83 protein-coding genes, 1 pseudogene and 3 riboswitches (1 of these 87 running past the window's edge) are annotated in these 93,448 nt (G+C 30.7%); of the genes and pseudogenes, 70 read left to right on the plus strand and 14 right to left on the minus strand.

Going from position 1 to position 93,448, the window contains the following annotated elements; translation table 11 throughout:
• Together WY13_RS00970 and WY13_RS00975 are read left to right on the plus strand one after the other, a co-directional pair.
• Window positions 1-289 carry the end of a B12-binding domain-containing radical SAM protein gene (locus tag WY13_RS00970; protein WP_063553855.1) on the plus strand. It extends 1,424 nt beyond the left edge of the window, so the window shows 289 of its 1,713 coding nt (coding positions 1,425-1,713); its start codon lies off the left edge, out of view; it ends in the stop codon at window positions 287-289.
• 25 nt (window positions 290-314) lie between these two features.
• The gene (locus WY13_RS00975; protein WP_063553856.1) at window positions 315-623 is read left to right on the plus strand and encodes a hypothetical protein; all 309 of its coding nucleotides are present in this window, start codon (window positions 315-317) and stop codon (window positions 621-623) included.
• Between the two features lie 124 nt (window positions 624-747).
• Here the strand turns inward: WY13_RS00975 and def are convergent, their stop codons facing one another.
• On the minus strand, window positions 748-1,218 hold the full coding sequence (def, locus tag WY13_RS00980; RefSeq protein WP_063553857.1) for a peptide deformylase: 471 nt from the start codon (window positions 1,216-1,218) through the stop codon (window positions 748-750).
• A 201-nt stretch (window positions 1,219-1,419) separates the two neighbouring features.
• Between def and helD the strand changes: the two genes are divergently transcribed.
• Window positions 1,420-3,717 carry an RNA polymerase recycling motor HelD gene (gene helD, locus WY13_RS00985; protein ID WP_063553858.1) on the plus strand — a complete coding sequence of 766 codons (2,298 nt, stop codon included), beginning with the start codon at window positions 1,420-1,422 and terminating at the stop codon, window positions 3,715-3,717.
• Between the two features lie 168 nt (window positions 3,718-3,885).
• On the plus strand, window positions 3,886-5,055 hold the full coding sequence (locus tag WY13_RS00990; RefSeq protein WP_063553859.1) for an FprA family A-type flavoprotein: 1,170 nt from the start codon (window positions 3,886-3,888) through the stop codon (window positions 5,053-5,055).
• 26 nt (window positions 5,056-5,081) lie between these two features.
• Here WY13_RS00990 and rocF read toward each other — a convergent pair whose 3' ends face one another.
• Window positions 5,082-5,981, minus strand: a complete 900-nt coding sequence (gene rocF, locus WY13_RS00995) for an arginase (protein ID WP_063553860.1) — start codon at window positions 5,979-5,981, stop codon at window positions 5,082-5,084.
• A 224-nt stretch (window positions 5,982-6,205) separates the two neighbouring features.
• Window positions 6,206-6,370 (minus strand): aspartyl-phosphate phosphatase Spo0E family protein, encoded by a 165-nt coding sequence (locus tag WY13_RS20260; RefSeq protein WP_082848336.1) that lies wholly within the window; start codon window positions 6,368-6,370, stop codon window positions 6,206-6,208.
• A gap of 482 nt (window positions 6,371-6,852) precedes the next feature.
• On the opposite strand from WY13_RS20260, the gene WY13_RS01000 reads away from it, so the two are divergent.
• From WY13_RS01000 to WY13_RS01055, 13 genes and pseudogenes are all read left to right on the plus strand, one after another.
• Window positions 6,853-7,035: a DUF896 domain-containing protein gene (locus tag WY13_RS01000; protein WP_063553924.1), complete on the plus strand. Its 183-nt coding sequence runs from the start codon at window positions 6,853-6,855 to the stop codon at window positions 7,033-7,035.
• An 11-nt stretch (window positions 7,036-7,046) separates the two neighbouring features.
• Window positions 7,047-7,966 (plus strand): annotated as a pseudogene (hprK, locus tag WY13_RS01005) (HPr(Ser) kinase/phosphatase).
• On the plus strand, window positions 7,959-8,504 hold the full coding sequence (locus WY13_RS01010) for a 5-formyltetrahydrofolate cyclo-ligase (protein ID WP_063553861.1): 546 nt from the start codon (window positions 7,959-7,961) through the stop codon (window positions 8,502-8,504). The pseudogene hprK and the gene WY13_RS01010 overlap by 8 nt, the downstream one beginning before the upstream one ends.
• Before the next feature lie 253 nt (window positions 8,505-8,757).
• Window positions 8,758-9,696, plus strand: a complete 939-nt coding sequence (locus WY13_RS01015) for a magnesium transporter CorA family protein (protein ID WP_063553862.1) — start codon at window positions 8,758-8,760, stop codon at window positions 9,694-9,696.
• A gap of 33 nt (window positions 9,697-9,729) precedes the next feature.
• Window positions 9,730-10,209 carry a PucR family transcriptional regulator ligand-binding domain-containing protein gene (locus WY13_RS01020; protein ID WP_063553863.1) on the plus strand — a complete coding sequence of 160 codons (480 nt, stop codon included), beginning with the start codon at window positions 9,730-9,732 and terminating at the stop codon, window positions 10,207-10,209.
• Window positions 10,191-11,357 (plus strand): PucR family transcriptional regulator, encoded by a 1,167-nt coding sequence (locus WY13_RS01025; RefSeq protein WP_063553864.1) that lies wholly within the window; start codon window positions 10,191-10,193, stop codon window positions 11,355-11,357. The genes WY13_RS01020 and WY13_RS01025 overlap by 19 nt, the downstream gene beginning before the upstream one ends.
• A gap of 183 nt (window positions 11,358-11,540) precedes the next feature.
• Complete coding sequence (locus WY13_RS01030) at window positions 11,541-13,139, plus strand: OPT/YSL family transporter (RefSeq protein ID WP_023161749.1); 1,599 nt, start codon at window positions 11,541-11,543, stop codon at window positions 13,137-13,139.
• A gap of 23 nt (window positions 13,140-13,162) precedes the next feature.
• Complete coding sequence (locus WY13_RS21985) at window positions 13,163-13,645, plus strand: DUF917 family protein (RefSeq protein ID WP_204377935.1); 483 nt, start codon at window positions 13,163-13,165, stop codon at window positions 13,643-13,645.
• On the plus strand, window positions 13,596-14,237 hold the full coding sequence (locus WY13_RS21990; protein ID WP_204377936.1) for a DUF917 family protein: 642 nt from the start codon (window positions 13,596-13,598) through the stop codon (window positions 14,235-14,237). The genes WY13_RS21985 and WY13_RS21990 overlap by 50 nt, the downstream gene beginning before the upstream one ends.
• 24 nt (window positions 14,238-14,261) lie before the next feature.
• Window positions 14,262-15,194 (plus strand): DUF1177 domain-containing protein, encoded by a 933-nt coding sequence (locus WY13_RS01040; protein WP_063553865.1) that lies wholly within the window; start codon window positions 14,262-14,264, stop codon window positions 15,192-15,194.
• A gap of 16 nt (window positions 15,195-15,210) precedes the next feature.
• Window positions 15,211-15,885 (plus strand): AroM family protein, encoded by a 675-nt coding sequence (locus tag WY13_RS01045; RefSeq protein ID WP_063553866.1) that lies wholly within the window; start codon window positions 15,211-15,213, stop codon window positions 15,883-15,885.
• Window positions 15,886-15,904: 19 nt separating this feature from the next.
• Window positions 15,905-16,846: an aminopeptidase gene (locus tag WY13_RS01050; RefSeq protein WP_063553867.1), complete on the plus strand. Its 942-nt coding sequence runs from the start codon at window positions 15,905-15,907 to the stop codon at window positions 16,844-16,846.
• Between the two features lie 203 nt (window positions 16,847-17,049).
• The gene (locus tag WY13_RS01055; protein WP_063553868.1) at window positions 17,050-18,450 is read left to right on the plus strand and encodes an aminopeptidase; all 1,401 of its coding nucleotides are present in this window, start codon (window positions 17,050-17,052) and stop codon (window positions 18,448-18,450) included.
• Between the two features lie 347 nt (window positions 18,451-18,797).
• Here the strand turns inward: WY13_RS01055 and WY13_RS01060 are convergent, their stop codons facing one another.
• Window positions 18,798-19,655 (minus strand): PHP domain-containing protein, encoded by an 858-nt coding sequence (locus WY13_RS01060; RefSeq protein WP_063553869.1) that lies wholly within the window; start codon window positions 19,653-19,655, stop codon window positions 18,798-18,800.
• Window positions 19,656-19,901: 246 nt separating this feature from the next.
• Here WY13_RS01060 and WY13_RS01065 point away from each other — a divergent pair, with 246 nt between their 5' ends.
• Window positions 19,902-20,102: an alpha/beta-type small acid-soluble spore protein gene (locus tag WY13_RS01065; RefSeq protein ID WP_063553870.1), complete on the plus strand. Its 201-nt coding sequence runs from the start codon at window positions 19,902-19,904 to the stop codon at window positions 20,100-20,102.
• Window positions 20,103-20,152: 50 nt separating this feature from the next.
• Here WY13_RS01065 and WY13_RS01070 read toward each other — a convergent pair whose 3' ends face one another.
• Window positions 20,153-20,479 carry a hypothetical protein gene (locus WY13_RS01070; RefSeq protein WP_013238835.1) on the minus strand — a complete coding sequence of 109 codons (327 nt, stop codon included), beginning with the start codon at window positions 20,477-20,479 and terminating at the stop codon, window positions 20,153-20,155.
• 220 nt (window positions 20,480-20,699) lie between these two features.
• On the opposite strand from WY13_RS01070, the gene WY13_RS01075 reads away from it, so the two are divergent.
• The 5 genes from WY13_RS01075 (at window position 20,700) to WY13_RS01095 (ending at window position 27,015) form a co-directional block, all read left to right on the plus strand.
• Window positions 20,700-21,062, plus strand: coding sequence for a phage holin family protein (locus WY13_RS01075; protein WP_063553871.1), 363 nt, complete (start codon window positions 20,700-20,702; stop codon window positions 21,060-21,062).
• 309 nt (window positions 21,063-21,371) lie between these two features.
• The gene (locus WY13_RS01080; RefSeq protein WP_063553872.1) at window positions 21,372-21,803 is read left to right on the plus strand and encodes a bacteriohemerythrin; all 432 of its coding nucleotides are present in this window, start codon (window positions 21,372-21,374) and stop codon (window positions 21,801-21,803) included.
• Window positions 21,804-21,839: 36 nt separating this feature from the next.
• Window positions 21,840-23,660 carry a MutS-related protein gene (locus WY13_RS01085; RefSeq protein WP_063553873.1) on the plus strand — a complete coding sequence of 607 codons (1,821 nt, stop codon included), beginning with the start codon at window positions 21,840-21,842 and terminating at the stop codon, window positions 23,658-23,660.
• Window positions 23,661-23,771: 111 nt separating this feature from the next.
• Window positions 23,772-23,948: riboswitch (Lysine riboswitch) on the plus strand.
• Between the two features lie 123 nt (window positions 23,949-24,071).
• Window positions 24,072-25,535 (plus strand): amino acid permease, encoded by a 1,464-nt coding sequence (locus tag WY13_RS01090; RefSeq protein ID WP_063553874.1) that lies wholly within the window; start codon window positions 24,072-24,074, stop codon window positions 25,533-25,535.
• 571 nt (window positions 25,536-26,106) lie between these two features.
• Entirely contained in the window at window positions 26,107-27,015 is a 909-nt protein-coding gene (locus tag WY13_RS01095) for a glycerophosphodiester phosphodiesterase (protein WP_242866295.1), read from the plus strand.
• 557 nt (window positions 27,016-27,572) lie between these two features.
• Here the strand turns inward: WY13_RS01095 and WY13_RS01100 are convergent.
• Complete coding sequence (locus tag WY13_RS01100) at window positions 27,573-27,851, minus strand: ArsR/SmtB family transcription factor (RefSeq protein ID WP_063553875.1); 279 nt, start codon at window positions 27,849-27,851, stop codon at window positions 27,573-27,575.
• A 196-nt stretch (window positions 27,852-28,047) separates the two neighbouring features.
• Between WY13_RS01100 and WY13_RS01105 the strand changes: the two genes are divergently transcribed.
• The 11 genes from WY13_RS01105 to WY13_RS01155 all read left to right on the plus strand — a co-directional run bounded on the left by WY13_RS01105 (window position 28,048) and on the right by WY13_RS01155 (window position 39,798).
• The gene (locus WY13_RS01105) at window positions 28,048-28,533 is read left to right on the plus strand and encodes a PH domain-containing protein (protein WP_063553876.1); all 486 of its coding nucleotides are present in this window, start codon (window positions 28,048-28,050) and stop codon (window positions 28,531-28,533) included.
• Window positions 28,517-29,929 (plus strand): PH domain-containing protein, encoded by a 1,413-nt coding sequence (locus tag WY13_RS01110; protein ID WP_242866296.1) that lies wholly within the window; start codon window positions 28,517-28,519, stop codon window positions 29,927-29,929. The genes WY13_RS01105 and WY13_RS01110 overlap by 17 nt, the downstream gene beginning before the upstream one ends.
• A 247-nt stretch (window positions 29,930-30,176) precedes the next feature.
• Window positions 30,177-31,289, plus strand: coding sequence for an ABC transporter ATP-binding protein (locus WY13_RS01115; protein ID WP_192844962.1), 1,113 nt, complete (start codon window positions 30,177-30,179; stop codon window positions 31,287-31,289).
• On the plus strand, window positions 31,286-32,155 hold the full coding sequence (locus WY13_RS01120; protein WP_063553879.1) for an ABC transporter permease: 870 nt from the start codon (window positions 31,286-31,288) through the stop codon (window positions 32,153-32,155). Before WY13_RS01115 ends, WY13_RS01120 begins: the two co-directional genes overlap by 4 nt.
• Before the next feature lies 1 nt (window position 32,156).
• Complete coding sequence (locus tag WY13_RS01125) at window positions 32,157-32,945, plus strand: ABC transporter permease (protein WP_063553880.1); 789 nt, start codon at window positions 32,157-32,159, stop codon at window positions 32,943-32,945.
• Between the two features lie 51 nt (window positions 32,946-32,996).
• On the plus strand, window positions 32,997-34,073 hold the full coding sequence (locus WY13_RS01130) for a polyamine ABC transporter substrate-binding protein (protein ID WP_063553881.1): 1,077 nt from the start codon (window positions 32,997-32,999) through the stop codon (window positions 34,071-34,073).
• A gap of 54 nt (window positions 34,074-34,127) precedes the next feature.
• Window positions 34,128-35,498 (plus strand): N-acyl-D-amino-acid deacylase family protein, encoded by a 1,371-nt coding sequence (locus WY13_RS01135; RefSeq protein ID WP_063553882.1) that lies wholly within the window; start codon window positions 34,128-34,130, stop codon window positions 35,496-35,498.
• 219 nt (window positions 35,499-35,717) lie between these two features.
• Complete coding sequence (gene galE / locus WY13_RS01140; RefSeq protein ID WP_063553883.1) at window positions 35,718-36,704, plus strand: UDP-glucose 4-epimerase GalE; 987 nt, start codon at window positions 35,718-35,720, stop codon at window positions 36,702-36,704.
• Between the two features lie 65 nt (window positions 36,705-36,769).
• A complete protein-coding gene (argS, locus tag WY13_RS01145) occupies window positions 36,770-38,464 on the plus strand; it encodes an arginine--tRNA ligase (RefSeq protein ID WP_063553884.1) in 1,695 nt (564 codons plus the stop codon).
• 71 nt (window positions 38,465-38,535) lie between these two features.
• Window positions 38,536-39,333, plus strand: coding sequence for a ribonuclease H-like domain-containing protein (locus WY13_RS01150; protein ID WP_063553885.1), 798 nt, complete (start codon window positions 38,536-38,538; stop codon window positions 39,331-39,333).
• An 87-nt stretch (window positions 39,334-39,420) separates the two neighbouring features.
• Window positions 39,421-39,798, plus strand: a complete 378-nt coding sequence (locus WY13_RS01155) for a CBS domain-containing protein (protein ID WP_063553886.1) — start codon at window positions 39,421-39,423, stop codon at window positions 39,796-39,798.
• A gap of 8 nt (window positions 39,799-39,806) precedes the next feature.
• On the opposite strand, the gene WY13_RS20265 is transcribed toward WY13_RS01155, so the two are convergent.
• Genes WY13_RS20265 through WY13_RS01165 form a run of 3 tightly spaced genes read right to left on the minus strand, consistent with a single transcriptional unit; the run spans window position 39,807 to window position 42,014 of the window.
• The gene (locus WY13_RS20265; protein WP_082848338.1) at window positions 39,807-39,968 is read right to left on the minus strand and encodes a FeoB-associated Cys-rich membrane protein; all 162 of its coding nucleotides are present in this window, start codon (window positions 39,966-39,968) and stop codon (window positions 39,807-39,809) included.
• 14 nt (window positions 39,969-39,982) lie between these two features.
• On the minus strand, window positions 39,983-41,749 hold the full coding sequence (gene feoB / locus WY13_RS01160) for a ferrous iron transport protein B (RefSeq protein WP_063553887.1): 1,767 nt from the start codon (window positions 41,747-41,749) through the stop codon (window positions 39,983-39,985).
• Window positions 41,750-41,786: 37 nt separating this feature from the next.
• Window positions 41,787-42,014, minus strand: a complete 228-nt coding sequence (locus tag WY13_RS01165; RefSeq protein WP_063553888.1) for a FeoA family protein — start codon at window positions 42,012-42,014, stop codon at window positions 41,787-41,789.
• A 185-nt stretch (window positions 42,015-42,199) separates the two neighbouring features.
• On the opposite strand from WY13_RS01165, the gene WY13_RS01170 reads away from it, so the two are divergent.
• From WY13_RS01170 to WY13_RS01205, 8 genes are all read left to right on the plus strand, one after another.
• The gene (locus WY13_RS01170) at window positions 42,200-42,925 is read left to right on the plus strand and encodes an HAD-IB family hydrolase (RefSeq protein WP_063553889.1); all 726 of its coding nucleotides are present in this window, start codon (window positions 42,200-42,202) and stop codon (window positions 42,923-42,925) included.
• 73 nt (window positions 42,926-42,998) lie between these two features.
• Window positions 42,999-43,628, plus strand: coding sequence for a ribonuclease H-like domain-containing protein (locus WY13_RS01175; RefSeq protein WP_192844967.1), 630 nt, complete (start codon window positions 42,999-43,001; stop codon window positions 43,626-43,628).
• A gap of 48 nt (window positions 43,629-43,676) precedes the next feature.
• Entirely contained in the window at window positions 43,677-44,375 is a 699-nt protein-coding gene (locus WY13_RS01180; RefSeq protein WP_063553891.1) for a FadR/GntR family transcriptional regulator, read from the plus strand.
• A 294-nt stretch (window positions 44,376-44,669) separates the two neighbouring features.
• Window positions 44,670-46,196 carry an L-lactate permease gene (locus WY13_RS01185; protein ID WP_063553892.1) on the plus strand — a complete coding sequence of 509 codons (1,527 nt, stop codon included), beginning with the start codon at window positions 44,670-44,672 and terminating at the stop codon, window positions 46,194-46,196.
• Between the two features lie 31 nt (window positions 46,197-46,227).
• Window positions 46,228-47,502: a nickel-dependent lactate racemase gene (gene larA, locus WY13_RS01190; RefSeq protein ID WP_063553893.1), complete on the plus strand. Its 1,275-nt coding sequence runs from the start codon at window positions 46,228-46,230 to the stop codon at window positions 47,500-47,502.
• 37 nt (window positions 47,503-47,539) lie between these two features.
• On the plus strand, window positions 47,540-48,331 hold the full coding sequence (locus tag WY13_RS01195) for an electron transfer flavoprotein subunit beta/FixA family protein (RefSeq protein WP_063553894.1): 792 nt from the start codon (window positions 47,540-47,542) through the stop codon (window positions 48,329-48,331).
• Window positions 48,332-48,349: 18 nt separating this feature from the next.
• Window positions 48,350-49,558 carry an electron transfer flavoprotein subunit alpha/FixB family protein gene (locus WY13_RS01200; RefSeq protein ID WP_063553895.1) on the plus strand — a complete coding sequence of 403 codons (1,209 nt, stop codon included), beginning with the start codon at window positions 48,350-48,352 and terminating at the stop codon, window positions 49,556-49,558.
• 27 nt (window positions 49,559-49,585) lie between these two features.
• Entirely contained in the window at window positions 49,586-50,998 is a 1,413-nt protein-coding gene (locus WY13_RS01205) for an FAD-binding oxidoreductase (RefSeq protein WP_063553896.1), read from the plus strand.
• Window positions 50,999-51,158: 160 nt separating this feature from the next.
• Here the strand turns inward: WY13_RS01205 and WY13_RS01210 are convergent, their stop codons facing one another.
• Window positions 51,159-52,136: a DUF1259 domain-containing protein gene (locus WY13_RS01210; RefSeq protein WP_063553897.1), complete on the minus strand. Its 978-nt coding sequence runs from the start codon at window positions 52,134-52,136 to the stop codon at window positions 51,159-51,161.
• Between the two features lie 199 nt (window positions 52,137-52,335).
• Here WY13_RS01210 and WY13_RS01215 point away from each other — a divergent pair, with 199 nt between their 5' ends.
• Window positions 52,336-52,890 carry a hemerythrin domain-containing protein gene (locus WY13_RS01215; RefSeq protein ID WP_063553898.1) on the plus strand — a complete coding sequence of 185 codons (555 nt, stop codon included), beginning with the start codon at window positions 52,336-52,338 and terminating at the stop codon, window positions 52,888-52,890.
• Between the two features lie 144 nt (window positions 52,891-53,034).
• Here WY13_RS01215 and WY13_RS01220 read toward each other — a convergent pair whose 3' ends face one another.
• Entirely contained in the window at window positions 53,035-53,442 is a 408-nt protein-coding gene (locus tag WY13_RS01220) for a MarR family winged helix-turn-helix transcriptional regulator (protein WP_242866297.1), read from the minus strand.
• A gap of 265 nt (window positions 53,443-53,707) precedes the next feature.
• Between WY13_RS01220 and WY13_RS01225 the strand changes: the two genes are divergently transcribed.
• From WY13_RS01225 to WY13_RS21450, 12 genes are all read left to right on the plus strand, one after another.
• Window positions 53,708-53,911, plus strand: a complete 204-nt coding sequence (locus tag WY13_RS01225; RefSeq protein WP_063553899.1) for a YwbE family protein — start codon at window positions 53,708-53,710, stop codon at window positions 53,909-53,911.
• Window positions 53,898-54,671, plus strand: a complete 774-nt coding sequence (locus tag WY13_RS01230) for a pseudouridine synthase (RefSeq protein ID WP_063553900.1) — start codon at window positions 53,898-53,900, stop codon at window positions 54,669-54,671. Before WY13_RS01225 ends, WY13_RS01230 begins: the two co-directional genes overlap by 14 nt.
• 100 nt (window positions 54,672-54,771) lie before the next feature.
• A complete protein-coding gene (locus WY13_RS01235; protein WP_063553901.1) occupies window positions 54,772-57,453 on the plus strand; it encodes a DEAD/DEAH box helicase in 2,682 nt (893 codons plus the stop codon).
• Between the two features lie 18 nt (window positions 57,454-57,471).
• Window positions 57,472-58,248, plus strand: coding sequence for an SWIM zinc finger family protein (locus WY13_RS01240; protein ID WP_063553902.1), 777 nt, complete (start codon window positions 57,472-57,474; stop codon window positions 58,246-58,248).
• Between the two features lie 71 nt (window positions 58,249-58,319).
• A riboswitch (cobalamin riboswitch) is annotated at window positions 58,320-58,499 on the plus strand.
• Window positions 58,500-58,635: 136 nt separating this feature from the next.
• Window positions 58,636-59,133: a hypothetical protein gene (locus WY13_RS01245; protein ID WP_063553903.1), complete on the plus strand. Its 498-nt coding sequence runs from the start codon at window positions 58,636-58,638 to the stop codon at window positions 59,131-59,133.
• A 309-nt stretch (window positions 59,134-59,442) separates the two neighbouring features.
• Window positions 59,443-62,685 (plus strand): DEAD/DEAH box helicase, encoded by a 3,243-nt coding sequence (locus WY13_RS01250; RefSeq protein ID WP_063553904.1) that lies wholly within the window; start codon window positions 59,443-59,445, stop codon window positions 62,683-62,685.
• A gap of 245 nt (window positions 62,686-62,930) precedes the next feature.
• Window positions 62,931-63,965: an N-acetyl-gamma-glutamyl-phosphate reductase gene (gene argC, locus WY13_RS01255; RefSeq protein WP_063553905.1), complete on the plus strand. Its 1,035-nt coding sequence runs from the start codon at window positions 62,931-62,933 to the stop codon at window positions 63,963-63,965.
• Between the two features lie 24 nt (window positions 63,966-63,989).
• Window positions 63,990-65,210: a bifunctional glutamate N-acetyltransferase/amino-acid acetyltransferase ArgJ gene (argJ, locus tag WY13_RS01260; protein WP_063553906.1), complete on the plus strand. Its 1,221-nt coding sequence runs from the start codon at window positions 63,990-63,992 to the stop codon at window positions 65,208-65,210.
• Between the two features lie 37 nt (window positions 65,211-65,247).
• Entirely contained in the window at window positions 65,248-66,102 is an 855-nt protein-coding gene (gene argB / locus WY13_RS01265; protein WP_063553907.1) for an acetylglutamate kinase, read from the plus strand.
• A 12-nt stretch (window positions 66,103-66,114) separates the two neighbouring features.
• The gene (locus tag WY13_RS01270) at window positions 66,115-67,287 is read left to right on the plus strand and encodes an aspartate aminotransferase family protein (protein WP_063553908.1); all 1,173 of its coding nucleotides are present in this window, start codon (window positions 66,115-66,117) and stop codon (window positions 67,285-67,287) included.
• A 438-nt stretch (window positions 67,288-67,725) separates the two neighbouring features.
• Entirely contained in the window at window positions 67,726-68,622 is an 897-nt protein-coding gene (gene ftcD / locus WY13_RS01275) for a glutamate formimidoyltransferase (RefSeq protein ID WP_063553909.1), read from the plus strand.
• 40 nt (window positions 68,623-68,662) lie between these two features.
• Window positions 68,663-68,800, plus strand: coding sequence for a hypothetical protein (locus WY13_RS21450; protein ID WP_204377937.1), 138 nt, complete (start codon window positions 68,663-68,665; stop codon window positions 68,798-68,800).
• 73 nt (window positions 68,801-68,873) lie between these two features.
• On the opposite strand, the gene WY13_RS21620 is transcribed toward WY13_RS21450, so the two are convergent.
• Entirely contained in the window at window positions 68,874-70,493 is a 1,620-nt protein-coding gene (locus WY13_RS21620) for a tetratricopeptide repeat protein (protein WP_242866298.1), read from the minus strand.
• A complete protein-coding gene (locus WY13_RS21625) occupies window positions 70,445-71,905 on the minus strand; it encodes an AfsR/SARP family transcriptional regulator (protein WP_242866299.1) in 1,461 nt (486 codons plus the stop codon). The genes WY13_RS21620 and WY13_RS21625 overlap by 49 nt, the downstream gene beginning before the upstream one ends.
• Before the next feature lie 329 nt (window positions 71,906-72,234).
• Here WY13_RS21625 and WY13_RS01285 point away from each other — a divergent pair, with 329 nt between their 5' ends.
• The 15 genes from WY13_RS01285 (at window position 72,235) to WY13_RS01350 (ending at window position 92,869) form a co-directional block, all read left to right on the plus strand.
• Complete coding sequence (locus tag WY13_RS01285; protein WP_013238798.1) at window positions 72,235-74,262, plus strand: urocanate hydratase; 2,028 nt, start codon at window positions 72,235-72,237, stop codon at window positions 74,260-74,262.
• Window positions 74,263-74,354: 92 nt separating this feature from the next.
• A complete protein-coding gene (gene hutI / locus WY13_RS01290; RefSeq protein WP_063553910.1) occupies window positions 74,355-75,608 on the plus strand; it encodes an imidazolonepropionase in 1,254 nt (417 codons plus the stop codon).
• 71 nt (window positions 75,609-75,679) lie between these two features.
• Window positions 75,680-77,203: a histidine ammonia-lyase gene (hutH, locus tag WY13_RS01295; protein WP_063553911.1), complete on the plus strand. Its 1,524-nt coding sequence runs from the start codon at window positions 75,680-75,682 to the stop codon at window positions 77,201-77,203.
• Between the two features lie 340 nt (window positions 77,204-77,543).
• On the plus strand, window positions 77,544-78,947 hold the full coding sequence (locus WY13_RS01300; RefSeq protein ID WP_063553912.1) for an APC family permease: 1,404 nt from the start codon (window positions 77,544-77,546) through the stop codon (window positions 78,945-78,947).
• 170 nt (window positions 78,948-79,117) lie between these two features.
• Window positions 79,118-79,315: a cyclodeaminase/cyclohydrolase family protein gene (locus WY13_RS21995; RefSeq protein ID WP_278321757.1), complete on the plus strand. Its 198-nt coding sequence runs from the start codon at window positions 79,118-79,120 to the stop codon at window positions 79,313-79,315.
• Window positions 79,316-79,353: 38 nt separating this feature from the next.
• A complete protein-coding gene (locus tag WY13_RS22000; protein WP_278321758.1) occupies window positions 79,354-79,755 on the plus strand; it encodes a cyclodeaminase/cyclohydrolase family protein in 402 nt (133 codons plus the stop codon).
• Window positions 79,756-79,912: 157 nt separating this feature from the next.
• The gene (locus tag WY13_RS01310; RefSeq protein ID WP_063553913.1) at window positions 79,913-81,907 is read left to right on the plus strand and encodes a methyl-accepting chemotaxis protein; all 1,995 of its coding nucleotides are present in this window, start codon (window positions 79,913-79,915) and stop codon (window positions 81,905-81,907) included.
• 146 nt (window positions 81,908-82,053) lie between these two features.
• A riboswitch (SAM riboswitch) is annotated at window positions 82,054-82,158 on the plus strand.
• A 105-nt stretch (window positions 82,159-82,263) separates the two neighbouring features.
• Window positions 82,264-85,083, plus strand: a complete 2,820-nt coding sequence (locus WY13_RS01315; RefSeq protein WP_063553914.1) for an AAA family ATPase — start codon at window positions 82,264-82,266, stop codon at window positions 85,081-85,083.
• Window positions 85,084-85,298: 215 nt separating this feature from the next.
• Window positions 85,299-86,822 carry an HAL/PAL/TAL family ammonia-lyase gene (locus WY13_RS01320; protein ID WP_063553915.1) on the plus strand — a complete coding sequence of 508 codons (1,524 nt, stop codon included), beginning with the start codon at window positions 85,299-85,301 and terminating at the stop codon, window positions 86,820-86,822.
• A gap of 20 nt (window positions 86,823-86,842) precedes the next feature.
• Complete coding sequence (locus WY13_RS01325) at window positions 86,843-88,264, plus strand: sodium:solute symporter family protein (RefSeq protein WP_063553916.1); 1,422 nt, start codon at window positions 86,843-86,845, stop codon at window positions 88,262-88,264.
• Window positions 88,265-88,267: 3 nt separating this feature from the next.
• A complete protein-coding gene (locus tag WY13_RS01330) occupies window positions 88,268-88,501 on the plus strand; it encodes a hypothetical protein (RefSeq protein ID WP_063553917.1) in 234 nt (77 codons plus the stop codon).
• Window positions 88,502-88,530: 29 nt separating this feature from the next.
• Complete coding sequence (locus tag WY13_RS01335; RefSeq protein ID WP_063553918.1) at window positions 88,531-89,067, plus strand: hypothetical protein; 537 nt, start codon at window positions 88,531-88,533, stop codon at window positions 89,065-89,067.
• A gap of 172 nt (window positions 89,068-89,239) precedes the next feature.
• Entirely contained in the window at window positions 89,240-89,716 is a 477-nt protein-coding gene (locus WY13_RS01340; RefSeq protein WP_063553919.1) for a (2Fe-2S)-binding protein, read from the plus strand.
• A gap of 2 nt (window positions 89,717-89,718) precedes the next feature.
• Window positions 89,719-90,567 carry an FAD binding domain-containing protein gene (locus WY13_RS01345; protein ID WP_063553920.1) on the plus strand — a complete coding sequence of 283 codons (849 nt, stop codon included), beginning with the start codon at window positions 89,719-89,721 and terminating at the stop codon, window positions 90,565-90,567.
• 22 nt (window positions 90,568-90,589) lie between these two features.
• On the plus strand, window positions 90,590-92,869 hold the full coding sequence (locus tag WY13_RS01350; RefSeq protein ID WP_063553921.1) for a xanthine dehydrogenase family protein molybdopterin-binding subunit: 2,280 nt from the start codon (window positions 90,590-90,592) through the stop codon (window positions 92,867-92,869).
• 198 nt (window positions 92,870-93,067) lie between these two features.
• Here the strand turns inward: WY13_RS01350 and WY13_RS01355 are convergent.
• The coding region (locus WY13_RS01355; RefSeq protein WP_192844964.1) for a transposase at window positions 93,068-93,448 on the minus strand (381 nt) is incomplete at its 5' end.

Consider the following 93,448-nt stretch of genomic DNA (forward strand, 5'->3'; position numbering starts at 1 on the left):
AAATGAAAAAAATATTGCATTAGAAGAGATAATAAAGTATGATTACTTGAAATTTAATAAGAAAAAATGGCTTCCAGATTTTTTAATGAGAGAAAGAAATAAAGAAGAAGAAAAATCTATAAAAACTAAAATTAAGGATGGACTCATAGAGGTATCCGAAAAATATCATATAGAAAAGTTTTTTATAAATATACAAAGATTTTTAAATGATTCTGTATTGGAGAAAAAGGAAGGGTATGTAATATTTGATATTGAAAATGATAAAGAGATATATTTATTTCACAAATAAATATATCTAAAAAGGAGTCGGTATTTTGAATATAACTATTGAAAATAAAGCATTAAGTTATGCAAAGGAAAAAGAAGGGGATTTTGTAGTAAGGAGCATTTCTGCATCAGGAGGATGTTTTTCTATGGATGTAAGGGAAATAACTGTAGAACTTATAAAAGATTTTAAAGTAAATGAAAAGATATTTAACAGTTACAGTTATAAAGAAATAAATATATTTATAGAAAAAGGTCTGGAAATAAAAGATGATGAGGTACTTATATATCAAAAAGCCAAATTACCTTTTATAGGAGAAAGATTTGGAAGCAAAGGGGTCTCTGTAAGGTACCTTTAAGGGTTTTAAACGAAAAATAAACTTAATCTATTAACTCAACTTTCGCACATACAAAATCTTGACTTAATATAAAAATATTGCGAAAGTTGAGCTCTCAATTTTTGATTAGGTCTTAAGGGTTTAATTAGAACTCATCTACTTTGTATATTTTCTTTGCTTTATCTGTATATAAAACACCATCTAGATGATCTATTTCATGACAAAAAGCTCTGGCAAATAGTCCTTCTGCATTGTATCTAACTCCATTTCCATTTGCATCTTCACCTACTACAATTACTTTTTTAGGTCTAACTACAATGCCCTCATGACCATTATAACTTAGGCAGCCTTCTGGACCTTCATTTCTACCCATTTTTTTTACTATTTTAGGGTTTATTAAGACTACAGGATTGGTATTTTCTTTTCCCAAATCAATAAATATTATTCTCTTGAGAATCCCTATCTGTGGGGCAGATAATCCAACTCCAGAACTAGCATATAAAGTATCCTTTAAATCTTGTACAATACCTAAAGTTTCTTCATCTATATTTTTGACTTTTCTGCTGACTTTCCTAAGTAATTTATCGCCAAACTTCAATATTTCTCTTACGGCCAAATGTATTACCTCCTCTAAGTAAGTATATTTAAATTATACAGTTATTTGCTTAAACAATCAATAAAGGAAATTTTTGGATAAGGCATAAAGTAAGGTCTTCTTATCTTGACATATGGTGTTATTAAATATAAAATTTACTTTTGTACTTGTATATTTATTGTAAAAACTATAGACTTCTATAGTATATGGGAGGGAAGAGATATGGCTATAAATGTTATGGATATGGAAAATGAAAAAGGACATTTAGAAGAAACCTTGAATTGGATAGATACTCAGATTAAAAACGTAAATTCGGAAGATGAAAAGTTAAAAATAATTATAGATGGACTTAGAAAACAATCTAGAGGTAAATATAATGAAGAATTGGAAACAAAAGAAAAGTTATATAATATAACTCATAAGAATCTTGAAAAATATATTGAAAGTAAGAATAAACCTTATTTTGGAAGAGTAGATTTTAGAGAATACAAGGGAGAAGAAGAGACTTTCTATATAGGAAAATTTGGACTTGGAGATATGGAAAAAGGCGATGAAAAGGTAATTGACTGGAGGGCTCCTCTAGCAGATCTTTATTATAGTGGAGTTTCAGGAGAAACTTTTTATAGATCTCCTCAAGGTATAATAAATGGAGAACTTAATCTAAAGAGAAAATTCTTGATTGAAGATGGAAAATTAAAGGATGCTTTTGATGAAGGAATAAATGAAATAATACTTCAGTCTGCGGATGAAAGTGAAAATGTCTTAGTAGATGAATTTTTAAAAATAAATTTGGAACAAAGTGCAAATAGTAAACTTAAGGATGTAGTTGCTACCATACAAAAGGAGCAAAACAATATAATAAGAACTGAAAAAAATATTTCACTTGTAGTTCAAGGATCTGCAGGTTCTGGAAAAACTACAGTAGCACTTCATAGGCTTGCCTACCTACTTTATAGATATAAAGGTAAAATTCAAGGGGAAGATATTGTAGTTGTAGCCCCTAATAAGTTGTTTTTAAATTATATTTCAGATGTACTTCCAAATTTAGGCATAGAAAAAGTCAAACAGGTAACCTTTGAAAAAATGTGCTGCCAGATGTTGAATTTAAAAAGCAAAGTATATACTAAAGATAAAAAGCTGTCCAGCATAATAGAAAGTAAAAAATACAGTGGGGTAGAAAACACACTTGAATCCAGTCGTGTTAAGGGAAGCATTTTATATAAAAATTTAATTGATAGGTATATAGAATATATAGAAGAAAGAGATGTAAATATTGATGATATAAAGATAGATAATTATATCCTGTTTAATAAAGAAGAAATATGTAGATTGTATTCAAGTGATATGAAACATTTGCCTATAAATAATAGGAAGCACGAGATAAAGAGGTATTTTCTGCTGAAGATAGATGATAAGATAAATAAAATAATGGACAAAATAGATTTCTATTATGAATATATGATTGCAAGACTAAAGAAAAGTATGGAGGATGGTCCAGATAGGAGAAAGGCACTCACAATTGTATACAATGAAAGAGATAAAAAGAAAGAAGACACTAAAAATAGGGCAATACAGGCTTTCGAATGTTATTTTAATAAATGGAGTGAGATTGATACAGAAAATCTCTATGAAGAGTTTTTAAATGACAAAGAAGTATTTGATAGAATTATAAAGGGAAATATTTCGAACAACACATGGAATAATATAAGACAGGAAGTAAAGGAAAATAGAGAAAAAAAAGTAATAGATAGTGATGATTTGGCTCCTCTTTGCTACTTGAAATTTAAAATAGAAGGAGTTTCTAAAAAGTTTAAATATAAGCACATTGTAGTGGATGAGGCACAGGATTATAGTGCTTTTCAGATGACCATTTTAAAGGAAATTAGCATAAATGATTCCATGACTATAGTTGGAGATTTAGGACAGGGTATATACTATTATAAAGGAATAACTAGTTGGAAAGATTTAATAGAAGATGTATTTGATTCTAATGCAAAATATACTCAACTTGAACACAGTTATCGTTCTACGATGGAAATAATAAAATTTGCAAATAAGGTTCTTAAGCTTCAGCAAAACAATCTAAAACCTGCAGTACCAGTGCTCAGGCATGGTAAAGTACCACAAGTAATAGAATTTAAAAACAATAGAGAATTTGGTGATGCTTTAGATAGAATTGTAGAGGAAGTTTACAGTGTGGGCAAGAAAAGCATAGCTGTTATAGGTAAAACCTATGATCAGTGTAAGAAAATCAGAGAGTATTTAAAAAAGTACAGTTCTTATAATTGGAGTCTGGTAAGGGAAAATGACAATAAGTTAAGTCTTGAAAACATAATAATTCCATCTTATATGACAAAGGGATTGGAGTTTGACTGCAGTGTAATTTACAATTGCAGCGAAGAAAATTATGGTGAAAATGAACTTGATAGAAAGATATTATATGTAGTTCTTACAAGGGCACTTCATATGGAATATATATTTTATTCAGGTAAAAAGTCTAAACTTATTAAGAATATTTAGTTATAATTTCAATTTCGTCAATACAACACTATGTATAAGTTAAGATTAAAACAATAATTATTATTACCAAATATTTAGTTTTACATTTTTAAAATTATGTGATAGAATATTAATAGTTAGATAAAATATAAATGTATTCATATTAAAAAAATAGGATGGTGAATGACTATGGAAAATGTAAAATTAAAAGAAAATATTTATTGGATTGGTGTAAAAGATCCTGAACTTAAAGTTTTTGACATAATAATGAATACTAAAGAAGGAAGCACTTATAATTCTTATTTAATTGATGATGAAAAAGTAGCAGTAATAGATACTGTAAAGGATAAAGGTGTTTTCTTTGAAAAATATGTATCAAATATAAAAGGTATAATAGGTAAAAGGAATATTGACTACATAATAGTACAGCATACAGAACTTGATCATAGTGGATCACTTGCAAAGCTCATTGACTTATATCCTGAAGCTGTTGTAGTAGGTACTAAAGCAGCCTTGATGTATTTAAAGGATATAACAAATAAAGAATTTAAGAGCATGGAAGCCCCAAAGGAATTGAGTCTTGGAAAGACTAATTTGCAATTTATAAAGTCACCAAATTTACACTGGCCTGATACAATGTTTACTTATATACAAAATAAGAAAGTATTATTTACCTGTGATTTTCTAGGATGTCACTATTGCCCTAAAGGTTCAATTACTGATAATTCAGCTGATTATGATCATGAGATGAAGTATTATTTTGATGTAATAATGGGACCATTTAAAAAATTTGTACTTATGGGACTTGATAAAATTAAGAATTTAGATTTTGATATGGTATGCCCAAGCCATGGACCTGTCCATATAGATGATATAAAGAAATCTATTGAATCCTATAGAAAGTGGGCTCTTACAGAATCTAAAGAAAAAAATGTTCAAATATTTTATATATCAGCTTATGGAAATACAGAAAAAGTTGCCAGATATATAGAAAATGTAATTAATTCAAGGGGAATAAAGGCTGAAGCACATGAAATAACTTCTATTCCTATGGAACAGGCTATTTCTCTCATTGAAGGAGCTTCAGGTATATTAGTTGGATCACCTACTATAAATCAGGATGCAGTGAAACCTGCATGGGATATGCTTTCACTTGTATGTGCTATAACAAATAGAGGAAAGGCAGCTGGTGCATTTGGTTCTTATGGATGGAGCGGTGAAGGTGTACCTATGCTCACAGAGAGATTAAAGTCATTGAAATTTAAGGTAGCTAGTGGCTTTAGATTCAAATTTGTACCTAATGAGAAAAAGCTAAAAGAAGCAGACGAGTTTATAAATGAATTTTTAAATTTACTTTAAAATAAGGAAGGGCATATGTCCCTTCCTTATTTTAAATGCTGAAAAGTCCAGGAAAGCAAGTCTATACATAAATCAGAAGTCTTATCATTTTCATCTAACTTAGGATTTAATTCTACCATATCCATGGATTTTACTAGACCAGTTTCCATTAAATATTTCAATATATACTTAACTTCTATAACATTTATGCCTTTTTTTACTGGGGTGCCTGTTCCAGGAACTAATTGAGGGCTTAAAACATCTATGTCGAAACTAAAATGAAGAGATTGTACGCCGTTTCTTTTTAGTTTTGAACCAATCTCTTCCATTACATTTTTTATGCTCATTGCATGTATATCACGAGTTGAGTATATGTTTATATTTTGTTCTTTTAAAAAATCCAGCTCTCCTTTATCTAACGACCTAGCACCTAGTATAAATACATTTTGTGGTTTTACTTTAGGACCTTTGTAATAAAGGTCAGAAAGCTTATCATATCCAAAGCCCATAGCAGCTGAAAGGGGCATTCCATGAACATTACCTGATGGAGAAGTCTTATCTGTATTTATATCGCCGTGAGCATCTAACCATACAACTGCAATATTTTTGTTATATTTGCTTGTACCTGAAAGACTTCCAAGTCCTATAGAATGATCACCTCCTATAGTTAAAGGAAAACTATGAGCACATAGTGAACTGTAAACCTGATGAGCTAAATTTTTGTTTGCATTTAGTATAGGTTTTAAATATTTCATATGGGAATTATATGTGTATTTTTCGCTCTCAGGGATATCTAAAACGGGGATATCTCCCGTATCATAAATTGTATGACCACTTTTATTTAAAATATATATTAATTTTTTTTGCCTTAATTTTCTGGGACCGTATTCTGTACCCTTTCTGTCAGAACCAAAAAAGATAGGTACACCTATTACACTAACGTCCATTTAAGTTACCTCCCTAATTTAACTTTTGGTAAAATGAAAATTTAAGTTCAATGTTATTTTTAGAATTTATTTTAAGCATTATTCTATTTTAATTTTACATATATGGTTCAAATATCTATACTTTAAAATTCAAATGAAATGTAATGATTTTAAGTCTATTGAGAAGAATAAATTTGAGAAGAAAAAACAAATAGAAAGAAAAAATAAAATTCAGTTAAAATAAATTAACTAAATTTATTTTCCTTTTGGTATTGTAGAATTAGCTTGTCTAACTTTTCACTGCATTTGACAACAATTTCATCCGTAAGACTACTAGTTTTCATTAATAGATATAAAGTTTCCTTTAGATTGTTTATTTCAACATCTAAAATTCTCAAATTCTCATTCATTATCATTCCTCCACAAGAAACTTTGTACTCTTATATTTTAACAGATAATAAGAAAATAACCATATCTTTTATTAGTCACCAATTTGCAGTATATTACAAAAATAAACATAATTTCTGTAGATAAGGTGTGGATTATTCTGTGGAGAAAATGTGGAAAAAAGAAAAAAATGTCTTCATATACTGATATAAATCATCATGGATAAATTTTACAAATCAAAATAATGTCTAAAAGTTTTTATCATATTTGTAAACTTACTATATTAGCTATTATAAAAATAGTTGACAATATGGAGTGATTTGTGGAAAATAAAATTGAATAAGTGTATCAATGAATCTTACTTAGTGGGAATTTGGTTCTCCCACTAAGTTTAGATGAATTATCTAGGGGCGTAGCTACTGTTATCTCCCACTTTGATAGAAGTGGGAGTGTTACAGTAGGTAGCCATCAGACAAATTATAAAGTTAGGAGCTGCAGCTATAAAATGGACAAATTAACTGAAAGAATAAATTTTCTTTATAAAAAGAGTAAAACTTCACAACTTACAGAAGATGAAAAAGAGGAACAGAGAAGACTTAGAGAGAAATATATAAACAATATAAAGAAAAATTTAAAAGCTCAACTTGGAGCTATACAACCAAAATCTAATGAAGATGAACTCAATTAAGAGGTGAGAAAATGCCAGTAACAGTAGTAGATATTATAAATGATTTAAATTTGGAAGTTATAAATAGAGGAGAAAATATAAATGAAATAAAGGAAAGCGATATAAATAGACCTGGACTTCAATTTAGTGGGTTTTATAATTATTACGCTAATGAGAGAGTCCAGATAGTAGGTAAGGCGGAATGGAGTTTTTTAGATGCTATGCAGCCTGAACTTAGGAAAAAAGATTGGTAAAGTATTTTGAATTTGATAATCCATGTACCATAATAACTAGAAATTTAGTGCCTCATAAGGAGTTCTTAGAGAGTGCTATCTTGAATAAAAGGTGGATACTAAGAACTGATAGTATATCTACAAGATTTATAAATAAGGTTATGAATTATTTAGATGATAAATTAGCACCTGAAACAAGGATACATGGTGTGCTTGTAGATGTTTATGGCATTGGAATACTTATAACCGGAGAAAGTGGTATAGGAAAAAGTGAAACTGCACTTGAACTTATAAAAAGGGGACATCGTTTAGTGGCAGATGATGCGGTAGATATAAAGCAAATAGATGGGGTACTTCATGGAACATCGCCGTATATTACTTCAGGGATGATAGAAGTTAGAGGAATGGGGATAATTGATATACCTGCTCTTTATGGATTGAGTTCTGTACTTAAGGCAAAGGATGTTAACATGATAATATATCTGGAGCAGTGGAAAGAAGATGAAAATTATGATAGACTTGGAATAGACAAGGAGTATTTAAATATATTAAATGTACCTGTAAGAAAATTAAAAATTCCAATTAGACCAGGAAGAAATCTGGCAGTCATAATAGAGGCCGCTGCAGCAAATTACAGATACAGTCTTATATCAAATGTAACTCCTGTAGATGTAATAAGTGAAAGAATAAATGAGGTGGCGAGAAAGAAGAATGGATAAGAGTATTATAAGAAAGAAAATGAAAGAAGAGAGAAATAAATTATCTAATTTACAAAAAGAAAAATTGGACAATAGTGTACTTCAAAAGGTTATAGAAAGTGAAGAATATAATAAGGCTAACAGTATATTTATATTTGTAAGTTATGGAAGTGAAGTGGACACTCATAGAATTATAAAAAAGGCACTTAAGCAGGGAAAAAATATTTATGTTCCTAAAGTTATATCCAAAGAGGATGGAATGATTGCAGTTAGAATACATGATTTTAGTGAATTAAAAAGTGGGGCATACGGTATATTGGAACCAGAAGATACAAAGTCTAAAGTAGAGGAATCCTCTATAGATTTGTGTTATATTCCAGGAGTAGCCTTTGATAAAAGAGGTGGGAGAGTTGGATATGGAGGGGGATATTACGATAGGTTCTTTAAAAAGCTTAGGGAGGATTCCCAAAAAATTGCCCTTGCATATAGGTTTCAGGTACTAGATGAAGTCCCCATGGAAGAACATGATATGTTTATAGATGGTATCATTTCTGATTAAAATATTTACAATTTTATTATATTATCTATTTAAAATATTCATAGATAGATATTAAAAGTATTGCGTCCTTTATATTGCTAATAGGGTTTATGGACAATACTTTTTTTATTTTGTTTAATTCTGCTGCTATAGTATTTTTATACTATAGTTTTTGTCATAAAATTACATCTGTCAAGTAATGAATTATTTCTAGTTAAAATTAACACACTAATAAGAATGAACTTATTTTTATGTTTACATTGGTGGTGTTTTTATGAAAATACTTGATATAGATAATGGTTTTCAAGAAGTTACGGAAGAAATTGATTTTATAAGCAGCCATTATTGGATATTACTTCATGCAGATGAAATTGAAAAGTTAAAGGATTTTGTAGACATAGATAGAGATAGTATGGAGGAATGTAAAAGTTTTTCACAAGTATCAAAAATAAACTTTTTCAATGGGTATCTCTTTATAATACTTAATGTACTCAATTATGTAGAAGAAATAGTAATTCCTAGAGAATTGAATGTATTTTTAAGTAGAAATTATATAATAACTGTATACAAAGATAAGATTGATATATTAGATGATCTAATACAAGATATATATGACTCCAAAAATTGCTTTTTACTAAAGGACAATCCGAGGGCATCTATATTACTTTACTATATTTTAGACAGAATAGTTATAAAAAACTATGATATAATATCCGCACTAGAGGTTAAAGCAGATAAAATTGAAATAGATGTTTTAAAAAATCCAAAACATGATCAGATAGATAGTCTTATAACCCTGAGAAGACAAGTTTATAAAATAAGAAAATATTTAAATCCACTTATATACATAGGAGATAGCTTGGTTATGAATGACAATCTGGTAATAGAAAAAGATACCTTAGAATACTTTAGCAATTTAAATAGAAAAATAGAAAAACTTATGTTTTGTATTGAAAGTTTAGTTCAAGATCTAGCTTTAGTGAGGGAAGCTTTTGAATCTGAAACTGCGAATAAAACCAATGAACTCATGAAAGTTTTTACTGTAATAGCTACTATATTTTTACCATTAGATCTCATAAGTAGTATCTATGGTATGAACCTAAAAGGAATACCATTTATGGAGATAGAAAATGGATGTCATTATGTAGTAATAATTATGTTTCTTGTGGCAGTTATTCTTATATGTATATTTAAGAGGAAAAAGTGGTTTTAATATAAATTTATAAGGTATAGGAGATGAATACTAATGAAAGATGAGTCAAAATTGGATATAGATAAAGTAAATTTAAGAACTAGTTTATCAGTAAGGGAAGTATTGAAAATACCTATATTCAAGGGCAGTAAGGTTATAGCGGGGAAAATGAAACTTCAAAATGAGTGCAAACACATTACTATACTTGAAACTCCTGAGGGAATAGAATGGTTAGAAGGAGGAGAATTTCTGCTCAGTACAGGTTATGCATTTAAAGATGATAAAGGTGCTTTAGAAAATGTTATATACAGGGCATCTAAACAAAATGTTTCTGCAATTGCTATTAAGGAAAAAAGATATATAAACTATATACCACAGAGAATGATAGATCAGGCAAATGAACATGGGGTACCTCTTATAATGCTGCCTTATAATTTTATATATACTAAGGCACTTACAAGTTTTTATAATGCACTAATGTATAAAAAAATAGTTACATTTATGAATCACAAAAAATGCATGATAAACTTTTAAGACTTATACTTGAAAATAAAAATGTGCCTGATACCGTAAATGCTTTATCAGAATTAACAAATTTTAGTATAATAATTATGGATACCATCTCAAATGTAATTTGTAAAAATATAATTAGTGGCCATAAAAATGTATGTAAAAAAATATTTGAAGGAAATAAGTTATTTCATAACATTGAATTATTTTTAAATGAGCCTTATGTCAATGAATATGGTGATTATAAAATATATATGTACAAATTGAGCTGTAAAGATGACATAATTGGATACATGTATGTTATAAGTGAGTTACTATATAAAAGTTTATATACGGATGTTATTGAAAATGGTAAAAGAATTTTGGAATTAAAATTAGAAAAAGAAAAAAATGAACCATTAAATGCAGTTAACTTAAATAAGGTTATAACTAATATAATTTTAAACAGTAAATCTTTGCCAGACAAGTTTTATTTAAATATAAGAAATAATTACAAATGGAATAATAAAAAAAGCTTTATTGGTGTTTGTATAGACATTTATACGAAGAATCAGAAGCTCATTGAACAAATTTGTGGTTTAATTGGAAGAATTTTTAATGGACAAGGTTTTTTTATTACAGAAGATGCAAATAAGATATTTATATTTTTTCCTATGGATGGAGATGTTAATTTAAAGGATATAGTAGATAAAGTGTGTATATTTCTTAATAAATATGATAAGAGTGTAAGTGCATCTTTTTCAGCATCGAGAATATATGATGATATAAAAGATATACCTAAAATGTACAATGAATGTTATATAACTTCCTTATTCAATAAAGAGAAAGAGACACTCTATTATGATTCTTTAGATACTATAAAATTATTATATACATTAAAGGGAAATATGCAAACTTCAGAATATTGTAATAAAACATTAGGAAGTATTAAAAAATATGATAGTGAAAACAAGAGTGAACTTGTAAAAACATTAAATACATATTTTAAATTTAATATGAATAAAAAAGTAGTTTCTAAAGAATTACATATTCACCCTGAGACATTGAGATATAGGTTAAGCAAAATAGAGGATTTAACGGGATATTCTCTACATAATTCTGAAGGGATTTTTGCTCTGCAAATGGGAATAAAACTTTACAAAATGATAAATTACAACAATTCATCATTTTAATTTGATTTTGAAATTATTAATTCATTCAAAATAGTGGATATGTAAATAAAAGTTGTATGTTTATGATTAGTCATAAACATACAACTTTTATTTTATGAAATTGCAGCATATCATATTTTCTGAAAAATATTTATAATTCATATTATACTATTTAATACTAAAAATGAAAGGAGAAATATGATTATGATGAATGAGTTAGAAAATGAAAAAAGTCATCCTTCTATGTTTGAACCCGTTGCATTTATAGTTAATATTTTTTGTGCTGTACTTGGAGCCATAATAGGTATGCAACTTATAACTACACTAGGAGTTACTCCCAATACTTCTATAATAGGTGCACTCATTGCAATGCTTATATCAAGAATACCTTTAAGTATATTGCAAAAATTTAGATCTATACATAGACAAAATATTGTTCAAACGTCTATATCTTCTGCTACCTTTGGAGCAGCAAATAGTTTGATGATACCAATTGGAATTCCATTTTTAATTGGAAGAAGTGATCTGGTATTACCAATGCTTATAGGAGTTAGTTTTGCTATGATCGTTGATGCCACTATCTTATATAATGTATTTGATTCTGAAATTTTTCCAGGAACTGGGGCATGGCCTCCTGGAGTTGCTACAGCTCAGTCAATTTTGGCAGGGGATAAAGGTGGCAAAAGGGCAGGTATTTTAGGTATAGGAACTACAGTTGGTGTAATTGGATCTTTCTTACATATTCCAATGTCCGCTTTTGGTATTGCATTTATAGGTAATATATGGGCTCTATTTATGTTTGGAGTGGGGCTTTTAATTAATCAATACTCAATGAGTTTATTTGGAATAAATGTAAATAAACTTTATATACCACATGGTATCATGATAGGTGCAGGATTTGTTGCTATTTGTCAAATATTTAAGGTGATTTTCATTAAACAGAAAGAAACCAAGCTTGAAAATAAAGGTGCGGATGTAAAATATACGCGTTCTACAGGTAGGGTAAAAAGAACTTTGCTTCTTGGATATGCAATTTATGTGTTTATTGCATCTGGTATTGCCATTGTCTGTGGACTTATTACAAAAATGTCTACAGGAATGCTTATTGGCTTCGTTTTATATGCAGCAGTAGCAGCTTTCGTTCATGAGCTACTTGTAGGTATTGCAGCAATGCACTCTGGATGGTTTCCTGCTTTTGCTATTGCTTTTATTACATTAATAGTTGGAATGCTTATTGGATTTCCACCTATAGCACTTGCACTACTTGCAGGATTTAGTGCAGCTACAGGTCCTGCATTTGCAGATATGGGATATGACCTTAAATCAGGTTATATACTTCGAGGAAATGATAAAGATGATAAATTTGAATTGGAAGGAAGAAAACATCAATATATTGCAGCTATAGTTGCCTTTGCAATTGCAATGATAATTGTATTTATAAGTTACAGGAGCTATTTTGGTCAAAGCCTTGTTCCTCCAATAGATAAAGTGTATATTTCCACAATTAAAGCTGGTGCTTCTGCGGAAGTTGCAAAACAACTTCTCATATGGATGATTCCAGGAATTATACTTCAGTTCATTGGTGGTTCAAGTCGTCAGCTTGGTGTATTATTTGCAACAGGTCTTCTCATTACATCACCTAATGCTTGCTGGGCTGTTTTAGTGGGAATCCTAATTAGAGTTGTTTGTATAAAAATAAAAGGAAAAGAAGCAGAAACACCTATGAGTATTTTTGCAGGTGGTGTAATTGCAGGTGATGCACTGTTTAGTTTCTTTGGATCTATTTTTAAAGTAGGCAAATAAGGCTTAAATAGGGGGTATTTATTGTGGCTAGGAAGATAAAAATTGATGAAGAAATTTTAAATTATGCTGTTTTTGGAGGATGCATACTAGGAGGCGGCGGAGGAGGTTCTAGAAAATTAGGAATGGAGTCAGGAAAGGCAGCTTTAAAATATGGCAATCTCGAATTGATTGATATAAATGACATTACTGAAGATACAATTATAATTACAGCTTCAGCAGTTGGAGCTCCTGCTGCTAGTCTTCAATATGTACTGCCAGAATATCATATAAGAACTATAAAGTTATTTGAGGAAAATACAGGTATAAAAATAGGTGGAATAATAACAAATGAAAATGGCGGCGCTTCTACCATGAATGGATGGACAGAAGCTGCTGCTTTAGATATACCTTTTATTGATGCACCTTGTAATGGAAGAGCTCATCCTACAGGTGTTATGGGAAGTATGAATTTAAATAATGTGGAAGGATATGTTTCCTGTCAGGCTGCAGTGGGGGGGGAATCCTGAAATAAATAAGTATTTAGAAACATTTATCAGAGGATCTATAGGAAATGCTTCTAGTATGGTAAGGCAAGCTTCTATATTTGCAGGAGGTCTTGTTTGTGTAGCTAGAAATTCTGTAACAGCAGGTTATGTAAAAAAGAATGGAGCATTAGACGGAGTATCTCATGCTATTGAAACTGGTAGGGTATTTTATAAAGGTTTAAAGCAAAATGTAGAAAGTGCTCCAGAGAGTGCTGCAGAATTTTTAAAAGGAGAAGTAGTTATAGAAGGAAAAGTGGATGAAATTATCTTGAATACTACAGGTGGATTTGACGTTGGGGTAGTTAAAGTTAAAGATTATGAAATTACATTTTGGAATGAATACATGACTCTTGAGAAAAATGGTGAGAGACTTGCAACTTTTCCGGATCTTATAATGACTTTTGATAGTATAACTGGAATGCCTGTAACTAGTGTTGAAATTAAACAAAATCAGGTTGTTAAAATTATGAAGACAAGTAAGAAAAACTTAAAGCTTGGAAGTGGAATGAAGGATAAAAGTCTACTTGAACAAGCAGGAAAAATTATAAATAAAGATATTTTAAATTACATATAGTTTATATTCAGGGAGGAATAAATTATGTTACTAAAACAAATTTTAGAAGTAAATGACATTGTAGATAGGGCAGATGTAAATGGCAATATGGTAAAAAAATATTTGGAATCTTATGGTGGAAAAGATATAACTGTTAAAAAAATTCAAGGAGATGAGGGATCTACTGATTTTATAAAAATTAGGATACCAGGTTTAAAAGGTAAATCAAAAGGGATGGATGCACCAACTATAGGTATTTTAGGTAGACTTGGAGGAATAGGTGCAAGACCTGAACTTACAGGAATGGTTTCTGATGCAGATGGTGCCTTAACAGCTTTAGCTGCTGCAGCAAGAATTTTGGATATGCAAAATAAGGGAGATTACTTGGAAGGTGATGTAGTAGTATGTACACATATTTGTCCAAACGCTCCTACACAGCCTCACAAGCCAGTTCCTTTTATGGGGTCTCCAGTGGAAATGTCTGTAGTAAATAAAGCTGAGGTAGATGATGAATTAGATGCTATATTATCCATAGACACTACAAAGGGAAATAACATAATAAATACTAGAGGGTTTGCTATTTCACCAACAGTTAAGGAAGGATATATACTGAAAGTTAGCAGCGATATTATAAGTATTATGCAGATTACTACAGGAAAACTGCCTTATGTATTTGCACTGTCAACTCAAGATATTACGCCTTATGGAAATGGATTATATCATTTAAATAGTATACTGCAGCCATCAACAGCTACCGATTCACCAGTAATTGGAGTAGCTATAACAACGGAGGTATCCATTCCGGGATGTGCAACAGGAGCTAGTCACTTTCAAGATATGGAAGAGGCAGCTAGGTTTTCTATAGAAGTTGCAAAAGCTTATGGGAAAAAAGATTGTAGTTTCTATGATGAAGAGGAATTTGAATTGATAAAGAAAAAATACGGATCAATGAAACACATACAAACTCTTGGAAAGTAAAAGGGGTGTTATATTTATGAAGAAAAAAATTGGTACTATAACTATAGGACAATCCCCTAGGGTAGACGTAGTTCCTGAAATAAAAAGTGTTCTTGGTGATAATATAGAAATAGTAGAGACAGGAGCTCTTGATGGTTTGACAAGGGGCGAAATAGAATCATTTAAAATAGAAGATAATGACTATATTTTAGTGTCAAGGCTGCAGGATGGAACTTCAGTTAAATTTGCAGAAAGAAATATATTGCTAAGACTTCAAAAATGTATTGAAAAATTAGAAAATAGCGGTGTAGAGATCATTGTATTTATATGTACAGGATGTTTTCCGCCTGTATTTAAATCAAATAGATTACTTATATATCCTCAAACCATTTTACACTCTGTAGTACCTAATCTTGCAAGCAGCAATAAGATAGGAGTATTTACTCCCCTTTGTAATCAGATAAGGCAGACTTATGATAAATGGTCTGAAAGTGGGAAAGATATAGAAGTAATAGCTGCTTCTCCCTATGAAAGTATAGAAAAAATTAAAAAAGCAGCTCTTGATATGAAAGAAAAAAATGTGGATGTAATTGTTATGGATTGTATAGGATACAATTTAAAAATGAAAAATATGGTGAGAGATATAACTGGCAAACCAGTTATACTACCAAGAACTCTTATTGGAAGAATCATAAAAGAAATGTTAGACTGACAGTTAGGAGAGATGTATTTTGGATTTAGAAAAGGGAAGTAAAATAGTATTAGACAAATGCCTTGGTTTAAAAAAAGATGAGAATGTATTGATTGTTACGGATGAAACCAAGTTAAATATAGGACAGGCTTTATATAAGGAAGCGCAGAAAATGGGAGGAGAAGCTGTACTTGCACTTATGAAATCTGGAGAAGTAAGTGGACAAGAACCTCCTAAATGTATTTCTCAAGCTATGAAATCAGCTGATGTTGTAATATGTGCAACTAAAGCTTCTATAACTCATACCAATGCAAAGATCAATGCGGTTAAGAATGGTGCGAGAGTTGCAACCATGCCGGGGATAACTGAAAATATGTTTTCCGAGGGACCTATAAAGGCAGATTATAATGAAGTGGAAAAACTCACAATAAAAATAACTGACTTACTAACTAAAGCTAAAACTGCCAAAATAATTAAAGATGGTCATGTGTTAACTATGAGTTTGAACAATAGGAATGGTGTACCGAGCACAGGAGTTTATAGGAAAAGAAGTACTTCTGGTAACCTACCTTCAGGAGAAGCATATATAGCTCCTGTAGAGGAAACTGCAGAAGGCGAGATGATAGTTGATGGCAGTATGGTTGGAGTGGGAAAAGTTTCGGAACCTCTTTATTTGAAAATTAAAGATGGAAAATTAAAAGAAATAAAAGGCAAAGATGCAGATAAGCTAAATATACTTCTTTATAATGAAAGAAATTCAAGTCTTTGTGAATTGGGAATTGGAACAAATCCTGAGGCTAAAGTTACAGGAGTTATATTAGAAGATGAAAAAATTTATGGAACAGTACATATTGCTTTTGGTACAAATATATCTTTTGGAGGAACAGTAAAAGCAGATTGTCATATTGATGGTGTTATTTTAAATCCGGATTTATATTTAGATAATGTCCATGTGATTGATAGGGGGAAATTCCTAGTATAAGTTAGAATATATAAAGAAAGATTTAGTACTAAAATTTATTTAGTGCTAAATCTTTTTTTATAAATGAATTTTTATGGTGGAGATAAGAAAATATAAATATTAATATATTGGTGTATTTTGTGATAAAATATAATTGTTAATAAAGTGAAGTATAACATTTATCTGTTAATATGATAACATTAATATAGAAGAGGAGAGATAAAATGTCAAAAAATTTAACTAAGGAATATAAATATGCATGGGACAAATATTCAAAAAAAGATTTTAAAATACTCTTTAAAATTTCAGATGAGTATGAAAAATTTATGTCTAAATGCAAGACAGAGAGAGAATGTGTGAAAGAATTTATATTGAGAGCTGAAAAAAACGGATATAAAAATATAGAGGATATAATGAATGCAAAATCCACTTTAAAATCAGGAGATAAGGTTTATGCTAATAATAAGGATAAAAATTTAGCTCTTTTTGTACTAGGTACTGAAGATATGGAAAAAGGTATGAGGATACTTGGAGCCCATATAGACTCCCCAAGGCTTGATTTGAAGCAAAATCCTCTTTATGAGGATACTGACCTTGCATTGTTTGACACCCATTATTATGGAGGTATAAAGAAATATCAGTGGGTTACCCTTCCACTTGCCATTCATGGTGTAGTTATAAAAAAAGACGGAACTAAGGTAGAAGTAGTAATAGGAGAAAAGGATGGAGATCCTGTAGTTGGAGTATCTGACTTACTTGTACATCTTGCAGGAGACCAGATGGATAAGAAAGGAAATAAAGTTGTAGAAGGAGAAGATTTAAATGTTCTAATTGGAAGTATTCCAATAGAGGACAAAGAAGCTAAAAATAGAGTAAAAAAGAATATATTAAGAATTTTAAACGACAAATATGGAATAGAAGAAGAGGATTTTGTATCTGCAGAATTAGAAGTAGTTCCAGCAGGACCTGCTAGAGATTTTGGACTTGACAGTAGTATGGTTATGGCTTATGGCCATGATGATAAAATATGTTCCTATACTTCTTTTGATGCCATGATGAAAATAGAAAATCCAAACAAGACCTGTGTCACTCTTTTAGTAGATAAAGAAGAAATAGGAAGTGTAGGAGCTACAGGAATGCAATCAAGATTTTTTGAAAATATAGTAGCTGAAGTAATGTCACTATGCGAAGAATACAGTGATTTAAAACTTAGAAGAGCTTTAACGAATTCGAAAATGCTGTCTTCTGACGTAAGCGCTGCCTTTGATCCAAATTATCCTTCTGTAATGGATAAAAATAATGCAGCATATTTTGGAAAAGGAGTAGTATTTAACAAGTATACTGGTGCAAGAGGAAAATCAGGTTGTAATGATGCGAATCCAGAATATATAGCTGAAATAAGAAATATAATGGATAAAAACGATGTATCCTGGCAAACCGCAGAACTTGGCAAGGTAGACCAGGGCGGTGGTGGAACTATAGCTTATATACTGGCGGAATACAATATGCAAGTTATAGATTGTGGAATAGCACTTCACAATATGCATGCACCTTGGGAAGTAGCAAGTAAAGCAGATATATATGAAGCTGTAAAAGGATACGTTGCATTTCTAAAAGAGATATAAGAAATGACCTGTGGAGGAGTTGTGTTGTACTAATTAATTAGTATAGCAGCCATTTTAACATGTATACATGCTTTTAAGCACATTTATCTATAGAAGGGGATGTTGTTAAGCAATCTAAAAATTACTATTACAACAGCCCCATTGTAGATTATTTTTAAAGCTATCAATGAATCTTACTTAGTGGGAAAAGCAGATATTCCAAATCTTTGATTTGGCATAGTCGCTTTCGCTGTGTGCAAGCAGATATTCCAAATCTTTGATTTGGCATAGTCGCTTTCGCTGTGTGCAAGCAGATATTCCAAATCTTTGATTTGGTGATAGTCGCTTTCGCTGTGTGTGTGGGAGTGTTACAGTAGGTAGCCATCAGATAAACTTTTAAGTTTGCTTAAGAAATCATTTATTTGATTTTCCTCTAAATAAACTTCACCTATAGTATGACCGTGCTTTAAACTTTTTTTGTTTGTAGAATGGAAATCAGATCCTGCAGTTATGATTTTTTTATACTTTTTAGCATACTTTATGAATCTCTCTGTATCACGAACTTTATTAGCAGGATAAATAGCTTCTATACCATGAAATGGAAGTTTAATTAAATCTTCTATATTTATATCTTTTACAAGTATAGGGTGGGCAAGTACAACCATAGCATTTAAAGATGTAAGCATTTTTATTCCTTCTGTTGTAGAAAGTTTTTTGTTTGGAACGTAGGCAGGACTAGAATCTCCTATAAAATTTGAAAATATGTAATCAAAACTGTAATTATAACCTGCATTTATTATGGCTTTTGCTATATGGGGTCTTGCTACAACTCCATTAGCTATCTTTAATATGCTGTCAAAATCAAGTTTTATATTGAAAAATTTATATAAATTATTTACTATTTTTTTTGCTCTGTTTATTCTGTATAAGTTCATTTCTTTTAGAAAGTCTTTAAACTTTGGAGATATATGAGAGATATCTTTAAAATACCCTAGTATGTGAACGCTTTTATTTTCATACAAGGTAGATAGTTCTATTCCAGGAATAACTTTGATACCTATTTTTTCTCCTTCTTTTAAAGCTTCATCTATACCAGATAAGGTGTCATGGTCTGTTATTGCAATAATATCAACACCTTCTCGTTTTGCCATGCATACTAGTTTTGACGGAAATAAGTTACCATCCGAGGCAGTAGTATGTAAGTGAAAGTCCCCTTTTTTATACAACAAAATCACCTACTTTTAAAATTAACTTATATTTATTATACTACTTTAATCATGAAAAGTTTCAATAAGCTTTAAATTTAAGGCTTTTCATAGTATAGTAGAGAAAAATTTTCGCTTATAAAAGTTTCTAAATACCCTATAATATAGTATATTTTCATTTAATTTTATAGAGTAATAATTTTTATATGGAGCAAACTGATAATGTAATACAAAACAAATAATTTAAAAATGAGGAGGGGAACAATTATGGCAAACAGTAGAGGAAACAGAGTCTTAGTTCCACAAGCTAAAGATGCTTTAGATAAATTTAAAATGGAATCAGCTAGAGAAGTAGGAGTAGATTTAAAAGAAGGTTATAATGGAGATCTTACCTCTAGAGAAGCAGGTTCCGTAGGTGGAAACATGGTTAAAAAGATGATTCAGGCCTATGAACAGGGCTTAAAATAAGATATTGAGTATAGGTAAAAGCCAGATGATAGTTCCATCTGGCTTTTGCACTATTTTATTCCGGATATTTTACCTCTAAGTGCTTTTATACGACCATTTACATAGCTTAAAAGTTCCGACTTATTGTCTTTTATATTCACTGGTGCATTAATAACTATAGTTAAAATGTCCAGTTTACTGTATTTTATCTCATTTGCAATTTCATAAGCCAAATATTTATTTTTTATTTTCCAGTATGTAGTGTTAAATTCATTTGACTGTCTTTGATTATAATATCCTTTTTCTATACCAAATTGAAATAGATCTGCAGCGGATTCTAACTCATCTAAATCTTTGGCTTGTAAAGTTTCATCAATAAGAGTTTGAAATGTTTTCATTGTTACACTCCTTTTTAGTAATTTATAAGTATTTACTATACAGACAATATTACTTATACCTTTTTTCTTAAATTTTGTCAATATTCATTTTAAATTTAGTTTTAGCTAAAATAAAATAGTTATAACTTCTATTTAAAAAATTTTTTATTCTTAAATATTTTTTATGTTTTAGGTAAAAATATAAGTGAATAAATATTTTATTGAAAAAGGAGTGACTTCCATGGGTGATACAAATAAACAACCTGAAAGATCTACATTAGGAGGTTATATATTAAGATTTGTTTTAACGGTAGTTGTACTGGCAATAACTTCATTTTTAACACCTGGTTTCAAGATATCAGGATTATGGTCATATGTAGTTGCAGCAGTTGTAATAAGTTTAATAGATTATTTAGTGGAAAGATTTATGAATATAGATGCTTCTCCTTTTGGAAAGGGAGTAAAAGGTTTTGTAATTGCAGCTGTAATATTATATTTAACTCAATTTTTAGTTCCATATATGAGAGTTACCATAGTAGGAGCTATTTTGGCAGCAATAGTTATTGGAATATTAGATGCCATAATTCCAGGAAGGGTTATGTAAAAATATTTCCTACAGATTCAATAAGTGAATAATCTTTTATTTTCTTTACGCCGCCGGTGTTATTCCGGCGGTTTTTTAAATTAGTAGTAGTTTACTAATTTAAATTTTGTTATAATATGTACAGAAGCAGTGTAATTAGTAAGTTATAGAAATTAAACTTATTTATCAATGAATCTTACTTAGTGGGAAAAGCAGATATACCAAATCTTTGATTTGGTGATAGTCGCTTTCGCTGTGTGCGTGGGAGTGTTACAGTAGGCAGCCATTAGATAAAATTTTACAATAAAATATTTAGAAAGGAAGTATACTATGTTTGAATGGAAAGATGAATATGCTTGTGGAATTAAGAGAATAGATGATGAGCATCAAAAGTTATTTGAAATAGGACAGTCTATATATGAGTTAGCTGTTAATGAAAATCACGTTGACTATTTTGGTGATATTTTGAATTTAATTGATGATCTAAAAGAGTATACTGTTTATCACTTTGAGGATGAAGAAAAGATTATGCAAATGTATGACTATCCAGGTTATTTGGAACAAAAACGAGTGCATGATAAGTTTATAGAAAAAATAGAGAGCTTGGATTTAGATGAAATAGATGAAGATACACAAAAATCAATTTTGGATATTTTGGATTTTGTGTACAATTGGATATCAAGTCATATATTAGGCATGGATCTGAAGATAAAAGATTATTTTGATGAGCTAAAATTGAATAGACTGAAAAATAGGAAATAAAAACATAGATGTAGTGAGAAAAGAGGAGAAATATACTTGAAGGAAATTGAAAAAATCTACTGCAGAAGAAAAAAACATTACGACCATCTTGTGAAAAGGCAAAGTTTTACTGCAGTACGTATGAGTAGGTTACGTTTTTTAATATTTTTGCTAGGAATAATCTTTATAGTAGGTCTTTATATTAAAAACTATCACTATATGAGTTTAAGTATTTTCCTGGTTTCAGCTATATTGTTTGTACTTACTGTAAGAATCCATGAAAAGTTAAAACAAAATACAGATTTTACAAAAAAACTAGTAAAAATAAATTGTAATTCGCTAAAAAGAATAGTTGGTGATTGGAAAGAATTTAACGAAAAAGGAGAAAATTTTAAGGATGTAGAGCATAATTATTCCTGGGATCTTGATATATTTGGTGAAAACTCATTATTTCAATGTATTAATTGCTGTAATACTTATCTTGGAAAGGAAAACTTAAAAAATGTGCTGTCATCACCTTTAGGAGATTCTAAAGATATAGAAAAAAGACAAAGTGCAGTTTTGGAATTGTCTCGCAAATTAAAGTGGAGACAGCATCTAGAAGCACAGAGTTCCTCCATAGAAGATGATGTAGAGAGTGTTTCAAAGCTTAAAGGAATAGTTTCAATTAAGCATTCAACGTACAGAAATAAATACATTATAGTTGTATTTAAAATAATTCCTATTGTAACTATAATGCTTTTGTTTATGAGTTTTGTATTTCACTTTTTTAATAATTCTATAGGGTATGCAGCACTTGTAGTTCAAATAATTTTACTTTTACCAGGGGCTAAAAACAGATTTAGTACTTTAAACACGGTTTTCAATTTAAAAAGTAATATAAGATCTTATGAAAAAACTATATCCTTAATATGCAAAGAAGAATTTCAGTGTGATTACTTAAATGACTTAAAAAGTATGCTATTTAAAAAACAAAATGGAAAATTAAAAAATGCAGCAGAAGAAATATATAAGCTAAAAAAGATATCAGAGAGCATATCTCAGCGCCAGAACATTGCATATATAGTACTTAATATATTTTTCCTTTGGGATTATCAATGTATGTTTGCCTTTGAAAAGTGGAGGGAACAAAATGGCAGTGAGCTTTATGGCTGGATTGAAACTGTTGGAAAATTTGAAATGTTGAGTAGTCTTGCAGTTATAGCATTCGACCATTCAAGTTGGACAATGCCTGAAATTTTGGATAAATCCTTAGTTTTAAAAGCAGATTCCATGGCACATCCTCTTTTAGGTGATAAGGCGGTTTGTAATAATCTGAATTTGGACAAAAATTCCAAAGTAGCACTTATTACAGGATCAAATATGTCGGGGAAAAGTACTTTTTTAAGAACAGCAGGTATAAATTTAGTACTCGCTTATTCGGGGGCACCGGTTCGTGCAAAATCATTTTGTTGTTCTATAATGAGTATTTACACCTGTATGCGAATAAGTGACAATTTAGAAAAAAATATATCTTCTTTTTATGGAGAAATTTTGAGAATAAAATCTATTGTAGAAGCTGCTAATAGAGGAGAAAATATTTTTTTCTTATTAGATGAAATATTTAAAGGTACTAATTCTATAGATAGGCACACTGGAGCCAAGATACTTATAAATGAATTGATGGATTCTAATACCTGTGGTATGGTATCAACTCATGATTTGGAATTATGTGATATAGAGAGTGAAAGCAATGAAAGAGTAAAAAATTACCATTTCAGAGAATATTATAAAGATAATAAAATACAGTTTGATTATAAATTACATAGAGGTGCATCGAAAACAAGAAATGCTCTGTATCTTATGAAAATGGCAGGAATTAATGTACCGTATAATTAATTTGATATATTTTTTGCATATTCAATAATATTTTTACAAAATATACTTTAGAGTGCAAAATCTATTGACTAACTTAAAATTTTAGTTCATAATATATTAATATAAGTGAATAACTGAGGTAGAGGTGCAGAATTTAAGAGTAGAGTTGAGGAGTTAAGCACTGTGATACAACTTGAAAGGAAATTTTGCCGAAGTTATTTAGCAGATGCTTTAATGTTAAGTAATTGGGTTTACATAAAATATATGTAAAACTGTCACAAGGTTAATTTGTGGAGAGCTATCATTCGTTATAGGATTAATATGTCTTTATATAACCTTGAGTGTACTCTCAAGGTTATTTTTATGATCACCTTATGTCCGTCTTAGTTATATCACTTATCGGAGATTAAAAACCGATAAGGGGGGAAAAAAATGCAAAGTGTTGCAGAACAAAAACAAGAGGGGACCTATGAACTTAAAAGAGGTCTTAAAGCCAGGCATTTAAATATGATTGCTTTGGGCGGAGCTATAGGAACAGGGTTATTTTTAGCTCTAGGAGCTACGATTAAACAGGCGGGTCCTGGAGGCGCACTTGTGGCTTATGGCTGTATAGGAGTTATGGTTTATTTTTTAATGACAAGTTTAGGAGAAATGGCAACGTACATGCCTGATTCAGGTTCCTTTAGTACATATGCCACTAAGTTTGTAGATCCGGCACTGGGGTTTGCACTTGGATGGAACTATTGGTACAATTGGGCTATAACTGTTGCAACAGAAATGGTAGCAGGGGCCTTGATAATGAAATTTTGGTTTCCGAGTGTACCATCTATTATATGGAGCGTATGTTTTTTAGTACTTATAGTTGGACTTAATTTATTGTCTGCAAAAGCCTACGGAGAATCAGAATTTTGGTTTGCAGGTATTAAGGTTTTTACAGTTATCGTATTTTTAATTGTAGGTGTGGCAACTATTTGTGGAATATTTAATGGAAAACCTGTAGGATTTAAAAACTTTACAGTAGGAGATGCACCTTTTGTAGGTGGTTTTAAATCTATATTTTTAGTTTTCTTAATTGCAGGATTTTCTTTTCAAGGTACAGAGCTTATAGGTATAGCAGCAGGAGAAAGTGAAAATCCAGAAAAAACTATACCAAAGGCAATTAATGCTGTATTTTGGAGAATAATATTATTTTATATAGGTACAATATTTGTAGTAGGAGCTCTTATACCTTATATGAATGCAGGAGTTGATACAAGTCCTTTTACTCTGGTATTTCAAAAGGCAGGTATAGCAGGAGCAGCTTCTCTTATGAATGCGGTTGTTTTAACCTCAGTTCTATCTGCAGGGAATTCTGGAATGTATGCTTCAACAAGAATGTTATATTCTATGGCTAAAGCAAAAGATGCACCAGCATGTTTTGCAAAAGTTAATTCAAGGGGAGTACCAGTAAATTCACTTATACTTACTACTATAGTGGCATCTGCTTGTTTTTTAACTGGCTTTTATGCAGAAACTACAGTGTATGTATGGCTGGTAGCAGCTTCAGGACTAGCAGGATTTGTAGCCTGGGTTGGAATAGCACTTTGCCATTACCGCTTTAGAAAGGCTTATGTTTTTCAAAAACGTGATTTTAGTAAATTAAAATATAAAGCTAAATTATTTCCACTGGGCCCGATTATAGCACTTGTACTTTGCATTGTGGTTATCTTGGGTCAAGGTATTACTTATTTTGGAGAAGCTAAAATAGATTGGGGTGGAGTTATTTCTTCATATATAGGACTGCCTTTATTCTTAGGACTGTGGGTATGGTATAAAAAAAGGTACAGTACAAAAGTTATTAAATTAGAGGATGTAGATTTTAATAGTATTGAAAAAGAAGTAGAAAATATGAAGTAATATTTTGACAAAAAGTTTCTAGGAAGTTTACCTTTCTGGAAACTTTTTTATATTTTATCCGATGACTATCTGATCTAATACTCCCACGCACATGGCGAAGGTGACTATCACCAAATCAAAGATTTGGGATATTTGCTTTCTCCAAGTGTACGTTACTAGCAGCTATGTCCCTGGATAACGATTTTTCCTAAAGGATAACGCCTTCTAAGTGCTGAAGCACTTAGAAGGTTGTTAATAGGCATCAGGTGGAGTCAAAACTCCATCTGATGCCGAGAACTCTGTTTATATTAGTGTATTTTTATGCAAAAGTTGAGGAAAATAATAAAGATGATATCTTTAATATACAAATTTGATGAGTTTATCTTATTATATATATTTTTTATAAATTAGACTATTATGGATAATTTATGGTAGAATTAGAAGAGCAATGATGAAAAAATCATGTTCTTGTCTAGTATGGTATTTCTAAATTAAAATTAGATCTGCTAAAATATTTAGTTAAGCTTAAAGCTTTATTAATAAGGGGGGTAATAGTATTTATAAAAAGGTATTTACAAATGTTATCCTTATATTGTTTACTGTATTACTTTTAAAAGTTATGGCTGTAACTTTTTATTACAATACTAATTCTCTTTCTCTTAAATATTCGTATAATATAAAAATTAATAAATTAAGTAATATAAATTATAAAAGAAAGAACAAGACACCAAAAAAAGTTAATAATACTGTAATGCCAAGTGAACCTATAGTAATAGCTCATCGTGGAGCAAATAAATTTGCTCCTGAAAATTCCATTCCTGCTATTGATACTGCAGGTAAAATGGGATATTGGGGAGTAGAATTAGATGTATGTTCTTCCTCCGATGGTGTTTTATATTTACTCCATGATCCTACACTTAATAGAACAACTAATGGAAGGGGACAAATAACAAAAAAGTCGTCAGACGAAATAGATGAGCTTAAGATTGATAAGGGGGCAAATATAGCTCAATATCCTAATTTAAAAGTACCTCGATTTGAGGAAGCATTGACGGAATGTTCTAAATACAATCTTGTACCAATATTTGAAATTAAATTTCTAAGTAAAAGAAATAGAGATATTAATACATTTTTAGATATTATTCATGAATATGGTTACGAAAAAAAAGTTATTGTTCATTCATTTAATTATCCAGCTTTGGAATATTTAAAAAGTAGGGATAATGAAATTCGTATAATGCCCATTATAAATCCAAATAGCAGACTCCATGGTTATATGTATGCAAAATCTATAGGGGCTGTAGCTTTAGACTCCAGATATGATTTCCTTAATAAGAAAATTGTACAATTGGCTCATAAAGATGGATTAAAGGTATTTTGTTGGACAATTGACAGAAGACAAGATTTTAAAAGAGCTGCTAAAATGGGGGTAGATTATATATATTCTGATACCATTTATCCAAGTAAACAAGAGGTAAAGTTAAGAAAAAATCCTGTATAGCTATTAAAGTACAATTAAAAATTGAGAATTAAGAATTAATAGTTATGGATGATTTTCTTCCGTTAACACTATAGAAAATCTAAAATATAGTAGTGTTATTGCAGCTTTATTTCAATAAGCTTTAAATTTAATATTTTTGAAATTACAATAATCTATCATAGTTTTCTAAACGAAAAATAAACTTATGCTCCAAATATTTTTACAAAAACAAGCACCGTTAAATATGTTTATTTATTGTAAAGATATCTCTGGGCATAAGTTATTTTTTAGTTAGAAAAAAAATATATATATGGTTTTCAATTTAAAAGTTACTTATACATAAAATATACTAACAAAATTGAAATCAAACTTAAAAACTTTTTTTATAAGTCTTAGTGAGGTATTTTAGAAAATCTTAGAAGCTTATATATGTCTGAGGTACGAGTTTATATAGGCTTCTTTAGATTTTCAAAATACCGAGCTTTAGACTTATAAAAAGTTTTTAGTGTGATGAAATTTGTTAGTATATGGCTGGTATAAGTTAACTTTCTACTTTGAAACTCTATAGATCATTGAGATTACTTAAACAAGACATGAATCAGATCAATAGCTGTTTTATTACAAACACTGTAATTAACTTCAAGTCCGTTTCTAGTTCCTTCTATAATTCCTGCTGTCCTTAATTTTTGTAAGTGCTGCGATAAAGTTGACTGAGGAATTTCAAGGCAATTTTGCATGTGGGTAACATTACAACAACCTTTATCTAATAATCCTCTGACTATACATAGTCTAATAGGATGTGCCAGTACCTTAAGAAGTTCAGCAGTATCGGCATACTCTTTATAATTATTGTCCATAGTTCTACCTCGCTATATTTCTATATTTGAATCTTTACATTTACATATTATGATATAGAAATATAAACGTCAATATATAATAATTATAAAAGATTTATTAAATTTTAAAATATTAAATATAATTATGTAATATATAATATAGGCAAAACTAATTAGTGTACAAGCAAGTACACTAGATATGTAAAGGAGATTAACTATGAATTATGATAAAATCCATAAAAGCGCTATAAAATCATGGATTATTGGAAGGACAGTAACTAGTGTTATATTTATAGCTTTATATGTGGTATGTGTAAATTTGTTCTTAATGCCAAGAATTGAAGATATGAAAGTACTAAAATGTATTTTAAATCTTTTAACTGGAATAATAATATTTGTTTCAATTTTGGATAGTTTTATATGGCCTTTTTTAGAGTATAAACAGTGGAAATATGGTATATTTGAAGATAAAATTGAACTTATAGAAGGCATAATCATAAGAAAAAGAACAATAATTCCAATTTCTAGAATTCAAAATTTAAAAATAGAACAGGGACCAATTGAAAGAATGTGCAAAATAGCTTCTATAAATATAATAACGGCAGGAGGTACACATAAAATTCCTGCTGTAGCTGTGGAAGATGCTGAAAAAGTCGCAAATAATCTTAAAGATGTTATAGAATTGGGTGATAAAATTGGATAGGATAGAGAGAAATCATTTCTTCAAATTATTTTATAGTTTAGGCACAATATTAAAAGAAATGATAGGAATTATTTTTGCATCAGGATTCTTAATTAAGTGGATTGGATTTAGATTAGAAATTTTAATTGCAGTAGTTCTATTAATACTACTTCTAGCATATGAGATTATAGAATGGAGAAAAAACATTTTTATAATAAGAGAAAAGTCTATTTATCACAAAGAAGGTGTTTTTAGCGTAAAAAAAGTAGAAGTCCCTTTAGAAAAAATCAATACGGTGGACATTTCAACAAATTTCTTTGAACAAATTTTTAATGTAGCAACTATAAAGATTGATACAGGAGATGCAAAGGATCATGGAAATGAATTGAAATTCACTTTAAATAGAAGAAGGGCTGAGAAGCTTAGAAATATACTGCTTAAGGAAAATAAGGATGTACTTAAAAATAAATATGAGGGATCTTATAGTTTAGGTTCAAAAGAATTATTTATATATTCTATTATTTCTAATTCATTGTTTAAGGGACTAGCTATATTTCTTGCTATACAGCAATTTTTTGAGGAACGTGTTAAAAAATTACTTAAATTTAATATTGATACATCTAAATATTTTAGAGGGTTTCATTATGTAACTTTTTATAAAAAAATTTATATAATAGTAATTATAGTTTGTATTATATTATTTGTAAGTTTATGTTTGTCTATTATATATAATTTTATAAAATATTATAATTTTAGGATGTGGGCTGATAATAATAAAATTTGCATAAATTATGGAGCTTTAAATAAGAAAAATTATAGTTTTGATAGAGAAAAGATTAAAGGGATACATCTTAAACAGACCATTTTAATGCAGATTTTTGGCTATTTTACTATAGAAGTAGAGAGTATTGGATATGGAGATGAAAAAGGAGAAAAAGCTATACTATATCCTATATGTAATAGCCAATTGAAAGATAAAATATTAAAAGATTTACTTAATGAATTTTTGTATGAAGATAATTTTAATAAACCTCTTAGTAATGTATATTTTGGTTTTTTTTATAAGAAAATTATTTTTTGGATAATTGTAACTTGGATAATTGCATTTATAAAACCAAGCTTTATTCTATTTAGCATAGCCATGTTTATAATATTATTTATTATAGGACATATGGAATTTAAAAATACTGCACTGGGAGTAAGTAGAAGTTTAGTTTGCGTATGTCATAATAGTTTTAATAAAACTCAATCTGTTTTAAAGATGTCGACTATACAATCTGTGACTTTATCATATAATTATTTTCAACACAATAATGGGGGTTGCAATTACAAATTTATTTTATATAGTTCTAATTATGGAAAAGAGTTAAAGGTCAAAAATTTAAAAGATAATATTATTGAAACTTTTTTTAAATAACAATAGTTGGCAGTACAATAGTATAAAATAATTGACTAAAATGTTTGAATATGCTATTATAACCATATAATTAAATGTGAGTAAAACAGTAGGAATTGATATTAAAAGCTGTAGTTACAAATTTTTTATTCTCTACAATACAGTATGGTAAAACAGTATGGCAGAGTGAATAAAGATCGCAGAAGTGGGCTTCTGTCTCTGTAAAGAGTCAGAAGCTTTTTAATACCATAATATGGAGGTGGAAACATTGGAAAGTATTCTGAGACTTGTTAATTTGGCAAAAGTTTTTGATGAACAAAGGATAGTAAAAAATATTTCACTTGATATTAGAAGAGGTGAATTCTTAACTATTCTCGGACCAAGTGGCTGTGGAAAGACAACTACACTTAGAATGATTGCAGGTTTTGAAAAACTCACTGCTGGGAGTATTCTCTTAGATGGAGAGCCTATAGAAAATAGGCAACCTTATGAATTGGATATTAATACGGTATTTCAAAACTATGCTCTTTTTCCGCATATGAATGTATTTGATAATGTAGCCTATGGTTTAAAAATTAAAAAAGTTAAGAAGTTAGAAATAAAAGAACGTGTTAATGAGATGCTAGAGCTTGTACAGTTAAGTAATTATGAAAAAAGAATGCCTTCTCAGTTAAGCGGAGGTCAAAAACAAAGGGTAGCAATTGCAAGGGCACTTATTAATAAACCTAAAATATTGCTTTTAGATGAACCTCTAGGTGCTCTAGATTTTAAATTAAGAAAACAAATGCAGATGGAATTAAAGATGCTTCAAAAAAAACTGGGGATAACATTTGTATATGTAACTCATGATCAGGAAGAGGCATTAAATATGTCTGACCGTATAGTTATAATGAATGAAGGATCTATAGAACAGGTAGGTGACGCTAGAGATATATATGAAAATCCTAAAACCAGGTTCGTAGCAAGTTTTATAGGTGAATCCAACTTGTTTGAGTCAACTGTGGAAGATATTTTTCAAGATAGGGTTATATTGAAAACTGGAGAGTTTAAAATTGCTGCTTTAAATAAAGCATTCAATTTAGGAGACAAGGTGTGTGTTTTAGTTAGACCTGAAAATGTTAAATATTCTTTAAATCAAGTTAAAAATTTTAGTATTGAGGCAATAGCCCAAGAAAATGCATACTTAGGTTCTAATATAAGAACCACTTTTATTTTAGAAGATGGAAGAAAAATTGTATCCAATAATTATGATAAAAATTCAAGGATACCAGAAATTAATGAAACTTTATGGATATATTGGAACGTAAAGGATGCTATTATAATAGATAATAAAGAGAATACTGATGAGATTAATCAAACAAGCAAGGTGATGGTAAGTTGAAGACTGAAAAAAAGAGGCCGTTAAATTTTGAAAAAAGTTTTTTTATAGGGCCTGTATCTCTTTGGATGATAGTTTTAATGGGAGTACCAATTTGCTATGTTATATTTATAAGCTTTCTACAAAGGGGGATAAATGGTGGAATTGATTTCGTATTTTCTCTGGATAACTATAAAAGAATTATATCACCACTGTATCTTAAGGTATTTATAGACTCCTTATTAATTGCACTTATAACTACTTTATTTACTTTAGTTGTAGGATATCCATTTGCATATCTTGTAGTAAAAATACCAAAAAAATTTCGTATATTTGTTGTAATGCTTATAATTGTCCCTTTTTGGACTAACTCTCTTATAAGATCCTATGCTTGGATGACACTTTTAAGTACAGAGGGACTTGTGAATAATTTACTTATTAAAGTGGGATTTATAAAAGAACCTCTTGAAATGTTGTATACTTATGGAGCTGTACTTATAGGAATGATATATACTCTTTTCCCATTTATGGTACTACCACTTTACACATCTATAGAAAAAGTTAATAAAAATTACATTGAAGCAGCTAAAGATTTAGGTGCAACTTCTCTTAGAGCATTTTTAACAGTAACTTTACCGCTTACCAAGCCTGGAATTGTAGCTGGATGTATTTTAGTCTTTATACCTTCCCTTGGATTATTTTATATATGTGATCTTATGGGAGGAAGCAAGGTAATGCTCATAGGCAATTTAATTAGAAACCAATTTTTAATATCTCGTGATTGGCCTTTTGGTGCAGCACTATCTGTATTTATGATAATTATTACACTGATACTTTTGCATGTAAGTACTAAGCTAGTAGGTAAAAAAGTGGATTTGGAGGTTTTTTAGCATGATAAATAAAATTCTTAAGAGAACTTCTGTCTTGTATATAGTGCTTGTATTCATTTTTTTATATTTACCTATAGCTGTAGTTGTAGTTTATTCTTTTAACAGTGCAAAAACAGGGGCAGCATGGAATGGAACTACTATTAACTGGTATAAGCAGTTGTTTGATGATTCAAATGTTATAGTTGCATTTAAAAATAGCTTGACTATAGCAGTTATAAGTACCATAGTTTCTTCAATAATAGGTACAATAGGGGCTGTAGGATTGTATAAGTATAAATTTAAGGGGAAAAGTGCAGTGGAAGGACTATTAAATATAACGATTGTTATACCTGAAATTATTATGGGAATTGCATTGCTTGTGTATTTTTCACAAATTGGGCTAACCCTTGGTATAGGTACCTTAGTTCTAGCACATGCAACTTTTAGTATTCCTTTTGTGTTTATAATAGTTAGATCAAGACTTGCAGGATTCGATTTGTCAATGGAGGATGCAGCTATGGATCTTGGAGCAAATAGGCTTAAGGTTTTTACCAGTATTACACTTCCACTCATATTACCGGGCATATTTTCAGGGGCAATGATTGCATTTGTTCTTTCCTTTGATGATGTAATTATAAACTTTTTTGTATCGGGAGCGGAAAGCACAACTCTTCCAATAAAGATATTTTCTATGCTTAAATTTGGGTTATCTCCAGAGATAAATGCCCTTTGTACCCTTATGCTTTTAGTTACATTTGTAATTTTAGCTTCTGCACAAATTATTAAACTAATAGGGATAAAAAAAGTATAGGTTGAAATCTCTATGAATATTAATTTTAATACAATGAGAGGGGAATATTAAATGAAAAAGAAATTATTAAAACTATTGAGCTTATCAGTAATAGTTGCATGTACGATTGCTACTTTGTCTGGCTGCGGAAGTCAAAAACAGGCTTCCGGAAATGATGAAAAAGTAGTAAATGTGTTTACCTGGGCTAATTATGTACCCGATTCTGTAGTAAAAGAATTTCAGAACAAAACAGGTATAAAGGTAAATTACAGTAACTTTTCAACTAACGAGGAAATGCTTACAAAACTTCAGGCAGCAAAGGGATCTGAATATGATGTAGTAATATGCAGTGATTATATTATTGAAGTTATGGGAAAGCAAAAAAATATTTTAATGCAGCCTATAGACAAGTCAAAGATACCAAATTATAAAAATGTAGATCCTCGATTTTTAAATCAACTTTATGATAAAGGCAACAAATATTCTATTCCTTATACATTAGGAAGTCAGATAATAGTATATAATTCAGAAAAAGTTAAAATTCCTATAAAGGGATATAAAGATTTATGGAATTCTACACTTAAAAATTCTCTTGTACTTGTAGACGATCCTAGAATAGTAATAGGCATGACTCTTAAAAAATTGGGATATTCCATGAATGAGACGGATTCTAAGAAATTGGCTCAGGCTAAGGAAGAACTTAAAAAATTAAAGCCAAATGTAAAAGTACTTAATGCAGATACACCTCATAATAGTCTTATTAATGGAGATGCAACAGTAGGATTTATGTATGGTTCTCAAGCATCTACTGCAGTTAAGACAAATTCTAAGTTTAAAATAGTATATCCAGAAGAGGGCATGAATGCAGAAGAAGATAATTTTATTATACCAGTAAAAGCACCTCACAAGGAAAATGCTGAAAAGTTCATAAACTTTATGCTGGATGGTAAAATAAGCAATGAAGCTACGACAATTAATCAATATGTAAATACAAATAAAGCTGCCAAGAAATTTATGTCGAGTAGTTATTTAAACGACAAGGCGGTATTTATTCCAGATTCAGAATTAAATAGGGCTGAAAGATTTAGAGATGTAGGTAATGCTGCAAAGACCTATGATTTAATATGGTCCGAATTCAAACAACAATAACATTGAAAACTTAAATATAGACCTTAAATGAAACTGTATGGGGGAGGCAAGTTTATGAATATCTATGATTTAGTTATAAAAAACGCTCAAATAGCAGATCCAGAAAATGAAAAAATATTCCATGGCAATCTAGCAGTTCAAAATGGTAAGATAGCTTCAATTACTAGCGAAAATATAAGTGGTAAAAAGGAAATTGATGCTAAAAATTGTATAGTATGCCCGGGTTTTATAGATATTCATGCCCATATTGATGGAAATATGAGCTGTGGAGAATTGTCTTTAGTTCAAGGAGTTACTACAACAGTAGGTGGAAATTGTGGTGGTGGTCCTACAAATTTGAACAAGTTTTTTGAAACACAAAATAAAAATGGCTTTCTCATAAATCAACTTCAATTTATAGGCCATTCCTTTAGCTTAAGACATAAAGTTGGAATTGATAATCCCTATATAAATGCGACAAAAACTCAAATAGAGGAAATGAAAAAACTTTTGGAAAAAGAATTTGTAAATGGAGCTGTGGGGTTATCCTTTGGACTTGAATATGCTCCAGGATCTTCCTTTGAAGAAGTTATAGCTTTAAGCAAGCTTGCTTCACAGTATAAGAAGTTAATTTCTATTCACACAAGGCTTAAGGCTCCCGATGATTTAGAATCTCTTAAAGAAGCTGTTAAGATCTCAGAAATTACAGGTGCACTAGTTCAGGTATCTCATTTGGTATATCAATATGGAGAAGGAGTTATGACAGAGGCACTTGATATTTTAGATAAGGCAAGAAAAAATGGAGTAAATATATGGGCAGACAGCGGAATGTATACTTCTTTTGCAACAGGTATAAACACCAGTGTTTTTGATGAAGACCATATTGAAAAATTTGGCTGGAAGTTCAGTGATCTATATATAGCTTCAGGAAAACTTAAAGGCAAGTGTCTTACAAAGAAATTGTATGACAAAATGAGACAAAATGATGAGGACGCAGTTATAATTTGTTACACTGGAGTAGAAGAAGAGATTTATGAAGCACTATTAAAAGATTATGTAGTACTGTCTTCAGATACAGGTCCTTCTCCTACAGGAGACATAGGAGAAGGTCATCCTCAAAATTGTGGTACATTTCCACGCTTCTTTAAAAAGATGGTAAGAGAGAAAAAGTATATTTCTCTTATTGATGCTATAAAAAAATGTACTTTGATACCGGCAAATATACTTGGCCTCAAAAATAAGGGAAGGTTGTCTGTAGGATGTGATGGAGATCTAGTAATATTTGATATGGATACCATTGAAGATAAAGCCGACTTTTTGGGAAAAGGAAGACCAGATGCTTATCCAGATGGAGTTCATTATGTAATAGTTAATGGACATGTAATAGTTAAGTATGGTAAAATTAAAAAAGATATTTTGCCTGGAAGGGCAATTAAAATGAATTAAATTAGGCATTTGAAAGAAAATAGGCTAGCATATTGATTAGTTATTTCTTTGAAAATGCCTTATAAAGAGCATACCGATTTTTAATTAAGTTATGCTCTTTATGGCATTGTATAGAGTATAATTACAACCATAGTAGACAAATAGGATGAAATAGATATAAAATATAAAATATAGTATTTAAATGACTATAAAGTTATAATTTATATTGGAGGTTTTATAATGGCAATTTTAGTTTGCGGTGGAGCCGGATACATAGGCAGTCATATGGTTGCGGAGTTATTGGAAAATAAAAAAGAAGTTATCATATTAGATAATTTTGAAAAAGGGCATAGATCTGCAATTTTAGGTGGAAAGGTATATGAAGGAGATTTAAGAGACGATAATATACTTGACAGAGTATTTGGAGAAAATGAAATTGAAGCTGTAATAGATTTTGCTGCTTATTCTCTTGTAGGGGAAAGTGTAGATGAACCTCTTAAATACTTTGATAATAATGTAGGTGGAACTTTAAATTTGCTTAAAGCAATGAGAAAGCATAATGTAAAGTATATTGTATTTTCATCAACCGCAGCTACTTATGGGGAACCAAAAAGTATACCAATTTTAGAAAATGCAGTTACATATCCTACCAACCCCTATGGAGAGTCAAAGCTTACAGTGGAGAAAGTTTTGAAGTGGAGTGATAGGGCATATGGTATAAAGTATGCTGCACTGAGATATTTTAATGCAGCTGGAGCACATATAAATGGGGCTATAGGAGAAGATCACAGACCTGAAACTCATTTAATTCCAATAATACTTCAAGTAGCCTTAAAAAAGAGAGATAAAATATTCATATTTGGGGATGATTACAATACAGAAGACGGTACCTGTGTTAGAGATTACGTTCATGTAACTGATTTAGCTAATGCTCATCTTTTAGCACTGGATAAAATTATGAAAGATAATGAAAGTAAGATTTATAATTTAGGAAATGGAAAAGGATTTTCTGTAAAAGAAGTAATTGAAGTTTCAAGGAAGGTAACAGGGGAAAAAATAGAGGCTGAAATTGCACCTAGGAGGCAAGGAGATCCAGCAGTGCTTGTGGCTTCTTCTAAGAAAGCCCAGGATGAACTTGGATGGAAGCCGAAGTATAATTCTCTGGAGAACATTATTGGGACTGCCTGGAATTGGCATAAAAATCATATAACTGGATATGAAAAATAATAGAATGTAAACAGGAGAGGAGTTGAATGTTGTTAAATAAATATAAATTTATTTAACATAAAGTTATGGACTATAAAGAAATAATAGCAGAAAGAATTAAAGAAAATGTAGATTTGGAATTGGATTTTATAAAAGGTTTGATAGAGATACCTCCAAAGCCTGAGATGGGAGATTATGCCTTTCCATGTTTTCAATTGGCAAAGACATTAAGAAAATCTCCAAATATGATTGCAGAAGAATTAAAAAGTAAATTAGACAAAGAATATTTTGAGAAAGTTGAAAATCTAGGACCTTATTTAAATTTTTTTGTAGATAAAGCAGCTTTTACAAAAGATACTTTAGAGAAGGTATTAAAAGAAGGAGAGAATTACGGAAAATCTGAACTAGGTAAAGGAAAAAATGTAGTTGTAGAGTTTTCGTCACCTAACATTGCAAAGCCATTTCATGTGGGACATCTTTTTAGTACATCTGTTGGAAATGCATTGTATAAAATAATAAGTTCTCAAGGATATAACTGCACCAGAATAAATCATTTGGGAGATTGGGGAACTCAATTTGGAAAACTCATATCCGCTTATAAAAGATGGTGTGATGAAGATTCCCTACATAAAGATCCAATAAAAGAGCTTTTAAGAATATATGTTAAATTTCATGAAGAAGCTGAAAAAGATCCTTCACTCAATGAAGAAGGTAGAATGTATTTTAAAAAATTAGAAGATGGATGTGAGGAAGAAGTTACTCTCTGGAAAAAATTTAAAGATTTAAGCCTTAGAGAATTTAAAAAGATATACGATCTTTTAAATGTGGATTTTGATTTCTATACAGGAGAAAGTTTTTATTCAGATAAAATGGATGCTGTTGTAGAGGAAATAGACAAAAAAGGGCTTTTAGTAGAGAGTAATGGAGCAAGAGTTGTAATGCTTGATGATTATAACATACCTCCTTGTATTGTAAAAAAATCTGATGGAGCTACTATATATGCAACACGTGATTTGGCTGCAGCTATATATAGAAAGAAAACTTATGATTTTGATAAATGCATATATGTAGTAGGGCTTGACCAATCACTTCACTTTAAACAGGTATTTACTACACTTAAATTAATGGGAAATGATTGGGCAGATTCATGTACACATGTAGGTTTTGGTCTTGTAAGATTTGCAGATAAAAAACTTTCTACAAGAAAGGGAGATGTAATATTTTTAGAGGATTTATTAAATAGATCTATAGAGAGAACCCTTGAAATAATAAATGAAAAAAATCCTGAGCTTGAAAATAAGGAAGAAGTTGCAAAGAAGATAGGAATAGGTGCTGTTATATTTACTTATTTAAAAAACAACAGAGAAAGAGATATAGTATTTGACTGGAATGAAATGCTAAGCTTTGAAGGAGAAACTGGTCCTTATGTACAATATAGCTATGCTAGAGGAAAGAGCATATTAAGAAAAGCTCCTGCAGATGTAAGTGAAAATGTAGATTACAGCAAATTAAGTAGTAAAGAGGAATTTGAACTTGTAAAAATACTTCATGGTTTTAATAAGGCAGTATTAAGTGCTATAAATAAGTTGGAACCATTTATAGTAACTAGATATGTAATAGATGCAGCTAAAGCCTTTAATAAGTTCTACAATGCACACAGCATTATGAATGCTGAAGATGAAGGTGTAAAGGCAGCTAGGATTCAGCTTGTAAAGGCTTCCTGCCAGGTAATAAAAAATGGCCTGAATTTACTGGGAATAGATGTAGTAGAAAAGATGTAAAAATAGCATTTGTATTTTGAATTCAATTCTACAGCAGAATGGAGATGGAGAAGTTACTTAGTAACTAGGTTATGGAAATCAAAGAGTATAAACAGCGTATAAATATTTCAGAAGATATATTTTCAAGTTGTAATATGGATGATATAGCATATTTTGATATAGAGACAACAGGATTTGACAGGGAACATGACAACATAATACTTATATCTTTTGGGAGATTCTTAAGCAGGGATGACTTTGAAATGAAACAGTATTTTTCGGATGTTTTAGAAGATGAAAGGGAAGTTATATATAATTTTGGATTAGATGTAAAAAAATATAGCAGTTGGTGTTCCTATAATGGAATAGCATTTGATGAGCCCTTTATAAAAGAGAGGGCTCATCAAAACAACATATGCTTTGAAACTCCTGAACATCACATAGATTTGTACAGGCTTATAAGACCTTACTATAAACAACTTGGAATGGAAAGATGTAATTTAAAGACTGTAGAAAAATATGTGGGAATAGACCGAAAAGATAAAATAGATGGTGGAATTAGTGTAGATCTGTACAAAGAATTTCTAGAAAGTAAAAATGAAAATATAAAGAAAACTGTAATGCTGCACAATTATGAAGATGTTTTAAATTTACCTAAAATACATGAATTTGCTTGCAAAATTAAAAATAATAATTTGATTGTAAGGGAAAATTGTATTACAGAGAAACAGTTAAAATATTTAAAAATACTTTTGAAAAAGAATAATATACAACTAGATATTCAATTAGAAAAAGTATCTAAAAGAGCCGCTTCTCACGTCATAGACCATCTCCTAAAAGGTGAAAGTGATTGTGATGAATTAGTAAATATAATAAATAATAGTTACTAATACTTTTAATATAAAATTAAATTTTTAAAATATTTGTACTTTATATTGAAAAATGATTGTATAATTGAAATAAGGAGGGATAATAGTATGGTAGGAGAGATAATGCATTCTGATATTGTAAAATTAAAGAGAGAAGATAGTCTCCATAAAGCTCTAGAGATAATGTATGACCATAATATAAATGGAGCACCAGTAGTTGATGAAAACGGTAAACTAACAGGTATGATAGTAAAAGCAGATATATACAGGTTCTTAATGGAAGAAGGACATTATGATACATGTCCTGTTGACTGGGTTATGGCAAAGGATGTAGTTACAGCTAAAAGTGATGAAGATATTTTAGCTGTTGCAAAAAGACTGAGGGAAAAGAACATAGTATCTATTCCTGTAATTGATGATGAAAATACAGTTAAGGGAATTATATCCATCGAAGATATATTGGATTATGTTATAAAAAAGTTCTGATATTTATATCAGAACTTTTTTATATTATTACAATCTTTTGTATGATAGGGACATTTTGAACCAGCACAGGATCCGCAATCACATTTACCTTTGGCTTTATTTTTAATATTTCTATAAAGTATATACAAGGCTGTTCCTGCAATAATTATTGTTACTATAATCTCTAACAATTAAAACGCCTCCATTACTTAAATATCAGAGAAGCTATATTAAATACGGTAAAAGAAGATATCCATGCTAGTAAAAGTTGATATGTTACTGAGAATACTGCCATTTTGCTTCCGTATTCCTTTTTCATGGTTGCTATTGCAGATATACAAGGGGTATATAGCAATACAAAAACTAAGAATGCATAAGCGGAAATAGGAGAAAATTGACTTTGAAGAGAGGTGACTAAATTTCCCCCATATACAATACTCATAGTACTTAATACAATTTCTTTTGCAGTGATACCTGTAATAAGTGATACTGAACTTTGCCAGGTGCCAAATCCCATTGGTGAAAATATAGGACTTATTAGTTTACCGATAGAAGATAGAATACTCTTATCCATGGATACCATACCAGATAAATTGAAGTTAGTCAAAAACCAGATTAAAACCGACATGGAAAATATTATGGTACCTGCTTTTTTTAAGAATCCCTTAGCTTTTTCCCAAGTGTGAAATAACAAGCTTTTTAATTCAGGAATATTGTATTCAGGAAGTTCTATTATAAAAGGTTCTTCGTCTTTTTTAAATAAGGTATTTTTAAAAATAAGGCCAATTAAAAAGGCTATAAAGATTCCAAGAATGTACAAAGAAAGTACTACAGTAGTTTTATTTTTAGTGAAAAAAGCTGATGCAAATAGTGCATATATAGGTAATCTGGCATTACATGACATTAAAGGTATAAGTAATGCTGTTAATTTTCTATCTTTTTCACTTTCAAGTGTCCTAGAAGTCATAATTGCAGGCACGGAACAACCAAAACCTACTATAAGTGGTATAAAAGCTTTTCCAGACAACCCCATTTTTCTCATAAGTTTGTCCATTATAAAAGCCCCTCTTGCCATGTATCCACTGTCCTCCAGAAAAGATACTCCTAAAAATAAACAGAATATAACGGGGAAAAACACAACTACAGATCCTACACCAGATAGAATACCATCTACTAAAAGAGAACTAAACCAGTTACTTGTTCCTGTTAAGAGCATCTTTAAATCCGGTTTTAAGAAGCTTTCTAAAAAATTGTCAAAAATATCTGCAGTAGGTTGACCTACCCAGCTAAAAGTAAATTTGAAAATCAATATTAAGCATATTAAAAATATTGGATAAGCTAAAAATCTATTTAAAACTACTTTATCTATTTTTTCAGTAGTTGAAGTAATATTTTTTTTCGTTTCCTTAACACATTTGTTTAAAGTATTATTTATATAGGAATAGGCCGCTTTTTCATTTTCAAAGATAAATTTGCTATTATCTGTTTCCTTTAAAAAGTTACCACTTTTAAGAATTTCAAGAAGGTTGTCTATACCTTTTCCTTTAGCTGCTACAATTGGAACCACTGTTACTCCTAGTTCTTTAGAAAGTGCTGAAAAATTTATTTTTAATCCTTTAGATTCTGCTGCATCCATCATATTCAAAACTAATATAATAGGTTTATTAAATTGTTTCAATTGAGTTGTAAGATATAGATTCCTATTTAGATTTGATGAATCTACAATATTTATTATTACGCTTGGATTTCCTGTAAGTAAAAATTCTTTGGATACTTTTTCTTCATTAGAATATGTATCCATGGCATATATTCCGGGCAAATCTACAATTTTTATAAAATTATCTACGTAACCTTCCTTTTTTTCAACGGTTACTCCAGCCCAGTTTCCAACATATTGATTTGAACCAGTTAGATGATTAAATAAAGAAGTTTTACCTACGTTTGGGTTGCCAAGTAAAGCTGCTACGATCATATTACTCCTCCCGTCTATAACTTCATTATTAATAATTTTATGCAGGGACATTTACTGATATATTTTGTGCATCCTTTTTACGTATAGCTAAATTGAAACCCCTTAAGTTTATAATTATAGGATCCCCTAAAGGAGCACAATTTTTTAATAATACTTCAGTCCCTTCTATGCATCCAAGAGCAAGAAGTCTTTTAACTAATTTTTCATTACCACTTATACTTTTTATCATTCCAATTTCACCTAGTTTTAAATCGCAAATACTCATATAAAGCCACCTCCCAATTTGTTAAATATAATGAAAATCATTATCATTTCTGATATTATAATATCATATTAAAAATATGCTGTCAACCGATTATTTTTTTCGAATATTGATATTATAAGTATGTATGTTAAAATAATAAGATATATTTATTTTTTTTAAAATAATAGTTAAGGAGAATAAAGAGTATGAGTATAGCAGCTTTTTTTGATATTGATGGCACTTTATATAGAGAGGGTCTTATAACAGAGGTATTCAAAAAACTGGTAAAGTATGAAGTAATACCTGGAGAAAGATGGTATAAGGAAGTTAAACCAGAATATGAAAAGTGGGATAAAAGAGAGGGGAATTATGATAATTATCTTTTAAAGATTGCTGGTATATATATTGAAGCTATAAAAGGTCTCCACAGATCTCAAATAGAATTTATAGCCAAAAATGTAGTTTCACAAAAAGGTCATAGGGTGTATTCTTATACTAGGGATATGATAAAATGGCATAAGGAGCAGGGACACAAGGTTATAACTGTATCCGGAAGTCCAGTGGAGCTTGTAAGGGAAATGGCTGTTAGATACGGATTTGACGATTATGTAGGAGCTGTGTATATTATAGATAGTAGGGATATTTATACGGGAGAAGTTGTTCCTATGTGGGATAGCGTTAGCAAGAAAAAAGCCATAGAATTATTAGTTGAAAAATATGGTATAGATTTAGCAAAAAGCTATGCATATGGGGATACTTCAGGAGACTTTGCAATGCTCAATATGGTTGGAAATCCTGTCTGTGTAAATCCAACCCGGGAACTTTTGAAAAAAATAAAAGATAATAGTGTTTTAAGCAAAAAGGCAAAAGTAATAGTAGAAAGAAAAGATATGATATACAAACTAGAACCAAAGTGCATAAATGATATATAAATTGTCTATGTTTTAAAATGAATTGGAGAAGAGTGATAAAGTGATAGAAAGACTTAATGATGTTGGTGTTGAAATGCCTATGACAGAAAGTTCACTAAAAGTAGAGAATAATAACTGTGTTTTTAAAGATTCCGTATTTTTTGATTTAGAGCATTATATATATAAGAAACCAATATGTATAGGAGTATTTGGATGCTGCTTTTATGATTACAAAAATCAAATCTTAAAAGTAACTCAGTATATGATAGAAAACAGCAAAGATGTAAGAGATATACTTGATTTAGCAAGAAGTTACTTTGAAACTATGATTGAAATGGGAAAAAAATATATAGTGACTTTTTCAGGCAACAATGATTTTACAGTAATAAACTATCTTTTTGAGAAATATGGTATAGAATTTAATATAAAAGATTATTTTATAAGTATAGATTTGCAAAAAGAATATGAAAAAGAAATGCATAAATCCATAGGGCTAAAAGCGTTGGAAAAAGAATTTGGAATAAATAGGGAAAACGAAGTAATAAGTGGTTCAAATTTGGCTAAAACCTTTAGTAAAATAGCAAAGGACAATGAATATATAAAGAGAATGCCTGAAATGAAAAAACAAAAAATATTATTGTATAACGAGCAGGATGTGGTAAGCTTATTTGATATATATACAAAATGGAATGATGTTTTTGTAGGCTCTGCCCAAAATATATAGAATGATTTATGTAAATATAAGATAAAATGAATTGAGGTGGCTCATTTGATGTTTACACCTATAAAGAGTACAAAGGTATATGAACATGTAATAGTACAAATTGAAAATATGATTATGGATGGTACTTTAAAAAGGGGAGACAAACTTCCTTCTGAAAGAGAGTTAGTTGATAAGTTTGAAGTAAGTAGGACTTCTATAAGAGAGGCTTTAAGGGCACTTCAAGTTATAGGACTCATAGACAGCAGGCAGGGGGAAGGAAATTTTATAAAACAAAGCTTTGAGGATAGTTTGTTTGAACCATTGTCCATAATATTTATGCTCCAAGGTGGGAAACCTGAAGAAATAATGGAAGTTAGAAAAGTTATAGAAGTTAGGACAGCAGCTATAGCTGCAGAAAAAATAAATGATGAGCAGCTAAATAATCTGGAGAGATTAGCAAATGCTTTCAAAACTTCTAAAGATGAGAAAAATAATGTAGAACTTGATAAACAATTTCACTATCAAATTGCCCAAGTTACTGAAAATTTTTTGATAAAAAATATTTTAAATTCAATGTCTTTTTTAATGGATTCCTTTTTAAAAGAGGCTAGAAGTAAGATATTGGTAGATGAAGGAAATCTATCAGTACTTGCAGCACAGCATATTAAAATATGTGAAGCTATTAAAAATCATGATGCTAAAATGGCTTCAGAAGAAATGAAAAAACATTTAGATTTTACGGATAAGTATATTAGAAATAATATGTAGTCATCTGGTAAATGTAAAAAAAGCCTTTTGCTTAAATAAAATAGTTAACTTATTAACGTTAATAAGTTAACGGCTAGTACACTATAATATGAAAATTAGGGTATAGATAAAAATTTTTATCTATACCCTAATTTCATTGAAAACGTTATGACTACAACATAATTTAATAAATTCAATGTATTATAAGTAATGTTAACAATATAACAATTGTAGAAAAATTGAAATGATTATGTTAATATAATGTCAAAAGTGGTATTACCATAATACCAATAAGTTTTTTCAAGGGGGATTAAAATGAACAATTATTTACTTTTTCTTATTGCACTTATACCAATTGTTTGGCTAATGGTATCACTTGGGGCTCTAAAGATTCCAGGACAAAAGACATGCCCTTTCACATTAGTCATTACCATGATTTTAGCTATAATTATATGGAAAATGCCAGTTTTTAATGCAATTACGGCGGCACTTGAAGGTATAGCTCTTGCAGTATGGCCTATTATGATTGTCATTATAGCTGCTGTTTTCACCTATAATATTACAGTTTACACTAAAAGTATGGATGTAATAAAAAAGATGATGACAGGTATTACTACAGATAAAAGAATATTAGTTCTCATTTTAGCTTGGGCTTTTGGAGGATTTATGGAGGCTATAGCAGGATTTGGAACTGCGGTTGCCATACCTGCAAGTATACTGGCAGGACTTGGATTTGATCCTGTATTTGCAGCTATCATATGTCTTATTGCAAATACAACACCTACTGCTTTTGGAGCAATAGGAATCCCAGTAACAACTCTTGCAAAAGTTGCAAATATTAGTGTAACTCAGCTAAGTTATGCAGTAGGACTACAGCTTGTAATTTTAATTGTGATTGTTCCAGTTGTGCTTGTAATGCTTACAGGAAAAAGTGTGAAGGCTATAAAGGGATTTTGGGGAATTTCCCTTGCATCAGGAATTTCTTTCGCAGTTCCGCAGCTTCTAGCTGCAAAATATCTTGGAGCTGAACTTCCAGCTATACTTGGATCTGTTTGCTGTATGATAGTTACAATTGCCGTAGCCAAAATATTTTATAAAGATACTGCTGATAAGCAAGCTGAAAAGGTTCCCGCAAAAGAAGGAATACTTGCATGGATGCCTTTTATACTGGTATTTTTATTTGTAATATTAAGCAGTGCCCTGTTCCCACCAATAAATAAGGCATTGTCTTCCGTAAAAACTTCAGTACTTATTTATTCGGGAAAAGGAGGATCACCTTATACATTTAATTGGTTGTCCAATCCAGGAACTTTAATTATAATAGCTACATTTATTGGTGGACTTATCCAAGGTGCTAAACTTAGGGAAATAATTGGAGTGCTTGGAAGTACCTTTAAGCAAATGTATAAGTCAGCTATTACTATAATTGCCATAGTAGCTCTTGCAAAGATAATGGGTTACAGTGGGATGATAAAGTCTATATCACTTGTTCTAGTAGCAGCCACTGGAAAATTTTATCCTCTTATTGCTCCTATAATTGGTGCACTTGGAACATTTGTAACAGGTAGTGATACTTCTGCAAATGTACTCTTTGGAGGACTTCAAGTTGAAGTTGCCAAATCTCTTGGATTAAATCCGTACTGGCTTGCAGCAGCGAATACTGGAGGAGCTACAGCAGGTAAAATGATATCACCTCAAAGTATAGCAGTTGCAACAGCAGCTACTGGACTTGCAGGTCAGGAAGGAAAAATACTAAATTCAACTTTAAAGTTTTGCATAGTTTATGTAATTATTTTAGGAATTATTGCTTACTTTGCAGGACCTATATTTGGATTTAATTAGAGCTTGATACTTACGAAAGGAGAATTTGATTATGTCTAAAGTATGTTTACCTTATAGTAAAAAGGCAATTGAAATTGAAATTGATGATAAAAATTTGGTTGGAGTTTTAAGATCAAGGGCAGAAGATTACAAACCTCAATTTGAAGAAGCTGAAATAGTTGAAAGGGCACTTGATAATCCGATTGCTTCACCTAAATTGGAGGATTTAGTAAAGGGTAAAAAGGATATGGTTATAATAACCAGCGACCATACAAGACCTGTACCAAGTAAAATAATAACACCAATACTTTTAAAAAGAATACGAAAGATAAATCCAGATATTGACATAAAAATTTTAATAGCAACGGGATTTCACAGGGCTACTACTAAAGAAGAACTTATAGCTAAATTTGGAAAAAGTATAGTTGAAAATGAAAATATAATAATACATGATTCTAGAGATGAAAAGAATCTTATTAAAATTGGAACGCTTCCATCAGGTGGAGATCTTATAATAAACAAAATTGCTGCTGAAACTGAGCTTTTAATAGCAGAAGGTTTTATAGAATCTCACTTCTTTGCAGGATTTTCAGGAGGAAGAAAGAGTATTTTGCCTGGAATAGCTTCTGCGAAAACCATAATGGTAAACCATTGTTCTGAATTCATAGCAAGCCCTTATGCAAGGACAGGTAAGCTTAACAATAACCCTATACACAGGGACATGTTATATGCTGCAAAAAAAGCAAAGCTTGCATTTATAATAAATGTAGTTATAGATGAAGATAAGAAGATAATAAATGCTTTTGCAGGAGACAGCAGGATTGCCCATGAAGAGGGGTGTAAATTTGTAGAGGATTTATCTAAAGTTGACAAAGTCCAAGCTGATATTGCCATTTCGACAAATGGAGGATATCCACTGGATCAAAATATATATCAGTCAGTTAAAGGCATGACTGCAGCTGAAGCTACTTGCAGAGAAGGAGGCGTAATAATAATGGTAGCTGCCTGCAATGACGGCCATGGCGGGGAAGGATTCTATAATAATTTGGCAAATGTAAATTCTCCAAAGGAGTTTTTAGAGAAAGTTTCTAAAGTGCCTAGAGGAGAAACAGTACCTGACCAATGGGAATCTCAAATACTTGCCAGAATACTAAGTACACATACTGTAATAATGGTAACAGATATGTGTGATCCTGAAATTATAAAAAATATTCATATGCAGCATGCTTCAACTATTTCTGAAGCTTTAACCAGAGCATATGACATTATGGGAAAAGATGCTAAGGTAGCAGTTATTCCTGATGGAGTTTCAGTTATCGTAAGTTAATTTATAAATTCATATAAAAATTTTGGAGGTAACTTAAATGGATATATTAGTATGTATAAAACAGGTACCAGGAACTTCTAAAGTTGAAGTTGATCCTATAACTGGTGTTTTAAAAAGAGAAGGAATAGATTCCAAAATGAATCCTTATGATCTGTATGCACTTGAAACTGCACTTAGGATCAAAGAAGAAAAAGGAGGAACAGTAAAAGTTATAAGTATGGGACCTCCCCAAGCTGCTGAAGTTATAAAAGAAGCTTATATGATGGGTGCAGATGAAGGTGTGCTTCTTTCAGATAGAAAATTTGCAGGAGCGGATGTACTTGCAACGTCCTATACTATTGCTCAGGGAATAAAGAAAATGGGACATATAGATTTAATATTATGTGGAAAGCAGACTACAGATGGAGATACTGCACAAGTTGGACCTGAAATGGCTGAATACTTGCAAATACCACATATAGCTAATGCACTTAGCATAGAAAAGGTTGAAGAAAAATCAATGGTAGTGAAAATGGATATGCCAAATACAGTTGAAGTAGCTGAAATAAAATATCCCTGTCTTTTAACAGTGGAAAAAGATATATTTCAGCCTAGACTTCCATCATATAAAAAGAAACTTGAAACCAAAGATAGAGAAGTAAAAGTATTTGGGTACAAGGATTTTGAAGATAAGGATGAAAATAAATATGGACTAAATGGTTCTGCAACCCAGGTAGAAAGGATATTCCCACCAGAAGTGAATAATGATAAAGAAATGTGGAAGGGAAATGGAATTGAACTTGCAGACAGACTTTCAAAAAAACTTAAAGAACTTAAATTTATAGATTAAAGTCTAGGAGGAATTGATATGGGTAAATTAGTAATAAATGAAAATAAGCTTACTCCTTCAATTATAGAAGAATTGATTGGAATATGTCCATTTGGAGCAATGGAAAATAAAGATGGTAAATTGGAAATAAGTGCTGCTTGTAAAATGTGCAAGATGTGTGTGAAAAAAGGACCTTGTGGGGTAGTTGAATTTATAGAAGATGAAATTAAGCAAATAGATAAAAGTTTGTGGAAGGGAATAGCTGTATATGTAGACCATGTAGAAGGAAATATACATCCTGTAACCTATGAACTTATTGGAAAAGCAAGAGAACTTGCGGCTAAAATAAAACATCCTGTTTATGCAGTTTTTGTTGGATGCAATATAAAAGACAAAGCAGAAGAATTGCTGCATTATGGTGTAGATGAAGTATTTGTATATGATTATAATGAGCTTAAAGATTTTAGAATAGAGCCTTATACTGCAGCTCTTGAAGATTTTATAAACAAAGTAAAACCTTCTACATTTTTGGTTGGCGCAACTACAGTTGGAAGGTCACTGGCACCTAGAATAGCAGCTAGATTTAGAACTGGGCTTACAGCTGACTGTACTGTACTTGACATGAAGGAAAATACAGATCTGGTTCAAATAAGACCTGCATTTGGAGGAAATATAATGGCTCAAATATTGAATCCAAATAACAGGCCACAACTTGCCACTGTTAGATACAAGGTTATGAATGCACCAGATAGATCAGAGAAAATATCAGGTAAAATAACTGTAGAATCTATGGATAAAAATAAACTTAAATCAAATATAGAAGTATTAAAAATAATCAAGAAGAAAATTGAAGAGGAAATATCTGAAGCTGATGTAATAGTTGCAGCAGGAAGAGGAGTTAAATCCGAGAAGGATATGGAACTTATAAAAGAACTTGCTAGTTTAGTCGGAGGACAAGTTGCTTGTACAAGACCTCTTATAGAAGCAGGGTGGTTAGATGCAAAGAGACAGATTGGTCTTAGTGGAAGAACAGTTAAACCAAAACTTATAATAACTTGTGGTATATCCGGTGCTATACAGTTTGTAGCAGGAATGAACAATTCAGATTTGATTGTTGCAATAAACAAAGATCCAAAAGCTCCTATATTTAATGTAGCAAACATAGGCATTGTAGGAGACATATATGAAATTATACCTAAACTTATAGAAAATATAAAGTCTGGTAAAAATTTGTGTGAAGCAATTTAAGACATATTTTAGTTTGGAGGAAATGATATGGAAAAGTGTATTGAAAAGTATAAAAAATTGGACAATACTGATATAGATTTTTTAATAGATTTACTTGGAAAAGATAGAGTTTTTGTGGGAGAAGATATAAACGCAGATTACAGCCATGATGAACTAGGCGGCGTAAGTAAATATCCTGATGCAATGGTGGAAGTGCTGAGTGCACAAGAAGTATCAAAGATAATGGCCTATGCATATAAAAACAACATTCCAGTAGTGGCAAGAGGGTCAGGCACCGGTCTTGTTGGTTCATCTGTTCCAATAGAAGGCGGAATAATGATAAATTTAACAAAGATGAACAATATACTTGAATTGGATGAAGATAATCTTACATTGACATTAGAACCAGGAGTTCTTCTAATGGATATAGGTAAATTTGTAGAAAGTCATGATTTGTTTTACCCACCAGATCCTGGTGAGAAATCTGCAACAATCGGTGGAAATGTAAGTACTAATGCAGGAGGAATGAGAGCTGTCAAATATGGAGTTACAAGGGATTATGTAAGAGGAGTTGAAGTAGTTCTTCCTAATGGTAAAATATTAGAATTTGGTGGAAAAATTGTAAAAAATAGCTCCGGTTATAGCATAAAGGATTTGATATGTGGTTCAGAAGGTACACTAGGAATAATTACAAAAATAATATTGAAACTAGTTCCACTTCCTAAAAAATCAATAAGCCTTCTTATACCATTCCCTGACTTAAATAGGGCTATAAGCACGGTACCTAAAATAATAAAGTCAAAATCTGTGCCTACTGCTATAGAATTTATGCAAAGAGAAGTAATACTTGCAGCAGAAGAGTTTTTAGGCAAGAAATTCCCAGATAACTCTTCGGATGCCTATTTACTACTTACATTTGATGGAAATAGCAAAGAGCAAATAGAAGCAGATTATGAAAAGGTAGCAGATATATGCTTAAAAGAAGGTGCGCTGGACGTATATATTACAGATACTGATGAAAGAAAGGAATCCGTTTGGTCTGCAAGAGGTGCTTTCCTTGAAGCCGTTAAGGCAACTACTACGGAAATGGATGAATGTGATGTTGTAGTACCTAGAAATAGGGTAGCGGAATTTGTTAAATACACAAATGAAGTTCAAGATAAATTTAATATTAGAATAAGAAGCTTTGGACACGCAGGTGATGGAAATTTACACGTTTATATTTTAAGAGATGACTTGTCAGAGGATGAGTGGCATAAAAGATTAAGCGGCGTATTTGACTGCTTGTACAAAAAATCTGAAGAACTGGAAGGTGCAGTTTCAGGAGAACATGGAATAGGATATGCTAAAAAGAAATATATAAGAAGACAATATGGAGAAGATTATATTGAACTTATGAGAAATATAAAACTTGCATTTGATCCTAAAAATATACTAAATCCAGATAAGGTATGTGAATAATTATAGTAGATCTCTAAAGAAAATTTGACACATGCAGTGGGATATACTGCCAATTTGAACACCGTTAAGACTTATGAAAAAGTTTTTAAATGTGTTTTCAATTTTGGCGGTATATTTTTGTATAAGTTTAAATTGCATTTAAAAGCTGCATACATGAGAGTTATTTTGCTAAATCAATAATAGATTTAAATACTTGTGCTAATTTTTCTGATTTGCCAACTGCCCAAAAATGTATGAAGAATAGTCGAGGAACTTCTGTAAGCATATGATTGTGAATAGCAGTTATATAAATATTATTTTTTCTTAAAATACTTGTAACTGGATTAACTTCATTTGCTAATAAAACAAAATCACCCGTTGTGGCAACGATCTGTCCTATTGATTGAAAATTAATGGCATGTGATATCCCCATGGCTGGAGATAACTGCTGACCATTTTCTGAAATTATTATAGTTCTTGGAACTGATAACTGCAGCACTGTATCTTTATGGGAACCTTTGTGTCCTAAAATATTTTCAATTGCCTTCCAATCAACTTGAGATGGAGGCTGTTGTTTTTTTATGTTAAAGGGAGTTGAGGTTAAAGAAAGTGCATTTCTTACACCTTGAGCAAGTTTAATTGGATCTCCTTCTCCTTTAATATGCAGGTACATAATTCGTGGTGATTCATACAGTAGATGGTTATGAAGCCCTGTTACTTCAATTCCATTTTCAATTAGGCTTGATATAACAGGACCTACTTCATTTTCCAATAAAACAAGATCTCCCATCATCATGCTGTGATTTTCTAATTGATTAAAGGCTACCCAGGAGGTCAGTGCTAGATCAGGTTCTATTATAATGCCATCTATTCTAACCTTCAAATCAAAACGTGGAAAAGTAAATTTAAAAACTCCTCCAGCAGTAGTACCTTCTTGAGAGAAAATTTTCTTTATGGTTTTTAAATCATATTGTTCTCTATGATTTCTAAAATTTAAGTCCTTATTTGATATTCCAATTGGAACTAATAATTCTTGTCCTTCAGATATTTGATGTGGCTCAAATATATTATTAGACATTGCAAGCATTCCAGCACAAATTCCGAAATGATGTGCTATAGCATATAGTGTATCACCATGTTTAACTTTATAAGTTATCATGAAGCTTCTCTCCTACTGATTAATAAATCTTCTTTATTACTCTATTCGTTACTTTATTAAATAGTTACCAAGAAACACTGAAAAACGAATAACTAAACATTTGAATATTAACTGATTTTTGTTTTTATATCTAAGGATACTTAATATAAAAAAGGCTAATCCTATAATAGTATAAGTATAACAAGAAAGGTATGAGTTTATGGATGGAATTGATTTAATGATTGAGGAACATAAAAACATAAAAAGAATGTTAGTGGTTATTAGAAAAGCATGTTTAGGTATTATGAATGGAAAAGAAATTGATTACGGGGATTTTGAAAAGATAATTGACTTTGTAAGAAATTATGCAGATAAAAATCATCATGAGAAGGAAGAAAAAATCTTATTCAATAGAATGATAGATGAGATTGGAGGAGCAGCTGAGAAATTAGTTAAGTTTGGAATGCTTGTTGAACATGACTTTGGAAGACTACATATTAAGGAGCTTGAGGAAGGAATTGCTAGGGTTAAGGCCGGTGACAATGAGGCCAAACTTGACGTAATTGCTAATGCTATATCTTATACACATTTATTGAGTAGGCATATAGATAGGGAAGATAATGTTGTTTATTCTTTTGCCAAGAGAGGACTTTGCGAAGAAACATTAAATAAAGTCAATATAGAATGTGATAAATTCGAAGAAAAAATGTATAGAGATGGTGTTCAGAATAAGTATATTCAGATATTAAAATTGCTTGAACAAAAGTACAAGTAAGATCTAATTACTTGTAAAAATTAACTGTAGTTTTATCAACCATGTGCAAAAGACAAAAAATGGTTATTGAGGAGTTTTATGTTGAAGTACATGAATACATCTCACCTTTATTTACGATACTGAGAAAAATCTGTCCTAAGAATTTTATTTAATGTGAAATTTCTTTAAATACTCTCGTTGTCCACCCTTTTTAACCAATGCCCAGTCTGGTTCAAGAGAGGTCCGCATTTTTTTAAGCAAAGTTAGTAAGACTTTTTGATCTTCCCTGGATATATCTTGCAGTGATACTTTGCTTGAATATTTTTCTTCTTCATGCAAAATTTCATATACTTCCTGCCCTTTTTTGGTAGGGAATAGAAGCGAAATTTTTCTGTTATTTGGATCATTTTTCTTACTAATAAAACCAGATCGTTCTAGTTTTTGAATAGCTCTTGAGGCTGTTGCACGGTCTACTTTTAGTATTTCTGATACTCGTTCCTGTATAATTCCAGGATTTTTACAAATTCTGACTAAATATGCATAAAAGGCAAGTAAGTTGATTAAACACCTCACTATTCATAAATTGAATTTTGGGGTGTTTTTAATTATATTTTTACATTTATATAAAAATAAGCAGGTAGTTTCAAATTTAATTTGCAGTGCAAATTATGAATTGAAGAACACACACATCTTTAATTGACATAAATCTTAATAAGCTATAACATATGTATTGGATTTCTATCAAATATACTTTGTATAATATTTCCTTTCCTCAATAAACTGCCCATGTGAAGACAGTGGCAAAGCAATATAAAAAATAAAAAAGAGGAGTAATATTATGGATGGAACAATACGAAAAAATATAAAAGTAGGAACAAAAGTCTTAGTTGTACAAAAGCAAGATCAGCGTTCTGGAAAATTAACTGAGGGTGTAGTGCAAAGGATACTTACAAACTCAGAGGTTCATCCTCGAGGCATCAAAGTTATGCTTGAAGGTGGTATTGTAGGAAGGGTTAAAGAAATTAAATATGAGATTAGATAAATTTTTAGCAGAATCATCCGTTGGAAGAAGGAAAAAGGTTAGGACTTATATCAAAGAAGGTATGGTTAAGGTAAATGGAGACGTGATAACAGAACCGGCAATAGAAATTAACGAAAGTTCTGATATTATTGAATATCTTGGTAAAGTAGTTACTTATACTGGAAAAGTATATTATATGTTTAATAAACCTGCTGGCTATATTACTGCAAGGAAAGATAAAGCTCATAAAACAGTATTTGATTTTTTTAACGATGTTAACATGAATGGAGTATTTCATGTTGGAAGATTAGACAAAGATACAGAAGGATTATTGCTTTTTACCAACGATGGTGAATTTGAACATCAATTAATGTATCCCCAAAAGCATGTTGAAAAAACTTATTTTTTTTGGGCTTTGGGTTCTTTAGATGAGGAAGATAGGAAGCAATTAGAGCAAGGAATTTACATAGGAAAAGGTAAAATACTAACGAAGCCTGCAAAAATAGAAGTCCAAAAATGTGGAATGTATAAAGAGTTTAAACATGAAATGCCTGTCCCAAATTTACACAATATAGATTCAAAACATTATAATCAGTCCGTTGTTTCTGGATATCTTACTATTTCAGAGGGGCGTAAGCACCAAGTGAAGCGTATGTTAAAGGCAGTAGGCTGTTATGTAGTGTATTTAAAAAGAGTTTCCATTGGAGGGTTAATGTTAGATGAATCATTGGAAAAGGGTCAGTATCGATTCTTGACAGAAGTGGAAATTCAAAAGTTATAGGGAGAATATCACACTAATTTTTTGTAGGTAAAGTATAAAATAGGTTATAATAAATAAAAGATGCTCTAGATAATAATTTTTTGTAGAAGGATGAAATTTTATGATATTACATAGTAAAGAAAAAACAGAAAATAAGAGATTAATTGTTTCTCTTAAAGAAAACGGATCTTTTGAACTTGATTTTGAGGTTACAAAAGCGCAGGTTGATGAAAGTGAGATTACATTATTTAAGAAAATATATAAGCAATTCATAGAAAATGATATTAAATCACTTTTTTATATGGGATTTTTAAAAAAAACAGAGGCTGAATCTGAGTCTTTTAATTTTTTAAGGCTTATTGCAGCTAGCTTTGTAAAAAAATTATCTATGAATGTCGATATTGAAGCTTTGCGTGAAAAAATTGTAGTCCCTATAGAAGATGAAGAAATTAACCATATACTTGATATTGCACCATATTTAAATGGTTCTGAGTACCTAAGCTATAATTGGATCCAACAGGTATGGAAAAAACTTAATAAATGCTTTTGCCAAATGATTAGTGATTACAAAGGAACTGTTCAAGAATTTTTAACTTCTTTTAATCCTGATATACATGTTGCTGGAAAAGTTTTTTTTCACTTGGTTGAAAGTAAAAAGGAGGACTATCCTTTTGCTTTTTTAGCAACTTATTCTACATATGTTTCAAAGGATGGTACATCAAAACACCTGCCGCTTAAAAATGCACTTATTGAATATGGGGAAAATAGTGAAAAAATTTTAGAATTACTTTCTACAGTAAATAAGGCTTGCGAAAAAAGTTCTTTTATTTCAGAGCTTGTTGAGTCTGGTGAGATATTCCACCCACTTGGATTAAACGCTAATGAAGCCTATACTTTTTTAAAGGAAATACCTTTGTATGAAGAATCAGGTATTTTATGTCGTGTTCCTAAGTGGTGGAAAAACAAATCAGATTCATTAAAGATGTCTATAAGTGTTGGAGAGAAAAATCCATCAAGGGTAAATTTTGATGCTTTAGTAGATTTTAATGCCGAATTATTTCTTGGTGAAGAATCTATTGATGCCGTTGAAATTAAAAAACTTCTTTCAGAAGCAGAAGGACTTGCTTTTATAAAGGGAAAATGGGTGGAAGTAAATCACGAAAAATTGAAAGAAATGCTTAAGGCTTATGAGAAAGCACAAAAACTCATGAGTAAAAAAGATGTAAATTTAATTGAAGCTATGCGTTTTGAGTTAAATGCTCCTAAAATATTAAATATGACCGATGATACTTGTAAACTTGAAATAACTAATGGACAGTGGCTTAATTCAGTAGTTACAAGATTAACTCATCCAGATACAATTGAAACTATTCCAAGTGGAGCTGATTTTCATGCTAATTTAAGAGAATATCAAGCAAGAGGATTAAGCTGGCTCAATTTTATGAAAAAACTTGGACTTGGTGCATGTTTAGCAGATGATATGGGGCTTGGAAAAACTATACAAGTTATTGCTTTACTTAATTATATCAGAACTAATGAGCATGAAAAAACACTGCTCATCGTTCCGGCATCGCTTATTGCGAATTGGATGAGTGAAATTGTAAAATTTGCACCTTCATTAAAGTATTATGTTATACATCCTTCAGAAAATAAAAGTTTAGAGGATGTAGATGAAAGTATTGTAGAAAAATATGATATTTTTATAACTACCTATGGTATGCTTTCAAAGCATGAATGGTTAAAGAATGTAAACTGGGATTCATTAGTTCTAGATGAAGCTCAGGCAATTAAGAATCCAGGAACCAAACAGACAAGGCTTGTGAAGCAATTAAAAGCTTCTTATAGAATTGCTATGACAGGTACACCTATAGAAAACAGACTTTCTGATCTGTGGTCATTGTTTGATTTTTTAAATAAAGGTCTCCTTGGCACAGCGAAAGAATTCTCTAATTTTGCGAAAAAGCTTAAGGAAAATGAAGAGAATTATGGTAGATTAAAAAAAGTAGTGAGTCCATTTATTCTTAGAAGATTGAAAACGGATAAGACAGTTATTTCGGATTTACCAGACAAAATTGAAATGAAAACTTATGCAGAACTTACTAAAAAGCAGGTAGTTCTTTACAATAAACTTGTGAAGGATTTGAAAGTAAAACTTGAATCTACTGGAGAGGGTATAGAGCGTAAAGGACTTGTACTTTCATCTATTATGAAATTTAAACAAATATGCAATCATCCATCACAGTATATGGGTCAGGATTATTATAATGAAAAAGAAAGCGGTAAATTTGCAAGACTTCGTGAAATTTGTGAAACAATTTATGAAAAGAGAGAAAGAGTTCTTGTATTTACACAATTTAAAGAAATAACTGAACCACTAAGTCATTTTCTTGAAAATGTATTTCAGCATAAAGGACTTGTACTACATGGAGGAACTAGTGTTAAGAAGAGAAAGGAAATGGTAGAAAAATTTCAAGGAAGTGAATACGTACCTTTTATGGTGCTTTCTATTAAAGCAGGTGGTGTAGGATTAAATCTTACTTCAGCTAATCATGTTATTCATTTTGATAGATGGTGGAATCCGGCTGTTGAAAATCAAGCAACGGACAGAGCCTTTAGAATAGGTCAAATGAAAAATGTAATAGTTCATAAATTTATTACAAAAGGTACAATTGAAGAAAAAATTGATTTGATGATTGAGGATAAAACCAAATTAACTAAAGAAATTATGCCTGACACTAAGGAAAATTGGATTACTGAAATGGACAATAAACAGCTTATGGATTTGTTTAGATTGTCAATATGATGTATGGAGGTAGATTGAATGTCGTATTATGGAGGTTTCCAGGAGTATGTTCCAGTATCAAAAAAAAGGGAAAGGGCACAGAAAGCTGTTGAAAAGTTAAGAAAAAAAGATCCTACTATTTCTCCAATTATAATTGAAGGAAGAAGTATATCTAAAACCTGGTGGGGAAAATCCTGGAATGATAATCTCGAAAGCTATGCTGATTATTCAAATCGTATTGGAAGAGGACGAAGCTATGTAAGACATGGAGCTGTTTTAGATTTAAAAATTAATGTGGGAAGTATCAGCGCCCTTGTGCAGGGAAGTGATAAAAAACCATATAAAGTTGAGATCAATATTAAACCTATTTCTAAAGAACTCTGGAAAACAATTGAGAAGGAATGCGTCGGCAAAATTCATTCTTTAGAGGAACTTACGCAGGGAAAGTTTCCTAAAGCATTATCGGATCTATTTACGGCCAAAGGCAAAGGATTATTTCCTACACCTAAGGAGATAACAATGGGATGCAGCTGTCCTGATTGGGCAGATATGTGTAAACATATAGCGGCAGTACTTTATGGAGTAGGAGCTAGACTTGATGATGATCCGTTACTATTTTTTAAATTGAGAGATGTAAATATTCAAGATTTAATTAAAGAAGCAGTAAATGAAAAATCGAAGGTGCTTCTTGAAAAATCTGAAGTTAAAAGCCGTAGAATTCTTGATGACACTGATGTTTTTGATATGTTTGGAATTGATATGGATACTGATACTAAAGAAGTTAAAAGTAAAAAAACAACTAAAAATAAAAAGTAAAAATTTAATGACAAGTAATTCTAGTTATAGTATTGACATTAACCACTAATAGGTATAAATTAAAATTAAATTATATAAAGATAAATATAGGTTTAATCAATTTTAATTAAAAGGGAATCAGGTGAAAGTCCTGAACTATCCCGTAGCTGTAATAGATGAGTTTTAGTGCATTTATGCCACTTAAATATTGGGAAGGCGTACTAAAATGAAGAATCTTGAGTCAGAAGACCTGCCTATATTATACACAAATATCTCTACGAGTGATAGGGGGCGTGTTATAATGATAGTTTTGTTGGATTTCTTATGACTGAACAAACTTTATTATATTGTTTCCTTTTAACGCTTTCGTTAAAAGGAATTTTTATGTTTATAAGGGAGGATTTTTTTATGAATCGTTATTTTTATCAGACGCAGTTTTCTGAATATAAACCGGGATTGATTACTTATTTAAATAGAAATAATGAAATAAAAGTGAAAATTAATAATGTATATTTTTATGAGTATCTTAAAAAAGTAGTAGGATTTTATAAAGAACTTGAACATTATTATGAAACCTATTCGTCAAAAGTAAAAGAAATTGTGGAACAAGATGGAATAGACCTTGAAAATATTAATGAAATTCTAAAGCTTGATATGTATTTGTATAACATTGTAAGTATATACCAAGATGATACTATATTTGAAGAAGATCTTGAATTTAATGAAAACTTAGAGAACTGGATTCATCATATTGATGAAGATACTTTGCTTGCCTACTTTAATAGCAAGTATGACTTAGATATTTTAAATGATAAAAAGATATTTTTTAATATTTTTTCAAATAAACCTAAGTTGCATAGTCATGATAAACAGGTTTGGGATTATAAAAAGGTTGATGTAATTTAAAAATATATATCAATTATTATTGTAAATAATAAAAGTCTCGTCCATTTCTATGATGGATGGGCTTTTATTTTTTCCCATTGAAACTATGCAGTAAATAAGATAAGAGGTTACTTTCAATCATTGATAACTTGTTTATCCGATGACTACCTGCTCTAATACTCCCACTTTTCCAAGTGGGAGTAAAGAGCAGCTACGTCCCTGGATAACGATTTCTAAGCATCAGGTGGAGTCAAAACTCCATCTGATGCCAAGAACTCTGTTTATGATATAATAGAAGGATTGAAAAATTTAAATTTATAGGGAGAAGTTATGTTAACTGAAGATGCATTGTTACAAATATTTAATGAACAAACTACAGGCGAAAATTATTTAAAAGGTCAGAGAGTTCTAGACAATGATCTGGTATCTTGCATAGATATAATAGATGAAGACAAATTAATTTGTATAGAGGGAAATGTGATCTCAGAAAATCTTTTTAATGAATACAATACTAAGATTGAAATGGATACGGGTAAAAAAAGCATTTTTTCTACATATTGCAGCTGCCAGGATTATGAAAAAAATGAATTTAAAAAAACAAACTACTGCTGTAAACATCTCACAGCGACTTTTTATAAGGCTCTAGGGGATTTAGTTCAGCATGAAGCTTTAAAAGATGATAATATAAATAGTATATTTAAAAATAAAAGTAATGTTTTATCCTTGCTTTTAGGAGATGAAAAAGATAAGGAAGAATTAAAAATAGAGGTTTATATAAATAAAAACCAATGGAATGGTAATATAACAGCTGAATTTAAAATAGGAGTGAAGTCCACAAGTTCAAGTAATCTTTATGTTTTAAAGGATATAAATAATTTTTTGACATGCTATTATAATCGTGTTCCTATAAAGTACAGTAAAAATTTTACTTTTGATATAAAAAAGCAAAAATTATCCACTAAGGATAAGAGACTTATTTCCTTTATAGAAACTTTGAAGGAAATGGAAAAAGATTATAAATATTTTCGTAAAAAAGGTGACGAATGTGTGAGTGGAAAGTATATTATCATTCCTAAGTATTTAATTAGAGAATTTTTTGAAATTATAAAAAAGCATAGAACATATCTAAATGAAGGATTTTTTTCTAGACCTATAGAAACAGAAATCCTATTTGAAAATCCAGCTGTGGAGTTTGATTTGAAAACCATAAAAGATAATTACGTTCTAAAATCTTTATCAGGTATGCCAGAGTCTCTTAGCTCTAAAAATGATGTCTTCTTATATGGTTCTACTATATATCTGCCAGGCTATGAATTCTGCTATAAAATAAGTCCTTATTTGAAGGTCTTTAATGAAGCTAGGGTAGTAACTATAGATAAAGCTCAGGAAGATACTGTATTAAAAAGGCTCATTCCCAATCTCAATTTTTTATCAGATAGAGTTACTTTGTCAAAGGCTATAAGAAATAAGGTTGTAATTGATAAGTGTAAGTTTAACTTTTATTTTAACAAGGAAGGTAAGGATATCACACTTATTTTAAAAGTTAAGTATGGGCAATTTGAATTTAATATTTTTGAAGATTGTGATGAAAGGATTATATATAGAGAATCTAAAAGGGAATCTCAGGTTATTGGAATTCTCACGTCACTAGGATTTGAAGAGGTAAATGGAAAGTTTTACTTTTTTATGGGTGATGATTATATTTTCAATTTCTTTAAAAATGAAGTATTTAAACTTCAAGAAATAGGAGAAGTTTACTATTCAGAAAACTTTAAAGGCATAAAATCCATAGGGAGTAAAGGTATAAATGGAGATATCAAAACGGGTAAATATAATTATTTTGAAATGGATTTCAAAATAGGAAATATAGATCCAAGGGAAACTACAGGTATATTAAAAGCCTTTAGAGATAACCTGAAATATTACAAGTTGAAAAGCGGAGAATATCTTGACCTTGAAGAATTAGAACTTAAAAAGTTTTTAAAACTTTTAGATGTGGTTTCCTATAATAATATAGAGGATAATAATATAACGATAGATACAAATAAGGCTATCTTCATTGATGGATATTTAGAAGATAACAATATTACATATATAAAGGGAAAAAAAGAGCTAAATAAAATAAGAAATAAATTTAGAAATGTAGACAAATTGGAATTTGAAGTCCCAAAAGAGTTAAATGCTTCCCTGAGAGAATATCAAAAATCAGGGTATAAGTGGTTAAAAAATTTAGATTACTTTGGGTTTGGTGGAATCCTAGGAGATGAAATGGGACTTGGAAAAACACTTCAAACTATTACTTTTATACTTTCCAGCCAAGGAAGCAAATCTTTAATTATAGTCCCCACATCCTTGGTTTACAATTGGATGGACGAATTTGAAAAGTTTGCACCTACTTTAAAGATATTACCTGTTGTAGGAACAAAAGAAGAAAGAGAAACTGCTGCTTTTCATATGGAAAACTACGATGTTATTATAACTACATATAATCTTTTAAAAAGAGATTTGAAAATGTACTCTGAAAGAGAATTTGATTACTGTATATTAGATGAAGCACAATATATAAAAAATCCAAATGCTCAAAATACAAAGGCAGCAAAACAAATAAAAGCAAAGACACGATTTGCTCTATCTGGAACCCCTATGGAAAACTCTCTTATGGAACTTTGGTCTATATTTGATTTTATAATGCCAGGTTATCTATATGATAAAAATAGATTTAGCGTAAGGTACTATAAAAAGCTTAAAGAGAGTCCTGAGGTAATTGAGGATTTAAATAGACTCATAGCTCCATTTATACTTAGACGGAAGAAAAAGGATGTTATAGTGGAATTACCTGATAAAATAGAAAAGACACTTATGGTTACTTTAGATGATAAGCAAAAAAAAGTTTATAAAACTTATGCAGATCATGCAGTTGACCTCATTGAAAAAAAAGTAAAAGAGGATGAATTTAAGAATAGCAAAATAGAGATACTTTCCTATATAACGAAACTTAGGCAGTTATGTTTAGATCCTAGTATATTAATAAATAATTACAGCGGCGGAAATGGAAAAATGGATGCACTAGTAGAGCTGATTCATAAAAGTATATCGCAGGGACATAGAATACTTGTTTTCTCCCAATTTACATCTGTGCTTAAAAATATAGGAGAAAAAATTTCTGAAGAGAAAATCTCCTTTAGTTATTTAGACGGTACTATAAAATTAGAAGAAAGAATAAATATAGTAAAAAAATTTAACAAAGGTAAAAATTCAGTGTTTTTAATAAGCTTAAAAGCTGGAGGAACAGGATTAAATTTAACTTCAGCAGATGTGGTAATTCATTTTGATCCCTGGTGGAATACAGCTGTAGAAGAACAGGCAGCAGACAGGACTCATAGAATAGGGCAAAAAAATGTAGTGGAAGTTATAAAAATTATAGCTAAAGGTACAATTGAAGAGAAGATAGTACTTCTTCAAAAGGAGAAGAAAAAGCTTATAGAAAAATTAATGGAAAATAAATTGGTGTCAGGTGAAAATTTAAAAAGTTTTACTGAAGAGGATATACTTGGATTATTTCAAAATAGATAAACAGAGTTCTTGGCATCAGATAAATTTCTGTATAGTAATCTCGAAAAATGCATATTTATAATTAAATAAAATTTAGAATAAAGTGCTTTACACATTGATAATGTTTACTTTATATGGAGTTTTCTAAAAAAAATATATTTATTTTTATAAAAAATATTGCATATTTATTTATAAAGTCATATAATAACTACATATTTATAAAGTTATATTACTTTTCATATGGAATTAGAAGGAGGCAAATTATATTGGTACAAGTAGGAATTATTGGAGGGACTGGCTATGTAGGTGCAGAGCTATTGAGACTTTTATCAAGTCATAATAAAGTTAAAATATCAGCTGTATCTTCTACCAGTTATAGTGGAAAAGCTATTTCTAGTATATATCCCAATTTTTATGGACTAAATCAAATTATATATGGAAATGAAGATGAAGTTATAGAAAAAAGTGACCTGATTTTCTTAGGCCTTCCAAGTGGATTAAGTGAAAATATTGTGGAAAAGGCAGTGAAAAAAAATAAAATATGTATAGATATGGGAGCGGATTTTAGATTTAAAAGTGAAACCGCATATAAAAAATGGTATAAAAAAGATTTTAAAATAATGGATTTACACGAGAAGTCCGTATATGGGCTTCCTGAGTTAAATAGAAAATATATAAAAGAAACAAAAATTATAGGTAATCCAGGGTGCTATGCTACATCTGTTGAACTTGCTCTTCTTCCACTTATTTCACGTGATTTCATAGAGGAAAAAGGAATAATTGCAGATTGTAAGTCAGGAGTAACAGGTTCAGGAAGATCGTTAAATGAAAGCAGCCATTTTGTAAATTGTAATGAAAGTTTTAGTGCTTATAAAGTAGCAAATCATAGGCATACTCCTGAAATAGAAGAAAACTTAAGCAGTGTATCGAAAAAAGATGTTAAATTAACTTTTATTCCTCATTTAATTCCTATAAATAGAGGAATATTATCTACAGTATATACAACTCCTAGAGATAAAGTAGATATGGAAAAATTACATGAGGATTACTGTGAATTTTATAAGGCAGAGCCTTTTGTAAAAGTGCTTCCACTAGGAGAAGTAGCAAAAATAAATAATGTTAGACTTTCAAATTACTGTCACATTTCTCTTCATTATGATGAAGAAAACAATAAGCTTATAATAATATCATGTTTGGACAATATGGTAAAGGGTTCTGCAGGGCAGGGAATTCAAAATATGAATATTGTTCTGGGGTTTGACGAAAAAGAAGGACTTAATGCTGTTCCAGCTATTTTTTAACTAAATTTTAAGGAGGATATTAGGATGAATTTTGAAATTATAGAAGGAGGGGTTACTTCTCCAAAAGGATTTGTATCTGCAGGGATTAGCTGTGGTATTAAAAAAAGAAATTCAAAGGACTTGGCTCTTATAAAATCAATTAGTCCTTGTAATTCAGCAGGAGTTTATACAAAGAATATAGTTAAAGGAGCTCCACTTATAGTTACTAAAAAGCACATGGAAAACAAAAGAGCACAGGCTGTGATTGCAAATAGTGGAAATGCCAATACTTGTACTGGTGAAGAAGGATTAAAAAATGCAGAAGAGATGTGTGAATATGTAGCAAGAGAACTTAAGATTGAAAAAGAAGATGTACTTGTAGCATCTACTGGCATTATAGGAGTTAAATTAAATATTGAAGCTATAAAAAATGCAGTACCGGATTTGGTTAAAAAATTAGATAAAGATGGATATAAAGATGCATCCAAAGCTATAATGACTACAGATACTTTTCAAAAAACTATAGCCATAAAATTAGAACTTGGAGGAAAGACAGTAACTATTGGTGTTATGGCCAAAGGATCAGGAATGATACATCCTAATATGGGAACCATGCTTTCTTTTATAACTACAGATGTAAATATAGATCCAGATCTTTTAGATAAGGCTTTGAAAGAGAGTGTACGGATAAGTTATAACAGGGTTTCAGTAGATGGAGATACTTCAACCAACGATATGGTTGTTATACTTGCAAATGGATTGGCTGAAAATCCACTTATAAATGAAGAAAATGAGGATTACAAATTATTTTTACAGGCACTTAAAAAATTAAATGTTGAAGTAGCTAGAATGATTGCAAAAGATGGAGAGGGTGCTACTAAATTAATAGAATGTAAAGTACTAAATGTTTCTAGCGAAGAAAAAGGTGAGATACTTGGTAAATCCGTAATATGCTCTAATTTAGTAAAAACAGCTTTATTTGGATGCAATGCAAATTGGGGCAGAATACTTGATGCCATAGGATATTCAGGAGTTGAATTTGATATAAACAAGATTCAGGTAACAATGGAAAGTAAAAAAGGGAGCGTTTTAGTATTTGAAAAAGGAGAACCTGTTCCATTTTCAGTGAAAGAAGCAACTGATATATTATCAGAAGACGTAATAGATATAATTATAAACTTTAATTCAGGTAATTATAATGTGTGTTGTTGGGGATGCGATCTAACCTATGATTATGTGAAAATTAATGGAGAGTATATGTCTTAAATAATAAAATTATTATAATGCACAGGGGGCACGGGAGTTGAATTATAATGAAGTGGCTAAAATTTTAGCAGAATCACTGCCATATATTCAAAAATATAGAGGAAAAACAATAGTTGTCAAATATGGCGGTAATGCAATGATAGATGAGGAACTTAAAAAATATGTTATAAATGACTTAGTACTTATGAAATGTGTGGGAATAAATTTAGTAGTAGTCCATGGAGGAGGTCCTTTTATTTCATCTTATTTAAAGAAATTAAATAAGGAAAGTGTATTTATAGACGGACTTAGATATACAGATGATGAAACTATGGATATAGTACAGATGGTTTTAAGCGGAAAAATAAATAAAGACCTTGTTAAATTAATTCAAAGCTATGGTGGAAAAGCTATAGGTCTCTGTGGAATGGATGGGTCCATGATAAAAGCTAAAAAACTTTGCCAAAAAGTAGACTTAGGAAGAGTTGGAGAAATAACTGAAATAAATACTGAAGTAATTAAAAACTCTATAGACAGCGGCTATATTCCTGTAATAAGCAGTGTAGCACTTGCAAATGATAATGAAGGTGTCTATAACATAAATGCAGATACCTGCAGCTATAAAATAGCTTCTGCACTAAAAGCACAAAATTTAATATTGCTTACGGATGTACCAGGAGTTATGACAGATATAAAGGATTCTTCTACACTTATTTCAGAACTTAAATTAAAAGATATTTCAAAACTATATGAAAATAATATTATAAAAGGTGGAATGCTTCCTAAGATAAACTGCTGTGTTGAAGCTATAAAATCAGGGGTTAAAAGTGCACATATTATTGATGGTAGAGTACCTCACTGTCTTTTAGTAGAATTATTTTCTAAGCAAGGTATAGGAACTATGATTTATTAAGGAGGAAAAAATATGAATTATTTAGATTACGCAAAGGAATATCTTATGAATACCTATAATCATCTTCCTGTAGTATTTACTCATGGAAAAGGATGTAAGGTATATGATACTTCAGATAAGGAATACTTGGATTTTACATCAGGTATTGGAGTAATGTCACTAGGCTATGGAAATGAAAATTGGATAAAGGCTGTAGAGAACCAGCTTGAGAAAATACCACATACTTCTAATATATTTTTAAATATTCCTGTACTTGAACTTGCCAAGAAATTTACAGAGCTTTCAAAAATGAGCAAGGTATTTTTCTGCAATTCAGGAGCAGAAGCCAATGAAGGAGCTATAAAACTTGCGAGAAAATATAGCTTTGATAAATATGGGAAAGGTAGATCTACCATAATTACATTAAATAAGAGTTTTCATGGTAGAACTATAACTACACTAGAAGCAACTGGACAAGAAAAATTTCATAATTATTTTTATCCTTTTACAGAAGGATTCAAGTATACTGACGTTGATGTTAAGTCACTAGAAGATACTATTGATTCTACTTGCTGTGCTATTATGATAGAAGCTGTTCAAGGTGAAGGTGGAGTAAATCCTCTAAGTAAGGAATTTGTAAGCAAAGTATTTGAAATCAGCAAAAAGAATGATATTTTAGTTATATGTGATGAAGTACAGTGTGGTATAGGCAGAACTGGAAAAATGTATGGTTTTAATAATTATGATGTACATCCTGATATCGTATCTACAGCAAAAGCTCTTGGAGGAGGTCTTCCTATGGGTGCTGTACTCTGCAATGAAAAGCTAAAGGATACCTTTAAATATGGAGATCATGGATCTACGTTTGGAGGAAATCCAGTTTGTACAGCAGGTGCTATAGAAGTTTTAAATACAATTAGCAAAGAAGGTTTCTTGGATAAAGTAAGTGAGAAAGGACGATTTGTCAAGGAATACTTTAAAAATAAACCTTCTAAAAATGTAGTAGAAGTACGAGGAATAGGACTAATGATTGGAGTAGAAATTAAAGGAGAATCTTCAAAGGTACAGAAAAAGGTACTAGAAAAAGGACTTCTTGTTTTAACTGCAGGACCAAATGTAATAAGGCTTCTTCCTCCACTTGTGATATCAGAAGAAGAATTGGAAAAAGGACTTAATATACTTTATGAAGTTATAGAGAGTATGTAATTTGTATTTTTATCCGATGGCTACCAGCCGTAATCCCCCCATCGCACACAGCGAAAGCGACTATCACCAAATCAAAGATTTGGGATATCTGCTTTTCTTATAAAGTGGGGGGATAACGGCTGCTACGCCCCTGGATAACGATTTTCCCTAAAGGATAACGCCTTCTAAGTGCTAAAGCACTAAGAATCCTGTTAATAAGTTTCAGATGGAGAAAAAAATTCCATCTGAAACCAAGAACTCTGTTTATGCTGCTGTAAAATTATTTTACAGCAGCATATTTTTTATACAGTAATATATAAAGAACTCTAATAGCGTCTAAAGAAATCTCTATAAATATTAAATATTAAATTGTTTGTAGACGTTTTAAAGATGTATTTAATTTATAATTACAAATATCAAATGAAAATAATCTACAGTAAATTTAAGGAGGCAATTGATATGTCAAAGTTGGTAGAATGTGTTCCAAATTTTAGTGAGGGAAGAAATAAAGAAATAATAGAAAGCATTGTAGATGAAGTTAGGAAAACTGAAGGTGTTAAACTTTTAGATTATTCATCAGATAAAGACCATAATAGATCTGTAGTAACTTTATTGGGCGGACCAGAAGAAGTAGAAGAAGCAGCATTTAAACTTATAAAAAAAGCTGCTGAGCTTATTGATATGAGAAATCATCAAGGTGCCCATCCTAGAATGGGAGCTACTGATGTAGTTCCATTTATACCTATTAAAGATGTCACTACAGAAGAATGTGTTGAAATTTCTAAAAAACTTGGAAAAAGAGTAGGGGAAGAATTGAAAATCCCAGTTTACTTATACGAAGATGCAGCTACATCTGAAGAGAGAAGAAATTTAGCTGCTATTAGAAAAGGACAATATGAGGGATTCTTTGAAAAAATAAAACAGCCTGAATGGAAACCAGATTTTGGCCCTTGTGAGATGAATGTAAAAAGCGGAGCTACAGTTATAGGAGCTAGATTTCCACTTATAGCATATAATGTAAATTTAGGTACAGATAACATAGAAATAGCCAATGCTATTGCTAGAAAAATAAGATACATAGGTGGAGGATTAAGATATGTTAAGGCTGTAGGAGTAAAGGTAACTGAAAGGAATATAGTTCAGGTATCTATGAACCTAGTAAACTATGAAAAGACTCCTATATATACTGCACAGGAAATGGTTAGAATGGAAGCTAAAAGATATGGAGTACCTATTGTAGGAAGCGAAGTTATAGGTTTAGTTCCTATGAAAGCTCTGTTAGATTGTGCAGAGTATTACCTTCAAATAGAAAATTTTAGTGTAGATCAAGTACTTGAATCTAGACTAAGTGAATAAACAGAGTTCTTGGCATCAGATGGAGTTTTAACTCCACCTGATGCTTATTAACAGTATTCTTAGTGCTTCAGCACTTAGAATACGTTATCCTTTAGGAGAAATCGTTATCCAGGGACGTAGCTGCTCTTTACTTCCACTTGTGGAAGTGGAAGTATTAGAGCAGGTAGTCATCGGATAAACTTTAACTTAAAAGGCTGCAGTTGAGTTTTGCTTGAAAACAACCAACTGCAGTTATATTTCCATAATGTAAATTAAATTTTCTCCTCTAATTTCATAAGTACGCCAATTTCATAGTTATCTAAAGATTTTTTTAAATAGGCAATACCCATATCACAATAGGTTTTTGCATCTTTAGGAAGATATTCTTTGAATATACTATTTAATTTCTTATTTTCCTTAAGTTGTGTACTTATTTTAGCTTTTACTCGATAAACTAGGCCTATTTCATGAGGGCTCTTTAACATTTCAGAATGAGTATGGGCATCTTTTAAATAGCTTAAAGCTTTAGTATAATCTTTCTCATTTATTTTCAATAAAGCCATAAAAGCTTCAGCTATGGAACGTCCCCAAACTAAATCGAAATGCTTGTATATATTAAGAGATCTTTTAAAGTACTCATTTGCAGCAGCATAATTTCCCATGTCAAAGGCTGTTTCACCTGCATTTATACTAAATATAGCAGTGCTGGACATAACACCTTTACCTTCACATATTTTAATGGCCTTATCATAGTAGCAAATAGCTTTAGAAAACTCTAGGGAGTGTCTCCTAATTTCACCTATATAATTGTAACAAGCAGCTATGTTAAGTACATACTTGTCCGATGTTATTGTATTTCTAGTAAATATATTTATTGATTCGTTTAACAGTTTTTCTGCTTCCTTATAATTTCCACACATATTATTATAAAGAGCTTTTAATTTTAATATTATGGCTTTTTCATCCTCATAGTTTTGTTCTTTAGCAATGGAAAGTGCTAGATTTATGTACATAATCATGTTTTCTACATTATAAGTTTGAATACAATAATAAATCATTTGTTTATAACCTTCGATGGCATAACTAAGAGCATCTATATTAAGAGCTTTATCTATCATATTTTTTATTATGGAAGTTCCATTTTCGTACTCTCCTATTTTAATTAAATATCTTCCCTTCATAAGTAAGAATGTTATTTCTAAATCTACAGTTTCCTTGGACCTGCTTTGATTCTCAACTTTATTTAAGAGTTTTTCCACTTTCTCTAAACTTTTCAAAGTTTTTTCATCACTAAAGTAGAAATCGTTGTATTTGTTTTCGCCATAATGAAGTACAGGAAAGAGTTCATGGCTGAAACTAAGATATATATTCAGATTTTTCATCCTGTATGTTAGTTCCTTAATTCGATTATTGGAATTTGAAAAATGATATATTAATTTATAGTAGGTATTTAGATTATTTTTATCTTTAAGGAGATTTCTCTCCAAAAGTTCACCTATTTTATTATGTAAAATTTTTTTTCTAGCCATAGACTGGTTTGAGTATATGAACTCTCTAAATTTTTGGTGGGTAAACTTTAAGTTTATATTATCGTCATTTAGTATTTCTTTAAGTATAAATTTGTTTTCCAATTCTTCAACCACATCAATTATTTCAAGTTCATCCTTGTCAATAATGCTAGCTAATATGTTAAGGGGCACTTCGTCAAAGAACATAGAACATATGTTTAAAATCTTTCTCCCTTCCTCAGAGACGTCCAAATATCTGCTCCTTAATATATCTTGCATTTTAGAGGACATTAAGTTTATATTTCCATTGGATTTTATTATATTCATGTATTCAGTTAAAAAGAATAGATTTCCTTCTGTCTCGCTGTATATTTTATTTGCCATTTTTTTAGACAAATTGTAGTTAGGTAGTGCTTTTTTATGAAATCTTCTGTTTCTATGTGACTGAGCCTCTCTAGTTTAAGTGTATTTAATTTGTTATATCTATTCATGGAAGTCATGAATTTATCCAGATCTTCATTGTATTCATTTCTACAGGTACAGATTAAAATTATATTTTTAGATTCACTTAAGAGTATACTATTTAAAAGAGATAGACTCATTGAATCCAACCATTGAATATCTTCAAAAACTAACATTATTTTTTTATGAGAACTAACTATCCTCAGTATATCTCCTAGAGCATTTCCTATTATTTCATATTTCAAATTATTGCTTTCAATAAGTTTCAAATTACCCGAATAGTTTTTGCTAAACTCAGGAAAAAAGCTAGCTATTATGTTTTCACAAGATAGAGGTATACTTATATTAGTAGTTCTTATTATTTTTGATAATTTTAGTATAATATTATTCCAAGGCTTTAATATGTAGTCCTTTTCAAGGGGATAACAGGAGGTTTCTAAGATAAATATATCATTTTGAGAAATGCCTTCTAAGAACTTTTCTTTAAGTTTTGTTTTACCAATGCCAGCTTCGCCTAGTATCAGAATAGATTTTGCTTGTATTTCATTTTTAAATTTTAGGTAAGCAGCTTCTAAACATTTTAGTTCTTCATACCTTCCAAAAAAGAATTCTTTTGATTTTAAACTGCAATTTGTAAGACTTATTTCATTTAATATTTCGTTAAATAATTTTTTTGTAGCTGGCTGTGGTTCTACATCTAATTCTTTGTTTAAAATTTCTGAAAGTTTGTGATATACTTCTACAGCTTTATTGCACTTATTGTTATTTTTTAAACTTTTCATAAGCTCTCTGTATGATTCTTCATCAAACTCATCCATTTTTATGAGCATTTTACAGTAGTTTTCTACTTTATTGTAGTTTTTGTTTTCCTTTTCAATAGATATATTTTCTTTTAGTCTATTTGTATATATTTGCTGGAAATGTTCCCTAGTTTCTATCACCCAAGTTTGAAAAGTTTCTGCATTTTTTACATAAAAACCAGTTAAAAAGTGTCCCTTATATGTATTTAAATCATCTTTATTACTCAAGAAATTATCTATATCCGTTTTTATTTCTATATTGGGATTTATCATAACTGTTGACTTCCTTGGCGATATTAATACTTCTAAGTTAAAGGCTTTTTTTATTTTATAAATAGCATTTCTTAAATTCTTTTTTGCTATGTTTTCTTCTTCTTCTGGCCATAGAAGACCAGCTAGCTTTTCTCTTGTACATTCTTTATTAATAATTAAATAACAAAAAAGAGCTTGTACTTTGTTATATGGGAACAAAATTTTTTCATTGTCTATAGTTACATTAAAATTTCCAAACATTTTTACGTATATAATGTTCAATATATCCCTTCTTTCGTAACTCCTCAACCTAGTATATACTATATAATCATTTAGTATATGTATTATATTATAATACAATATCAGCGTAAATTTCCATTGATAAATTAAATTTTGTTCATAATGATTAGAAAAAGTTGAAACTAAAAAATGATCTAACGTCTACAATATAAAAATATTTAAAAATATTTTTTTTATATTGTAGACAAATTTGACTTTTTAAAGACGTAAACGTTTTATTATATAAACAAAGATAGATTTCATTAAATTTTTTATATTACAAATAGTTTAAATATAATGAAATTATTACATTTAACATAGGAGGACATGATATGATTAAGAACATTGATGTTAGTGAAGCTATGACTGTAAAACTAGATGATGAATTACCTGAAATGCCAAAATTTGTAGAAGGCATAAGAAGGGCACCGGATAGAGGATTCAATTTGACACAATCCCAGACGGAAATTGCTTTAAAAAATGCTCTAAGGTATATACCACCTAAATACCATGAACAATTAATACCAGAATTTTTAGAAGAGCTTACCACAAGGGGAAGAATTTATGGATATAGATTCAGACCTGAAGGAAGAATACATGGAAAACCTATAGACGAGTATAAGGGAAAATGTACAGAAGGTAAAGCCTTCCAAGTTATGATAGAAAATAACTTAGATTTTGAAGTAGCTCTTTATCCATATGAATTAGTTACTTATGGAGAGACAGGAAGCGTTTGTCAGAACTGGATGCAGTATAGACTTATAAAAAAATACTTGGAAGTTATGACTCAAGATCAAACTTTGGTAGTTGAATCAGGACATCCACTTGGACTGTTCAAATCAAAACCAGAAGCACCTAGAGTAATAATAACAAATGCCATGATGGTTGGAATGTTCGATAATCAAAAGGATTGGGAAATAGCAGAGGAAATGGGAGTTGCAAACTATGGACAGATGACTGCAGGAGGATGGATGTATATAGGACCACAGGGCATAGTTCATGGTACATTTAATACATTACTTAATGCAGGTAGGATGAAGCTTGGTATTCCGAATGATGGAGACTTGAGAGGACATTTATTTATAACTTCAGGTCTTGGAGGAATGAGTGGAGCTCAGCCAAAGGCTATAGAAATAGCAAATGGAGTAGGCATAATAGCAGAAGTAGACCAGTCTAGAATTGACACAAGGCTTAATCAAGGATGGGTAAAAGAATCATCTTCTGACCTTGATAGAATATTTAAGGTTGCAAAGGAATACATGGAGAAAAAAGAACCTATGTCCATTGCATACCATGGAAATATAGTAGATTTGCTGGAATACGTAGTTAAAAATAATATAAAAGTAGAGTTATTGTCAGACCAGACTTCCTGTCATGCCGTATATGAAGGTGGATACTGTCCTCAGGGAATTAGCTTTGAAGAAAGGACAAGACTTCTTGCAGAAGATAGAGAAAAATTTGATAAATTAGTAGACAAGAGCTTGAGAAGACATTTTGAATTAATAAAAGCTCTTGTAGATAAGGGAACATATTTCTTTGACTATGGAAATTCCTTTATGAAAGCAGTATATGATGCAGGAGTTAAAGAAATATCAAAAAATGGAATAGATGAAAAGGATGGATTCATATTCCCTTCCTATGTAGAGGATATAATGGGACCTCAACTGTTTGACTACGGATATGGACCATTTAGATGGGTATGCTTAAGTGGAAAGAGTGAAGATTTAATAAAAACAGATAAAGCTGCTATGGAATGTATAGATCCAAATAGAAGATACCAGGATAGAGATAACTATAACTGGATAAAGGATGCAGAAAAGAATAAATTGGTAGTTGGAACTCAGGCGAGGATACTATATCAGGATGCAACTGGAAGAATAAATATTGCACTTAAGTTTAATGAAATGGTAAGAAAAGGTGAAATTGGACCTGTAATGATGGGAAGAGACCACCATGATGTAAGTGGAACAGACTCTCCATTTAGAGAGACTTCAAATATTAAAGATGGAAGTAATGTAATGGCAGATATGGCTGTCCAGTGTTATGCAGGAAATGCAGCAAGGGGAATGAGTTTAGTTGCACTCCACAATGGAGGCGGCGTTGGTATAGGTAAATCTATAAACGGAGGCTTTGGACTTATACTTGATGGAAGTCATAAAGCAGATGAAATAATAAAATCAGCTTTAAGCTGGGATGTAATGAGTGGTGTTTCAAGACGTTCTTGGGCAAGAAATGAGCATGCTATTGAAACAGTAGTAGAATTCAATAAAAATAATAAGGGAACAGACCATGTAACCCTTCCATATTTAACAAATGAGGAAGATGTAAAGAAAGCAGTAAGCAAGTATTTTCAAAAGTAAAAGTACTTTTATAAACAGAGTTCTTGGCATCAGATGGAGTTTTCACTCCACCTGATACCATAGGATAGAATTTTTGAAGGGAGGGAATTAGTATGATAATTAAAGATATAGATTGCCTTGTAACTTGTGCCGGCAGTTATCCAAAAACAAAGGAAAAGTTAAAAGATGCACATATAATTAAAAATGGATATATAGTTGCAGACAATGATACAATAGTAGATGTCGGCAGCGGCGATGGATACAAAAAGTATTTAAATGACCGTGAAGTTGTAATAGACGGAAAAGGTAAAACTGTTACGCCAGGTCTTGTAGACAGCCATACCCATGTAGTATATGCAGGGTCAAGGGAATTTGAACTATCTTTGAAGCTGAAAAATGTAAAATATATAGATATATTGAAAGCTGGAGGAGGAATATTAAGCACTGTAAACAGTGTGAGAAATACTTCTCTTGAGAAAATCCAAAGTGAAACTAAAAAGAGATTGGATTTAATGCTTTTACATGGAACTACTACTGTTGAGAGTAAGTCAGGTTATGGACTTGATTTTGAAAATGAAATAAAAATGCTGAATGTAAATAAAAATTTAAATGAAGAACACCCAATTAGCATAGTTTCTACTTATCTAGGTGCTCATGCAGTTCCAGAAGAATTTAAAGATAACAGGGATGGATACATAGATCTTATAATAAATAAGGTGATTCCCTATGTTAAAGAACAAAACTTAGCAGAATTCATTGACTGCTTTTGTGAAAAAGGTGTATTTTCAGTAGAAGAGGCAAGAAAGATTTTAGAAGCAGGCAAGAAAGCTGGATTTAAGGCTAAAATTCATGCAGATGAAGTGGAATCCATATCAGCAGCAGAACTTGCAGGTGAGATTAAAGCAGTATCTGCGGAACATTTAGTGTCAGCTTCTGACGAAGGTATAAAGTCACTGGCAGATAATAAAGTAGTTGCAGTACTTTTGCCTACGACTTCTTTTTACTTGATGTTAAATAAATTTGCACGAGCAAGGAAAATGATAGAAGAGGGAGTTATAGTTGCACTGGCCACAGACTGCAATCCTGGCACTTCTCCTACAGAATCCCTTCAAAGTACAATGACTTTTGCATGCTTTGGACTTAAAATGCTGCCAGAAGAAATAATAAATGCAATGACTATAAATGCAGCAGTTGCAATTTCAAAAGAGAAAGAAATAGGAAGTATTGAAAAAGGTAAAAAAGCCGATATATCTATATTTAATGCAAAAAACCTAGATTATTTAATTTATCATTTTGGTGTAAATGCAGTAGATACAGTTGTTAAAGACGGTACAGTTGTAGTAAAAAATGGACAATTAGTATATTAAAAAGTAAAGATGAAAAACAGAAGGTTATAGAAAGCAAATTAGTATAATGACATTAGGAGGTAATATAAGATATGAAAACTATTAATTTAAATGGAGAAAATCTTACTATAGAGGATATTATAAATGTTGCATACAACGGATATAAGGTTTCTGCTACAGAAGAAGCTAAGGAAAAAATTAAAAAATCAAGAAAAGTAGTAGATGGCATAGTTGAGAGAAATGATACAAAGTATGGAATTACTACTGGATTTGGAAAATTTTCTGATGTAACTATATCAGGAGAAGAATGTAAAACACTTCAGAAAAACTTAATAATGTCCCATTCATGCGGTGCTGGGCGAAAGTTTCCAAAAGAAGTAGTAAGGACAATAATGTTATTGAGGGCAAATAACCTAGTTAAAGGATATTCAGGAATAAGACTTAGTGTTTTTGAAACTCTCTTAGATATGTTAAATAAATGTGTACACCCATGTATACCGGAAAAGGGTTCTTTAGGAGCTTCTGGTGATTTAGCACCTTTAGCACATATGGTATTACCTATGCTTGGAGAAGGAGAAGCTGAGTTCCAAGGTGAAATTTTACCTGGAAAAGAAGCTATGGAAAAGGCAGGAATAGCTACAGTAGAACTTGTAGCTAAAGAAGGTTTAGCTCTTATAAATGGTACTCAGGTAATGACTGCAGTAGGTTCATTAGCTTTGTATAAAGCTATAAATCTTTTAAAAGTTAGTGATATTACAGCAGCACTTACTATAGAAGCTTTAAGAGGAGTAAGAGATGCTTTTGACTTAAGGACACATATGTTAAGACCGCATGCAGGTCAAATTCAGACAGCTAAAAATATAAACGCACTAACGGAAGGCAGTTCTTTTATGACTAATCAAGGTGACTTAAGAGTACAGGATGCTTATACTTTAAGGTGTGTACCACAAGTTCATGGTGCCAGCAAAGATGCTGTAAATTATGTTAAAGATAAAGTAGAAATAGAGATAAATTCCGTTACAGATAATCCTATTATATTTGACAATGCGGATGTAATATCAGGAGGAAATTTTCATGGACAGCCTATGGCTTTAAGTTTTGATTTCCTTGGAATTGCAATGTCTGAGGTTGCTAACATATCAGAAAGAAGACTGGAAAGATTAGTTAATTACCAATTAAATGATTTACCTCCTTTCTTAGCAAAGAACGGTGGACTTAACTCAGGATTTATGATCACACAGTATGCAGCAGCAGCATTGGTATCAGAAAACAAAGTGCTCGCACATCCAGCTAGTGTAGATTCTATTTCTTCATCAGCTAATCAAGAAGATCACGTAAGTATGGGCACTATTGCAGCAAGAAAGAGTTTAGCAATTGTAAACAATGCAACAAGAGTAGTTGCAACAGAACTTATGGCTGCTTGTCAGGCTATAGATTTTAGAGATGGACTTAAGCTTGGTAAAGGTACTCAGGAAGCATATAATGTAGTAAGAAATAAAGTAAGCTTTATAGAAAAAGATAAAATTATGTATAAGGAATTGGAAAAATGTGATGAACTTATAACAAGTGGAGAACTTCTAAAAGCAGTTGAAGAAAAAGTAAACTTAGAAATATAAAATAAGTGTATATATTTTCAAAGGTATAATTTATAGCTGGCATTAACTGGATATAAAATTCATTTTGTGTCCAGTTATAAATCAAGTACCTTATACAAATCATGCTGTAATATGTTATACTATGGAAAATTAAATTTTTATCAATGTAATCGTTTATCCAATTTTAACATTTTTAACACCAATAAAATATAGCTAGTCCGTTAAATTTGAATAAAGATATTCGATGAGTGAGGTTATTATTAAAGTGTTATTTTCATCTACCACTTTTCTATTAGGCGTTTTGGTTATTGAAAATATGTTTTAAATTAATTACTAAACTAATTATATGGGGGGATTAGATGTGAATTTATTTAGGAAAAAAACCGTGGAAGATTTTAGTGTTTCCGTAAAAAAGAGTGGACTTAAAAAGGAACTAAATTATATGGATTTAGCATGCTTAGGAATTGGTTCCGTAGTAGGCAGCGGCGTCTTTGTTTCTGCAGGACAAGGGGCTCAAATAGCAGGACCTGCAGTTATAATGTCATTTATAATAGCTGCTATTACAAGTGGATTCTGCGGACTTACTTATTCAGAACTTGCTACTATGTTTCCTGTTGCTGGAAGTACTTATTCCTATTGTTATGTTGCTTTTGGTGAAATTATAGCATGGATTATCGGATGGAATTTAATGCTCGAATATCTTGTTTCTGGAGCAGCAGTTGCTTCAGGATGGTCTGGTACTTTTGTTGGGGTTTTAAAATCCTGTGGTATCAATTTACCTGCAGCAATTACCGCTTCTCCACTTAAAGGCGGAATTGTTGACTTACCTTCTGTTTTAGTTGTTGCTGCTATAACATGGATATTGTATATGGGTGTAACCCAAAGTACTAAAGTAAACAATATTATAGTTGCTATAAAAGTAGCTGTAATACTTATATTCATATTTATCGGTGTAACTCATATAAATCCTGCAAATTATCATCCTTTTGCACCATACGGAATGAAAGGTGTAATGTCCGGTGCTGCAATTATATTCTTTGCCTTTATAGGTTTTGATTCGGTATCTACCGCAGCAGAAGAAACAGCAAATCCTAAGAGAGATGTTCCTATTGGACTCGCTATTTGTTTAGGTGTAACTATTGTATTATATGTAGGTGTTGCATGTGTACTTACAGGAATGGTGCCATTTAAAGCTATAGATATAACTAATGCACTTCCAGCTGCTTTGGCTAGAGTGGGAATTAATTGGGGTTCTGCATTAGTTGGTGTAGGTGCAGTTGTTGGAATGATCTCTACAATTCTTGTAATATTGTATGGACAGGTTAGAATATTTATGGTTATGGCAAGAGATGGATTACTGCCTAAAGCATTTTCTAGTGTAAACAAGAAACATAGTACGCCAGGTATATGTACTATAATAACAGGAGTTATAACAGCTGTTATATGCGGACTTTTCCCACTTGATGTAATTATTGATTTATGTAATATTGGTACATTATCAGCTTTCTTGTTTGTATCTATAGGAGTAATTGTTCTCAGAAAAACTTTGCCTAATGTTGAAAGAAAATTTAAATGCCCTTGGGTTCCGTTTGTACCAATATTAACAGTACTATGTTGTCTATATCTTATGATAAGTTTGCCAGGTGTTACTTGGATTAGATTTGCTATATGGACTGGAGTAGGTTTGTTATTATACTTTGCTTATGGAATGAAACACAGTATATTGAATGATGAAAAACATAATTGTATTGGAGATAAAAATTAGGGCATAGATTTTTAATGTATAAATAAAGAATTGTAATATATAATTAAAATAATGTATAAAAGGCACATTTTATAAATAGTGAGAATGTGCCTTTTTATAATAAACATGGAAGATAAAGTTGATTGTTAGTATATTAAAGAAATTTAAAGATTATAGAGGGAGGAAAAAATATGCTGCAAGATTTAAAATTAAAAGATTTTATAGAAGAATTGGGTTCTAATTCACCAGCACCGGGTGGGGGAAGCATTGCTGCTCTTTCAGCAAGTATGGCTAGTGCTCTAGCAAGTATGGTGTTTAATTTGACTATAGGTAAGAAGGAATATTTAGAATATGATGATTCTATAAAAAAAATATTGATACTTCCTTAGAGGAAGTTAGCTTGTGCAAAAAAGATTTCTTGAACTTTATGGAAAAAGACACGGATGCTTTTTTATCTTTGATGAAAGCATACAAGATGCCTAAAAAAACAGAAGAGGAAATAAAGGTTAGAAAAGAAGCTATAAAAAAGGGTAATGAAAATGCACAGAATATACCTTTTGAAGTAGCAAAGAGTGCTTATAAATTATATTCTTATATAGCAATAGCAGTAAACTATGGAAATAAAAATGCAATTTCTGATGCTGGTGTTGCAGCTTCATTGACGGAGACGGCAATAGAAGGAGCTCTACTTAATGTAAAGATAAATATTCAGGGTATCAAAGATGAAGTTTATAAGAAAAAAATGACGGATGAATGCAGCAAATTGTTGAAAAAGAGCACTGATAAAAAGAAAGAAATTATGGAAATTATAGAGGTAAAATTAAAATAAAGTTTAACTTAAAATAATTTATGATGTAATGTAGTAATATTCGGTATATGAAAAGACACTTTTTAAAAATGTGTCTTTTCATATGCTTTAAGTTAGTACATTTTATTGTGATAGGCATAATAATTTAAGAAAAATATAACAAAATAGGAGAATATTTATGAAAAGTATTAAATCAAAAATAGTAGTACTTGCTTCATTAATATGCATTTTTAGTTTATTGGTATCGTCTGCAGTTACATATTACATATCGTATAGAGTTGTTACTAGTCAAGCAAAAGATAGGATTTTAGTTTCATCAGACAAATATGCAGAGGCAATTGATAAATGGTTCGATGGCGAGGGGAAAATAGTAAATGAAATTGGAGATTCTGTAGAAAATATAGGCATTGCACAAAAAAGTAGTGTGCTCAGTTATCTTCAGGAGAAATTAAAGGATAATAAATTTGCTACAGACATATATATAGGAGCTGCAGATAAAAGCAATATTGATGCCGGCGGATGGATTCCTCCAGCTGGATATGATTGTACACAGAGAGACTGGTACAAGAAAGCTGTAGAAAAAAAGGGAATAATCTATTCTTCTCCTTATTTAGATATGGATATAAAAAAAATGGTTATAACTATAGCTAGACCTATATTTCAAAATGGGAATATAGTTGGTGCTTTAGCCTGTGATATTAATTTGGAAACAATTACTAACATCATTCAAAAAGCAAAGGTAATAAATAATAGCTATGGATTTCTAATAGATAATGATAATAATTTTATAATTCACCCGAGCAAGGATTTTCAGCCTAAGGAAAAGAAACTTGAAAATGTGAATAATGTCATGAATGGACAATTTAAAAATATTTTAAGTAGTAATTTTGTAAAGTTAAAAGATTATGATGGTGGTGAAAAATATTTTGTAACTTCCAAAATACCATCTACCAGCTGGACAGTTGGATTTTCAGTACCTGTATCCGAACTTACTAAATCACTTCAAAGTTTAGTGAAATCCTTTATAATAATTATTGCCCTATGTATAATTGCGGCTTTTATGGTTTCTGTATATTTTGGTAAAAAAATAGGGAACCCTATATTGTCTCTATCAAAGATGGCAGATAAAATATCTAAGTTTGATTTAACTTATGATGATAAATACAATTACCTGCTAAATTATAAAGATGAAATAGGCAAATTATCAAATTCTTTTAATATAATGCATAAGGAACTGGTTCAACTTGTAAAAGAAATACTAGGTGATTCAGATGATATAAATAAATCCAGTACGGAATTAACTAAGCTTGCAGAGCAGTTATCTTTAAAGTCTGAAGCTACGAATAGTGCAGTGAAAAATATAGTAGACAGCATACAGGAGACAAGTGCAGTATCGGAAGAAATCAGTGCTTCCATAGAAGAAATAGGTGGAAATGTAAACCAGTTATCTGAAAGGGCTGTAGAGGGAAGTAGTAGTGCGGAGCAAATTCAAAATACAGCTGTAAATATACGAAATAAAACAGGGGAATCCATAGAGAAAACAAGAAAAATATATGAAGAAAAACGAGAAAAAATGCTAAAAGTAATTGAGGACATCAAAGTAGTAGAAAATATAAAAGTTATGGCAGATACCATTGCAAGTATAGCAGAAAATACAGAATTATTGGCATTAAATGCAGCTATAGAAGCAGCTAGAGCAGGGGAAAAAGGCAAAGGATTTGAAGTAGTAGCAGGAGAGGTAAGAAGACTTGCAGAACAGTCCTCACAGGCTGTTGTAGCTATCCAGGGCACTATTTCAAGGGTATATGAAGCTTTTAAGTCTTGCTCGGGTAACGGAAATGATATACTCGATTTTATACATGAAAATGTAGATCCCCAATTAGAAGCTTTCAGAAATACAGGAGACAAGTATTACAAGGATGCTGAATTCTTAAATAAGATGTCTTATGATGTAGCGTCTATGTCAGAAGAATTAAACGCTACTGTAAGCCAAATGAATGATGTAGTACAAAATATGGCACAAAATGCATTTAAGGCTTCTGAAAACGCAGAGACAATAAGAGGAAATATTGATGAAACTTCTGCACATATAGAAAAAATAGTATCCACAGCCGAAAGGGAAGAGGAATTAGCAGAAAAATTAAATAGCATAGTTAAAAAATTTAAAATTTAAGCTCTGGTTTTAAAACCACTTTTAAATATTTTTTATAATACTTAGTGAAACTATTGAAAGTTAGTGTAAAATTATTGACAAATAAAATAAAAATGTGTATACTATGCACAAATATTTCAGTAAAAAGTAAAAATTAAATGTTTAATTTCTTATCAAGAGTGGTTAAGGGACTGGCCCTATGATACCCGGCAACCTGAACTTTTATGTCCAACGGTGCTAATTCCAGCAGGTAAAATCCTGAAAGATGAGAAACTGAAAAGTGTAAAACTTCTTATAGTTTCTCTATAGGAAGTTTTTTTGTGAATTCACAAAAAGTTACGTAATAAAATCTCAATTTATAAAAGGGATGATTATATATGACAATAGTTAGTGCTAACTTATTTGGAGTACAGGAGGTTTTAAAAGATCAATGTAAAATATATTTTCCTTATAAAAAAGCAGAAGCTTTATTTTATTATATGTTAGTGAAAGAACAAGTTTCAAGGGAAATTGTCACTAATCTTTTGTGGGGAAATATGGATGAGTGTGTAGCAAAGAAAAATTTAAGAAATGCTGTTTATTCAATAAAAAGAATATTTAATGAGGAGATTATAGTGTCCCCAAAACGATCCTTACTTATATTAAATCCTAGCATTACATTTCAGTGTGACATTTATAGGTTTTTAGACAAAAGTGGCATAAAGGAAAAAACTAAAAATAGTTCTAATGAACTAGAAATTGTTAAAGCATATAAGGGGGACTTTTTGGAAGGCTTTTATGTTAAGAATGCAGAAGCTTTTGAAGAATGGATGCTGCGAGTAAGAGGTCAGTTTAAGCAAAAATATATTAATAAACTTACCAAATGTACGGAAAGTTTTATGAAAGTAAAAGATATAAATGGAGCCAAAAATTGTTGTGAAAAATTATTTTGTGCTGATGATTTTAATGAACAAACTTATAGGTTGCTTATGAGTATATATGAAGAGGAAGGTGAATATGGAAAAGCAATATATACATATAATGTTTTAAAGCAAAAATTAAAAAATGAATTGGATGTATTTCCTGATGAGGAAACCAATAAGTTATACAAAAAAATTATAAAGAGAAAGATGTATAACGATAATAGCAACAATTGTGGAAATTCAGAGCTCTTTTATGGCCGTGAAGAAGAAATGAGTATTTTAATGAACAACTATAAAAACTTTATAGAAAAGGATATAGCTAAATCCATATTGATAAAAGGGGAAGCAGGAATAGGAAAAACTAGATTGGTTTATGAATTTTTAAATAAAATACATTGGGAAGATCTATATGTAATCAGTGCTAATTGTTATCAAGCTGAAGAAGAATATATTTTAAAGCCCTGGAATATTATATTTCAAAAGATATTTGGAATTTTAACAAGTGAAAATATAGAATTACCAAAGCATGTATATAGAATTATTGCAAGTGTTTTCCCTGCATTTGATATAGAAAATATTTATGAATACACAGAACAGTTAGAAAGATGGGATACGATAAAATACCAGGCTATAGAATCAGCAGCTATTGATATCATAAAGCGTATGTGTAATAAAAAAAGAATGATATTGTTTTTCGATGATGTACAGTGGATGGATCAGGTGAGTTTATCCCTTGTAAAAAATATAATGTTAAATTTACAAAATAGAAAGTTTATGATCATTTTTACTTGTAGAAATGGATATGATAAAAGAATTAATAATTTTATTTCATTTATAAGATTTAGAAACCTTATAAATGAAATTGAAATAAAGTCTTTAAATACAGAAGAAACTATAGGTTTTGTAAAACTCTTATTACCTGACTATAAATTTTCCAAAGAAGAATTGGATAATATTTATTTAAATACAGAAGGAAATATGTTTTTCTTAGTTGAATGTTTAAACAATTTCAAAGATAAAAAGCAACCATTTACAATTTCATCTAGGATGCAAGACATATTAGAAACTAGGTTATATAGTATTTCAGATAGAGCTAGAAGGCTATTATCTATTTTATCAATATTTTTTGATATGGTTAGAATTGAAGAAATTCAAGAATTAGTAGGAGATAATCATCTGGAGATGATAGATAGTATTAGTGAACTTGAAAAGAAAGGATTAATAAAAGAAATTTATTTAAATGATGAAGTTGGCATTACATTCAATCATATTAAGATGAGGGAATATGTCTATTCTCAGCTTTCTAGTGTTGAAAAAAGTTTTTTGCATAAACGGGCTGCTGTAATTATGGAAAATAAATTAAAGAATAATGTCTATAAATTTTCTCTATATTCAAAATTGATTTATCACTATAGGGGTTGTGGTAACAAATTAAAAGAACTAGAGTACACAATTAAAAATTTAAATATTTATCTTAGTAATAAACATGAGATTTTTCCTATTTTATATAATACTTGTTATGAACAAGATAATTTGTTTAGTGAGGAAGAAATTAAAGATAAATTTAAAGAGATAAATTCGATGATTAAAAGTTTAAAAAGTACGAATGTAGATAAGGAAAAATTAAGAAATGTTCAAATGGAATTCTTTTACATGGTAGGACGAAATTGTATCAGAAAAGGAGAATATGAAAAAGGTTTTAGTTTCATTAACGATGTGATACATAATTCTATAATGATAAATAATTATAAACTAACTTTACAATGTTACAAACAAATGATTTATTATTCTATAAATATCGCTAATTTTCCACTTATGAAAAATTATATTGATAAAGCCATTGAAATTTCAGTAGAACATCAGTATACAGATGAAATTCCAGTAATATTAAGATTAAAGGGATATGAAAGAATAATGGATGGAAAACTTGATGAAGGTGAAAGTTTATTAAAGGAAGCTATAGGTTTATTTGATAATTTAAAAAATAAAGAAAAATATATATTGAATATTGCAGCAGCTTATGATTTTATAGGTGAAAGTAAGATGCTCAAAAAGCAATATGACCAAGCTATTAGATACTATGAGTTAGCTATAAATATATGTTTAGAAAGAGATGTAAATTTAGGTTTGCCAATATTTTATACTAATGCAGGTGAAGCTTTATATAAAATAGGCTATTATAAAAAAGCATATAATTATATTAAAAAGGCTTTAAGTTTATATGATAAATTAAACTTTGTATGGGGAAGAGCTAAAGCTAAAAATTTAAATGACATTCTCTCCTGTAAAAAATAGTTGAAGTTATTTTAAAAATAACTTCAACTATTTTTTATTTTCTGCTTTTTAGACAGCGTTTATAGACTATTTAATTATTAATAAAAAGCGCCAATATATGATATTTTACAAAAAAAGTAAAAAGAAAATAATAAATATTGACTTTTTTTAGACTATAAATTACTAAAATAATCATATAAATATTATATTTATATGATTATTTTGGGGGTGAAAAAATGGAAAATGAAAAGATTGTAATAACTGGTAGTAAATTAACTACAGAACAAATAGCTAAAGTTGCTTATGAAGGAACAAAAATTGAAATTTCAGAAGAGGCTTGGAAAAGAGTTGAAAGCTCAAGAAAATTAGTTTTCGATTTAGCAGATAACAATATACCTATTTATGGATTTACAACAGGTGTGGGTTGGAATAAAGATAAAAAAGTTTTTAAAGAATTTTTTAGCGAGTATAATAACAATTTAATTCATTGTCATACTCTTGGACTTTTACCAGAAGCTAGTCAAGAAGAAGTTAGAGCAGTAATGTTAGTAAGATTGAATCCTTTATTGTTAGGAGCAGCGGGTATTCAACCTGCAATAGTAAAGATGTACCAGAATATGCTTAATTTTGGGATACATCCAGTAGTACCTGAGAGAGGATCTGTTGGAGAAGGGGACATTACTTGTTTATCCCATATTGGACTTGCAATGATTGGAGAAGGTGAAGTGCATTATAAAGGGAAAAAAGTGCCTGCAGCACAAGCACTTAGAGAAAGTGGGTTAAAACCTGTTACTTTAGGGCCTAAAGATGGACTTGCAATTGTTAGCTCCAATGCACTTTCGGCAGGGGAAGGAGTACTTGTATTAAAACAAATAAAGGATTTAATAGATATTGCAGATGCAGTTTATGCTCTGTCACTAGAAGGATTTAATGGAAATACCTCGCCGCTTGATTCTAAGGTTCACGAAATAAGAAAATTTCCTGGCCAAGCAATAAGTGCTAAAAATATAAGAGAATATTTAAGAGGAAGTTATCTATGGGATAAAAATAGGAAACCAAAAGCATTACAAGATCCTTTAAGTTATAGAGGAGCAGCTAATATTCATGGTTCTTTAAGAGATGCTTTAGAATATGTTGAAAAATATTTACTATTACATATAAATACGTCTGATGATAATCCTTGTGTTATTACGAAGGAAAGAAGAATTGTATCATGTTCTAATTTTGAAGTCATAACATGGGTTGCAGGTTTTGAAATGCTTGGAATTATATTAAGTCATGTATCTAAAATTTCATGTTATAGGACTATAAAGCTTTCTACACCATCTTTTACAGATCTTCCAAGATTCTTGTCACCAGCTGATGATGTTATATGTTATGGAACTATTCAAAAGGTATTTACTTCTTTAGATTCTGAAATTAGACATCTTTCAAACAATGCTTCTTCTGATTACTTTGCTGTTGCAGGAGAGATAGAAGATCACGCATGCAATGCTGTATATGTAGTACAAAAAACACGAAAAATTGTAGATGATTTGATATATATTTTGGCAATAGAAGCAATGCATGCGTCACAGGCAGTAGATCTTCGAAAAAATCCCGATTTAGGCAAGGGAAGTAGAGCCATATATGAGGCAATCCGTTCTGAAATTCCATTTTATGATAAAGACCGAAATATTTCTGTTGATATACACAAGGCATATAATATCATTAAATCTGGAAAAATGCTTAGTATGTTAAAAAAATTTATAAATAAATAAAAATAATGGAGGTCTAATAAATGAATATTACTTTAACTACTTTAGATAATGTTATTATTGCAGCATTTATGCTATTAGCTGTTTGGATTGGCTATTATTTTTCAAAAGCTGCAAAGGATATGGAATCGTTTTATCTTGGCAATCATTCATTGCCATGGTCTCTTACAGTTGGAACACTGTTTTCCACCTGGTATGGTGGAGTCGGAACAGTAGGCACTATAGAGTATGCTTCAGTATATGGATTATCTTGTTGGCTTATATGGTCTGCAACTAGCCATATGGGTAGAATACCACTTGCAGTATGGGTTGGACCTAAGATACATGTTAGAACTGCAATTACAGTTCCAGATTTATTGCATAGTGTCTATGGAAAAGGCGTAGCATTATTAGGTGCATTTTTTATGTTCCTCTATTGCATTAGATTAGGGGAAGTAACAGCAGCAGGTTTCATAGGACAATCAGCATGGGGAGTAAAACCTGAAGTAGCAGGAGTTTTAGCTGTTATATTTGTTATTATTATTACAGTTTTAGGTGGACTTATGGGAGTTGCAGTTATGGATATGATTCATTTTTGGATTATGATGGTTGTAATTTGTGTGGTAATGCCTATAAATTGGCATTCAATTGGTGGATGGACAGGAATTGCTCATGGACTCTCAAGTACTCCTAAACTTATGGATCCTTATGGTGGATTTACATTTATGAAAGGATTGATGCTGGTTTTATTGGCATTTGGTGTATATGCAGATCCTGCATTTTATCAAAGATTTTCAGCTGCCAATTCAGCTAAGGCAGGTAGAAGAGCATTACTCACTTGTTTAACAATATGGGTTGCATTTGATGTAGTATTGGTTATGACGGGTCTTATTGTGAAAGTTCTATATCCTAATATTCCACCAGCAGAAGGATACATACAGCTTGTATTTCATACACTTCCTGTAGGACTTAGGGGTGTTTTTATAGTAGCAATATTTGGTGCTATCATTTCAGCACTTTGTGGATATTATCTTACAGGAGGTGCTACCCTTGCCAACGACTTTTATGCAAGAATAAAGGGAAATGTGTCTCAGAAAAAGATTGTATTTTTAACAAGATGTGGTGTTGTTATAGTTGCTGGGCTGGGTCTATTAATAGCATTTAAATTTACTACAGCTCAAGATGCTATGATTTTTACCAGTTCCATTTGGATGGCTGCTGGATTTGTACCTATAGTTGGTGCACTATTATATAAGGGAAAAATAACAACATTAGGTGGATATATGGGCATGATTACTGGAATTGTTGTTTTTACATTGATAAAATTATTTCCTCCTAAAGGTATTTCAATAGAGCCACTTGTTGCTGCATTACCTTTATCTGGGATTGCATGGTTTATCGGAAATATGATTGGAAAAGAAAAAGTTCATGAAGAACTTGCTGAAAATAGTATAGTGGAGGAATAAAAAATGGATAAAAATAATAAGTCCGTTAAAAAAATCAAAGCTGACGAAATAGAATGGAAAGGTATAGATGGCTTTCTCATTTCAATATTTTTCATAGTATGTGCAGTTATTTGGATATCAATCATAAAAAAAATTGATGCTATAATTGGCTATGCCATACCAATTTTGTTGGCTATAATTGTTACTGCAATTTTTATAGCATACTTAAGAGAGATATATAAGTTTTCCAAGAAATAGCATGAAAGAAAGTTTTTGGAGGAAACTGTATGGATATTAATGTGTTCAAAATTAAAGTAAAAAAAGAAAAAGCAATAAAAATGGCAAGGGGATTGAGAAGTACTTTTATGGGACTATCAAACAAAAAAATTTCTGATGTTAGAATGCATTATGTTGAAGTTAAATTTATTACATGTAATTTAACGTACAGACCTAATTTTATAGAAAAATATTTATTCAAAGATAATGAAATCAAGCAACAGAAAATTTTAATGATAGCAGATGGAAGTACCTGTGAAGTGGCAATTGTTAGCGGAAAGCCCAATATAGTATCTATTAAGAATGTTGAGGAGAATTACATTCAACCTTCTTCTTATTCTGATGAAATTATGATAAATAATTGTAAGAAAATTGCATCAAGAGTTGTTCGAAGAAATATGGGAAGCTTTGCAGAAGTAGATTTTGAAAAAATTGAAAGTTGTTATCGCCCTTATTGGTTAATACTATATGGTGGAGAGCGAGGAGGTAAAAACCCTAAATGCATTCCTGTATGTGCTGATGGCTGTGGATCTTACAGAAGTTTTTAATAAATAAGTTATATTATAATAGAAAACAAATATGGAAAAGCTACCCTTGTGGATTAGCTTTTCTTTTAGGTATGAATTCAAGAGTTGACTCGTTGAAACTGTTAGAAATAATTGATGACTTTTTTTAGACCATTAATGAGTAAAATAATTAAATATAGAAGGTTAGGAGCTGATGCTATTGTTAATAGAACTTATTGTAAATGGAAAAAAATATAAATTGGATATAAACCCGAGAAAAAGATTACTAGATATTATAAGGGAAGACCTTCAACTTACAGGAACTAAAGAAGGATGTTCTGAAGGAGAATGCGGAGCTTGTACTGTTATTATGAACAACAAGGCAGTAAATTCCTGTATGATTATGGCTGTGCAGGCGAGAGGTAAAGAAATTATTACTGTTGAAGGATTGGAGAAAAATGGTGAATTAAGCGAACTACAAAAAGCTTTTATAAACAAGGGAGCAGTTCAATGTGGATTTTGTACTTCGGGAATGCTTATGTCATGTAAAGCTTTATTGATGAAGAATCAAAATCCTACAGAGGAAGAAATTAAAAGAGCAATAGAAGGAAATTTATGTAGGTGTACAGGCTATAATAAAATAGTAGAAGCTGTTTTAGAAGCTAGTGTAATGTTACAAAAGGAGGTATAGGCATGAATGAAATTGTTATGAAAACTCCACAAAATATAGAAGAATTAAGAAATGACTTAAATAGAATTCATGGAAAAAATTATATTTTAGCAGGTGGAACTGACTTTGTTATAAAAATGAATAAAAGCAATATATATAATGGAACTATTATTGATTTAACGGGAATTCATGAATTAAATTACATAATAAAAGAAGACAATTTTGTAAAAATAGGGGCTAATACTAAAATTGCAGATATCTCTGAAAATAATATAGTAAAAAAATATGCATCTTGTGTTGCAGAAGCTGCTTCCATGGTTGGATCTGTTCAGATAAGAAACTGTGCTACTATGGCTGGAAACGTAGCCAATGCTTCTCAAGCGGCAGACTGCATTCCTGCACTTGTATGCCTTGGAGCTAAAGTGAAAATTATGAATGGAAAAGGGACATTTAAAGAAGAAAATGTAGAAGAAGTAGTATTAGGAATAAATAAAAATTCTCTAAAAAATAATGAAGTTATAGTGGAGATATTGATTCCAATTAGAGATAATACTTATAAATCTGCATTTTATAAAATTGGCAGCAGAAGTTCGGTTACCATATCTAAATTAAACATGGCAGTAAATGTTAAAATAAGACAAGTTATAGAGGAAGTATCTGTAATAATAGGTTCTCTTGGAGAAAAAGCTTTTCGTTCCACTATATGTGAAGAAGCACTTATTAATAAAAAAATAAATCAGGAACTTTTCGTAAATTTTAAAGAAAAACTTAAACATCAGGTAGATTTGTCCATACCCAATAGAAGTTCTAAAGTATATAAAAGAGAAGCTATCCTGGGTATTGCCGATGAAATTATAAAGAAGTTATTTTAAATAGTTGTAGGAGGGTATAACTATGGCAGACAATTATAAATATATTGGAAAATATGTACCTATGCAGGATATAAGAGAAAAAGTTACGGGCAAACTTAAGTATGTTGGAGATATGAAGCTACATGGTATGCTTTATGGAAAGCTACTTTTAAGCAGTATAGCTCATGGAATCATTGAAGATATAGATACATCGCAGTCAGAGCTACTGCCAGGTGTTGAATGCATATTTACTTATAAAAATACACCAAATAATAAATATAATTCTCATAAATGGTACGAAGGTCATAAGGTACCGGAAGATGAAACCATGTTTACGGATAAAGTTAGATTTGTAGGAGATAAAGTTGCAGCAGTTGTAGCTAAAGATTTAGAAACGGCTGAAAGAGCTATAAGTTTGATTAAAGTAAAATATAAAGAATTAACTCCGGTAATTGATCCAGAAGAAGCCTTAAAGGAAAGCTCACCTAAAGTGCACGGAGATACTAATTTAATTTTTTCAAAAGAGCTGAAATATGGAGATTGTGAGGATGAATTTAGTAAAGCAGAATTTATAGTAAAAGATAGAGTTACAACTCCCAAAGTTCATCATGCTGCTATTGAACCACATATATGTTTATCTAAAATAGATGAATTCAATAATATTACAGTGTGGTCACCTTGTCAGGGTATTTTTCAGATTCAGCTTATTGTTTCACAAGCCTTGGGTATTCCTAAAAGCAAAGTAAGAGTTATAAAAACAGCCATGGGAGGATCTTTTGGTGGAAAAACTCATCCCATTTTAGAACCTATAAGTGCATATGCGTCTTTAGTTTTAAAAAAGCCAGTTCAATTTTCTATGGATAGAAGTCAGGTAATAATAGGTACGAGAACAAGACATAATATGATTGGCAATGTTAAGACTGCATTGAATAAGGAAGGAATTATTTTAGCAAGAGATATTGATGTTTTAGTAGATACTGGAGCTTATTTTACTAATGGTATAGCTATAGCAATGGCTATGGGTAAGAAAATAAGTAGGTTATATAAAATAAAAAATCAGAAATACAATGTGAATGTTGTATATACCAACACACCTGTAGGAGGACCCTGCAGAGGTTACGGTTCTCCTCAAATTCATGCAATAACGGAAATTAACATAGATAATGCTGCAAAAATGTTAAATATGGATCCAGTAGAACTTAGATTAAAAAATTTGCTTAAGCCTTATGACAAAGATTTAGGAGGAGGTACAGACATTGGAAATGGAAGGGTAATTGATTGCGTTAAATATGGAGCAAAGGCATTTAAGTGGAAAGAGAGATGGCCTAAAATAATAAATAATGGTAGATACGTTAGGGGAGTTGGAATGGCATGTGTAACTCATGGAAATGGATATTTTGGAGCTTACCCTGATTTTTTAACTACTTATGTTAGAATGGATACAGATGGATACGTTACTTTAAAGCAAACTGTACAAGACTTAGGATGCGGTACTGTTATAACTATGAAACAAATTGCAGCAGAAGTGCTAAATATTGATATAAATAAAATCCATGCTGCGGAAGGGGATACATTGGTTACCCCATACGATTCTGCAGGTACACAAGCGAGTAGAGTAACTTATGTATGTGGAGGTGCAGTGAAAAAAGCTTGTGAGCTATTAGTAAAAAAAATTATAAACTACTGCGCTTTAATTTTACATTGTACTGAAGATAAAATTGTAATGAAAAATGAAATGATTTGGTGTAAAGATAATACTAGTTATAAACTTAGTTACAAAGAAGCGGCGATTATTATTGAAGATAAGTATGATAGTGCCTTAGAGATTACTAATACATATACTTCTCAGGCTAATCCTGCTGTATATGCGGCAGATTTTGCAGAGGTTGAGGTTGATACACTTACTGGTTTAGTAAGAGTTACTGACTTGCTTGCAGTACATGATATTGGAAAAGCAATAAATAGAACTTTAGTAGAGGGACAAATACAAGGTGGTGCACAAATGGGCATAGGATATGCACTTACAGAAGAAATAAAAATTGATGCTGGTGGAAATATAAAGTCTAATACCCTTAGTAAATATCATTTAATAAATGCTCCTGATATGCCTACTGTTAAGATCATCCTCATAGAAGAAGGAGATGAATATGGGCCCTATGGCGGTAAAAGTGTAGGTGAAATAGCAACTAATGGTATAGCTCCTGCTATTATTAATGCAATAAATCATACATTAGGAATTAATATAACTACATTGCCAGCAACACCAGAACGAATAATAAGTGCGTTAAAAGAGAAGAAAAAATTATCCCTATATAGAGGCTGAAAATACTTGATGATTTAAAAAGGGGCTGTTGCATTAGCATAAAAAATTATGCTAATGCAACAGTGCTTTTTTAACATTTTATAGAAATTCACACGATAATTTAAAGTAAAATAAACTTGATAACTAAAAAATGACGCAATTTAATAAGCCTTCGATATTAAGACTTTTTTTATTTACGAAGCCTTTAAAATTTTAAAATTAAGCGCTCTTTTCAAGTTGAAAAAGATGCGTCCCTGTTCTGGCTGACTGAATTTTATTATGAAGCTTATTTATATTATGTGCCATCGCTAATAGAACATTTTCCACCAAAATATTCTTTTTACCTTTACTTAGATATCTACGGAATCCCATAGCCTGTTTTATCTCTGCAAAAGAGCCTTCAGCTTGGATACTTCGATTCATTCTTAACTCGCAGCCTTCTTCACTCACAATTCTTTCAAGATTCTCTTTGCGAAGCATGTTGAACAGCTTTGAAGTTTCAAGATTTTTGACTCTTTCTTCTAATGGAATTTTACAGTTATTGCAATCTTCACATGTATAGATTGTTTTTTCACTTACATAGCCAGTCCGGCTCTTCCT

The sequence above is a fragment of the Clostridium ljungdahlii genome (genome assembly GCF_001636845.1).
Taxonomy (GTDB): Bacteria; Bacillota; Clostridia; order Clostridiales; family Clostridiaceae; genus Clostridium_B; species Clostridium_B ljungdahlii_A.

Excerpts from the sequence above, each read along its gene's own strand:
- helD (WP_063553858.1), top strand. The coding sequence starts at position 1,420 with ATGGCTATAAATGTTATGGATATGGAAAATGAAAAAGGACATTTAGAA.
- WY13_RS00990 (WP_063553859.1), top strand. The coding sequence starts at position 3,886 with ATGGAAAATGTAAAATTAAAAGAAAATATTTATTGGATTGGTGTAAAA.
- rocF (WP_063553860.1), bottom strand. The coding sequence starts at position 5,981 with ATGGACGTTAGTGTAATAGGTGTACCTATCTTTTTTGGTTCTGACAGA.
- WY13_RS20260 (WP_082848336.1), bottom strand. The coding sequence starts at position 6,370 with ATGAATGAGAATTTGAGAATTTTAGATGTTGAAATAAACAATCTAAAG.
- WY13_RS01000 (WP_063553924.1), top strand. The coding sequence starts at position 6,853 with ATGGACAAATTAACTGAAAGAATAAATTTTCTTTATAAAAAGAGTAAA.
- WY13_RS01010 (WP_063553861.1), top strand. The coding sequence starts at position 7,959 with ATGGATAAGAGTATTATAAGAAAGAAAATGAAAGAAGAGAGAAATAAA.
- WY13_RS01015 (WP_063553862.1), top strand. The coding sequence starts at position 8,758 with ATGAAAATACTTGATATAGATAATGGTTTTCAAGAAGTTACGGAAGAA.
- WY13_RS01020 (WP_063553863.1), top strand. The coding sequence starts at position 9,730 with ATGAAAGATGAGTCAAAATTGGATATAGATAAAGTAAATTTAAGAACT.
- WY13_RS01025 (WP_063553864.1), top strand. The coding sequence starts at position 10,191 with ATGCATGATAAACTTTTAAGACTTATACTTGAAAATAAAAATGTGCCT.
- WY13_RS01030 (WP_023161749.1), top strand. The coding sequence starts at position 11,541 with ATGATGAATGAGTTAGAAAATGAAAAAAGTCATCCTTCTATGTTTGAA.
- WY13_RS21990 (WP_204377936.1), top strand. The coding sequence starts at position 13,596 with ATGTGGAAGGATATGTTTCCTGTCAGGCTGCAGTGGGGGGGGAATCCT.
- WY13_RS01040 (WP_063553865.1), top strand. The coding sequence starts at position 14,262 with ATGTTACTAAAACAAATTTTAGAAGTAAATGACATTGTAGATAGGGCA.
- WY13_RS01045 (WP_063553866.1), top strand. The coding sequence starts at position 15,211 with ATGAAGAAAAAAATTGGTACTATAACTATAGGACAATCCCCTAGGGTA.
- WY13_RS01055 (WP_063553868.1), top strand. The coding sequence starts at position 17,050 with ATGTCAAAAAATTTAACTAAGGAATATAAATATGCATGGGACAAATAT.
- WY13_RS01065 (WP_063553870.1), top strand. The coding sequence starts at position 19,902 with ATGGCAAACAGTAGAGGAAACAGAGTCTTAGTTCCACAAGCTAAAGAT.
- WY13_RS01070 (WP_013238835.1), bottom strand. The coding sequence starts at position 20,479 with ATGAAAACATTTCAAACTCTTATTGATGAAACTTTACAAGCCAAAGAT.
- WY13_RS01075 (WP_063553871.1), top strand. The coding sequence starts at position 20,700 with ATGGGTGATACAAATAAACAACCTGAAAGATCTACATTAGGAGGTTAT.
- WY13_RS01080 (WP_063553872.1), top strand. The coding sequence starts at position 21,372 with ATGTTTGAATGGAAAGATGAATATGCTTGTGGAATTAAGAGAATAGAT.
- WY13_RS01090 (WP_063553874.1), top strand. The coding sequence starts at position 24,072 with ATGCAAAGTGTTGCAGAACAAAAACAAGAGGGGACCTATGAACTTAAA.
- WY13_RS01100 (WP_063553875.1), bottom strand. The coding sequence starts at position 27,851 with ATGGACAATAATTATAAAGAGTATGCCGATACTGCTGAACTTCTTAAG.
- WY13_RS01105 (WP_063553876.1), top strand. The coding sequence starts at position 28,048 with ATGAATTATGATAAAATCCATAAAAGCGCTATAAAATCATGGATTATT.
- WY13_RS01125 (WP_063553880.1), top strand. The coding sequence starts at position 32,157 with ATGATAAATAAAATTCTTAAGAGAACTTCTGTCTTGTATATAGTGCTT.
- WY13_RS01130 (WP_063553881.1), top strand. The coding sequence starts at position 32,997 with ATGAAAAAGAAATTATTAAAACTATTGAGCTTATCAGTAATAGTTGCA.
- WY13_RS01135 (WP_063553882.1), top strand. The coding sequence starts at position 34,128 with ATGAATATCTATGATTTAGTTATAAAAAACGCTCAAATAGCAGATCCA.
- galE (WP_063553883.1), top strand. The coding sequence starts at position 35,718 with ATGGCAATTTTAGTTTGCGGTGGAGCCGGATACATAGGCAGTCATATG.
- argS (WP_063553884.1), top strand. The coding sequence starts at position 36,770 with ATGGACTATAAAGAAATAATAGCAGAAAGAATTAAAGAAAATGTAGAT.
- WY13_RS01150 (WP_063553885.1), top strand. The coding sequence starts at position 38,536 with ATGGAAATCAAAGAGTATAAACAGCGTATAAATATTTCAGAAGATATA.
- WY13_RS01155 (WP_063553886.1), top strand. The coding sequence starts at position 39,421 with ATGGTAGGAGAGATAATGCATTCTGATATTGTAAAATTAAAGAGAGAA.
- feoB (WP_063553887.1), bottom strand. The coding sequence starts at position 41,749 with ATGATCGTAGCAGCTTTACTTGGCAACCCAAACGTAGGTAAAACTTCT.
- WY13_RS01165 (WP_063553888.1), bottom strand. The coding sequence starts at position 42,014 with ATGAGTATTTGCGATTTAAAACTAGGTGAAATTGGAATGATAAAAAGT.
- WY13_RS01170 (WP_063553889.1), top strand. The coding sequence starts at position 42,200 with ATGAGTATAGCAGCTTTTTTTGATATTGATGGCACTTTATATAGAGAG.
- WY13_RS01175 (WP_192844967.1), top strand. The coding sequence starts at position 42,999 with ATGCCTATGACAGAAAGTTCACTAAAAGTAGAGAATAATAACTGTGTT.
- WY13_RS01180 (WP_063553891.1), top strand. The coding sequence starts at position 43,677 with ATGTTTACACCTATAAAGAGTACAAAGGTATATGAACATGTAATAGTA.
- WY13_RS01185 (WP_063553892.1), top strand. The coding sequence starts at position 44,670 with ATGAACAATTATTTACTTTTTCTTATTGCACTTATACCAATTGTTTGG.
- larA (WP_063553893.1), top strand. The coding sequence starts at position 46,228 with ATGTCTAAAGTATGTTTACCTTATAGTAAAAAGGCAATTGAAATTGAA.
- WY13_RS01195 (WP_063553894.1), top strand. The coding sequence starts at position 47,540 with ATGGATATATTAGTATGTATAAAACAGGTACCAGGAACTTCTAAAGTT.
- WY13_RS01200 (WP_063553895.1), top strand. The coding sequence starts at position 48,350 with ATGGGTAAATTAGTAATAAATGAAAATAAGCTTACTCCTTCAATTATA.
- WY13_RS01205 (WP_063553896.1), top strand. The coding sequence starts at position 49,586 with ATGGAAAAGTGTATTGAAAAGTATAAAAAATTGGACAATACTGATATA.
- WY13_RS01210 (WP_063553897.1), bottom strand. The coding sequence starts at position 52,136 with ATGATAACTTATAAAGTTAAACATGGTGATACACTATATGCTATAGCA.
- WY13_RS01215 (WP_063553898.1), top strand. The coding sequence starts at position 52,336 with ATGGATGGAATTGATTTAATGATTGAGGAACATAAAAACATAAAAAGA.
- WY13_RS01225 (WP_063553899.1), top strand. The coding sequence starts at position 53,708 with ATGGATGGAACAATACGAAAAAATATAAAAGTAGGAACAAAAGTCTTA.
- WY13_RS01230 (WP_063553900.1), top strand. The coding sequence starts at position 53,898 with ATGAGATTAGATAAATTTTTAGCAGAATCATCCGTTGGAAGAAGGAAA.
- WY13_RS01235 (WP_063553901.1), top strand. The coding sequence starts at position 54,772 with ATGATATTACATAGTAAAGAAAAAACAGAAAATAAGAGATTAATTGTT.
- WY13_RS01240 (WP_063553902.1), top strand. The coding sequence starts at position 57,472 with ATGTCGTATTATGGAGGTTTCCAGGAGTATGTTCCAGTATCAAAAAAA.
- WY13_RS01245 (WP_063553903.1), top strand. The coding sequence starts at position 58,636 with ATGAATCGTTATTTTTATCAGACGCAGTTTTCTGAATATAAACCGGGA.
- WY13_RS01250 (WP_063553904.1), top strand. The coding sequence starts at position 59,443 with ATGTTAACTGAAGATGCATTGTTACAAATATTTAATGAACAAACTACA.
- argJ (WP_063553906.1), top strand. The coding sequence starts at position 63,990 with ATGAATTTTGAAATTATAGAAGGAGGGGTTACTTCTCCAAAAGGATTT.
- WY13_RS01270 (WP_063553908.1), top strand. The coding sequence starts at position 66,115 with ATGAATTATTTAGATTACGCAAAGGAATATCTTATGAATACCTATAAT.
- ftcD (WP_063553909.1), top strand. The coding sequence starts at position 67,726 with ATGTCAAAGTTGGTAGAATGTGTTCCAAATTTTAGTGAGGGAAGAAAT.
- WY13_RS21450 (WP_204377937.1), top strand. The coding sequence starts at position 68,663 with ATGCTTATTAACAGTATTCTTAGTGCTTCAGCACTTAGAATACGTTAT.
- WY13_RS21620 (WP_242866298.1), bottom strand. The coding sequence starts at position 70,493 with ATGGCAAATAAAATATACAGCGAGACAGAAGGAAATCTATTCTTTTTA.
- WY13_RS01285 (WP_013238798.1), top strand. The coding sequence starts at position 72,235 with ATGATTAAGAACATTGATGTTAGTGAAGCTATGACTGTAAAACTAGAT.
- hutI (WP_063553910.1), top strand. The coding sequence starts at position 74,355 with ATGATAATTAAAGATATAGATTGCCTTGTAACTTGTGCCGGCAGTTAT.
- hutH (WP_063553911.1), top strand. The coding sequence starts at position 75,680 with ATGAAAACTATTAATTTAAATGGAGAAAATCTTACTATAGAGGATATT.
- WY13_RS21995 (WP_278321757.1), top strand. The coding sequence starts at position 79,118 with ATGCTGCAAGATTTAAAATTAAAAGATTTTATAGAAGAATTGGGTTCT.
- WY13_RS22000 (WP_278321758.1), top strand. The coding sequence starts at position 79,354 with ATGGAAAAAGACACGGATGCTTTTTTATCTTTGATGAAAGCATACAAG.
- WY13_RS01310 (WP_063553913.1), top strand. The coding sequence starts at position 79,913 with ATGAAAAGTATTAAATCAAAAATAGTAGTACTTGCTTCATTAATATGC.
- WY13_RS01315 (WP_063553914.1), top strand. The coding sequence starts at position 82,264 with ATGACAATAGTTAGTGCTAACTTATTTGGAGTACAGGAGGTTTTAAAA.
- WY13_RS01320 (WP_063553915.1), top strand. The coding sequence starts at position 85,299 with ATGGAAAATGAAAAGATTGTAATAACTGGTAGTAAATTAACTACAGAA.
- WY13_RS01325 (WP_063553916.1), top strand. The coding sequence starts at position 86,843 with ATGAATATTACTTTAACTACTTTAGATAATGTTATTATTGCAGCATTT.
- WY13_RS01330 (WP_063553917.1), top strand. The coding sequence starts at position 88,268 with ATGGATAAAAATAATAAGTCCGTTAAAAAAATCAAAGCTGACGAAATA.
- WY13_RS01335 (WP_063553918.1), top strand. The coding sequence starts at position 88,531 with ATGGATATTAATGTGTTCAAAATTAAAGTAAAAAAAGAAAAAGCAATA.
- WY13_RS01340 (WP_063553919.1), top strand. The coding sequence starts at position 89,240 with ATGCTATTGTTAATAGAACTTATTGTAAATGGAAAAAAATATAAATTG.
- WY13_RS01345 (WP_063553920.1), top strand. The coding sequence starts at position 89,719 with ATGAATGAAATTGTTATGAAAACTCCACAAAATATAGAAGAATTAAGA.
- WY13_RS01350 (WP_063553921.1), top strand. The coding sequence starts at position 90,590 with ATGGCAGACAATTATAAATATATTGGAAAATATGTACCTATGCAGGAT.